General features: G+C 68.3%; 100 protein-coding genes, 1 tRNA gene and 2 pseudogenes. 51 read left to right on the forward strand and 52 right to left on the reverse strand.

Features of this window, described 5'->3' with window-relative positions; all coding sequences use genetic code 11:
• The 8 genes and pseudogenes from H149_RS23590 to H149_RS0106315 form a co-directional block, all read left to right on the forward strand.
• Nucleotides 1–714: pseudogene (locus H149_RS23590) on the forward strand (tetratricopeptide repeat protein); the annotation flags it as partial.
• Nucleotides 715–1,152: 438 nt separating this feature from the next.
• On the forward strand, nt 1,153–4,041 hold the full coding sequence (locus tag H149_RS0106290) for a TonB-dependent receptor (protein WP_020648893.1): 2,889 nt from the start codon (nt 1,153–1,155) through the stop codon (nt 4,039–4,041).
• Nucleotides 4,042–4,158: 117 nt separating this feature from the next.
• The gene (locus tag H149_RS0106295; protein ID WP_020648894.1) at nt 4,159–5,070 is read left to right on the forward strand and encodes an EamA family transporter; all 912 of its coding nucleotides are present in this window, start codon (nt 4,159–4,161) and stop codon (nt 5,068–5,070) included.
• A 42-nt stretch (nt 5,071–5,112) separates the two neighbouring features.
• Nucleotides 5,113–6,663, forward strand: coding sequence for a peptide ABC transporter substrate-binding protein (locus tag H149_RS0106300; RefSeq protein WP_020648895.1), 1,551 nt, complete (start codon nt 5,113–5,115; stop codon nt 6,661–6,663).
• Entirely contained in the window at nt 6,660–7,583 is a 924-nt protein-coding gene (locus H149_RS19995; protein WP_020648896.1) for an ABC transporter permease subunit, read from the forward strand. The genes H149_RS0106300 and H149_RS19995 overlap by 4 nt, the downstream gene beginning before the upstream one ends.
• Nucleotides 7,580–8,413 (forward strand): ABC transporter permease subunit, encoded by an 834-nt coding sequence (locus tag H149_RS20000; RefSeq protein ID WP_020648897.1) that lies wholly within the window; start codon nt 7,580–7,582, stop codon nt 8,411–8,413. Before H149_RS19995 ends, H149_RS20000 begins: the two co-directional genes overlap by 4 nt.
• Entirely contained in the window at nt 8,385–9,398 is a 1,014-nt protein-coding gene (locus H149_RS20005; RefSeq protein ID WP_020648898.1) for an ABC transporter ATP-binding protein, read from the forward strand. Before H149_RS20000 ends, H149_RS20005 begins: the two co-directional genes overlap by 29 nt.
• A gap of 142 nt (nt 9,399–9,540) precedes the next feature.
• Nucleotides 9,541–12,180 (forward strand): DUF1302 domain-containing protein, encoded by a 2,640-nt coding sequence (locus H149_RS0106315; RefSeq protein ID WP_169518319.1) that lies wholly within the window; start codon nt 9,541–9,543, stop codon nt 12,178–12,180.
• Between the two features lie 10 nt (nt 12,181–12,190).
• Here the strand turns inward: H149_RS0106315 and H149_RS0106320 are convergent, their stop codons facing one another.
• The 11 genes from H149_RS0106320 to H149_RS0106370 form a co-directional block, all read right to left on the reverse strand.
• Complete coding sequence (locus tag H149_RS0106320; RefSeq protein ID WP_020648900.1) at nt 12,191–12,595, reverse strand: tRNA-binding protein; 405 nt, start codon at nt 12,593–12,595, stop codon at nt 12,191–12,193.
• 60 nt (nt 12,596–12,655) lie between these two features.
• Nucleotides 12,656–13,726 (reverse strand): branched-chain-amino-acid transaminase, encoded by a 1,071-nt coding sequence (gene ilvE / locus H149_RS0106325; RefSeq protein ID WP_039748345.1) that lies wholly within the window; start codon nt 13,724–13,726, stop codon nt 12,656–12,658.
• Nucleotides 13,727–13,756: 30 nt separating this feature from the next.
• Nucleotides 13,757–15,433, reverse strand: coding sequence for a biosynthetic-type acetolactate synthase large subunit (ilvB, locus tag H149_RS0106330; protein WP_020648902.1), 1,677 nt, complete (start codon nt 15,431–15,433; stop codon nt 13,757–13,759).
• A 249-nt stretch (nt 15,434–15,682) separates the two neighbouring features.
• Nucleotides 15,683–16,072 carry a lactoylglutathione lyase gene (gloA, locus tag H149_RS0106335; protein ID WP_020648903.1) on the reverse strand — a complete coding sequence of 130 codons (390 nt, stop codon included), beginning with the start codon at nt 16,070–16,072 and terminating at the stop codon, nt 15,683–15,685.
• An 83-nt stretch (nt 16,073–16,155) separates the two neighbouring features.
• The gene (locus tag H149_RS0106340) at nt 16,156–16,938 is read right to left on the reverse strand and encodes a DUF2884 family protein (protein WP_020648904.1); all 783 of its coding nucleotides are present in this window, start codon (nt 16,936–16,938) and stop codon (nt 16,156–16,158) included.
• Nucleotides 16,939–17,091: 153 nt separating this feature from the next.
• Nucleotides 17,092–18,141 carry a saccharopine dehydrogenase family protein gene (locus tag H149_RS0106345; protein WP_020648905.1) on the reverse strand — a complete coding sequence of 350 codons (1,050 nt, stop codon included), beginning with the start codon at nt 18,139–18,141 and terminating at the stop codon, nt 17,092–17,094.
• A gap of 28 nt (nt 18,142–18,169) precedes the next feature.
• On the reverse strand, nt 18,170–18,931 hold the full coding sequence (locus H149_RS0106350) for an SDR family oxidoreductase (protein ID WP_020648906.1): 762 nt from the start codon (nt 18,929–18,931) through the stop codon (nt 18,170–18,172).
• A gap of 96 nt (nt 18,932–19,027) precedes the next feature.
• Nucleotides 19,028–19,717: a histidine phosphatase family protein gene (locus H149_RS0106355; protein ID WP_020648907.1), complete on the reverse strand. Its 690-nt coding sequence runs from the start codon at nt 19,715–19,717 to the stop codon at nt 19,028–19,030.
• A gap of 7 nt (nt 19,718–19,724) precedes the next feature.
• Nucleotides 19,725–20,807: a phosphotransferase family protein gene (locus H149_RS0106360; RefSeq protein ID WP_020648908.1), complete on the reverse strand. Its 1,083-nt coding sequence runs from the start codon at nt 20,805–20,807 to the stop codon at nt 19,725–19,727.
• A 119-nt stretch (nt 20,808–20,926) separates the two neighbouring features.
• A complete protein-coding gene (locus H149_RS0106365; RefSeq protein ID WP_020648909.1) occupies nt 20,927–21,760 on the reverse strand; it encodes an SDR family oxidoreductase in 834 nt (277 codons plus the stop codon).
• Nucleotides 21,757–23,007: an acyl-CoA dehydrogenase family protein gene (locus tag H149_RS0106370; protein ID WP_020648910.1), complete on the reverse strand. Its 1,251-nt coding sequence runs from the start codon at nt 23,005–23,007 to the stop codon at nt 21,757–21,759. Before H149_RS0106370 ends, H149_RS0106365 begins: the two co-directional genes overlap by 4 nt.
• A 106-nt stretch (nt 23,008–23,113) precedes the next feature.
• Between H149_RS0106370 and H149_RS0106375 the strand changes: the two genes are divergently transcribed.
• Entirely contained in the window at nt 23,114–24,025 is a 912-nt protein-coding gene (locus H149_RS0106375) for a LysR family transcriptional regulator (protein ID WP_020648911.1), read from the forward strand.
• An 18-nt stretch (nt 24,026–24,043) separates the two neighbouring features.
• Here H149_RS0106375 and H149_RS0106380 read toward each other — a convergent pair whose 3' ends face one another.
• A complete protein-coding gene (locus tag H149_RS0106380) occupies nt 24,044–24,928 on the reverse strand; it encodes a hypothetical protein (RefSeq protein ID WP_020648912.1) in 885 nt (294 codons plus the stop codon).
• A gap of 189 nt (nt 24,929–25,117) precedes the next feature.
• Here H149_RS0106380 and H149_RS0106385 point away from each other — a divergent pair, with 189 nt between their 5' ends.
• From H149_RS0106385 to H149_RS0106410, 6 genes are all read left to right on the forward strand, one after another.
• Complete coding sequence (locus H149_RS0106385; protein WP_020648913.1) at nt 25,118–25,831, forward strand: response regulator; 714 nt, start codon at nt 25,118–25,120, stop codon at nt 25,829–25,831.
• A complete protein-coding gene (locus tag H149_RS22050) occupies nt 25,828–27,096 on the forward strand; it encodes an ATP-binding protein (RefSeq protein WP_020648914.1) in 1,269 nt (422 codons plus the stop codon). The genes H149_RS0106385 and H149_RS22050 overlap by 4 nt, the downstream gene beginning before the upstream one ends.
• 131 nt (nt 27,097–27,227) lie before the next feature.
• Nucleotides 27,228–28,490 carry an NHL repeat-containing protein gene (locus H149_RS20015; RefSeq protein WP_154654669.1) on the forward strand — a complete coding sequence of 421 codons (1,263 nt, stop codon included), beginning with the start codon at nt 27,228–27,230 and terminating at the stop codon, nt 28,488–28,490.
• A 47-nt stretch (nt 28,491–28,537) separates the two neighbouring features.
• Entirely contained in the window at nt 28,538–29,824 is a 1,287-nt protein-coding gene (locus H149_RS0106400; protein ID WP_154654670.1) for a hypothetical protein, read from the forward strand.
• A 240-nt stretch (nt 29,825–30,064) separates the two neighbouring features.
• Nucleotides 30,065–30,277 carry a cold-shock protein gene (locus tag H149_RS0106405; RefSeq protein WP_020648917.1) on the forward strand — a complete coding sequence of 71 codons (213 nt, stop codon included), beginning with the start codon at nt 30,065–30,067 and terminating at the stop codon, nt 30,275–30,277.
• 183 nt (nt 30,278–30,460) lie between these two features.
• A complete protein-coding gene (locus H149_RS0106410; RefSeq protein WP_154654671.1) occupies nt 30,461–30,841 on the forward strand; it encodes a hypothetical protein in 381 nt (126 codons plus the stop codon).
• 44 nt (nt 30,842–30,885) lie between these two features.
• Here H149_RS0106410 and H149_RS0106415 read toward each other — a convergent pair whose 3' ends face one another.
• A complete protein-coding gene (locus H149_RS0106415; protein WP_020648919.1) occupies nt 30,886–31,365 on the reverse strand; it encodes an SET domain-containing protein in 480 nt (159 codons plus the stop codon).
• A gap of 324 nt (nt 31,366–31,689) precedes the next feature.
• Here H149_RS0106415 and H149_RS0106420 point away from each other — a divergent pair, with 324 nt between their 5' ends.
• A complete protein-coding gene (locus tag H149_RS0106420; protein ID WP_039748354.1) occupies nt 31,690–32,586 on the forward strand; it encodes an alpha/beta fold hydrolase in 897 nt (298 codons plus the stop codon).
• Between the two features lie 76 nt (nt 32,587–32,662).
• A complete protein-coding gene (locus H149_RS22055; protein WP_154654672.1) occupies nt 32,663–33,223 on the forward strand; it encodes a hypothetical protein in 561 nt (186 codons plus the stop codon).
• Between the two features lie 61 nt (nt 33,224–33,284).
• On the opposite strand, the gene H149_RS0106430 is transcribed toward H149_RS22055, so the two are convergent.
• From H149_RS0106430 to H149_RS22625, 4 genes are all read right to left on the reverse strand, one after another.
• Nucleotides 33,285–33,743, reverse strand: coding sequence for a flavodoxin family protein (locus H149_RS0106430; RefSeq protein WP_020648922.1), 459 nt, complete (start codon nt 33,741–33,743; stop codon nt 33,285–33,287).
• Nucleotides 33,744–33,817: 74 nt separating this feature from the next.
• Nucleotides 33,818–34,033 carry a ComEA family DNA-binding protein gene (locus H149_RS0106435; RefSeq protein ID WP_211213553.1) on the reverse strand — a complete coding sequence of 72 codons (216 nt, stop codon included), beginning with the start codon at nt 34,031–34,033 and terminating at the stop codon, nt 33,818–33,820.
• A gap of 155 nt (nt 34,034–34,188) precedes the next feature.
• Nucleotides 34,189–35,709, reverse strand: coding sequence for an O-antigen ligase family protein (locus H149_RS0106440; RefSeq protein ID WP_083930849.1), 1,521 nt, complete (start codon nt 35,707–35,709; stop codon nt 34,189–34,191).
• Nucleotides 35,710–35,723: 14 nt separating this feature from the next.
• Nucleotides 35,724–36,140, reverse strand: coding sequence for a pilin (locus H149_RS22625; protein WP_026352915.1), 417 nt, complete (start codon nt 36,138–36,140; stop codon nt 35,724–35,726).
• Between the two features lie 288 nt (nt 36,141–36,428).
• Between H149_RS22625 and mntA the strand changes: the two genes are divergently transcribed.
• The 4 genes from mntA to H149_RS0106465 all read left to right on the forward strand — a co-directional run bounded on the left by mntA (nt 36,429) and on the right by H149_RS0106465 (nt 40,568).
• Entirely contained in the window at nt 36,429–36,821 is a 393-nt protein-coding gene (mntA, locus tag H149_RS0106450; protein WP_026352916.1) for a type VII toxin-antitoxin system MntA family adenylyltransferase antitoxin, read from the forward strand.
• Nucleotides 36,809–37,234: a type VII toxin-antitoxin system HepT family RNase toxin gene (gene hepT / locus H149_RS0106455; protein ID WP_026352917.1), complete on the forward strand. Its 426-nt coding sequence runs from the start codon at nt 36,809–36,811 to the stop codon at nt 37,232–37,234. Before mntA ends, hepT begins: the two co-directional genes overlap by 13 nt.
• A 110-nt stretch (nt 37,235–37,344) precedes the next feature.
• On the forward strand, nt 37,345–40,017 hold the full coding sequence (gene leuS, locus H149_RS0106460) for a leucine--tRNA ligase (RefSeq protein WP_020648927.1): 2,673 nt from the start codon (nt 37,345–37,347) through the stop codon (nt 40,015–40,017).
• Complete coding sequence (locus tag H149_RS0106465; protein ID WP_020648928.1) at nt 40,014–40,568, forward strand: LPS-assembly lipoprotein LptE; 555 nt, start codon at nt 40,014–40,016, stop codon at nt 40,566–40,568. Before leuS ends, H149_RS0106465 begins: the two co-directional genes overlap by 4 nt.
• On the opposite strand, the gene H149_RS0106470 is transcribed toward H149_RS0106465, so the two are convergent.
• On the reverse strand, nt 40,507–41,721 hold the full coding sequence (locus H149_RS0106470) for a (Fe-S)-binding protein (protein ID WP_020648929.1): 1,215 nt from the start codon (nt 41,719–41,721) through the stop codon (nt 40,507–40,509). The genes H149_RS0106465 and H149_RS0106470 overlap by 62 nt on opposite strands.
• A gap of 133 nt (nt 41,722–41,854) precedes the next feature.
• Between H149_RS0106470 and H149_RS0106475 the strand changes: the two genes are divergently transcribed.
• The 3 genes from H149_RS0106475 to def are packed head-to-tail and all read left to right on the forward strand — an operon-like array spanning nt 41,855 to nt 43,381.
• Entirely contained in the window at nt 41,855–42,535 is a 681-nt protein-coding gene (locus H149_RS0106475) for a DUF481 domain-containing protein (protein WP_020648930.1), read from the forward strand.
• A gap of 4 nt (nt 42,536–42,539) precedes the next feature.
• The gene (locus H149_RS0106480; RefSeq protein WP_020648931.1) at nt 42,540–42,854 is read left to right on the forward strand and encodes a (2Fe-2S) ferredoxin domain-containing protein; all 315 of its coding nucleotides are present in this window, start codon (nt 42,540–42,542) and stop codon (nt 42,852–42,854) included.
• Nucleotides 42,851–43,381 carry a peptide deformylase gene (gene def / locus H149_RS0106485; protein WP_026352919.1) on the forward strand — a complete coding sequence of 177 codons (531 nt, stop codon included), beginning with the start codon at nt 42,851–42,853 and terminating at the stop codon, nt 43,379–43,381. The genes H149_RS0106480 and def overlap by 4 nt, the downstream gene beginning before the upstream one ends.
• 162 nt (nt 43,382–43,543) lie before the next feature.
• On the opposite strand, the gene mltF is transcribed toward def, so the two are convergent.
• On the reverse strand, nt 43,544–45,058 hold the full coding sequence (gene mltF, locus H149_RS0106490) for a membrane-bound lytic murein transglycosylase MltF (RefSeq protein ID WP_020648933.1): 1,515 nt from the start codon (nt 45,056–45,058) through the stop codon (nt 43,544–43,546).
• A 137-nt stretch (nt 45,059–45,195) separates the two neighbouring features.
• Between mltF and H149_RS0106495 the strand changes: the two genes are divergently transcribed.
• Nucleotides 45,196–45,285, forward strand: a tRNA-Ser gene (locus H149_RS0106495).
• A gap of 210 nt (nt 45,286–45,495) precedes the next feature.
• On the opposite strand, the gene H149_RS0106500 is transcribed toward H149_RS0106495, so the two are convergent.
• The 4 genes from H149_RS0106500 to H149_RS0106515 all read right to left on the reverse strand — a co-directional run bounded on the left by H149_RS0106500 (nt 45,496) and on the right by H149_RS0106515 (nt 51,450).
• The gene (locus tag H149_RS0106500; RefSeq protein ID WP_039748269.1) at nt 45,496–47,376 is read right to left on the reverse strand and encodes a 3'-5' exonuclease; all 1,881 of its coding nucleotides are present in this window, start codon (nt 47,374–47,376) and stop codon (nt 45,496–45,498) included.
• Between the two features lie 562 nt (nt 47,377–47,938).
• Nucleotides 47,939–49,183 carry a dihydrolipoamide acetyltransferase family protein gene (locus H149_RS0106505; RefSeq protein WP_020648935.1) on the reverse strand — a complete coding sequence of 415 codons (1,245 nt, stop codon included), beginning with the start codon at nt 49,181–49,183 and terminating at the stop codon, nt 47,939–47,941.
• Between the two features lie 3 nt (nt 49,184–49,186).
• Nucleotides 49,187–50,200, reverse strand: a complete 1,014-nt coding sequence (locus H149_RS0106510) for an alpha-ketoacid dehydrogenase subunit beta (RefSeq protein WP_020648936.1) — start codon at nt 50,198–50,200, stop codon at nt 49,187–49,189.
• Nucleotides 50,201–50,202: 2 nt separating this feature from the next.
• Nucleotides 50,203–51,450, reverse strand: a complete 1,248-nt coding sequence (locus tag H149_RS0106515; RefSeq protein ID WP_026352921.1) for a thiamine pyrophosphate-dependent enzyme — start codon at nt 51,448–51,450, stop codon at nt 50,203–50,205.
• A gap of 304 nt (nt 51,451–51,754) precedes the next feature.
• Between H149_RS0106515 and H149_RS0106520 the strand changes: the two genes are divergently transcribed.
• Entirely contained in the window at nt 51,755–52,228 is a 474-nt protein-coding gene (locus tag H149_RS0106520) for an Lrp/AsnC family transcriptional regulator (protein ID WP_020648938.1), read from the forward strand.
• Nucleotides 52,229–52,238: 10 nt separating this feature from the next.
• Here the strand turns inward: H149_RS0106520 and H149_RS0106525 are convergent, their stop codons facing one another.
• From H149_RS0106525 to H149_RS0106535, 3 genes are all read right to left on the reverse strand, one after another.
• Nucleotides 52,239–53,720: a flavin-containing monooxygenase gene (locus H149_RS0106525; RefSeq protein ID WP_020648939.1), complete on the reverse strand. Its 1,482-nt coding sequence runs from the start codon at nt 53,718–53,720 to the stop codon at nt 52,239–52,241.
• Between the two features lie 101 nt (nt 53,721–53,821).
• Nucleotides 53,822–54,583, reverse strand: coding sequence for an ABC transporter permease (locus H149_RS0106530; protein WP_020648940.1), 762 nt, complete (start codon nt 54,581–54,583; stop codon nt 53,822–53,824).
• Complete coding sequence (locus H149_RS0106535; RefSeq protein ID WP_020648941.1) at nt 54,580–55,506, reverse strand: ABC transporter ATP-binding protein; 927 nt, start codon at nt 55,504–55,506, stop codon at nt 54,580–54,582. Before H149_RS0106535 ends, H149_RS0106530 begins: the two co-directional genes overlap by 4 nt.
• 345 nt (nt 55,507–55,851) lie before the next feature.
• Between H149_RS0106535 and rnk the strand changes: the two genes are divergently transcribed.
• Complete coding sequence (gene rnk / locus H149_RS0106540) at nt 55,852–56,250, forward strand: nucleoside diphosphate kinase regulator (RefSeq protein WP_039748364.1); 399 nt, start codon at nt 55,852–55,854, stop codon at nt 56,248–56,250.
• A 22-nt stretch (nt 56,251–56,272) separates the two neighbouring features.
• Here rnk and H149_RS0106545 read toward each other — a convergent pair whose 3' ends face one another.
• From H149_RS0106545 to H149_RS0106565, 4 genes are all read right to left on the reverse strand, one after another.
• Entirely contained in the window at nt 56,273–57,748 is a 1,476-nt protein-coding gene (locus H149_RS0106545; protein ID WP_020648943.1) for an efflux transporter outer membrane subunit, read from the reverse strand.
• 14 nt (nt 57,749–57,762) lie between these two features.
• Entirely contained in the window at nt 57,763–60,933 is a 3,171-nt protein-coding gene (locus tag H149_RS0106550) for an efflux RND transporter permease subunit (protein ID WP_020648944.1), read from the reverse strand.
• A gap of 208 nt (nt 60,934–61,141) precedes the next feature.
• Nucleotides 61,142–64,273, reverse strand: coding sequence for an efflux RND transporter permease subunit (locus H149_RS0106560; RefSeq protein ID WP_020648946.1), 3,132 nt, complete (start codon nt 64,271–64,273; stop codon nt 61,142–61,144).
• 27 nt (nt 64,274–64,300) lie between these two features.
• Complete coding sequence (locus H149_RS0106565; RefSeq protein WP_020648947.1) at nt 64,301–65,662, reverse strand: MdtA/MuxA family multidrug efflux RND transporter periplasmic adaptor subunit; 1,362 nt, start codon at nt 65,660–65,662, stop codon at nt 64,301–64,303.
• Between the two features lie 189 nt (nt 65,663–65,851).
• Between H149_RS0106565 and H149_RS0106570 the strand changes: the two genes are divergently transcribed.
• The 4 genes and pseudogenes from H149_RS0106570 (at nt 65,852) to H149_RS23965 (ending at nt 67,460) form a co-directional block, all read left to right on the forward strand.
• Entirely contained in the window at nt 65,852–66,193 is a 342-nt protein-coding gene (locus H149_RS0106570; protein WP_020648948.1) for a DUF1820 family protein, read from the forward strand.
• A gap of 17 nt (nt 66,194–66,210) precedes the next feature.
• Nucleotides 66,211–66,486: an excalibur calcium-binding domain-containing protein gene (locus tag H149_RS22630; RefSeq protein WP_083930850.1), complete on the forward strand. Its 276-nt coding sequence runs from the start codon at nt 66,211–66,213 to the stop codon at nt 66,484–66,486.
• 202 nt (nt 66,487–66,688) lie between these two features.
• A pseudogene (locus tag H149_RS24330) lies at nt 66,689–66,916 on the forward strand (MBL fold metallo-hydrolase); the annotation flags it as partial.
• Nucleotide 66,917: 1 nt separating this feature from the next.
• On the forward strand, nt 66,918–67,460 hold the full coding sequence (locus H149_RS23965) for an MBL fold metallo-hydrolase (RefSeq protein ID WP_366507617.1): 543 nt from the start codon (nt 66,918–66,920) through the stop codon (nt 67,458–67,460).
• Between the two features lie 67 nt (nt 67,461–67,527).
• On the opposite strand, the gene gph is transcribed toward H149_RS23965, so the two are convergent.
• Nucleotides 67,528–68,244, reverse strand: coding sequence for a phosphoglycolate phosphatase (gph, locus tag H149_RS0106580; protein ID WP_020648950.1), 717 nt, complete (start codon nt 68,242–68,244; stop codon nt 67,528–67,530).
• Between the two features lie 42 nt (nt 68,245–68,286).
• Between gph and purL the strand changes: the two genes are divergently transcribed.
• Nucleotides 68,287–72,138: a phosphoribosylformylglycinamidine synthase gene (purL, locus tag H149_RS0106585; RefSeq protein WP_026352924.1), complete on the forward strand. Its 3,852-nt coding sequence runs from the start codon at nt 68,287–68,289 to the stop codon at nt 72,136–72,138.
• 49 nt (nt 72,139–72,187) lie between these two features.
• Here the strand turns inward: purL and H149_RS0106590 are convergent, their stop codons facing one another.
• The 5 genes from H149_RS0106590 to H149_RS0106610 form a co-directional block, all read right to left on the reverse strand.
• Nucleotides 72,188–73,015 (reverse strand): class I SAM-dependent methyltransferase, encoded by an 828-nt coding sequence (locus H149_RS0106590; protein WP_026352925.1) that lies wholly within the window; start codon nt 73,013–73,015, stop codon nt 72,188–72,190.
• Between the two features lie 290 nt (nt 73,016–73,305).
• Nucleotides 73,306–74,451, reverse strand: a complete 1,146-nt coding sequence (locus H149_RS0106595; RefSeq protein WP_020648953.1) for a CehA/McbA family metallohydrolase — start codon at nt 74,449–74,451, stop codon at nt 73,306–73,308.
• 140 nt (nt 74,452–74,591) lie between these two features.
• Nucleotides 74,592–75,149: a TetR/AcrR family transcriptional regulator gene (locus H149_RS0106600; protein ID WP_020648954.1), complete on the reverse strand. Its 558-nt coding sequence runs from the start codon at nt 75,147–75,149 to the stop codon at nt 74,592–74,594.
• Nucleotides 75,150–75,204: 55 nt separating this feature from the next.
• Nucleotides 75,205–76,362, reverse strand: coding sequence for a thiolase family protein (locus tag H149_RS0106605; RefSeq protein WP_020648955.1), 1,158 nt, complete (start codon nt 76,360–76,362; stop codon nt 75,205–75,207).
• A gap of 23 nt (nt 76,363–76,385) precedes the next feature.
• Entirely contained in the window at nt 76,386–77,942 is a 1,557-nt protein-coding gene (locus tag H149_RS0106610) for a DHA2 family efflux MFS transporter permease subunit (protein ID WP_020648956.1), read from the reverse strand.
• 93 nt (nt 77,943–78,035) lie between these two features.
• Here H149_RS0106610 and H149_RS20030 point away from each other — a divergent pair, with 93 nt between their 5' ends.
• Nucleotides 78,036–78,899 (forward strand): alpha/beta fold hydrolase, encoded by an 864-nt coding sequence (locus H149_RS20030; protein WP_020648957.1) that lies wholly within the window; start codon nt 78,036–78,038, stop codon nt 78,897–78,899.
• On the opposite strand, the gene H149_RS0106620 is transcribed toward H149_RS20030, so the two are convergent.
• The 7 genes from H149_RS0106620 to lipB all read right to left on the reverse strand — a co-directional run bounded on the left by H149_RS0106620 (nt 78,845) and on the right by lipB (nt 83,447).
• Nucleotides 78,845–79,564 (reverse strand): MlaA family lipoprotein, encoded by a 720-nt coding sequence (locus H149_RS0106620; RefSeq protein ID WP_026352928.1) that lies wholly within the window; start codon nt 79,562–79,564, stop codon nt 78,845–78,847. The two genes, H149_RS20030 and H149_RS0106620, sit on opposite strands and share 55 nt — an antisense overlap.
• 21 nt (nt 79,565–79,585) lie before the next feature.
• Nucleotides 79,586–79,846, reverse strand: a complete 261-nt coding sequence (locus H149_RS23595; protein WP_020648959.1) for an STAS domain-containing protein — start codon at nt 79,844–79,846, stop codon at nt 79,586–79,588.
• Nucleotides 79,843–80,523 carry an MlaC/ttg2D family ABC transporter substrate-binding protein gene (locus tag H149_RS0106630; RefSeq protein ID WP_020648960.1) on the reverse strand — a complete coding sequence of 227 codons (681 nt, stop codon included), beginning with the start codon at nt 80,521–80,523 and terminating at the stop codon, nt 79,843–79,845. Before H149_RS0106630 ends, H149_RS23595 begins: the two co-directional genes overlap by 4 nt.
• A complete protein-coding gene (mlaD, locus tag H149_RS0106635) occupies nt 80,523–81,071 on the reverse strand; it encodes an outer membrane lipid asymmetry maintenance protein MlaD (protein ID WP_039748274.1) in 549 nt (182 codons plus the stop codon). The genes H149_RS0106630 and mlaD overlap by 1 nt, the downstream gene beginning before the upstream one ends.
• A 23-nt stretch (nt 81,072–81,094) precedes the next feature.
• Nucleotides 81,095–81,865, reverse strand: a complete 771-nt coding sequence (gene mlaE, locus H149_RS0106640) for a lipid asymmetry maintenance ABC transporter permease subunit MlaE (RefSeq protein WP_020648962.1) — start codon at nt 81,863–81,865, stop codon at nt 81,095–81,097.
• Complete coding sequence (locus tag H149_RS0106645) at nt 81,862–82,692, reverse strand: ABC transporter ATP-binding protein (RefSeq protein ID WP_039748275.1); 831 nt, start codon at nt 82,690–82,692, stop codon at nt 81,862–81,864. Before H149_RS0106645 ends, mlaE begins: the two co-directional genes overlap by 4 nt.
• 92 nt (nt 82,693–82,784) lie before the next feature.
• Nucleotides 82,785–83,447 carry a lipoyl(octanoyl) transferase LipB gene (gene lipB / locus H149_RS0106650; protein ID WP_020648964.1) on the reverse strand — a complete coding sequence of 221 codons (663 nt, stop codon included), beginning with the start codon at nt 83,445–83,447 and terminating at the stop codon, nt 82,785–82,787.
• 141 nt (nt 83,448–83,588) lie between these two features.
• On the opposite strand from lipB, the gene H149_RS0106655 reads away from it, so the two are divergent.
• The 8 genes from H149_RS0106655 (at nt 83,589) to H149_RS0106690 (ending at nt 94,010) form a co-directional block, all read left to right on the forward strand.
• Nucleotides 83,589–84,167 (forward strand): RNA polymerase sigma factor, encoded by a 579-nt coding sequence (locus H149_RS0106655; protein WP_083930853.1) that lies wholly within the window; start codon nt 83,589–83,591, stop codon nt 84,165–84,167.
• Between the two features lie 108 nt (nt 84,168–84,275).
• Entirely contained in the window at nt 84,276–85,367 is a 1,092-nt protein-coding gene (locus H149_RS0106660) for a FecR family protein (RefSeq protein WP_020648966.1), read from the forward strand.
• Nucleotides 85,368–85,526: 159 nt separating this feature from the next.
• Entirely contained in the window at nt 85,527–85,742 is a 216-nt protein-coding gene (locus H149_RS0106665; RefSeq protein ID WP_020648967.1) for a hypothetical protein, read from the forward strand.
• 150 nt (nt 85,743–85,892) lie between these two features.
• Nucleotides 85,893–88,481, forward strand: coding sequence for a TonB-dependent receptor plug domain-containing protein (locus H149_RS0106670; RefSeq protein WP_211213556.1), 2,589 nt, complete (start codon nt 85,893–85,895; stop codon nt 88,479–88,481).
• Nucleotides 88,482–88,713: 232 nt separating this feature from the next.
• A complete protein-coding gene (locus H149_RS0106675) occupies nt 88,714–90,315 on the forward strand; it encodes a flavin monoamine oxidase family protein (protein WP_039748278.1) in 1,602 nt (533 codons plus the stop codon).
• 13 nt (nt 90,316–90,328) lie between these two features.
• Nucleotides 90,329–90,760, forward strand: a complete 432-nt coding sequence (locus H149_RS0106680) for a c-type cytochrome (protein WP_020648970.1) — start codon at nt 90,329–90,331, stop codon at nt 90,758–90,760.
• A gap of 2 nt (nt 90,761–90,762) precedes the next feature.
• A complete protein-coding gene (locus H149_RS0106685; RefSeq protein WP_436278843.1) occupies nt 90,763–91,263 on the forward strand; it encodes a RidA family protein in 501 nt (166 codons plus the stop codon).
• Between the two features lie 257 nt (nt 91,264–91,520).
• Nucleotides 91,521–94,010 carry a TonB-dependent receptor gene (locus tag H149_RS0106690; RefSeq protein ID WP_020648972.1) on the forward strand — a complete coding sequence of 830 codons (2,490 nt, stop codon included), beginning with the start codon at nt 91,521–91,523 and terminating at the stop codon, nt 94,008–94,010.
• 70 nt (nt 94,011–94,080) lie between these two features.
• Here the strand turns inward: H149_RS0106690 and H149_RS0106695 are convergent, their stop codons facing one another.
• The 8 genes from H149_RS0106695 to H149_RS0106730 all read right to left on the reverse strand — a co-directional run bounded on the left by H149_RS0106695 (nt 94,081) and on the right by H149_RS0106730 (nt 103,291).
• Entirely contained in the window at nt 94,081–95,223 is a 1,143-nt protein-coding gene (locus H149_RS0106695) for a D-alanyl-D-alanine carboxypeptidase family protein (protein ID WP_020648973.1), read from the reverse strand.
• A 95-nt stretch (nt 95,224–95,318) separates the two neighbouring features.
• The gene (locus H149_RS24190) at nt 95,319–96,275 is read right to left on the reverse strand and encodes a septal ring lytic transglycosylase RlpA family protein (RefSeq protein WP_020648974.1); all 957 of its coding nucleotides are present in this window, start codon (nt 96,273–96,275) and stop codon (nt 95,319–95,321) included.
• Nucleotides 96,272–97,291, reverse strand: a complete 1,020-nt coding sequence (gene mltB / locus H149_RS0106705; protein WP_020648975.1) for a lytic murein transglycosylase B — start codon at nt 97,289–97,291, stop codon at nt 96,272–96,274. The genes H149_RS24190 and mltB overlap by 4 nt, the downstream gene beginning before the upstream one ends.
• Nucleotides 97,291–98,409, reverse strand: coding sequence for a rod shape-determining protein RodA (gene rodA, locus H149_RS0106710; RefSeq protein WP_020648976.1), 1,119 nt, complete (start codon nt 98,407–98,409; stop codon nt 97,291–97,293). The genes mltB and rodA overlap by 1 nt, the downstream gene beginning before the upstream one ends.
• Nucleotides 98,410–98,429: 20 nt before the next feature.
• On the reverse strand, nt 98,430–100,493 hold the full coding sequence (mrdA, locus tag H149_RS0106715; RefSeq protein WP_020648977.1) for a penicillin-binding protein 2: 2,064 nt from the start codon (nt 100,491–100,493) through the stop codon (nt 98,430–98,432).
• Nucleotides 100,493–100,987 (reverse strand): rod shape-determining protein MreD, encoded by a 495-nt coding sequence (gene mreD / locus H149_RS0106720; protein ID WP_020648978.1) that lies wholly within the window; start codon nt 100,985–100,987, stop codon nt 100,493–100,495. The genes mrdA and mreD overlap by 1 nt, the downstream gene beginning before the upstream one ends.
• On the reverse strand, nt 100,984–102,132 hold the full coding sequence (gene mreC / locus H149_RS0106725; protein WP_020648979.1) for a rod shape-determining protein MreC: 1,149 nt from the start codon (nt 102,130–102,132) through the stop codon (nt 100,984–100,986). The genes mreD and mreC overlap by 4 nt, the downstream gene beginning before the upstream one ends.
• Nucleotides 102,133–102,253: 121 nt before the next feature.
• Nucleotides 102,254–103,291, reverse strand: a complete 1,038-nt coding sequence (locus tag H149_RS0106730) for a rod shape-determining protein (RefSeq protein WP_020648980.1) — start codon at nt 103,289–103,291, stop codon at nt 102,254–102,256.
• Nucleotides 103,292–103,521: 230 nt separating this feature from the next.
• On the opposite strand from H149_RS0106730, the gene gatC reads away from it, so the two are divergent.
• From gatC to hslO, 4 genes are all read left to right on the forward strand, one after another.
• Nucleotides 103,522–103,809 carry an Asp-tRNA(Asn)/Glu-tRNA(Gln) amidotransferase subunit GatC gene (gene gatC / locus H149_RS0106735; protein WP_020648981.1) on the forward strand — a complete coding sequence of 96 codons (288 nt, stop codon included), beginning with the start codon at nt 103,522–103,524 and terminating at the stop codon, nt 103,807–103,809.
• Between the two features lie 80 nt (nt 103,810–103,889).
• Complete coding sequence (gene gatA, locus H149_RS0106740; protein WP_026352936.1) at nt 103,890–105,347, forward strand: Asp-tRNA(Asn)/Glu-tRNA(Gln) amidotransferase subunit GatA; 1,458 nt, start codon at nt 103,890–103,892, stop codon at nt 105,345–105,347.
• Between the two features lie 12 nt (nt 105,348–105,359).
• Complete coding sequence (gene gatB / locus H149_RS0106745; RefSeq protein WP_020648983.1) at nt 105,360–106,835, forward strand: Asp-tRNA(Asn)/Glu-tRNA(Gln) amidotransferase subunit GatB; 1,476 nt, start codon at nt 105,360–105,362, stop codon at nt 106,833–106,835.
• 119 nt (nt 106,836–106,954) lie between these two features.
• The gene (gene hslO, locus H149_RS0106750; protein ID WP_020648984.1) at nt 106,955–107,851 is read left to right on the forward strand and encodes an Hsp33 family molecular chaperone HslO; all 897 of its coding nucleotides are present in this window, start codon (nt 106,955–106,957) and stop codon (nt 107,849–107,851) included.
• 51 nt (nt 107,852–107,902) lie between these two features.
• On the opposite strand, the gene H149_RS0106755 is transcribed toward hslO, so the two are convergent.
• Nucleotides 107,903–108,730, reverse strand: a complete 828-nt coding sequence (locus H149_RS0106755) for a hypothetical protein (protein WP_020648985.1) — start codon at nt 108,728–108,730, stop codon at nt 107,903–107,905.
• 226 nt (nt 108,731–108,956) lie between these two features.
• Between H149_RS0106755 and H149_RS20045 the strand changes: the two genes are divergently transcribed.
• The 6 genes from H149_RS20045 to purU all read left to right on the forward strand — a co-directional run bounded on the left by H149_RS20045 (nt 108,957) and on the right by purU (nt 114,474).
• Entirely contained in the window at nt 108,957–109,418 is a 462-nt protein-coding gene (locus H149_RS20045) for an SET domain-containing protein-lysine N-methyltransferase (RefSeq protein ID WP_039748286.1), read from the forward strand.
• Nucleotides 109,419–109,510: 92 nt separating this feature from the next.
• Entirely contained in the window at nt 109,511–110,308 is a 798-nt protein-coding gene (locus H149_RS0106765) for a DUF1295 domain-containing protein (protein ID WP_020648987.1), read from the forward strand.
• A 62-nt stretch (nt 110,309–110,370) separates the two neighbouring features.
• Nucleotides 110,371–111,372 carry an SAM-dependent methyltransferase gene (locus H149_RS0106770; RefSeq protein ID WP_083930873.1) on the forward strand — a complete coding sequence of 334 codons (1,002 nt, stop codon included), beginning with the start codon at nt 110,371–110,373 and terminating at the stop codon, nt 111,370–111,372.
• A complete protein-coding gene (locus H149_RS22060; protein ID WP_020648989.1) occupies nt 111,369–112,130 on the forward strand; it encodes a hypothetical protein in 762 nt (253 codons plus the stop codon). The genes H149_RS0106770 and H149_RS22060 overlap by 4 nt, the downstream gene beginning before the upstream one ends.
• Nucleotides 112,130–113,503, forward strand: a complete 1,374-nt coding sequence (locus H149_RS0106780) for a thioredoxin family protein (RefSeq protein WP_020648990.1) — start codon at nt 112,130–112,132, stop codon at nt 113,501–113,503. Before H149_RS22060 ends, H149_RS0106780 begins: the two co-directional genes overlap by 1 nt.
• Before the next feature lie 101 nt (nt 113,504–113,604).
• The gene (purU, locus tag H149_RS0106785) at nt 113,605–114,474 is read left to right on the forward strand and encodes a formyltetrahydrofolate deformylase (RefSeq protein ID WP_020648991.1); all 870 of its coding nucleotides are present in this window, start codon (nt 113,605–113,607) and stop codon (nt 114,472–114,474) included.
• The last annotated feature ends 66 nt before the right edge of the window (nt 114,475–114,540 follow it).

The following is a 114,540-nucleotide window of genomic DNA, read 5'->3' on the forward strand; positions in this document are numbered from 1 at the left end:
CAGCAGGAACTCGCCGCCGTGATCGCCCGGCGCGAACAGAGCGGGCAGAAGCCGGGCGAGATCCAGCTGCAGCTGCTCGCCTCCAGCGCCGCCAAGCAGAACGACATGGCGACCTACGGCGCGACGCTGGAAAAGCTCGTCGCGCTGTACCCGCAGCCGAAGTACTGGAGCGAACTGATCGCGCGCACCGCCAGCAAGCCCGGCTTCGCCGCGCGCCTGCGGCTCGACGTCTACCGCCTGAAGCTGGCGGCCGGCGTGCTCGACTCGGGCGACGAAGCGCTCGACGCCACGCAACTGGCGATCGACGCCGGCCTGCCGGCCGAAGCCGAACACTACCTGCAGCTGGCGCAGGCCAAGGGCGCCAGCGGCAGCGCCGCGCTCAAGGCCACGGTCGCCAAGAAGCTCGCCGAAGACAAGGCTTCCCTCGCCGAAGGCGAGAAAGCCGCCGCCCAACAGGCCAGCGGCGACGCGCTGGTCGCCACCGGCCTGAACTACATCGGCTACGGGCAGTACGACAAAGGCATCGCCCTGATCCAGCAGGGCATCGCCAAGGGCGGCCTGAAGAAGGCGGACGACGCCCGGCTGCACCTGGGCTACGCGCAGGTGCTGGCCGGCCAGAGCGCCGCGGCGCAGGCCACGCTCAAGAGCGTCGCCGGCAGCGACGGCAGCGCCGATCTCGCCCGGCTGTGGACGATGCTGAAGACGGCCCGCTGACGAAGGCCTGCGGAAAGGACCGCGACACCGGCCGGCACGTCCGGCCCTCTCGCCGCCAATGAGGCCGCCGCAAGGCGGCCTTTTTCATTTTGCCGGAGAGATTCCGGATTCCTCGCCGATCAGATCCGCGCGCAAGAAAGCCATCCATGAGCGTCGGCTGCTGGGCGCGCCGTTGGCGTGCGGTGAACGCGCCTGGGCGCAGACAACCAGAGCGATGCAGTTGCCGAGCCGCATCGGCAGCGGTGCGAACGACGCGTGAGGGGGTGCCGGGAAAAACACCCAATTGCGTCACACATTCTTGACGTGATTCAGGACCCGGGACTAGGCTGAAAACGTTGCTATCAGTGCTCGGTTTCGCAAGCACGGGTGATCTTGCGAAACATCAGATCGTCGAGCCAAGAACTTGTTGCTAACGCCATTCACTTGGGAGTGAATAGAATGAATAAGACGTCGACGCGAACGCGTTCGGAGCGGTTCTTCGCGCTGAGCGCCATCGCTGCCACCGTTGCGAGCAGCTTTTCGATGATCGCGCATGCGCAGAGCACGGCTACGCCTCCGCCGGCTCAGACGGATGAAATCGAGACCATCGTGGTCACCGGTTCGAACATCCGTCGTACCGACAAGGAAACCGCCTCGCCGGTCGAAGTCCTCTCGCGTGATGCGATCGAGGCAACCGGCAAGCAGAACATCGGCGAGATCCTGCAGACGCTGACCGCCAACAACCAGGGCTCGATTCCGGGCTCGTTCACGTCGGGCTTCGCCGGCGGTTCGGCGGCGGTCTCGCTGCGTGGCCTCGGCGTCAACTCGACGCTGGTTCTGATCGACGGTCGCCGCGTTGCTCCTTACGGCCTCGCTGACGACGGTCAGCGCAGCTTCGTCGACCTCAACACCATCCCGCTCGAAGCCGTCGAACGCGTCGAAGTGCTGAAGGACGGCGCTTCGGCCATTTACGGTTCGGACGCCATCGCCGGCGTCGTCAACATCATCCTGCGCAAGGATTACGAAGGCGCCTCGATCGGCGGCAATCTCGGCACGTCCTACAAGGACGACGGCGACGTCAAGCGTCTCTACGGCAGCTACGGCATTGGCAATGCGGCGACGGATGGCTACAACGCCTTCATCACCGCCGAGGCTTCGCGCCAGGACCGCATCGCGAACACGGATCGCGACGGCTATCTCGCGACGAACAATCTGCTCGACTACGGCTGGTACGACAATCGTCGTGGTGGTAGCCCTTACGGCTGGGCTGGCGCAACGGGTAGTCTTGTAAACCCGTACGGTGCCGCGCGGCTTGTCGGTGCAACGTCGACGCAGCGCCGCAACGTCACGGCGTGCCCGGAAACCAGTCCGGCTTCCGGCGACGGAGAAGGGTTGGAGCCCGTCTGTCTCTGGGATCCGATCGCCTATTCCAGCATTCAGCCGAAGGTCGATCGTGCCAATATCCTGAGCGGCGGCACGCTGCGTATCACGGACTCGATTCGTGCCACGGCTTCGCTCGGTTATTTCTACTCACAAACGGAAGGTATGACCACGCCTTCGAGCGTGACGCGCGGCGGCACGTACAACGCGAACTCGGGTTCGTACTTCAATCCGTCGGTGTCGATGCGTCTGCCGGCGGGCCATCCGGACAATCCGTTCGGCAACGAAGGGCCGGTACTGCTGAGCTATTCGACGAATGATTTCGGCGGTCGCCGCGAGGAAGTGACCAATGATGCCTATCGTGCCGTGCTCGGTCTTGACGGTGCGTTCTTCGACACCTCGTGGACGTGGAACACGGGCTTCACCTACAGCCGTGTCGAAACCAAGCGCGAGCTCAACGGCTATATCCTCGGCTCGGTGATGCAAGACGCGCTGAACCGTCCGCTGAATCCGTTCCGCATCAACAATCCGTCGCTGAACTCGCAATCGGACTACGACGCGATCTCGCCGACGCTGAACGTCACGGCAAAGAACACGCTGATGGCGTTCGACGGCAGCGTCAACGGCTCGCTGTTCTCGTTGCCGGGTGGCGACGTCATGATGGCAGTCGGCGGCGAATGGCGTAAGGAGAAGTACGACGCGCCGGCTGTCCCGGGTACCGAGACGGGTGACGTCAACGGACTCGGCTACTCGGCGTTTGCGGACGACCGCAAGATCTATGCCGCTTACACCGAAATCGTGGTCCCGGTCGTCAAGATGCTCGAGCTCGACGCGGCGGTCCGTTACGACCACTACGATGAGTACGGCAGCTCGACGAATCCGAAGTTCGGCTTCAAGTTCAAGCCGATCGATCAGGTCGCGCTGCGCGGTACATACGCGGAAGGCTTCCGCGCACCGGGCCCCGCTGAGGGTGGTGATGCAGCGACCTTTGGATACACCGGTATCGCGCTGATCACTGCCGGCAATCCGGATATCAAGCCGGAAACCTCGAAGAGCTATACGCTGGGTCTCGTCGTCGAGCCGATCAAGAACATGAGCGCCACGATCGACTACTACCTGATCAAGCGCGAGAATGAAATCGTCGGGGCTGACCAGGGGTCGGTGCAAGCAGGCGTTCCGCTGCAGGGCGAACCGGGTACCAGTGTGCCGGGTGCACTTCCCAATTCGCTCGTCGTTTACGGCCCCGAGGAATCTGCCGACCCGAACACTGGCCTCGCGAAAGTGACGGCTGTCTATGCGCCGTACATCAACGCCAACAAGACGAAGACTGACGGTCTGGAAGCCAATATCCAGCAGAGCCTGCGTCTGGCCGACATCGGCAAGATCAAGCTCAACGCCGGCTGGACGCATGTGTTCAACTTCGAGCGCGACTTTGGCGGCGGCGATGTGCGTGAGTATGCGGGCACGCACGGTCCGTACGCGCTGAGCTCGGCGAGCGGTACGCCGTCGGATCGGGGCACATTCTCGGTTTCGTTCGAGCGCGCCAACTGGACGGTTACGGCACAGGTAAACTACGTCAGCGGCATGGATCTGATCGATTTCAAGGGGCAGTCACTTAATCAGGAAACGGACGAAAACGGTAATCCGATTCCGGTTTGGTACAACGACTCGACGGGCAACGAGTATTCCCTGCCGAACGGTCCGTCGAAGTTGGCCTGCGATGCCTACACGCCCGACGGCAAGCAGTTCAGCGGTGACTGCCGTCTGCCTTCGTTTACGACCTGGGATCTGTTCGGCAAGATGGATGTGACCAACCACTGGACGATCACCGGCTCGATCCAGAACCTGTTCAACAAGGAAGCGCCGTTCGATCCGTACACCTACGGCGGCACGAACTACAACCCGGCCTTCCACCAGGCCGGTGCGGTCGGTCGCTTCTTCACGGCGGGTCTGAAGTACACGTTCTAAACCGCGGCACGCGGTTGACGTGAATGGCCTGGCCCCGAAAGGGGCCAGGCTTTTTTGTTGGATAATGTTTTCGGCCAGCGCCTTCGCCCCAAAGGATCGCGGTAAAACGCACAACGCATGAACGAACGAAAGACCGTCGCGACGTACGATGGACGCATTCTCCTGGCCTTCGCCATCGTCTACATCGTCTGGGGCTCGACCTATCTCGCGATCCGTGTCGGCGTGCATGAAGCGCCGCCGATCCTGTTCGCCGGCCTGCGCTTCCTGATCGCGGCGCCGCTGATGCTGGCGTACGCGGCCTGGAGCGGGATGCGCTGGCCGACCTCGCGGCGCGATTGGTGGGTGATCTCGGTGACGTCGCTGATGATGCTGGTCGGGGCGAACGGCATGGTCACCTGGGCCGAGCAGTGGGTGCAGTCGAATCAGGCGGCCTTGATCGTGGCGACCTCGGCGCTGTGGATGGCGGGCTTCGGCACGCTCGGCGCGAGCGGCGAGCCGCTCGGGCGTGCGACGCTGGCCGGACTGGTCGTCGGCTTTCTCGGTGTCGCGGTGCTGGTCGGTGACGGTTTGCGGCTCGAGGCGGCGCCGTGGCCGGCCTATCTGATGCTGATCCTGTCGCCAATCCTCTGGGCCGGCGGCTCGATCTTCGCGCGGCGTTATCCGCTCACTTGCGCGCCGCTGATGACGGCGGCGCTGCAGATCCTGATCGCCGGCGTGGTGCAGACCGGGCTTGGTCTCGCGCTCGGCGAGGCCGCAGCATGGCGTTGGACGCCGAACGTCATCGGCGCCGTGCTGTATCTCGCGGTGTTCGGCTCCTGTGTCGCGTTCGGCGCGTATTACTGGCTCGTGCATCAGGTGACGCCGGCGCAACTCGGCACCTACGCCTACGTGAATCCGGCGGTCGCGGTCGTGCTCGGCTGGCTGCTGCTCGGCGAACGGCTGAGCACGATGCAGCTCGGCGGCACGCTGATCATCCTGTTGTCGGTCGTCGCCGTGACGCTGGCGTCGCGGCGACCGCGCAAGGCCTGATCGATGCGGCGCCGCACGCCTCGGAGGCTCGCGGCTGCGCTGATGCTGGCCATGCTAGCCCTGCCGGTGCAGGCGGAGCAGGTGCTGCGCATCGGCAACGGTCCGGAACCGGAATCGCTGGACCCGCAGCGCATGTCCAGTGTCAGCGCGCTGAATATCGCGCGCGATCTGTATGAGGGTCTGACGCGCATCGGCCCGGATGGCCGGGCGCTGCCGGCGGCGGCGCAGGGCTGGCAAGTCGGTGACGGAGGGCGGCGCTACACCTTCCAGCTGCGCCCGGGCCTGCGCTGGTCGAACGGCGAGCCGCTGACGGCGGAGGACTTCGCCGCCGGCCTGCGCCGTCTGGTCGATCCGCGCACCGGCGCGCCGTTCGCGCAGCTGCTGTCGTGCATCGTCAACGCGCAGGCGATCAGCGAGGGCCGCGCGCGTCCCGAACAGCTCGCGGTCTGGGCGCTGGGGCCTTCGCAGGTGCAGATCCTGTTGCGCGCGCCGACGCCTTACCTGCCGAGCTTGCTCGCGCATCCGGCGAGCTTTCCCACCTACCGGCCGGCGCTCGCGCGCTATGGACGCGAGTTCGCGCGGCCGGGCCGGCTGGTCGGCAATGGCGCGTTCCGCCTCGATCAGTGGGTCGTGCAGGGGCAGATCGAGCTGGTCCGCAATCCGCACTACTGGGACGACGACCGCACCGCGCTCGATCGCATCCGTTATGTGCCGAGCGACGATGTCGCAGCCGAGCTCAAGCGCTATCGCGCCGGCGAGCTCGACGTGACCTCCGAGATTCCGCTCGTGCAGGCGCCGCAGCTGCGCGCGCGGCTCGGTGACGAGCTGCATGTCGCGACCTATCTCGGCAGCTATTTCTACGGCTTCAACATGGAGCGTGCGCCGCTGGCGGCGCAGCCCGGGCTGCGCCGCGCGCTGGCGATGGTCATCGACCGCGAATTGATCGTCGCCAAGGTCATGAATGGCTTGGCGCGGCCCGCCTATGGCTGGGTGCCGCCCGGCGTTTCGGGTTACGCGCCGCAGTCAGTCGACTGGGCAGCCTGGCCGATGGCGCGCCGCCTCGCGGAGGCGCGCCGCCTCTATGCCGCCGCCGGCTATACGCCGGCGCATCCGTTGCGTGTCGAGCTGCGCTACAACACGCACGATGATCACAAGCGCATCGCGACGGTCGTCGCCGCCATGTGGAAGCAGACGCTCGGTGTCGAAGCGACGCTGATCCACGAGGAGAACAAGGTCTTTCTCGCCAAGCGGCGCCTGCGGCGCGAAACGCAGATCTTCCGTGCCGCCTGGATCGGCGACTACGACGATACGAGCAGCTTCCTCGACGTGCTGGCGAGCGACAACGGCCGCAACGATACCGGCTGGCGCGATCCGCAGTACGACGCGCTGCTGGCGGCCGCGGCCACGGAGGCTGATCCGGCGCGGCGTGCCGGCCTGCTCGCCGAGGCCGAGCGCCGGGCGCTCGACGCACTGCCGGTGATCCCGATCTACTGGTACGTGTCCAAGCATCTGGTGAAGCCGTATGTGCGCGGCTGGCGCGATAATCTGCTCGACTACCACTACGGCAAGGACCTGAGCCTCGCGCCCGGATGATCGCGTTCGCGCTACGACGCCTGCTGTCGGCGGTGCCGACGCTTTTCGTGCTGGTCACGCTGGCGTTCTTCCTGATGCGCGCCGCACCGGGCGGTCCGTTCGACGGCGAGCGCACGCTGCCGCCGCAGATCGAGGCAGCGCTGGCCGCCGAATACCACCTCGACGAGTCGCTGTGGCGCCAGTATCTGCGCTATCTCGGCGGTCTGGCGCGCGGCGATCTCGGCCCTTCGTTCCAGTACGAAGGCTATCGCGTCGGCGAGCTGATCGCGGCCGCACTGCCGGTCTCGCTGAGCCTCGGCGCCGGCGCCCTGCTGCTCGCGCTCGCCCTCGGCGGCGCGATCGGCATCGTCTGCGCGCAACGGCCGGACGGCGCTGTCGATCGCGTGCTTGGTGCAGTCGTGCTGCTGGGCGTGTCGGTGCCGAACTATGTCGTCGCCCCGCTGCTGGTGCTGCTGTTCGCGATCGGGCTCGGCTGGCTGCCGGCCGGCGGCTGGCGGCCGGGCACGCTCGCCGACGCGCTGCTGCCGACGATCGCGCTGGCCTTGCCGCAGATCGCCTACGTGGCGCGCCTGCTGCGTGCCGGCCTGCTCGATGCGCTGGCCGCGCCGTACGTGCGCACCGCGCGCGCCAAGGGTCTGCCGGAACGCACGATCCTGTTCCGCCACGCGCTGCGTCCGGCGCTGCTGCCGGTGATCTCGCATCTCGGCCCGGCGGCGGCAGGCCTCATCACCGGCTCGGTCGTCGTCGAGCAGGTCTTCAACATCCCCGGCCTCGGACGCTACTTCGTGCAGGCGGCGCTCAACCGCGATTACACGCTCGTGCTCGGCGTGGTGCTGCTCTACGGCACGCTGATCGTGATGCTGAACTTCGTCGTCGATCTGCTCTACGGCGCGCTCGATCCGCGCCTGCGTCCGGCATGAACGGCGTGCGCATCCTGCTCGCGGATCGGCGGCTGCTCGCGGCGGTGCTGGCGCTGGCCGCGGTGCTGGCGCTGGTGCTGGTTGGCCCGTGGTTCAGTCCGTACGCCTGCGACGAGATCGACTTTGCCGGCGATTGGTCGGCGCCGCCGTCGGCCAGCGGCGCGCACTGGTTCGGCACCGACAGCCTCGGCCGCGACCTGTTTGTGCGCACGCTCTGCGGCGGACGGCTGTCGCTGCTCGTCGGTCTGGTCTCGACGCTGGTGTCGCTGGCGATCGGCGTCGCCTGGGGCGCGCTCGCCGGCTATCGCGGCGGCCGTCTCGACCAGACGATGATGCGCGCCGTCGATGTGCTCTACGCGCTGCCGTTCATGTTTTTCGTGATCGTGCTGATGGTGCTGTTCGGCCGCCATCTGCTGCTGATCTTCATCGCCATCGGCGCCGTCAACTGGCTCGACATGGCGCGCGTCGCGCGTGGCCAGACGCTGGCGCTGCGCCGGCGCGAGTTCGTCGCCGCGGCGCGGCTGTCGGGGCTCGATGACTTGCAGATCGTGCGCCGCCACATCGTGCCGAATCTTGCCGGCCTGGTCGTCATCTATGCGGCGCTGACGCTGCCGCAGGTGATCCTGATCGAATCGTTCCTGAGCTTCCTCGGGCTCGGCGTGCAGGAACCGGCGACCAGCTGGGGCGCGCTCGTCAACGACGGCGCGCGCGAGATGGAAAGCGCGCCGTGGTCGCTGCTGTTCCCGGCCGGGTTCCTGACGACGACCTTGCTGCTGCTCAACGTCATCGCCGAGCGCCTGCGTGCGGCGCTCGAGCGGCCCGGATGCTGAGGCGCTGACGATGCTCGAAGTGCGCGAACTGAGTGTCGCCGACCGGCACGGGGGCCCGATCGTCGAGGCGCTGTCGTTCTCGCTGCCGCCGGCCGGCAGCCTCGCGATCGTCGGTGAATCCGGCTCCGGCAAGACGCAGGCCGCGCTGTCGCTGCTCGGCTTGCAGGACCCGGCCCTGCGCGTCGGCGGCAGCGTGCGCTTCGACGGCGTCGAACTGCTCGGCGCGCCGGCCTCGCGCCTGCGCGCGCTGCGCGGCGCGCGCATCGGCTTCGTTTTCCAGGATCCTTCGACCAGCCTGAATCCGTACCTCAGCGTCGGTCTGCAGATCGCCGAAACGATCGAAGTGCATCGCGGCCTGACCCGCGAGGGAGCGCTTGCCGAAGCGCGACGCCTGCTCGAAGCCGTACGCATCGGCGATGCGGCGCGACGCCTCGCGCAATATCCGCACGAGCTGTCCGGCGGCATGCGCCAGCGCGTGATGATCGCGATCGCGCTGGCCGGCCGGCCGCAGCTGCTGATCGCCGACGAGCCGACCACGGCGCTCGATGTCACCGTGCAGCAGCAGCTGATCGGCTTGCTCGCCGAACTGCGCCGCACGTTCTCGCTGGCGCTGCTGCTGATCACGCACGATCTCGGTCTGGTCGCCGAGCTTTGCGAGCGCACCCTGGTGCTCTATGCCGGGCAGATGATGGAAGAGGGCCGGACCTCCGCCTTGCCGTCTGCGGCCACGCATCCGTATACGCGCGCCCTGCTGCGCGCGCGGCCGCATCTCGATGACGATCCGGACTCGCCGCTGCGCACGATTCCCGGCGCGTTGCCGGCACGCGGCGAGAGCCGGCGCAGCTGCGTGTTCGCGCCGCGCTGCGCGCACGCGCAGGCGCCGTGCCGGACCACGCCGCCGGCGCTGACGCCGGCACGCGATGGCCGCCGGCGCTGCCATCTCGGCATCGCGGAAATCGGCGTTTCCGAGGCGCGCGGTCAGTAATCCGGAAATCCCTTGCGCACGCAAGGTTTTCGCCGATAATCGCAGCAACGGCAGCCACTTCAAGCGGAACACCGCGCGGCGCCGAAACGGTCGACTCGAATCGACCGGCACTGCCCAAGTGCGAAAAATGGGGGGAGAAGCCATGCGACAGCGTTACGCGTTTGCGTCCGCGGTGATGGCCGCGGTCGTGGTGTTGCGGGCGGGCACGGCGGAGGCGATCAGCTTTAGCCTGCCCTGGGACGAGGCGACGCAGATCGAAGGCGTGCTGAACACGACGGTGACAGCCGGCGTGGCGGTGCGCATGCAGGAGCGCTCGGAGAAGCTGGTCGGCAAGGCCAACAACGATCCGGGCATCTGCGGCCGCATCGAGAGCAACGGCCAGCCGCGCATCCACTATCAGTCGTGCCAGGGATTGTTCCGGCAGCAGACTTTCCCGGCCGAGCGGCTGGTCGCGGCGCGCGGCCAGTACTCGATCAACTCCGACGACGGCAACCTCAACTACGATCGCTACGACGTCGTGCAGGCGCCGTTCAAGATCACCCAGGATCTGACCCTCACGCTCGGCGACTGGGGGCTGTTCGCGAAGGGACTGTACTTCTACGACGCAGTCAACAACGACTTTCGCGAGTACCATCCGAATCGCATCACGTCCGACAACTATCTGGATGTCGGCTTCGTCTCCAAGCCGGGCAGCGAACTGCTGCCGATTGCGCTGCCGCTGCCGGTCGCGACGCTGATCGTGCGCAACGATTCGCGGCCGTGTCCGGCGTATCGCAATCCGAGCGGCGGGCCCTGCGGCATCGTCTACGGCCCCGGCGGCGTCGTGCGCAACCAGCGCCGCGACGGCGAGACGCTGCGCCAGATCGGCAGTGATCTGCAGCTGCTCGACGCCTACGTCTACGGCAGCCTGCCGCTGCCGTTCGATCGGGAGCTGACCGTCAAGCTCGGCCGCCAGACGCTGAACTGGGGCGAGTCGACGCTGCTGGTGTTCGACTCGATCAATTCCATCAATCCGGTCAATACCAACAACTTCTTTCGCGTCGGCTATCAGGTCGAGGAAGTGTTCACGCCGGTCGGCATGCTGTTCGCGTCGCTGGAGCCGTTCGAAAACGCGACGCTCGAAGCCTTCTATCAGTACGAGTGGCAGCCGCTCGAGGCGCCGGCACCCGGATCGTACCTGTCGTTCCTCGACGTCGGCACCCGCAACGCGATCCGCAATGCCAGCGTCAGCTTCGGCGGCGCCGCCGAGGATCCGCAGGGCCTGGGCATGCTGCTCGACAATCCGCTGTCCGGCATCACCAATACCACGACGACGATCGAGCGGCTCAGCGACCGGCGGCCCGACAACGGTGGCCAGTACGGCATCGCGCTCAAGTACTTCGCCGAGTGGCTCGGCAGCGGCACCGAACTGGGCTTCTATTTCGAGAACTACCACGCGCGCAATCCGTACGTGAGCTTCTATGCCGTCGAGGAGTCGTGCTCCAAGCACACCACCAGCACGCTGGAATTTCTCGCCGCCTGTTCGAATGTGCCGCTGCTGCACGCGCTGCTCCGGCCGAACGATCCGGAAGGCGCGAGCAGCGACGCGGTCGGCTTCGACAGCGCCAAGCTGCAGGTCGAGTATCCGGAGAACATCAGGATGTTCGGCCTGTCGTTCAACACCACGCTCGGCGACTGGTCGCTGCAGGGCGAGCTCGCGTACCGGCCGGACGCGCCGATGCAGGTCGATCTGGAGGATCTGGCGTTCGCCGCGTTCGGCCCGACGCTGAGCAACTGCCATCTGCCGAACGCCGGCTGTGTCGGCACCGGCAACGGTCTCGGTCTGGTCACCGGCGCCCTGCCGCCGGCGCTGCAGCAGGCGGTTGGCGACCTCGTCAGCCTGCTCGGCCTCGACAGCATCGACGCGCTCGGCGGCATCGGCATCTACGAGGATCCCAGTGTGTGCTCGCTGGTCCTGAGCGCGGATACCTGCCTCTATCGCGGCAGCGATTTCGTGCGCGCCGACGGCCGCGCCGGCGGCTTCAACGACACCTACGATCTGCTCGTCGGCCACATGCCCGGTTCGGGGCGCGCGTTTCCGGCGTTCATCACGCCGTACCGCGGCACGACCGTCGGCACCAATCCGGGTTCGGACCCGGGCCGGCCGTACAAGCGCAGCAACCCGGGCTACATCCGCGGCTGGGAGAAGTTCGACACCTACGAATTCAATCTCGGCGGCACCTACGTGATGGGCGCGACCGACCGCTTCAACGTGTTCGGCGCCGATCAGGTCATCACGCTGCTCGAAGCCGGCGCGACCTGGGTGCCGGGCCTGCCGAGCCTCGATCGCCTGCAGCTCGAAGCGCCGGGCACGTACACGCATGCGAGCGCCGGCGCCGACGGCTCGGGCGCGGACGGCTCGCGCCAGGCCTGCTCGACGAACGTCGCCTGCAGCGTCGGTCCCGACGGCCTGCGCTTCAATCCGCACCAGCAGAATCGCCGCTACTTCCCGGACAAGCTGTCCTGGGGCTACGTGCTGATCTCGCAAATCAAGTACGAATCGGTGCTGCCGAACATCTCGCTGATGCCGATGATCGTCTGGAAGCACGACGTGCAGGGCACCGCGCCGGGCCTGGCCGCGAACTTCATCGAAGGCCGCAAGCAGGCCGACGTCAGCGTCGAGGCGCGCTACCAGGCGAGCCTGTCGCTGAATCTCGGCTACACCTGGTTCTTCGGTGGCGGCGAGGCCAATCTCTATCGCGACCGCGACGTCGCGCGCGTGTTCCTGAAATACCAGTTCTGAGGCAGCCGGCTCAGGCGATCGGTGCGCCGTCCGGCGGCGCGCCGTCGTCAGCGTCCGGGCTCAGCAGATGCACGCGCCCGTCCGGCGCCAGCGCGCCGAGCACGAGGAACTGGCTCTTGAAGCCGGCGATGCGCTTCTCGCCGAGGTTGATCGCGCCGACCACGCGGCGGCCGATCAGCTGTGCCGCCGGGTAGTGTGTCACCTGCGCGCTGGTCTCGAGCACACCGACCACCGGGCCGAAGTCGACGCGCAGCCGGTAGGCCGGCTTGCGCGCCTGCGGGAACGGCTCCGCCGCCAGCACCGTGCCGACGCGCAGATCGACGGCGAGGAAGCCGTCGACGCCGCAGACGTCCTTGCGCGGCAGCTTGTCCGGGGCGTACGGCAAGGCCGCACCGTCGATCACATGCTGGACCATCGTTGCAGAATCCTTAAGGGAAGCGTCACGCGCGCCGGCGGAAGCGCCGTGACGCGCGGCTTACGGGGTTTGCGGCGTCGGCACGGCGACGCGCCATTCGCGCAGCGCGTGCGTCGAGCCTTCCTGGACTTGCTTGAGCGCGTCGTAGACGCGCGCCGGCAGGCCGGTGTCGGTGAAGCGGATCGCACGCTCGCCGTCGCCGATCTCGCTGACCTTGACCAGGCGCGCCGCGGTGCCGACGCCGAACGCGGCGCCGAGCTGGCCGGCCATTTGCGCGGCGGCGAGTTCGTCGAGGCTGATTCTCTGTTCGGACACGCGCAGGCCTTCGGCGCGCAGTAGGCGCAGCACGCTGTCGCGCGTGATGCCGGCCAGAATGGTGCCGTCGAGCGGCGGCGTCAGCACTTCGTCGCCGATCTGCACGAAGACGTTCATCGTGCCGGCTTCGGCGAGTTCGCGTCGCGTGAGCGCGTCGAGCCAGATCACGTCGTCGTAGCCGTTCTCGCGGGCGCGCTGCAGGCCGGCGAGGCCGGCCGCGTAATTGCCGCCGGTCTTGGCCGCGCCGAGGCCGCCGGGCGCGGCGCGCGTCAGCTCGTGTTCGGCCCACAGGCGCAGGTGCTTCGGCGCCGGGTCGGCGCTCGGCGTGACGGCGACCGCGAGGCGGTGGCGCGTCGCCGGCCGGAAGCCCAGCGCTTCCTCTTCCGCATACAGCGTCGGGCGCAGGTACAGCGCGCCGCGGCCGTGCGGCGGCACGTAGCGGGCGTGCACCTGCACCGCGAGCTGGCACAGCGTCATGAACAGATCTTCCGGCGGTTCCGGCATCACCACGCGGCGCGCGCTCTGCTGCAGGCGGCGCGCATGGTCGCGCGGACGGAAGAGATGAATCTGGCCGCGCGGATCGCGATAGGCCTTGAGTCCCTCGAACACGGACAGGCCGTACTGCAGGCCGCCGCTGGCGACCGGCACCGGCAATGCGTTGCGCACGCTGACGGTCGGCGCGTGCCAGTGGCCGTCCTCGCCATGCTGCGCATGCACGAGATAGGGGCCGAGCACGCGGCCGAAGCCGAGTGCTTCCGGTTCCGGCCAGTCGGACGGCAGGGGTGCTTCGTAAAGCCCGGTCGGGGGCGTGTGCATCGTCATCACTCCATCGTTCATTGCAAAAGCTTAACCAAGCGCCTCGATGTTGGCGCTGCCCGGCGTCACCATCGGCAGCACCATTTCCTCGGCCGCGATCGGCGCGCGGATCAGCATCGGGCCCGGCTGCGCGAAGGCTTCGCGCAAGGCCTGTGCCGGATCGCGCACGAAGCCAAGATCCAGCGCCGGCACGCCGAAACCCTCGGCGATCGCGCAGCACGACGGCGGCTGCCGGTACAGCGAGCCGCTGTAGCGCGCGTCGTAGAACAGATTCTGCTGCTGGCGCACGAGGCCCAGCGCGCTGTTGTCCATCACCACGATCTTCACGTTGGCCTGAGTCTCGGCCAGCGTCGCCAGTTCCTGCACCGTCATCAGCAGCGAGCCGTCGCCGGAGAAACAGACCGCGCCGGCGCGCGGAAGTGCCAGCGCCGCGCCGATCGCCGATGGCAGGCCGAAACCCATCGTGCCGAGGCCGCCGGACGTCAGCCAGCGATCGCCGCGCGCGAACGGATAGGCTTGCGCGACCCACATCTGGTGCTGGCCGACGTCGGTGGTGATCGCCGTCGCCGGGTCGATCAGCGCCGCGATCGTGGCGATCAGTCCATACGGGCGGCGCGGATCGTCGCGCCCGGGCTGGGCCAGCGGGAACTCGCGGCGCAGCGTGCCGACGCGCGCCAGCCAGTCGGCGCGCAGCTGCGGGCGCGCAGCGTCGAGCAGCGCGCGCAGCGCGGCGCCGGCGTCGGCCTCGATCGCCAGTTCCGGGCGGCGCAGCTTGCCGAGTTCGCGGCGATCGGCGTCGATATGGATGACCTGCGCGTTCGGGGCGAAGCGGTCGAGGCGGCCGGTGGCGCGGTCATCGAAGCGCGCGCCGATCGCGATCAGCAGATCGCATTCGTCGAGCACGAGATTGGTGTAGCGCGCGCCGTGCATGCCGAGCATGCCGAGCGCCAGCGGATGGTCCGGCGGCAGCGTGCCGAGCGCCATCAGCGTGGTCGTCGTCGGCAGGCCGGCGCGTTCGGCGAAAGCCTGGGCGAGCCCCTGCGCGCGCGCCTGCGTGACGCCGCCGCCGAGGTAGAGGACGGGGCGCTGCGCGCGCTCGATCAGCCGCGCCGCCTGGGCGATCGCGGCGGCGTCCGGGGCCGGCGCGCGCTGCGGTGGCGCGGCGTCCGGAACGCGCTCGATGCGCAGGCGTTCGGTCTGCACGTCCTTGGGCACGTCGAGCAGCACCGGCCCGGGGCGGCCGCTCTCGGCGATGCGGAACGCTTCCGGCAGCAGGTCGAGCAGGTCTTCCGCCGAGCGCGCCTGGAACTGCGCCTTGGTGATCGATTCGACGATGTGGCCGGTGCGCACTTCCTGGAACGCGTCGGTGCCGATCAGCGCGCGCGGCACCTGGCCGGCGATGCAGACCAGCGGCACCGAGTCGGCCTTGGCGTCGGCGATCGCCGTCACCGTATTGGTCACGCCGGGACCGGAGGTCGCCAGGCAGACGCCGGCGCGGCCGGTGACGCGGGCGATGCCCTGGGCCATGAACGCGGCACCCTGTTCGTGGCGCGCGAGGATGTGCGTCAGTCGCGAATCGGCGAGCGCGCGGTACAGCGGCAGCAGCGCGCCGCCGGGAATGCCGGCGACGAGCGCCGCGCTCGGGCCGACCGCGTCGATGCGTCGCTCGAGGAAGCGGGTGATCAGTTCTGCGCCATTGATGTCCATAGTCGGTTCCGGCAAAGGTGGAACCCCTGGGGCGATGGACCGGCGGATGAGACCCTCAAAACAGAAAACCCCCGCCGGTCGCATGCGCCGGCGGGGGTTTTGTTTCGTGCAGCAGCCCCTACGGCGCGTCGTTAACGACGACCGCTACGAGTACGAGGGCAATCTGCTTGAACGGGTTCATTGATGTGCGTGAGCTTGAAGCGCGCGCAGTCTAGCCGCGTGCCTGAAGCTTGCGCAAGCGGCGGGCGTTCACGCCGTGCCTTTCTGGATGAACTCGATCTTGTAGCCGTCCGGATCCTCGACGAAGGCGATGACGGTCCTGCCGTGCTTCATCGGGCCGGCTTCGCGCGTGACCTTGCCGCCGCGCTGCCGGACCCGTTCGCAGGCCTGGGCGGCGTCGTCGACTTCGAGCGCGATGTGGCCGAAGGCGCTGCCGAGTTCGTAGCGATCGACGCCCCAGTTGTAGGTCAGCTCGATGACGGCGCCGTCGGCTTCGTCCTGGTAGCCGACGAAGGCGAGCGTGAACTTGCCGTCCGGGTAGTCGTCGCGGCGCAGCACCTTCATGCCGAGCACGTCGCGGTAGAACTGGATCGAGCGGTCGAGATCGCCGACCCGGAGCATGGTGTGAAGGATGCGCATGGCGGACTCCTGCGGAAAATGCGGCGGCGCGCAAGGTGCCAGCGCGCCGCCGCCGATGCAAGCCGGCCGCTGCCGCGCGGCGCTCAGAATGAGAACGCGAGACCGCGCCGCGCCGGCGGTTTGCGCGTCGATGCGCCCGGGCGGACGTCGATCGCGTCGATGCCGAGCGTGCGCTCCAGCGCGTCGAGCCGTGCGAACTGCGCGCACAGCGGGCGCGCCTTGGCTTCGAGCGCGTCGGCCTTCGGCTGGATGCGGCGCTCGACGATGCGCTCGGTGGCGTCGGCGCGCGCCTCGATCCGGCCCGGATTGACCAGCGCGGTGAACACCATCGCGGCGATGTTGCCCGTCATGTCGGCGGCGAGGTCTTCGGCCAGCGCATCGATCTCGGCGTCGAGGGCTTCGTCGTCGGCGTCGCCGCCGACACTGCCGCGCAGCAGCTCGCGGCCGTTGTAGCGCGCATGAATGTGTTCGCTGAGCGTGGTCATGCGCTTTTCGTACTGGCGCAGGTCGTGACGGTCGCCGCCGAGCGCGGCGAACGACACGGTCACCGCCTCCAGGCCCAGCATCGCGCCGTCGATGGCGATCTCGCTGACCGCCGGCACCACGCGCTGCAGGCCGCGACGATAGTCGTCGGCGGCGCGGTGCTGGGCGGCGTCGAGCGTCAGCTCGCGACCATCGCGGAAGAGGCGATCGCCTTCGAGGCGGTAGTGCGCGTCGTCGCCGCGCAGTTCGACGGCGTCGCCGTCGAGACGGATGTCGGCGCGCAGCTCGCAGCGGCAGCCGTCGTCGGCGGCCTGGGCGACGCCCGGCAGTGCGAGGCTGGCGACGAGCAGGGCGAGCGGAGCAAGGGCAAGCGGCTGAGACATGGTCGGAACTCCCGTTTTTGGCGTTTGTGCCGGGAGTGGAGCAAGCCCTTTGCCAGTTATTTACACTTTATTAATCAATATCTTGAAAAATTACTCGAAAAAGGATGTGGCGAATCTGGCGAATCCCATGCGCAAATCCGCCAGATCTTGGCGTCAGCGAATTCCCATCGGCCCCGACCCGGGCAGGCGCGAAACCAGATCGGCGCCGCACAGCTTCGACGGGGTGTAGGCGCCGCCGGCCGGGCGGTTCTGCGTGAGGAAATCGACCACCGCGAGCGCGCCGGTGATCGTCAGCGCATAGCCGTTGGCGACCTTGATGCGCGCCGTCCGCGTCTGGCCGGCGGCGTTGCGTGCCTCGCCCCAGACGTAGGTCGCCAGCGTTTCGCGCTGTTGCGCGTTCGGGCCTTTCACGGTCTTGCCGATGCGGTTTTTCAGGAAGCGCTGCACCGGCGGCAGGCCAAGGAACCAGCGGACGTAATTGGCGCGCCGGGCATTGGCGATCATCGCCGGCGAGCCCGGGATGAAGACTTCGATATTGGGGATGCCGGTGCTGAAATAGGCGGTGCAGACGTCGCCCCAGGGAATCGTCATCGCCAGCTTTTCGCCGTCGCCGAAGTCGATGCGGCGCACGTGATAGGCGAGCGGTACGGCGCGGATGATGCCGTTCTCGCGCACCTTGCCGCCCTGCGCGAGGCCTTCGACCGAGGTCTTGGCGGTGCCCGGCGAGAAGCCGGAGCGCGAGTCGAAGCCGAGCGCCAGATGCGTGGCGTCGGGCAGCGCGGCCTTGAGGGCGGCGGCGACGCAGTCGGTCGGGATCACGTCGAAGCCGACGCCGGGGCAGACCACGACGCCGGCGGCCGCGGCGCGTTCGTGCTGGCGATGCGCATGCTCGAACACGGAAATCTCGCCGGTAATGTCGAGATAGTGCGCCTTGGCCTGCAGGCAGGCTTCGAGCATCGGCGCGCTGGTCGCCGAGAACGGACCGGCGCAGTGCAACACCAGGCCGATGCCGTCGAGGCCGCGCGCCAGTGTGGCCGCGTCGTCGAGGCCGAACACGCGGTGTTCGAGCTGCAGTTCGGCGCCCAGCGCCGCGAGCTGGTCGGCGCGGCGGCCGGCCAGTACCGGCCGGATGCCGCGCTGCACCGCTTCGCGCGCGATCAGCTCGCCGGTGTAGCCGTTGGCCCCGTAGATCATCCATTTCATCGCACTGGCTCCTGACAGACGCGTGGGTTCAGCCCATCTTGGCGACGAGCGACAGCGGCAGATGCCGCATCGCGAAGCCTAACGGCATCCACGGCCAGCGTGGAACACAGGCGCTCTGCGGCTCCCGGTCGATGGCGTCGGCGAGCAGGCGGCAGCCGGTTTCGGTGTCGATCATGAACGGCGTCTTTTTCACCTTCTCGTTGATCTCCGAGCGGATGTAGCCCGGGTAGATCGTGCTGACCCGGATCGGCTTGCCGATCAGGTCGGCGCGAATGCCTTCGGCGAGCGCGGCGACGCCGGCCTTGGTCGCGGCATAGGTCGTCAGATTGCGCGGCATGCCGCGCATGGCGCTCATCGACGAGATCACGACCAGATGGCCGGCGTTCTGCGCGCGGAAGATCTCGAGCGCCGCCTCGCACTGCGCGAGTGCGGCGACGAAGTTGGTTTCGGCGGTCTTGCGGTTGGCGTGGAAGTACCCGGTGCCGAGCGGCTGACCCTTGCCGAGGCCGGCGTTGACGATGATGCGGTCGAGGCGGCCGAGTTCGTCGCGGAAGCTGCGGAACACTTCGAACACCTGGCCGTAGTCCAGCACGTCGAGCGCGCGCACGGCGATGCGCAGCTTCGGGTATTGCACCGCCAGTTCCGCCTTCAGCTCGTCGAGGCGCTCGGTGCGGCGCGCGCACAGCGCGAGATCGTGGCCGCGGGCCGCGAATTCGCGGGCCATGCCGCGGCCGAGGCCGGAGCTGGCGCCGGTGATGAGGATGGTCTGGCGCGTCGGGTGTCTGCTCATGGGGCGTTTCCGGAAGATCGTTGACGCGAGCCGCCGGCGACGGCGGCTGGAGTCAGCGGACGGTTGGGGCGGCTCGGATGGTGGTGTTGCGGCCGGCTAGCGATACGAAATCAGGCGGCTGTCGTGCTCGAAGTGGGCATGCTCGTTGAAGCTCGACAGGTACAGGCCGCGCTCGCTGTAGATCAGCTTGGTGACGGCGGCGTTGGCGAGCGTCCAGTTCAGCTGCGCGGCGTGCAGGTCGGTCAGCGCCAGCCGCTCGCGCACGACGGCCGTGATCGGCCCGCCCGAGGTGAAGACCAGCGCCGTCTTCGAGCGGCCCAGCGTTTCGCGCAGGCGCTGCACGCCGGCCTCGACGCGGCCGCAGAAGCCGCACCAGGTCTCCGCATAGTCGGCGTCGTGCTCGCCGGAAATCCAGCGCTTCATGCCCTCGGCGAAGATGTCCTGGAACGCGCGGCGCGGGTTCGGCGTCGCCGCCAGCTCGGCCATCATCAGGGCCTTGTCGCGAAAGCGCGGGCGGTAGGCCTCGATCATCATCTCGTGGTCGTACTCGTTCCACGCCGGATCTTCCTGCCACTGCGCCGTGCGCTGCATCGCCGTCAGGCAGCCCTGCGCGGTCTGGCGGTGACGGCGCAGCTCGCCGCAAACGACGAGGTCCGGCGTTACGCCGCGCGCCGCGAGCGCGCGGCCGAGCACGCCGGCCTGCTCGGAGCCTAGCGTCGAGAGCTGGTCGTAATCGCCGGCGCCGAACGAAGCCTGGCCGTGGCGGATGAGATAGATCGCACCCATGTGTGGCTCAGCGACGTGACTGGCGCATCAGCTTGCGGCTGCGCCAGATCAGATAGTTGGCGAGCAGCCAGAACTGCTTGAAGGCCGGGTTGCGCGTCTGCTGGTGGTGGTAGCGGTAGTAGATCTGCTGGATGATCACCGCCAGCCGGAACAGGCCGTAGACCTCGTAGAACGTCCAGTTCTGCGGCTTGAGGCCGGTTCTGGCGCAGTAGTAATCGACGATCTCGCGGCGCGTCATCATGCCCGGCAGGTGCGAGGGCTGGCGGCGCATGCTCTTGATGAAGCGGTCGTCGTCGGCCTGCGACCAGTACGCGAGCGTGGTGCCGAGCTCCATCAGCGGATCGCCCAGCGTCGCCATCTCCCAGTCGAGCACGCCGATCACGCGCGTCGGGTCGGCCGGATCGAAGACCAGATTGTCGAGACGCCAGTCGTTGTGGATCACACAGGTGGCGACGTCGTCCGGCGTGTTGGCTTTGAGCCAGCGCATCACGTCGGCGCCGCGCATCACGTTCCAGGTACGCGCCTTCTCCCAGCGGTCGCACCAGCCGTCGATCTGGCGCCGGCAGTAGCCGCTGCCCTTGCCGAGCTTGTCGAGGCCGGCGGCTTTCCAGTCGACGCGGTGCAGCTCGATGAGCTTGTCGAACACGTTCTCGCACAGGCGGCGCGTCTGCTCGGGCGTCAGCGTCACGCCCGGCGGCAGGTTCTTGCGCGGGATCATGCCGACGATGCGGTCCATCACGTAGAACTCGCAGCCGATCACCGTTTCGTCGCGGCACAGGCCGACCATGTTGGCGACCGCCGGATAGACGGGTTTGAGCGCCTTCTGCACCGCGTACTCGCGGTTCATGTCGTGCGCCGACTTGGCCTTGGTGCCCGACGGCGGACGGCGCAGGATCAGGTCGCGGTTCTCGTACTCGAGGCGGTAGGTCCAGTTCGACGCGCCGCCGGCGTATTGCGTGACCTTGGGTGTGCCGTGCAGCTCGATGCCCTGCGCCTGCAGCCAGGCAGTGACGGCGGCGGCGTCGAGTTCCTCGCCTTGGCGGACTTGGCCGCCGCGGTCGATGCGGGCGGATTCGGAAGCAGCAGTCATGGTCGGTCGATGAAAGCTTCGATCAAGGGGTTGACGGTATCCGGACATTCGCGCCCGGCCAAGGGGGCGCGCCGAACGCGGCCGGCATGCCCGGGCGCACGCCGGCCACGGGCGGCGTTTCAGGCCCCGGCGTCGCCACGCGCTGCGGCCTTGCCCATCATTTTCTTGGTCGCGCGCTGCATCAGGCCGGCGTAGACCGCGTACGGCAGCAGGCGCTTGAGCCGCCAGATGCGGGCCTCGCGCTTGTGCGTGAGGATGTGGAAATCGCCGCGCGCGACGCCGGCGTAGACGAGCTCGGCGATATCGTCGGCGCTGCGCCGCGCCTGCGTCACCAGCTTGCTCATCATGCGGTTCGAGTCGCCGTCGGCGGCACGCGCCGACTCGGCCAGGTTGGTGCGGAAGAACGCCGGGCAGACCACCGAAACCTGGATGCGATCGCGCGCGAGTTCGACTTTCAGCGTCTCCGACAGCGCGACGACCGCCGCCTTGGTGGCGTTGTACGCCGACATCAGCGGCGGATGGATCAGGCCGGCCATCGACGCAGTGTTGACGATATGGCCGCCGCCTTGTGCGGCCAGCAGCGGCGCGAAGACCTTGCAGCCGCGCACGACGCCGAGCAGGTTGATGTCGACGATCCACTGCCAGTCGGCGATCGGCAGCTCGCCGATCGCGCCGCTGGCAGCGACGCCGGCGTTGTTGAAGACCAGATCGACGCCGCCCCAGTGCTGCTGCAGCCACTGCGCGGCGGCGGCCAGGTCCGCTTCCTCGCGCACGTCGCAGCGCAGGTAGTGCGCGCGCCCGCCGCGTGCCTGCAGCGCCTGCACGGTTTCGGCGCCGCGGGCGTCGTTCAGGTCGGCGATGCAGACCGAGGCGCCGGCGCGCGCGTAGCGTTCGGCCAGCGCGCGGCCGAGCCCGGACGCGCCGCCGGTGATGAAGACGCGCGACGCGCTCATGCGCGGATGCCGCGCTCGGCCATCAGCTTGGTGTATTTGCCGAGTTCGACGCGGGCGATCATGCCGCGGTGCACGGCGTCCGGACCGTCGGCCAGGCGCATCACGCGGGCATTGGCGAACATCGCCGCGAGCGGGAAGTCGTTCGACAGGCCGGCGCCGCCGTGCATCTGGATCGCTTCGTCGACGACCTGCTGCAGGACGTTGGGCGCCACCACCTTGATCGCGGAAATCTCGGTCAGCGCGGCGAGCGCGCCGACCTTGTCGATCTTCCAGGCCGCGTACAGCGTCAGCAGGCGTGCCTGGTCGATCGCGATGCGCAGCTCGGCGATGCGCTCGCGATTGGCGCCGAGGTTGATGAGCGGCTTGCCGAAGGCGACGCGCGTCAGGCCGCGCTCGATCATCAGCTCCAGCGCGCGCTCGGCGGCGCCGATACAGCGCATGCAGTGGTGGATACGGCCCGGCCCGAGGCGGCCCTGCGCGATCTCGAAGCCCTTGCCGATGCCCTTGATGAGATTTTCCTTCGGCACGCGCACGTTCTCGAAGTGCACTTCGCCGTGGCCGTAGGGCTCATCGTACTCGCCGAACACGGTCAGCATGCGCTGGATCTTGACGCCGGGGGCGTCGAGCGGCACCAGCACCATGCTGTGCTGCTGGTGGCGGTTCGCCTTCGGATCGGACAGGCCCATGAAGATGGCGACCTTGCAGTCCGGATGACCGATGCCGGTCGACCACCACTTCTTGCCGTTGATGACGACTTCGTCGCCGTCGAGCACGGCGGTCGCTTGCATGTTGGTGGCGTCGCTCGACGCCACGTCCGGCTCGGTCATGCAGAACGCCGAGCGGATCTCGGCGGCCAGCAGCGGCTTCAGCCAGCGTTCCTTCTGCTCCGGGCTGCCGTACTTCCACAGCACTTCCATGTTGCCGGTGTCCGGCGCGTTGCAGTTGAACACCTCGGGCGCGATGAAGCTGCGGCCCATTTCCTCGGCCAGCGGCGCGTACTCGACGTGCGACAGGCCGGCGCCGAGTTCGGCGTCGGGCAGGAACAGGTTCCAGAGGCCGGCGGCGCGCGCCTGGGCCTTCAGCGCGGCGACCTGCGGCGACACCGTCCATTTCTGCCAGTCGCCGCTGCTGCGCGCGGTTTGCTGTTCGTGCAGCAGGGCCGTCTCGACGGGCGCGACCTGCTCGCGCATGAACTGGCGGACGCGTTCGATGAGGTCCTGTGCGCGGGGACTGTGCGCGAATTCCATGGCCGTTTCTCCTCCGGGAGATGGTTTGATGCGCACACCTTACGACGCGCCGGATCATTCGATCCACTAATATTCCTGAATCATTTTTCATTCATATGGCGAATGAATGAGCCGCATCGACCTCAACCTGTTCCGCGTTTTCGACGCCGTCTACCGGGCCGGCAGCCTGACGCAGGCGGCCGCGCAGCTGCATCTCACGCAGCCGGCGATCAGCAATGCGCTGGCGCGCCTGCGCGCGCAGTTCGGTGACCCGCTGTTCGTGCGCGACGGGCGCCGCATCGCGCCGACCCCGCGCGCCCGCGCGGTCGCGCCGGAGATCGCGGCGGCCCTGCAGCTGCTGCAGCAGACGCTGTCGGCGCCGCAGGCTTTCGAGGCGGCGTCGGCGTCGCGCCGCTTCGTGATCGGCATGCGCGATCTGCTCGAGTTCGCGCTGCTGCCGCGGCTGACGCAGGAACTGTTGCGCGACGCGCCGAAGCTGCAGTTGCAGAGTGCGCGCATCGAGCGGCGCAAGATCGAGCGCGAGCTCGCGGCCGGCGCACTGGATCTGTCGATCGACGTGCCGATGCCGGTCGGCGAGGGCATCGTCCAGGAGGCGCTGTTCGAGGAGCATCTGTGCGTGGCGATGCGGCGCGATCACCCGCTTGCGAAGCGTACGTTGGGCATCCGGCAGTGGCTCGGTGCGCGGCATGTGGTGGTGTCGTCGCGGCGCATCGGCCAGGTGCTGGAGGATGGCGTGCTGCAGCGCGAGGGTCTGCGCCGCGACATCGCGCTGCGCTGCCAGCATTACTACGCGGCCTGCCATGTCGTGGCCAGCAGCGATCTGCTGCTCGTCCTGCCGCGCTACTACGGCGAATGGTTCACGGCGCACCTGCCATTGAAGCTGGTGCCGCTGCCGCTGGCCATGCCGAGCCTGCAGGTCATGCTCTACTGGCCGCGCAACGCCGAGCACGACCCCGGCCATGCCTGGCTGCGCGAGCGCATTCGCGCGCTCACGGCCCGCGGGGCGCCGCGTCCCTGAGAGGGCGGTGCCGCGCGATCAGTCGAAGCTGATGGTGGTCGTGCTGCCGGCGGCGACCGTGGCGTTCACGGTGTCGAGAAAGCCGAGACTGTCGGAGGCGTTCGGGGCGTCGTTGGCCGCCTTGCAGGTCCACGCCACGGTGTAGCTGCCGGCCGGCAGATTGCGGATCTCGAACAGGTACTCGCTGTTCGAGGAATCGTAGTCGAGCGGCGACGAGGCGAGGGGCTGGTCGCTGTGCGCATTGCTGCCATCGTCGTAGTAGTCGGTGGGCGTGACGCCGGAGCCGCTGTAGACGTAGACGGCGACACCGCTGCCGGCCGAACTGCCGCAGCTGCCGCCGGTCACCGAGCTTTCGGGGATCGAGCCGCTGATCGTGCCGCCGTTGCCGCTCTTGACGGCGCGGATGACGGGCGTGAATTCATACCCGGTGCCGGCGCTGTTCTTCACCAGAGAGAACGGCAGTTCGAGCGTCGTGATGATCCGGGCCGAATCGCCGCTCGACGTGCCGCTGTCGGACAGCGACAGGCTGATGCTCGCGTAGCTGGCCTGGCTCGACAGCGAGATCGGCAGCTGCGCGCCGCTGCTCAGCTGGACGTACGCGTCGGTGGTGTCAAATACCGGCCGGATGCCGACGAAATCGCCCGACAGATTGTTTTCGTTGATCAGTTCGAGCTGGCCTTCGTAGCGGTCGTCGTCGTTGAAGCTTTCCGAACGGCTGTACGGCGTCACGTCGAACGGGTTGTCGATGCCGGTGCCGTATTCGTCGACGCTGCCGTCGTCGGATTCCAGGTCCACGTCGGTGATGTTGAGTACCACTTTGCTGACGCCGCTGGGCGCGGCGACGGCCAGGTCGACGCTGAGCTGGGATTCGCAGCCGGCGAGCAGGATGGTGCCGAGAAGCACGGAAACGGGCGGAAGCTGACGATGAGAGGGCATGGCGTGCGCGGCATGAAATCGATGACGACACGGTAGACGCTGCGCCCATATCCAGGGGTTTCGTCCGGCACTGGATTTGTTTCGAAGTGTATCGGCCTGGAACAGCCCGTGGCCGGCGCTGTCAGACTGCGAGGGAGCCTGCCGGAAGTTGCGCGCGTGAACAAAGCCAAAGTGTTGCTGGTCGACGACGACGTCCGTCTGCGCCAGATGATGGCGGAATACCTGCTCCGTCACGGTATCGAATCCGAGGGCGTCTCGACCGCCGCGGCTGCCGTGCGGGCGCTGGCGCGCACGCGTTTCGATCTGCTCGTGCTCGATCTGATGCTGCCGGACGACGACGGTATCGCGCTGTGCCGGCGGCTGCGCTCGGCCGCGACGCCGATTCCGATCATCATCCTGTCGGCCAAGGGCGACGATGTCGATCGCATCGTCGGTCTTGAGGTCGGCGCCGACGATTACCTGGCGAAGCCCTGCAACCTGCGCGAGCTGGTCGCGCGCATCTTCACGGTGCTGCGCCGCATCGGCCAGTCGCCACGCGCCGACGCCGTGTCCACGCCCAAGCAGGTCGGCATCGGTGAATTCGAGCTCGACTTGTGGTCGCGCGCGCTGACCCGACACGGCGACGCGGTGCACATCACCACGCGCGAGTACCAGCTGCTCGAGGCCCTGGTCCTGCACGCGCGCCGCGTGCTCAACCGCGACGAGCTGATGACCTTGACCAACGGACGCCCGAGCGATTCGCTGTCGCGCTCGATCGACATCCTGATCTCGCGTCTGCGTCAGGTGCTCGAACCGGATCCGTCGTCGCCGCGCTACATCCAGACGGTGTGGGGCCGTGGCTACATGTTCGTGCCCGACCAGCCGGCATGAGCCTGCGCTGGTGGCTGGGCCTGCTGGTGGCCGCGGCGGTGATCGCGGTGCCCACGATCAACGTGGTTCTGCTGCATTTCTTCCCGCCGCCGGTACCGGAGTTCCGGCTCGCGGATTGTCCGCCGGTGCTCGTCGAGTCCGGGCGTGCGTCGCCCTGGGCCTGCGCGCACGCCCGCGACGGCGGCCAAGGCGCGGCGGGGCCGGGCGCCGCGCCGGGCACGGCTGATACAGAAGCGGGGCCTCCGGCGCCGGACGAACGGCCGCCGCCGCGCTTCGCGGGCGAAGGCGGCGACCCTGCGCTGCGCATGCCGCCGCGGGAACCGCGCGCAAGCGTCGGTTTCGGTGCGCCGCTGGTGATGGCGACGCGCGACGGCTTCGGGCCGAGGGGCGGGGCGTTCGAAGCGGTCGGCCGGCATTTCCTGTGGATCAATCTGGTCAGCCTCGGCATCGTCGTGGTGCTGGCGATGCTGGCGTTCTCGCTGATTGTGCGCTGGCCGCTGCGCGGCCTGCTGCTGGCCATCGAGGACGTCGAGCACGGCGGCATCCCGGCGGCCGGCGGCATGATGGCCATGCCCCGCGAGCTGCGCCAGATCGGCACCGCGCTGCATCGCCTGGCTCGGCAGCTGCAAGGCGGCAACCAGGAGCGCGAAACCATGCTGGCCGGCATGTCGCACGATCTGCGCTCGCCGCTCGCCCGTATCCAGGCGGCGATCGAACTGCGCGCCCGTCCGGACGAGGACTGGACGCCGGTGCTGCGCGACGTCCACGAGATCGACCACATCATCGGCCAGTGCATCGACTACGTCCGCGACGGGCAGGACGAGCCGAGCGTGCCGCTGTCGCTCGATGAGCTGGTGCGTGCGGTGATCCGACCGGCATCCGATCAGGACGTCGAGCTAGCGCTGGCGGCGCCGGAACGGCTGCCGCTGCGCCGGCAGTCGATGATGCGGGCGGTACGGAACCTAATCGACAATGCGCGGGTCCATGGTTCCGCGCCGATCCGCGTCCGTACCTTCCGCGAGGGGGGGGATGCGGTTCTGAGCGTCGAGGACGAGGGGGCAGGCATCGATCCGCAGCAATGGGAGCGCCTGCTCAAGCCGTTCGCCCAAGGCGCCCGGGCCCGCAGTCCGGGTGGTGCCGGGCTGGGGTTGGCGATTGTCCAGCGGGTGGCCGCGCAGCATGGCGGCCGTCTGGTAATGCGGGTGGTGAGTCCGGGGACGCCGTTCGCGGTCCAGTTGCGTCTCCCGGCGGATTCGGTAGGGTAGTGCGCCTTTTTCTAGGGAGTCGGCGCTGGTGATACAGTCCGACACAAAGCCATTCACAACGCTGGGCGAGCGGCGCTCATGATATGTTAGCCGCCGTCCGCTCGGCCCCCAGTCTCTTTGCGAGGAGCATCATGCGTTTCAGTCGTGTCAGCCCGACGTTCCCGTCCGTCACCCGTAAGTCTTTGTCCAAGCCGGCCCTGCTCAAGCCGGCCCTCGCCGCGACGGTGGCCGTGCTGCTCGCCGCCTGCGGCGGCGGCGGCGGTGGCAACAAGAAGAATCTCGAGGAAGCCTATACCGTCGTCGGCCAGGCGGACTTCAAGACCGGCACCGCGGCCAGCCCGAGCGCCTCGACGCTGCGCAGCCCGCAGAGCAATGTCGCGACCAACGGCACCAAGTTTGCCGTCGCCGATACCTCGAACAACCGCATCCTGATCTGGAACTCGATTCCGTCGAGCAACGGCGCCGCGGCTTCGGTGGTGCTGGGACAGGCCGACTTCTCGACGCGCACGGCCGCGACCACGCAGGCCGGCCTGAACTCGCCGCTGTCGGTGTTCATCAGCAATGAGGACAAGCTCGTCGTCGCCGACCAGGGCAACCACCGCGTGCTGATCTGGAACACGATCCCGACCGCCAGCAATACGCCGGCGGATGTCGTCGTCGGTCAGGACAGCTTCACCGCCAAGCAGGTTGACCTCGATGGCGTTGACGGCAAGCCGTCGGCGCGCGGCCTGGACGGCCCGGTCGATGCGATCGTCACGACGGACGGCAAGCTGATCGTCGCCGACACCGGCAACAACCGCGTCCTGGTGTGGAATTCGATCCCGACCAGCAACGGTCAGGCCGCGAATATCGTGCTGGGTCAGGTCGACTTCACGTCGAATGACGACGACGACGAAGCCGACGCGATGTACGCCCCGCGCGGCCTGTGGAGCGACGGCGCCAAGCTGATGGTCGCCGACAGCGGCAACAACCGCATCCTCTACTGGCCGAACCTGCCGCAGACGAGCACGTCGAAAGCCAGCTATGTCGTCGGCCAGACCGACTTCTCGCGCAATACCGCGGGCACCTCGGCTTCGACGCTGCGCAATCCGGTCGCGGTGTCGTCGGACGGCGCCGGCTTCTACGTTGCCGACGCCGGCAACAACCGCGTGCTGCGTTTCGATTCACTGCCGACTTCGAACGGCATGAGCGCGGACTTCGTTTATGGCCAGGACAACGACAGCTTCGCGGCGTCGACGGCCAATGACGAGAACCAGGACGGTACGCGTGACGACGACCCGTCGGCCAAGACCCTGAGCGGTCCGACCGGCGCCTTCGTTTACGACAACAATCTGTACGTCACCGACAGCAGCAACAACCGCGTCCTGTTCTTCAACCCGTTTGCCACCCCATGATGGCAAGTCGTTTCAGCCGCGGCGCCTGTCTGGGCGCCGCGGTTTTTTTGCTGGCAGCTTGCAAGAACTCGAATCCGGTTGGTGAGGGTACGGGGCCGACGGCGCTCTGGATTCAGTCCGGCACGTCGACCTCCGGGGCCCAGATCATCGAGTGCGGCACCACGGCGCTGAGCGCGATCGCGCGCTTCGAGGGTGACCACGATTCGCAGTCGGACGTCAGCTCGCGCGTCGTCTGGACCAGCAGCAATCCGGGCGTGATCGACGTCAGCAACGGCGATCTCGAGACCTACCCCGGCTCGGGCTCGTACTTCTCGGCCGGTACGGTGGTGGCCCGCACCACGGGCGTCGCGACGATTCATGCGTCCTATGGCGACGGAGCATTGACGGCCAGCTTCGGTGTCGATGCCAAGCCGATCAGCGGCATGCGCATCTGGCCGGAGCTGACGCGCATGGCGCCGAACTCGCAGGCCAAGTTCTACCTCTACGTGCATCCCGAGAACGATGCGCTCGAGCAGGATCTGACGGGCAGCGCGGTCTGGTCGATTCCGAGTTCGTCGCCGGCGGCCTACATTGCCTCGGGCTCGACGGTGCAGGGCTCGACCAATCCGCTCGACACGCCGTTCACGCTCGAGGCGCGGCTGTATACCTGCGACCAGAAGATCACGCGCACGATCAGCCTCGGCAAGGTCAGCGGACTGAACCTGAGCTATGAGCAGCCCGCCGGCAACGCGGTGCCGATCGGCATCGACGACCGCGTGCGGGTCGACGCGGTTTTCGAAGACACCTCGGCGATTCCGCAGAATCTCTCGAGCCAGCTCGTCATCAAGAACGCCGACGGCTACGACCCGGATATCGCGTCGACTTCGACCACGACGTCCAATACGACCGTCACCTCGGGAACCACGGCGCAGCTGGGGGCCAACGACTACCTGCTGGTCGGCGGGCTGCAGGACAAGAAGCCGGTGAAGCTGCAGCTGACCTACGACAAGTCGGGTCTGAATCTGGTGGCGCTGACCCGCGAATACACATTCGCGAACATCGACGTGACCAGCCTGCGGGTCGATCCGGCGAGCGTCGATCTGACGTTCCCGGATCTCGGCCAGCTGTCGGCCTACGCGACCTTCGAGGATGGCATCGAGCGGCCGTTCACGCGCTTCGTGACTTGGAGTACCGAGAATTCCGACTTGCTGGCTTCGATCGGTGCCAGCGGGATCGACGGAGGGCTGCTGACCCCGCTGAATGTCGGTGGCGAGGCCAAGGTATTCGCCAATTACACGAGCGATGTGGTGGGCAAGCTTGAGGAGCGGGTGATCGTCAACGTGCATCACAACTGACGGAAATTCCGGCTCGCGCGGCAGCCTCCAGCAGTGCTAATTTCGCGGCAGGGCAGGGGGTTCCACTGCGTGGCGGGAACGGTGTACATTCCTACTCGCAGTTGCTTCAAGCAAAAGTAACAGCGCGGTACACGGGGTCGTGACGTTGGCAGTAAGGACCTCCGGCTACGTTTCTTGATCGCTTCTTGCACTGGAGTGGGTGTAAGCCCGTTTTTCAATTGACGTCAGAGGGAATGTTGCATGTCTAATGTCTCGACCGGCACCGTCAAATGGTTCAACGATGCCAAGGGTTTTGGTTTCATCACGCCGGAAGGCGGTGGTGAGGATCTCTTCGCACACTTCCGTGAGATCCAGGGCAGCGGCTTCAAGACCCTGAAGGAAGGCCAGAAGGTGCAGTACGAAGTGCGTCGCGGCCCGAAGGGCCTGCAGGCCGCGGCGATCCGCCCGCTCTGAGCGCGCTCACCTTCTCGGCAGTTTGCCGATCGAAACCGCGGTTTGCCCCGCGGTTTTTTTTCGCCTGCGCAATGGCCGCGCGCTTCTCGGGCGCTCGGTTTCCATATCGATGATCGTGGTCCGGATCGGAAGCAGGCGTGCTGCGATTGCGGGGGTGCGATGAGAGCAGCGAGCGCCGTTCGCGTGGCGGCATGGCTCGATCTGGCCGCCACCGCCCCGCTGGCGGTGCCGGGACTGGAAGCCTGGTGGTTGCGCTTGCTGTTGAGCGGCGGCGGCTGGTGGACGCTGCCGCCGTCGTGGTCCCTGTCGGCCTCGGGGCTCATGCTCGCGCAACTGTCCGGAGTGTTCGGCATCTGCTGGAACGGGGCTCGGGCCTGCTGGCCGGGCGATCGCCGACTGGTGACGATCGACGGGGTAGCGCGGATCGCGGTCGCCGGACTTCTGCTGCGTTTCCATGCGCTGGGCGGACCGCCCAGCCTGCTCGTCTTTGTCGTGACCGAACTGTGTGGCGCGGTCATCGCGGCATTGGCGGTGCTGCCGTTATCCCGACGAAACCTCACTTGAAGCCGTGTGCGATGCCGAGCGCGTCGGGATCGAGGCGGTTGCCTTCAGCTTGCGCGTTTGCGCTTCGGCCGCAGCATCGTGCCTGTGCAGCGCTTCTTGCCGCAGCGGCATGCCCAGATCTTGCGCAGGCGCGGCGTGTGCGGCTCATCGAGCGTGATGCCGTAGTCGTACGTCAGCTCTTCGCCGGCGCGGACCGGTTTGATGGTCTCGATGAAGATCCGGTCGTGCGCGCGCCGCCCCTTCGGGTCCTCGACGATCACGGCTTCGCAGTTCGGCTCGCAGCTGGTGTTGATCCAGCGCGCGATGTTGCCGCCGACGTTGGCATCGACTACGTACTCGTCGTTCAGCGTGAACAGAAAGGTGTGGCCGGAGTCGTAATCGCCGCCGTAGCAGTCGTCGACCTCCGAGTGACTGCGAAGCTGGCCGCGATAGCGGACCAGACGGGTGCCGGCGGGTAGGTCGCAGGCGGCGAAGACGCCGTTGCCGTGGATGGGAGAGCGACGAAGAACGAGCTTGCGGGACATGTGGGGCGGTGCATTTTCGGGGGCGCCATTCTCCCGCAAATTCCGTGCAGCGGTATCGCGGCTGGATGCCTGCCGCGGTACTGCTTGTCGAGCCGCGGGGCCTGTTGCGCGTGCGGCGGTGCGGACCGACCGCCGGCCGGGGCTCGAACACCACTGGGCCGAATGCATCCGGCGATTCGACTTGCCGTTCGCGGCAGACGTCGGGCGTTGTGCTCGCAGCCGGGATTGCGCGCTGGCCGGCCGGACATCGATGTCCAGTCTTCGGCGATGGCGGTGCGCGCGGCGGCTTCGTAAGCTCGGCAGCGACTTCAAAGGATGCGCGTCATGCCGCAGCTGAATGCCAATGGCCTGTCCCTGCACTACGAACTGTCGGGACCCGAGGACGGACCTGCAGCGCTGCTGATCATGGGCCTGGGCGGACAGTTGATTACCTGGCCCGAGCCGTTCTGTGCGGCGCTGGCCGCTGCGGGCTATCGGGTCATCCGCTTCGACAATCGTGATGCAGGCCTCTCGACGCGATTTACGTCGCTGGGCAAGCCGAACCTTCTGAAGGCCGGCATTGCCAGTACGTTGCGCTGGCCTCTGCGCGCGCCGTATTCACTCGACGACATGGCGGCCGACGCGCTGGCCTTGCTGGATGGGCTCGGCATCGCGTCGGCGCACGTCGTCGGCATTTCGATGGGCGGCATGATTGCGCAGCTGATGGCCTTGCGGCAGCGCGAGCGTGTGCGCAGCCTCAGCCTGCTGATGACGCATTCGGGCCATCCATGGCTGCCCGGGCCGCGCTGGCCGATTCGCTGGCGCATGGTGCGGCGCCCTGGTCTGCGCGAGCGCGAAGACATCATCCGCTACTCGATGCAGACCTTGCAGCTGATCGGCAGCCCCGCTTTCAGGCCCGATCCCGCGGCGCTTTACGCGCAGATCGCCCGCCAGTATGACCGCAGCTACCATCCCGCCGGCGTCGCGCGCCAGACCGCGGCGATTCTCGCGGCGCCGGATCGCAGCGCGGCGCTGCGCGCATTGCGAGTGCCAACGCTGATCCTGCATGGGCAGCAAGATCCGCTGATTCCGGTGGCGGCCGCGCACCAGCTTCTGCGTCTGATGCCGCAGGCGCGGCTCGAACTGTTCGAGGGCATGGGCCACGATCTGCCGGCGCCCTTGCTGGAGCCCTTGGCCGCCCACATCGTCGCGCACTGGGATTCGAGCGCGTCGGCGGGCTGACGCAAGCGGTTCAGCGGCGATCAAGCCGGTGGCGGCAAAGCTTCCGCGCCTTACTGGAATCAATGCGGGAGGATGCGTGAACACTGCCAAGCTTCGTAAAGCCGGGCTTCGTCTCGGCCTGATGGCGCTACTCGGGGCCCCGGTGCTGGCCCAGGCCTACGATTACAACTATCTCGAAGGCGGCTACCTCAATCGCGATCAGCCGGGTGACGACAGTGGCCTGCGCGTGCAGGGCAGCTTCGACATCGCCTCGCCGATCGCGGTCTTCGCCGAGTACGCCGATGTCGATCACTACGACCAGCTCAGCATCGGCGCGCTCTATCACACGCCGCTCGACCGCACGCTCGATCTCGTGCTGGGCGCATCCTTCGAAACCTACGATGACGGCCATGACGACGACAGCGGTTTCGGCCTGCGCGGCGGCTTGCGCTGGACGCTGCCGCAGACCCGGCTCGAGTTGAATCCCGAGCTGCGCTATGTCGACTACGGTCACGACGACGGCCTGTCGCTGCGGCTCGGCGCGCTGTATCCGCTGACGCCGGCGCTCGCGCTGCAGGGCGGCGTGCAGGCCGGCGACGACGATCGCTTCGACATCGGCGTGCGCTACAGCTTCGGACCGCAGCGTACCTATCGCTGACGCTGCAGGCCGCTTCGCTCACGGGCGAAGCGGCCGCGTTGGGCGCAGCGCGATCCGGCGTTCAGAAAATGCCGGCGGCCAAGCCGGCCGCTATGGCTTCGCCGAGTTCGCGGCATTGCGCGAGCGCTGCCTCGTCCGGCTCGCCGATGACGATCAGCGGCTCGGCGACCGCCTTCCAGCGATAGCCGGTGGCGATCCGTTCGACGGCGCGCACCGTGCCGCTGCCGTCGTTGCCGGCGCTGACGAACAGCGCGTAGGGAAGCCCGAGCGTGCGACCCTCGGCGGGATAGAAGGTCCGATCGAAGAAATCCTTCAGCAGGCCCGCCATGTAGCCGAGCTTCTCGGGCGTGCCCAGCAGCAGGCCGTCGGCCCACAGTAGGTCATCCACCGTCGCCTGCTCGGCGCGCAGGTGGCGCAGCTCGATCGCGGCTCCGGATTGCTTCGCGCCTGCCGCGACCGCCGCGCCGAGTCTGGCGGTGCGGCCGGATTCGCCGACATGGATCAGGAGCAGATGCTTCATGGCGCGATGGTGCCACGCGCCGTTCCAACAAAAAACGGGCGGAAGATCCGCCCGTTCTAGAAGAGTGTCATCGCCTATTTCGCCGCCTTCGCCCCGCCGCCGACCGTGATCTCGGATTCGAGCATCTTGTAGGTCTTGTCGCCGATGCCGTCGACCTTCTTCAGATCCTCCTTCGACTTGTACGGCCGGTGCTCGATGATCGCCTTGGCTTTCGCCGGGCCGATGCCGGGCAGCTTTTCGAGTTCCTTCTGGCTCGCAGTATTGATGTCGACGATTGCGAAGGCCGGCATGCTCACTGCCACGGCGATGCCCAATGCGAGTGCTCGGATGAATCTGTTCATCGCAAATCCCCCAACCAGCATGCACATGCATGCGCGGCCAATATTTTCTCTATCCGAATCGGGGGCAAGCGCGCTTTGCGAAGTCGATCACTGTCGCGGCAAGTTTATTGCGGCGGATTGAGACGCGGATCAATGTGTTCGCCCGGTGGGAACTCCGGGATCGATGCCTCGGAGGATGTCAGGCGACAGGTCTTCGAATAAGGAATCAGTCCCTGGGACCACAGGCGAGGGAATACGGTGCTGCCGCGAGGCAACTGGACCGAGTCGGGTTGAATGCAGGTTCTGCCAAGCGATATCGCCATTCCTGATGCGGCGAGACAGAACACGGCGAGCACGCTCCGGAGCAGGCGGGAACGCCCTTTCGTCAGCTCAACAGCATTTCTCCGGGAAGGTATAGAGATGCCGATGAGCAAGACGGCGATCAGCTGGCTGACGGGATCGTTGAAGACGTTGGCAACGAGGCCGTGTACGAGCGCGGCCGTTGCCCCCGCAAAGATGGCCGTATCGATCGCCGCGTCCCTCTTTTCGGTGGGCTGGCCGGCAGCATTTCGAAGCCTGATGCTTTGCGCTGTCGCCCAGAACCACCACGCGCCTAGCGCAAAAAGCATCATCGCCGCGGGGATTCCCCACTCCGCGGCAAACTGCAGTGCAAAGTCGTGGGTTCCTGCACCGAAGACCTTGGGATGGTGATCGACGGCCGAATATTGCATGGGGCCGATGCCGATCCAGGGTGAGGACTGGATGTCGGCCCATGCTGCTGCATTGAGCTGGGCGCGACCGTTCAGTGCAGTCATCGCCAGACGGCGCGAAGTCGCCAGGCCAGAACTCGTTTCCACGACGCGCCACAGCAGGAAACCGAGCATGCCCATCAACAACTGCCATCTGGCGTAAGAGCGGCCGGTCTGGCCTAGAAACAGGCATGCGAGCATCGCCATTCCGATTCCCACCACAGCGCCACGGCTACCCGTGCCGATGACTTGCGCGCTAATCGCGACTGCGGCGGCCGTGCAGCAGAAGCGGGTGATCGTTCGATGTCGGTCGAGCAGCAGGGGGACGCACCAGAGCAACGGCAAGGCCCAGGTGGCCGCTTTGGCGAAAAAGCGTGGCGTGGTGAACGGCAGCCATGCGGAGGCGAGCCCGCGTGCGTCGGATGTTGCAAATGCTGCAATAAAATCGATCAACAAACGGGTGCCGAGCACCAGCGCGCCGGCACTCGTGACCAATATGATCAGGGGGCGCAGGTTGTCGTGCGTGGCCGTCCATTCGCGTGCGGCCAATCCTGCGCACGCCAGGGCACTCATCAGCCCAAGTTCGACGAATCCGTATGTGGGGAACTCGGCGAAGCTGGCGGAAACCACTCCGATGGCCAGCAGCGCGAGAAAGGCAGTGCGCGCTCCGCGCGGCAGCGGCGCTCCCGATCTGGCGAAGAGCGGGAGCAGCAATGCGAACAGCGCGAACTGGACGATCCGGACTTCGTCGTAGCGTGTCTGCAGGAGCTCGACGGGTTCCCAGCCGGACATCGCCCACGCCGCGCCGGCTGCGAGCAAAAAAATAGTCAGGGTTTGCATTGCAGCAAAAAAAGAGCCGCTCCTTCGGAGCGGCTCTTTGCTGACAGCGGCCAGCATTTCCTGATTCAGGATCAGGTACCGCGGCAGTTGGCCGGGAGGTACTTGGCCTTAGTCATATCATCGGTGGAGCAGGCCCAAGTCACGCCGCTATCGGCGGTTGCCTGAGTCGGAGTCAGAATAACTTTTACACTTTTAACCGCAGCGGTGCCTGTAACAGTAATTTTACCAGCAGCCACAACGAGGGAGGCGATATTGCCAATGGCTTGGTCGGTGCAACCTGCCGCATTGGTATCGGCAGGGGCAGAACCGTTAGTGATGTAATATTCAGAAACTGAAGCTTTGCAAGCATCTGCTGCGGTAATTAATTCAGTAACCTTCGACCGGACAATGTAGTCCTGATACGCCGGGATGGCGATGGCGGCCAGGATGCCGATGATCGCGACGACGATCATCAGTTCGATCAGCGTAAAGCCCTGCTGCTTCTTCATGTGGATCTCCATAAGTGGTGGTTCAAACCCCGCTGGGACGGCCCCGCGTAGGAATCTTCGGGCAAGGGATATGCCAGGGTTCGTACATCAATAAAACCTACTACTTGCATGTTCGTGCCCGGAGCGGAGCTGACGTGACCGGTCGCTTTATGGTCGGTTTGTGACGTAGAACGTCACTTTTTGGCGGTCGGCAGGGCCGGGTGGCGTTGATCCGCCCGCGCCGGTTCTTCGCCAGCGAGCGGACTGCTTTAAGATCCCGACATGCGCCGGCATTCCCAGGCAGTCGAGATGTCCCCCGATACGCGGGCGGCGATCGTGGCTGTGCTTTCCCGGCAGCCCGACATTCGCTTCGCGATGCTGTTCGGTTCGGCCGCCGCCGGTCGCCTGCGCCCGGGCAGCGATGTCGATCTCGCGGTGCTGGCGGAGCGACGGCTGTCCGCTGCACGGAAAATGGCGATCATCGGCGACGTCGCGGAGGCGACGGGGCGTCCGGTCGATCTGATCGATCTGCAGGCGGCCGGTGAGCCGCTGCTGGGCCAGATACTCCGGCATGGCGTGCGCCTGCTCGGCGACGATGCCGATTACGCGGCCCTGCTGCGGCGGCACATGTTCGATTCGGAAGATTTCCTGCCGTATGTCGAGCGCATGCTGGCGGAAAGGCGGCGGGCGTGGATCGGTTGATTCTCGAACGCAAGCTCGACTCGCTGCGCCGTTGCCTGGGCCGAGTGCGCGACCGGTGCCCGGAGGACGTCGCGGCGCTGACGGCGGACGTCGACGCACAGGATGTGCTGGTGCTGAACTTGAGCCGGGCCGTACAGATCTGCGTGGACCTCGCCGCTCATCTGCTGTCGTCGCTGGACTTGCCGCCGCCGGATACGATGGGCCAGGCCTTCGAGCGCCTGCGGCAGGCCGGCCTGCTCGACGAGGATCTGGCGCTTCGGCTGCGCAAGGCCGTTGGTTTTCGCAATGTCGCGGTCCATGCCTACGACGCGATCGACTGGGCGATCGTGTTCAGCATCGCGACGCGGCATCTGGGTGACTTCGAGCGCTTCGCGCGGGTTGTCGTGACGTGCGCGCTGGATCGCGCGGACTGATTCGGCAGCTCGGCTTCCCGGTCTGGCGGCGGGGCACAGGGACCCGCGTAGGGCAGCGGCCGGCACGGCTGGTAAACTGCCGCCTCTTTCGATCCAGCCTTGCCGTTCCCATGTCCGAGCCGTACAGCCCTTCCTCCGTCGAGCAGGACGCCCAGGCGTTCTGGGCCGACCAGCGTTCCTTCGAAGTCCGGGAGGAGCCGGGGCGGGAGAAGTTCTACTGCCTGTCGATGTTCCCGTACCCCTCGGGCAAGCTGCACATGGGGCACGTGCGCAATTACACGATCGGCGACGTGATCTCGCGCTATCAGCGCATGCTCGGCAAGAACGTGCTGCAGCCGATCGGCTTCGATGCCTTCGGCCTGCCGGCCGAGAATGCGGCGATCGCCAACAACACGCAGCCGGCGAAGTGGACGTACGCGAACATGGATTACATGCGCGTCCAGCTCAAGCGCCTCGGCTTCGCCTACGACTGGTCGCGCGAGCTGGCGACCTGCCGGCCGGCGTACTACCGCTGGGAGCAGCTGCTGTTCACGCGGCTGATGAAGAAGGGTCTGGTCTACCGCAAGAACTCGATCGTCAACTGGGACCCGGTCGACCAGACGGTGCTGGCCAACGAGCAGGTCGTCGACGGCCGCGGCTGGCGTTCGGGCGCGCTGGTCGAGCGCAAGGAAATTCCGCAGTGGTTCCTGAAGATCACCGCGTACGCGCAGGAACTGCTCGACGATCTCGACCGCCTGCCGGGCTGGCCGGAAGCGGTCAAGACCATGCAGCGCAACTGGATCGGCCGCTCGGAAGGTCTGGAGCTGCAATTCCCGATCGAGAATGACGCGCCGCTGACGGTCTACACGACGCGTCCGGACACGCTGATGGGCGTGACCTACGTGGCGGTCGCGGCCGAGCATCCGCTGGCGCAGAGGGCCGCGGCCCGCAATCCCGAGCTGGCGGCGTTTCTCAAGGAGGCCGGCCGCAGCGGTGTCGCCGAAGCCGACATGGAGACGATGGAAAAGCGCGGCATGCCGCTGGGCATTGACGCCATCCATCCGATCACCGGCGAGAAGGTGCCGGTCTGGGCGGCGAACTTCGTGCTGATGGGCTACGGCACCGGCGCGGTGATGGCGGTGCCGGCGCACGACGAGCGCGATCACGAGTTCGCGACGAAGTACGGCCTGCCGATCAAGCAGGTCATCCGCAGCGCGCGCGAGGCCGAGCTGATGCGGCGGCTGGCGACGATCGGCGATCTGTCCGACGAGGACGATTCGGTCGAGCGGCCGGCCAACCAGCCCTTGATGAAGGAACTTGAAGCGATCCGCGCCGGCTGCATGACCGAGCACGGCGTGCTGATCCACTCCGGCGAGTACGACGGCCTCGATTTCCAGCAGGCTTTCGACGCCATCGCCGCGCGCTTCGAAGCGGCCGGCACCGGCCGCCGCCGCGTCAACTTCCGCCTGCGCGACTGGGGCGTCTCGCGCCAGCGCTACTGGGGCTGCCCGATCCCGGTCATCTACTGCGCGAAGTGCGACGCGGTGCCGGTGCCGGAAGACCAGCTGCCGGTGGTGTTGCCGGAGGACGTCGCCTTCACCGGCGTGCAGTCGCCGATCAAGGCCGATCCGGCCTGGCGCCAGTGCGTTTGCCCGCAGTGCGGCGGTCCGGCCGAGCGCGAGACCGATACCTTCGACACCTTCATGGAATCGAGCTGGTACTTCGCGCGCTACGCCTGCCCGGACAACGAAAGCGAAATGCTCGACGCGCGCGCCGACTACTGGCTGCCGGTCGATCAGTACATCGGCGGCATCGAGCACGCGATCCTGCATCTGCTGTACGCGCGCTTCTTCCACAAGCTGATGCGCGACGAGGGCCTGGTGTCGTCGTCGGAGCCGTTCACCAACCTGCTGACGCAGGGCATGGTGGTCAAGGAGACGTACTACCGCGAGGAGGCGTCCGGCAAGAAGCTGTGGATCAATCCGGCCGACGTCGAGCTCGAACTCGATGCCAAGGGCCAGCCGCTGGCCGCGAAGCTGAAGAGCGACGGCCTGCCGGTGACGATCGGCGGCGTCGAGAAGATGTCGAAGTCGAAGAACAACGGCGTCGATCCGCAGGCGCTGATCGATCAGTACGGCGCCGACACGGTGCGCCTGTTCGCGATGTTCGCGGCGCCGCCGGAGCAGTCGCTCGAATGGCGCGACGATGGCGTCGAAGGCGCGTCGCGCTTCCTCAAGCGCCTGTGGCGCGCGGTGCAGGCGCACGTCGAGGCCGGCGCGGCGCCGACGCTCGACAAGAACGCATTGAGCGACGCGCAGAAGGCGCTGCGCCGCAAGCTGCACGAGACGATCGCCAAGGTCGGCGACGACTACGGTCGCCGGCGCACGTTCAATACCGCGATCGCCGCGGTCATGGAGCTGATGAACGAGGCGACGCGCGTCGAGGACATGACGCCGCAGGGGCGCGCCCTGCAGCAGGAAATCTGGGAGGCGGTGACGCTGATGCTGCAGCCGGTCGTGCCGCATCTGGCGCACACGCTGTGGCAGGCGCTGCGGGGCACGGCGGACGTGCTCGCGCAGCCGTGGCCGGCCGTCGACGAATCGGCCCTGGTGCGCGACCAGATCGCGCTCGTCGTGCAGGTCAACGGCAAGCTGCGCGGCAACATCAGCGTGCCGGCCAATGCCGACAAGGATGCGATCATCGCCGCCGCGGTCACCGACGCCAACGTCGCCAAGTTCATCGCCGGCCAGCCGATCAAAAAGCAGATCGTCGTTCCGGGCAAGCTGGTCAACATCGTCGTATGAAGGCGCGCGCGCTCCTGCTGCTGTTGCCGCTGCTGCTGCTCGGCGGCTGCGGCTTCCATCTGGCCGGCGCGCGCCCGCTGCCGGCCGACCTGCAGAAGGTCTATGTCGACACGGTGACGCCTTACAAGGTGTCGGAGCCGCCGGTCGAGGCGCAGCTGCGCGCGATCCTGCAGCGCCGCGGCGCGGGTATCGCCAACACGCCGGGTGAGGACATCACCACGATCCGCCTGTCGAATCTCAAGGAAACCCGCGAGGTCCTGTCGATCGGCACCGACGGCAAGGCCATCGAGTTCCGCCTCGTGACGCGCGTGCACTACGAGGTGTTCCGCGGCACGACGACCCTGGTGACGCCGGGTGATCTGGTCACGACGCGCGACTACAGCTTCAATCCCGAGCAGGTGCTCGCCAAGGAGGCCGAGGAACAGCGCCTGCGCGAATTCATCCAGACGCAGCTCGCCGAGCTGCTGATGATGCGCATCGACGCCGCGCTCACCTATCGTTCGGCCACTGCCGGGCCAGCAGCGCCAGAGGGTGCAGAACCGGCACGTTGAGGCCGCGCCGGCGCAGGCCGGCGGCGAGATGCAGCGTGCAGCCGATGTTGCTGCTGACCAGATAGTCCGGCCGCAGCGCCACGAGTGCGTCGAGCTTGTGCTCGAGCAGACGGTCGGCCATCGCCGGTTCCGACAGGAAGTAAGTGCCGGCGGCGCCGCAGCAGTTGTGCTGCAGATCAAGCGGCTCGATCGTCGCGCCGGGGATTTTGCGCAGCAGCGCGGTGATGGCTTCACCCCCGCCGGTGACGTTGCGCTGCGTGCACGGCAAGTGCACGGCGATGCGCGCGTGCAGCGGCCGCAGCGGCACGGTCTCCGGCCACAGCTCCAGCAACAGGCGATGCGGGTCCTGCACGCGTTGCGCAAAGGCGGCACCCTCGGCGCTTGCGCCGGGCGCGCAGACGCGCTCGTACTCCTTCAGCGTCGCGCCGCAGCCGCTGGCGGCATAGACGATCGTCGCGTCGCCGCTGAACGCGGCGAGATTCCGCCGGCCGAATTCGCAGGCACGGTCCGCCTCGCCGGCGTGCTGATGCAGGGCCCCGCAGCAGGTTTGCGTGTCCGGCTCCTCGACGCGGACGCCGCAGCGTTCGAGCAGCGCGCGCAGGCACTGCAGCGTCTCCGCGTCGGCGATGTCGCCGACGCAGCCGCGGAACAGCTGCACGCTGCGTCCACTCGCGGGTAGCGCGAACGTGCCCGGTGCCGCGAGGCGCTGGGCGGACGGCACCAGCGACAGCCAGCGGCCGATGCGGGGCGCGCGCAGCAGGCCGAGCGCCGTCAGCAGAGACCGCAATCCGCTCGCCTGATAGGCGCGCAACAGCAGGCGCGCGAGGCGCCGACGCTGGCGCGAGACGAACCACGGCCCGAGCCAGCGCGTCAGCCGGCGGCTGCCATGCGCCTGCGCCTGCAGGGCGCGACCGGCATCGATCAGCTCGCCGTACGGGACCTTGGCCGGACAGACGCGCTCGCAGCTGCGACAGCCGAGGCAGCCATCGAGATGGGCTTCGAGCGCCGGCGTCCAGTTCACTAGACCGCTCGACAGCCCCTGCATCAGCGCGATGCGGCCGCGCGGCGAGTCGGCCTCGTTGCGCGTTTCCTGGTAGGTCGGGCAATGCGGCAGGCACAGACCGCACTTCACGCAGAGGTCGGCCTTTGCCATTGGAAACTGCTTCGCGGGTTGCGCTTCCGTCATCGTCGCCAATAATAGGTCCTTCTCCTTCTTCCCCCCAATCCGGAGTTGCACACAGATGCGCCATGCCCAAGGAGTTGTTCTCGTTGCCGCTCTCGGTCTGATGCCGGTGATTGCCCATGCCGAGCCGTGGTCGGGCGAGTTCGCGCTGGGTTATCTGGCGACGACGGGCAATTCCGATACGAGTTCGGTCAACGCCAGGGGCGCACTGGTCTACGCCGCCGAGCGCTGGAAGAACACGCTGACGGCATCGGCGATCAACACCTACGCCGACAGCGTGAGCTCGGCCGAGAACTACGCGGCGACCGAGCAGGCCGACTTCAACTTCACGCCGCGCGACTACGCGTTCGTCGCCATCGAATGGAACAAGGACCTGTTCGCCGCGATCCGCGAGCGCACCTCGGAAACCACCGGCTACGGCCGGCACGTGCTGGTCGGCCCGACGCATCTGCTCGATCTCGAACTCGGTGCCGGTGCGCGGCAGCTGCAGACCAACGACCACCCGCGCGAGCGCGAGAGCGACTTCATCGGCCGCGGCGCGCTGAAGTACCAGTGGAATCTTTCACCGACGGCGACGCTGCACCAGGCGCTGAAGATCGAGGCCGGCGAATCGAACACCTACACCGAATCGGTCACGCAGCTGAAGCTGTCGATCATCGGCAATCTGTTCGCGAACCTTTCGTATACGCTGAAGAACAACAGCAACACCGCGCCCGACACCGAACACACGGATACCGAGACCGCGGTGACGCTGAGCTACGAGTTCGGCAAGGCCAAGGGATAATGCCGTGAGCTATTACGAGCACCACGTCTTCTTCTGCTGCAACCGGCGACCGCCGGGCGAGCGCACCTGCTGCGCCGACAAGGGGGCCGACCGCGTGCGCGACTACGCCAAGCAGCGCGTCAAGGCGCTCGGGCTGGCCGGCCCCGGCAAGGTGCGCATCAACCAGTCCGGCTGCCTCGATCGCTGCGAGGAAGGCCCCTGCATCGTCATTTATCCGGAAGGCGTCTGGTACACCTACGTCGACGAGGAAGACGTCGACGAGATCATCGAGCGGCACCTGCAGCAGGGCCAGGTGGTCGAGCGGCTGCGGCTGAAATGATCCGCGACGTGCTGAGAATGGGCGATGCGCGGTTGCTGCGCGTCGCAGCGCCGGTCGAGACCTTCGGTACGCCGGAGCTGCAGGCGCTGGTCGGGGATATGTTCGACACCATGCGGCATCTGGACGGCGCGGGCCTCGCCGCGCCGCAGATCGGCGTTGACCTGCGCGTCGTCATCTTCGGTTTCGCGGCCAACGCGCGTTATCCGGATGCGCCGGCGGTGCCGGAAACCATCCTCATCAACCCCGTACTCGAGCCGCTGTCGGACGAGATGGAGGAGGGCTGGGAAGGCTGCCTGTCGGTGCCGGGCCTGCGCGGCGTCGTCGCCCGGCATCGTCGCCTGCGCTACCGCGGCTTCGATCTCGACGGCCGGCCGATCGAACGCATCGCCGAGGGCTTTCACGCGCGCGTCGTCCAGCACGAGTGCGATCATCTCGACGGGATCCTCTACCCGATGCGGATTCGCGATTTCAGCCGCTTCGGTTTCGCCGACGTGCTGTTCCCGGGACAGGCCCTCGCCGACGACTGAGCCCGCAATCGGGCGCTGCACCGGCACGGCGCCCGGACATTCCGCGCGATGCGGGCGCGCTGCATGCCGCCGTGCAAGAAGAACCCGACGCCGCGATATCGCGCTGATCCGCGGTGCCGATCACGAAGGCTTGGGCTCGCGCGTAAAGACCGAACGGCAGCGCTAGAGCACCGGCGAGTTGATGTTCAGCGGATTTTGCTGCTCGTCCTTCTGCTCGTCCTTCTTCTGTTCCTCGGCGGCTTCGAGCGGCGTCTGCGGTTCGGCGTTCTTGTCGCGCGTGATCCACACCAGCATGTCGTAGTACGAGCGGATATTGCCGACGTAGATCGCGGCTTGGTGGCCGCGCGCATACCCGTGCTTGGTCTGCGCATACCAGCGCGGCTGCGAAAGCAGCGGCAAGGCGTTGCGTACGTCGAGCCAGCGATTCGGATCGCCGCCGAGCTTCTTGGTGAGGAGGCGCGCATCGAACAGGTGGCCGACGCCCATGTTGTAGGCGGCCAGCGCCATCCAGGTCCGGTCCGGCTCGGGGATGTCGGTCGGCAACTGGTCGGCGATCTGTTTGAAGTAGCGCGCACCGCCGAAGATGCTTTGCGCCGGATCCTCGCGGTCGTCGAGCTTGAGGAAGTTCGCGGTATCGGTCGTCAGCTGCATGATGCCGCGCACGCCGGTCGGGCTGGTGGCGTCCGAATCCCAGTGCGATTCCTGGTAGCCGATCGCGGCGAGCAGGCGCCAGTCGAGATCGTTCTTCGTAGCGGCTGCCTGGAAAGCCTGCCGGTAGCGCGACAGGCGCGTGTCGACGTGCGTTGCCAGCGCCAGCGCACCTTGCGTATCGACCTGCTCGACGTGGCCGAAGTAACGATCCTTGACGCGCGCGAACTCCTTGGTGCCGAGCGCCTCGAAGAAGCGTTCGACTTCCTCGCTCAGGCTGGTATCACGGCCGGCGCGGAATGCCCAGGCGATGTCTTGCGCGTCGGCGACGGTGAAGGCGACGCGCAGGTTCGGGTAGTAGCGCTGGTTGATCGCCAGCAGGTCGGAGTTTGCGATCGTATAGTCCAGGCTGCCCTCGGCGACCTGGTAGAGCAGCTCTTCGGCGACGTCGTCCTCGGTTTCGTCCCATTGCAGCTTCGGGTAGCGCGCCTGCCGAAGCTCGCGCAGCGTCTCGATCGGTGCGCTGCCCTTGACCACGCGCAGCACGCCCTGCAGGTCGCCGAGATTCTTCGGGCGTGGCTGGCCGAGGCGGTAGACCAGCGTCGGCACGACCTTCAGCAGCGGGCGCGAGAAGCGCACGAGCTTGCGGCGGCTGTCGGTGATCGTGATGCTCGCCGCCGCCATCGGCACCGCGCCCTCGCGCACCAGTTCGACGGCGGCTGGCGGGTTCGGCGCGACGACCAGTTCCAGGCGCACGCCGAGCCGGTCGGCCAGCTGCTTCAGCAGGTCGTACTCGAAGCCGATCGGCTCGCCGCCCGGGCCGATGTAGTAGACGGTCGGGCTGTTGACGGTGGCGACGCGCAGCACGCCGAGGGTGCGGATCTCGTCGAGCGTCGAGCGCCGCGGCGAGCAGGTCCCGAGTACCGCCAGCAGCGCCAGCAGGACAGCGAGCAGCAGCCGCCGGCCCCAGCCGGCGGCGGGGGGCGGTTTTTCTTGTGCGGGGGTGGTAGGCGTCGCGCCCGGGTTCATTTACAATAGCGGTCTTGGCATGGCGGCCGATTAGACGTCACGCTAGCACAAACAGTTTCGCTCCCGCTCCGCAGCCGTTCTTGGATGCCTGCAGGCGAAACCCGTGCAGCGCGATCCGCCACATGCCAGTCGAGTTCGGAGAGGTGGCAGAGTGGTTGAATGTACCTGACTCGAAATCAGGCGTACGTGTAAGCGTACCGTGGGTTCGAATCCCACCCTCTCCGCCAACAAGTGTCCGCCAGGTGAAAATCTGGAGGACTTCGGCAAGAAAGCCCGCCCTGTGCGGGCTTTTTTTGTCGAAACGGCGTGAAGCGCCTTATTGATTTGAAAAATTGAATGCTTCTTTACCTTCGAATGGGTGGGGGTTAAGCGGGCTCCCTTATCAATTCTCAATTGAAGCGGCGAGGAAGCATCCGTTTTGAACTGATAGGCGTGGCTCAGTAGGCCATCGACAGCTGTACCGCCGTCACCGCAGACGCCACACGCCGGGTAAAACTCGATTCCTTGCTGCTGGTCATGATCAGGCGATCGGTGGCGCGCGTCATCGCGACGTAGAGGAGCCGCGCTTCCGCTTCCTCGGATTCGCGGGCGGCAGGCAGATGGCCGATGCCGGGGATCACGACGGTATGGAACTCGAGCCCCTTGCTGCTGTGCATGCTGACGAGCTTCACGGCGGGCTCGCCGCTGAAGAGCTCGCGCTTACTGGCCTGATCGTTCGCGAACCGATAATGGATGCCGCGCTGCCTGAGCGCCGCTTCGATGCCCGACACGTGGTGTTCGCGGCGATAGATGATCGCGATATCGGATAACGAGCGCCCCTGATTGCTGGCGTCCTGGACTCGCTCCGCAACGATCGTCGCCTCCGCCTGAGGCGTCGGTGCCTGGATCAGTTCCGGGACCGAACCCCGGCGCCCGGCACTCTCGGGCGCGAGCGTCGGCACGCCGTCTTCATCGTCCTGGTGCTCGCTCAGCAATTCACTGGCAAAGGCCCGGGCGACCGACAGCACCTCCAGCGTGTTGCGGTAGTTGATCTTGAGAATGGTGGTGCGGCCACGGGCCTGGATGCCGACGCTGGCGAAACTGAACTTGCGGCGCTCGGCCTTCTTGTAGATGGCCTGCGCGTCGTCATAGAGCACCAGCATCGAATTGCTGGTCGGATCGAGCATCTGCACGAGCAGCTTGAACCATTCGGGTTCGAAGTCGTGTCCTTCGTCGATCATGATCGCGCCATACTGGGCGCGCGGAATCTGGCCGCGATCCACCGCCCCAATCGTGCGCTCGACGAGTGCCTTCGAGTACGCATCGACGTCGCCGCTCCAGGCCGGCTTGTCGACATTGAAGGCGCCGAGCATTTCCTTGCACCAGTCATGGAAATGGCGAACGACGACCTGATCGATCACGTTGTGCTGCTCCATGGTCTGCCGCAGCCGGGCGCCGAGCGTGACGTTGAAGCAGAGGACGAGGATGGGTTTCGCCAGCTGGCGGGCCAGGTGCAGGCAGCGGTAACCCAGAATCATCGTCTTGCCCGAACCGGCGACCCCATGGATCACGCGATGGCCATCGCCCATCGAGCGGGCGAGCATCTCCTGATTCAGATCCATGACGCGGATCAGGTCCGGGATCTTCAGCGTGGTATCGGCGGCCGGCTTGTCGTCGAAGAGCCCGAACTGATTGGCCGCCGTGTTGACACGGATTTCCGGGAACAGATGCCAGCGGATTCGATCAAGCTGGGGCAGGGTGAGCTTGCAGGGAAAGACGTGGGCGAACATCTCCCACAGGCGGCGCTGGAAGTCGGCCGGATCTGCAGTCTCCAGCATTTCATCCTTGCACAGCACCCGGCTCGGCTCTAAGACCTGATCGAGTCCGGAGGCACGGAACTGGGCTCGCGTGATGTTCGTCAGGACCGTGCCCCATCCGTACGGCATGACCAGCTTGCCGGCATAGCGGTGGCCGGGCGGATTGCGCAGGGCGGGATCCCGCTCCAGGGTCACGGCCACTTCCAGTGCGTATACCCGAGCCTGCAGCTGCGGATTCTTCTCGGTGACGATGCCGCGGTCGGTATAGATCTGGAACGAGTGCCGGTCGGCCTTGTCCGGCACCATGGTTTCCAGCTTCCAGTCTTTGACCTCCAGGACCAGAAAGCCCCGCTGCGGGTGGACGACCACGAAATCGGGATGCAGCTGCTTGGGTCCGACGGCGACGTCGTACCAGCACAGGTAGTCGTCCTCGAGCTTCTGCTCGAGACGCTCTGAGAAGCGCTTCTCGCCATTCGTCATCCGCGGCAAGGACGAATAACGCGCCGGAACCAATGTGGCCATTTTTTATCCCCCAGGGGGAATAATCGCCGATCCTTTCGGTGCGTCCAACCCGATAGGCGAATGCCGCGACGGAGCTGCCGTCGGCTTTCCGCCGAATGCGGACCCTCTGCGTATCGATGAATCGGGCGTTCTTCATGCGCTTGCTCGCCAGCGGATCGGAATCCTGGACATCGGCTGGTCCGGAGGACGTCGGTGTCGGGCGTGTATCGAGCGCGCGGGTGCGCCACGTCGCTGCGCGGCTAACGCTGGCGGCGGGCGGGCACCCGCGCTTGCGGTAGCCCTGCTGTCCAGTCAGGGAGTCCCGCGATGAAGCAGCCCACTCCAGGCTCGATCGAGCGGCGTGGTGTCGCCCTGTGGCTCGCCGCCGGCCTCGCAGTCTGCACGGCCGGCGCACACTGGGAGGCCGCTCGTGTCCGTGGGCGATGACGCCAGACGCGCAGGTCCGGGGGCTCGCCGCGAATCTCTGGTTTGCGGAATGCAGCGCGCGCCGCCGGGGATCTCGGACGACGAACCGCCCGGGGCTGGCACCGCCACTACGGCAGCGCCATGGCTGTGCGCGGGACTAGTCGACGAACAGCGTCGCCGGGTGTTCGAGCCGCGACTTGATCGCCTGAATGAAGGCGGCGGCGTCCCAGCCGTCGACGATGCGGTGATCGAACGAGGACGACAGGTTCATCATCAGCCGCGGCACCACGGCGCCGTTGCGGATCATCGGTCGCTCGACCATCTTGTTGACGCCGACGATCGCGACTTCGGGCGCGTTGATGACCGGCGTCGAGACGATGCCGCCCATCGCGCCGAGGCTGGTGATCGTGATGGTCGAGCCGGACAGCTCCTCGCGCTTGGCCTTGCCGTCGCGTGCGGCGTCGGCGAGGCGGCGGATCTCGGCGGCGGCCTGCCAGAGATCCAGCGTCTCGGCATGGCGCACGACCGGCACGACCAGGCCGCCCGGCGTCTGCGTGGCGACGCCGACGTGCGAGGCGGTGTGGCGGTGCACGAGATTCTGCTCATCGTCGTAGGTAGCGTTGATCTGCGGGAACTCGCCGCGCACCTGGACCAGCGCGCGCATCAGGAACGGCAGCAGCGTCAGCTTGGCGCGCGTGGCGCCGTGGCGGCCATTGAGATGCTGGCGCAGGGCTTCGAGTTCGGTGACGTCGACTTCCTCGACGTAGGCGAAGTGCGGGATGCGCTGCTTGGCGCGCTGCATCGCCTCGGCGATCTTGCGGCGCAGGCCGATCACCTTGATCGTCTCGACCGTGTCGACCGGCGCGCCGCTGGCGCGCGCCGTGGCCGGCGCCGTCGCGCGGCCCGCATAGGCGGCGAGATCATCGTGCGTGATGCGGCCGCGCGGGCCGGAGCCCGGCACGCATTCGAGATCGATGCCGAGTTCGCGGCTGCGCTTGCGCACCGAGGGCGAGGTCTGCGGCTTGCCGCGCGTCGCGCTCAGCGTGGCGCCGGCGGCCAGCGTCGGGGCCGTGGGCGCGACGTTCGGGGCGGCGGCAGGCGCGGCAGGCGCCGTGGTGTCGCCGGCGTCGATCGCGGCTTCGTCGCCGGCCGCGGCGTCGGCCGCGGTTTCGAGCACCAGCAGCGGCGCGCCGACGGCGATCTTGTCGCCTTCGGCGCCGCAGCGTTCGATGACGATGCCGGCGACCGGCGACGGAATCTCGACCGCGGCCTTGTCGGTCAGCATGTCGACCAGTGGCTGGTCCTCGACGACGCGCTCGCCGACCTGTACGCGCCAGGTGGCGATTTCGGATTCGGCGATGCCTTCGCCGACGTCCGGCAGCTTGAATACGTAACGCGCCATGGCTCAGGCCTCCACGACGTTCTTCATGGCCTTGGCGACGCGCGCCGGGCCCGGGAAATAGGTCCACTCGAAGGCGTGCGGATACGGCGTGTCCCAGCCGGTGACGCGTTCGATCGGCGCTTCGAGGTGCCAGAAGCAGGCTTCCTGCACCTGCGCCATCAGTTCGGCGCCGAAGCCGCCGGTGCGCGAGGCTTCGTGCGCGATCACGCAGCGGCCGGTCTTCTGCACCGAGCGCGCGATGGTGTCGAGGTCGAGCGGCACCAGTGAGCGCAGGTCGATGACCTCGGCGTCGACGCCGGCTTCCTCGGCGGCGGCGAGGCAGACGTGCACCATCGTGCCGTAGGCGAGCACCGTCAGCTGCGCGCCGGGACGCACGACCGATGCCCGGCCGAGCTCGATGCGGTAATAGTCTTCCGGCACTTCGCCGGCCGGGTGCTTGGCCCACGGCGTCAGCGGCCGTTCGTGATGGCCGTCGAACGGGCCGTTGTAGATGCGCTTGGGCTCCAGGAAGATCACCGGATCATCGTCCTCGATCGCCGCGATCAGCAGGCCCTTGGCGTCGTACGGCGTCGACGGCATCACGGTCTTCAGGCCGCAGACGTGCGTGAAGATCGCCTCCGGCGACTGGCTGTGCGTCTGGCCGCCGAAGATGCCGCCGCCGCAGGGCGCGCGCACCGTCAGCGGCGCATGGAAGCCGCCGCCCGAGCGGTAGCGCAGGCGCGCCGCTTCCGACACCAGCTGGTCGAAGGCCGGATAGATGTAGTCGGCGAACTGGATCTCGATCACCGGCCGCAGGCCGTAGGCACCCATGCCGATCGCGGTGCCGACGATGCCGCCTTCGGCGATCGGCGTGTCGAACACGCGCGTCTTGCCGTACTTCTTCTGCAGGCCGGCGGTGCAGCGGAACACGCCGCCGAAGTAGCCGACGTCCTCGCCGAACACGACGATGTCCGGGTCGCGGCCCATGGTCACGTCGAGCGCCGAGTTGATCGCCTGGATCATGTTCATGCTGGCCATGCTCAGGCTCCCTTGAGTTCGGCGAGTTGCCGCTGCAGATGCGGAGGCATGTCCTTGAAGACGTCCTCGAACAGCGACTCGACGCCGGCCGGCGGCGTGCCCAGCGTGCCGAGCGCCTCGGCTTCGCGCAGCTGCGCCTTGACGTGGTCCTCGAGTTCGCGCGCCAGCGCTTCGTGCTGCGCTCCGCTCCAGGCGCCGAGCGCGATCAGATGCTGCTTGAGGCGTTCGACCGGATCGCCGAGTGGCCAGCGCGCAGCCTCGTCCTGCGGCCGGTAGGCGGACGGGTCGTCGCTGGTCGAGTGCGCCGCGGCGCGATAGGTGACGAGCTCGATCAGCGTCGGTCCGTAGTTGCGCCGCGCGCGTTCGGCGGCCCACTGCGTGACCGCGTAGACGGCGAGGAAGTCGTTGCCGTCGACGCGCAGGCCGGGAATGCCGTAGCCGATCGCGCGCGCCGCGAAAGTCGTGCGCTCGCCGCCGGCGAAGCCCTGGAACGAGGAGATCGCCCACTGGTTGTTGACGACGTTGAGCAGCACCGGCGCCTGGTAGACGGCCGCGAAAGTGAGGGCGTAGTGGACGTCACCCTCGGCAGTCGTGCCGTCGCCGACCCAGCTCGCGGCGATGCGCGTGTCGCCCTTGATCGCCGAAGCCATCGCCCAGCCGACCGCCTGCGGGAACTGCGTGCCGAGGTTGCCGGAGATCGAGAAGAAACTTTTTTCCGGCACCGAGTACATCACCGGCAGCTGGCGGCCTTTGAGGCGATCGCCGGGATTGCTGAAGATCTGGCACATCATGTCGACCAGCGGCCAGTCGCGGGCGATCAGCAGGCCTTGCTGGCGGTAGCTCGGGAACAGCATGTCGCCGTCGTCGAGCGCATAGGCCTGGGCGACGGCGACCGCTTCCTCGCCGGTCGACTTCATGTAGAAGCTGGTCTTGCCCTGGCGCTGCACGCGCAGCATGCGGTCGTCGAAGGCGCGCGTCAGCATCATGTGGCGCAGGCCGGCGCGCAGGCGCTCCGGCGTCAGTGTCGGCGCCCACGGCCCGACCGCGCGGTGCGCGTCGTCGAGCACGCGGATCAGGGCGTACGGGTACTCGCGCAGCGCCGGCTCGTCGGCGTCGATCGGCGGGCGCGCCAGCGCACCGGCCGGCGGCACGCGCATGGCGGAGAAATCGGGCACCTCGCCGGGCCGGGCCTTGGGTTCGGGGACGTGCAGGCGCAAGGCCGCGCCGGGTTCATGCGCAGAGGACGTCATGGGATTCAGCCTCGATGCGTGGTGCGTGCGCCGGCGGTCGTTGCCCCCGGTGCGTCGAGCATGGCACGCGCCCGTGCCATGCCGATGTCAGCGACCGACCTGCCGGGTCGTGCGGATGCGGCGCGTGTCCCGCCGCCGTCGTGAGTTCTCGCGTGCACTGCCGTGTCTCCTCGCGCAGGCCCGGCTTCTCGGTCCGGGCGATGCGGACAGAATAGAGCGGGGCGCGCGGGATGGGATTCCGGAAAAGTCCTCTGTGGCCAGCGAATAGGTTGTTTGTTCCGAAGTGCCGCTATAGATTGGAACGATGTCCCTGACGCTCGACCCCCTGGATTTGCGCATCGTCGACCTGTTGCAGCGCGACGCGACCCTGCCGATCGCCGACATCGCCGAGCGCGTCGCCTCGTCGAAGACCGTCGTCTGGCGCCGCATCCAGCGCCTCGTCGAGGCCGGCGCCATCCGCGAGCGCGTGGCGCTGCTCGATCACGAGAAGCTCGGCTTCGGCCTGCTGGTGTTCGCGCACATCAAGATGGCCCGTCACGGCCGCGACGCGCTGCCGAAATTCATCGACGCGGTGAAGCTGCTGCCGCAGGTGATCGAATGTCACACGCTGATGGGCGACGTCGATTTCCTGCTCAAGATCCTGGTCCGCGACATCCACGAGTACGAGCACTTCATCTGGCAGAAGCTTTCGCAGATCGACGGCGTGCAGGACATCAGCTCGTCGATCTCGATGAGCCAGCCGATCAACACCACGCGCCTGCCGCTGAAGGCGCGCTGACGGCGCGCGCTCAGGACGCGGCCGTCGCCGCAGCCGCAGGAGCGGAGAACTGCAGCACGCCGTCGTCAAGACGGCCGTGGCGCAGCGTCAGCACGTCGAGCGCGTAGTTCTGGTGCAGCTTCCACGGCGCGCGCGAGCCCTGCTTGGGGAAGCGTTCGATCGCGCGCTGCACGTAGCCGGACGAGAAGTCGATCAGCGGCTCCTCGGCGATCGACGGGTCGCGGCGCAGCGGCACGCACTGGCGGTAGCCGTGACGGTCCATGTGCTCGAGCAGGCGGCAGACGAACTCCGAGCTGAGGTCGCACTTGAGCGTCCACGAGGCGTTGGTGTAGCCGATCGCGAAGGCCAGGTTCGGCACGCCGCTGCACATCATGCCCTTGTAGCTCAGCGTCTTCGCGAAATCGACCGGCTGGCCGTCGACCGCGAAGGCGATGCCGCCGAGCACTTCGAGCTGCAGGCCGGTCGCCGTCACCACCACGTCGGCGTCGAGCTCGCGGCCGGAACGCAGGCGGATGCCGTGTTCGGTGAAGCGCTCGATGTGATCGGTGACGACCTCGGCGCGGCCGGCGCGGATCGCGGCGAACAGGTCGCCGTTCGGCACCAGGCACAGGCGCTGGTCCCAGGGCTTGTAGTGCGGATTGAAGTGCGTGTCGACGTCGTAGCCGGGGCCGAGCGCGCGCTGCACGCGGGCGCGCAGCAGCTTGCGCACCAAACCCGGCGCGCGCCGGCACAGCTGGAAGAAGGCCATGCCGAACAGCACGTTCTTCCAGCGCGTCAGCGCGTACGCCAGCCGCGCCGGCAGCAGCGTGCGCAGCGTGTTGGCGACCGCGTCCTGGTCCGGCAGCGACAGGATGTAGGTCGGCGAGCGCTGCAGCATCGTCACGTGCGCCGCGCGCTTGGCCATTTCCGGCACCAGCGTCACCGCGGTCGCGCCGCTGCCGATGACGACCACGCGCTTGCCGGCGTAGTCGACGTCCGGCGTCCACTGCTGCGGATGCACGAGGCGGCCGCGGAACTGCTCGACGCCGGCGAAGTCCGGCGTGTAGCCGGCGGCATAGCGGTAGTAGCCGCTGCACAGGTAGAGAAAGTTGCAGCGCAGCGTGCGGCGTTCGCGCTGCGGCCCGCATTCGACCTCGACCGTCCATTGCGACTCGGCACTCGACCACGCCGCGCCGACCACGCGATGCTGGTAGCGGATCTGGTGCTCGATGCCGTACTCGCGCGCGGTGTCGCGGATGTAGTCGAGGATGGCCGCGCCGTCGGCGATCGCCTTGGCCTGCCGCCACGGCCGGAACGAATAGCCGAGCGTGTACATGTCGGAATCCGAGCGCACGCCGGGATAGCGGAACAGATCCCAGGTGCCGCCGCTCGCCTCGCGCGCTTCGAGGATCGCGTAGCGCTTGTCCGGGCACTGCGCCTGCAGGTGGTAGGCGGCGCCGATGCCGGACAGGCCGGCGCCGACGATCAGCACGTCGAAAGATTCGGACTGCATGGCGCTCCTCTGGTTTTGTTCCGACACTGTAACCGCCGCGCCGGCATCGGCCATGGCCGGCGCGCGCGGCCGGCTGGCGCGGGGGTCGTGCGCCGCGCCGCTCAGTTGCGCAGCCGGTAGCCGGACTTGAAGATCCAGCGGATCAGCAGCAGGCAGGCGACGAGGAACACGCCGATCATCGCCGCGCTGACGCCGACGTGCACGTCGGAGACGCCGTAGAAGCTCCAGCGGAAGCCGCTGATCAGATAGACGACCGGGTTGACGAGGGCGATCTTCTGCCACAGCGGCGGCAGCATGTTGATCGAATAGAAGCTGCCGCCGAGGAAGGTCAACGGCGTGATCACCATCAGCGGCACGATCTGCAGCTTCTCGAAGCCGTCGGCCCAGACGCCGATGATGAAGCCAAACAGGCTGAAGGTGACCGCCGTCAGCGCCAGGAACGCGACCATCCAGAACGGATGCGCGATCTCGTAGGGCACGAACAGGCGCGCGGTGACCAGGATCAGCGCGCCGAGGATCATCGACTTGCTGGCGGCGGCGCCGACGTAGCCGACCAGCGCCTCGGCCCACGACACCGGCGCCGACAGCAGCTCGTAGATGGTGCCGGTGAACTTCGGCATGTAGATGCCGAACGAGGCGTTCGAGATGCTCTCCGACAGCAGCGACAGCATCACCAGGCCGGGGATGATGAAGGCGCCGTAGCTGATGCCGTCGATCGCGCCGATGCGCGAGCCGATCGCCGCGCCGAAGACGATGAAGTACAGCGAGGTCGACAGCACCGGCGAGGCCAGGCTCTGCATCAGCGTGCGGCCGAAGCGGGCCATCTCGAAGCGGTAGATCGCGCGGATCGCGTAGAAGTTCATGACTGTTCCCGGACCAGGCTGACGAAGATGTCCTCGAGCGAGCTTTCGCTCGACTGCAGGCTCTTGAAGTCGATGCCCTGCTCGTTGAGGCGACGCAGCAGCGCGCCGATGCCGGTCGCCTCGCTCTGCGCATCGAAGGTGTAGGTCAGCGCATTGCCGTCGGCCGACAGCTCCAGCGGCTCGCCGGCGAACGCGGCCGGGAGCTGCGCCAGCGGTGCCTGCAGGTGCAGCGTCAGCTGCTTCTTGCCGAGCTTGGCCATCAGCGCCGCCTTGTCCTCGACCAGCAGGATGCGGCCGCGGCTGATGACGCCGATGCGGTCGGCCATCTCCTCGGCTTCCTCGATGTAGTGCGTGGTCAGGATGATGGTCACGCCGCTGGCGCGCAGGCCGCGCACCATCTCCCACATGTCGCGGCGCAGTTCGACGTCGACGCCGGCGGTCGGCTCGTCGAGGAACAGGATTGTCGGTTCGTGCGACAGCGCTTTGGCGATCATCACGCGCCGCTTCATGCCGCCGGACAGCGTCATGATCTTGGCGTCCTTCTTGTCCCACAGCGAGAGCTGGCGCAGCAGCTTCTCGACGAACGCCGGGTCGCGTGGCTTGCCGAACAGACCGCGGCTGAAACTGACCGTCGCCCAGACCGTCTCGAAGGCGTCGGTCGACAGTTCCTGCGGCACCAGGCCGATCTTGGTGCGCGCCAGGCGGTAATCGCGGGCGATGTCGTGGCCGTCGGCATGAATGCTGCCGCCGCTGGGCCGCACGATGCCGCAGACCGCGCCGATCAGCGTGGTCTTGCCGGCGCCGTTCGGGCCGAGCAGCGCGAAAATCTCGCCGCGGCGGATCTCCAGGTCGATGTGCTTGAGCGCCTCGAAGCCGGAAGCGTAGGTCTTGGTCAGACCGCGGATGCTGATGATGGGGGTCACGCGTGCTCCTCGTCGCTGGCGTGCATCCTAATGCGAGTCGCGCCGCGATGGCATTGACAGCCTGCTGCCGTCTGCCGAAGATCGCGCCATGTTCCTCCTGACGACCTACTGCCGTTTGCAGTTGCACGCCGGAGCCGTCGTCGCAGGCGGCTGAGCCCCGGGCCGCGCCCTCCCGTTGTTCCGGCCCGGGGATCGCAACACCTTCCCCTGCCCAGTTCGACGGACGCGCCGCGCGTGTCCACGGAGGTTTTCCATGTTCCCGGTTCGGATTTCGCGCGCCGCACGGCGTGCGCGCGTTGTTCATTTCGTTTGCCTGCCGCGCGCGTCCTCCCCGGAGCGGTGCCGATGAGCCGCGCATTGCGGCCGGCGCCGCCCTTGCTGATCGAGCGCGGCCAGTACGAGCGCCTGCGCGCGGTCGCGCTGGCCGCGCTCGACGCGCTGCCGGAGCTGGCCGGCACGCTGCTCGACGAGATCGAGCGCGCGACGCTGGTCGGTGCCGATGCGCTGCCGGCCGACGTCGTCGCGCTCGGCCGCGCGGTTCGCTACCAGGACGAGGCCAGCGGCGCGATCCGCAGCGTGCGCGTGGTGCTGCCGCACGAGGCTGATCCGGCGACGCAGCGGATCTCGGTGCTGACCCCGGTCGGTGCCGCGCTGATCGGCCTGCGCGAGGCGCAGCGCATGCCGTGGACGCTGAACGGCGAGACGCGTGTGCTCAGCGTGCTGCGCGTCGGCGAGCTGTCCTGAAGCCTGCTGCCGTCCGCCACGCCTATTCGGCGTGCGCGGACCCTGTGTGCCAGCCGCCGCCGAGCGCCTGGATCAGCGCGACCGCGGTGGTCTGCCGGTCGAGCGCGGCCTGCACCAGCGCGCGCCGCGCGCTGGCCGCCGAAGCCTGCGCGACGACGACTTCGCTGAAGCTGATCTGGCCGGCGCGGTACTGGTTGAGGATCAGACGCTCGTTCTCGTCGGCGACCGCCGAGGCCTGTTCGCGCAGCGCGTGCTGGCGCTCCAGCACGCGGGCTGCGGACAGCTGGTCCTCGACGTCCTGGAACGCGGCGAGCGTGGTCTGCCGGTAGTCGGCGACGGCGGCGTCGTAGGCGGCGCGCGCCTGCGCGACCTGCGCCTTGCGCGCGCCGAAGTCGAGCAGGGTCTCGGTCGCCGAGGCGCCGAGCGACCAGATCAGCGAGGAGCTGTCGAACAGATCGCGCAGGTGCGAAGCGCTGCTGCGGTACGAGGCCGACAGCGGCAGGCTCGGGAACCAGGCCGCCTGCGCGATGCCGATGCTGGCGTTGGCGGCGGCGACGCTGCGCTCGGCGGCGGCGATGTCGGGCCGTCGCTGCAGCAGCTCGGACGGCAGCAGCAGCGGCACCTCGGGCACCACGCCGTTCCAGTCGGCCGGCGCCAGCGAGAAGTCGGCGGGCGACTTGCCGAGCAGCACGGCGATCGCGTGTTCGAGCGTCGCGCGCGTGCGCTGCACGCCTTCGAGATCGGCCTGCGCGCTGTAGAGCTGGCTTTGCGCGCTGAGCAGATCGGTGCGCGGCGCGACGCCGGCCTGGTAGCGGTTGCGGGCGATCGCCAGCGCGCGCGCGTAGCCGTCGACGGTGGCGCGCAGCAGCGCGAGTTCGGCGTCAGCCTCGCGCAGCGAGAGATAGTTGGTCACCAGCTCGCCCTGCGCGGAGAGCCGCGCCGCGGCGAGATCGGCGGCGCTCGCTTCGGCGTTGGCGGCGGCGTTCTCGACGCTGCGGCGGATGCGCCCCCAGACGTCCGGCTCCCAGCTCGCGCCGAGGCTGGCCTGATAGGTGTTGCGTACACCGCCGCCGCTCGACACGGTGCCGCCGGTGACGACGCCGCTCGACGATTTGTTGCCGGAGCGCGTGACGCTGGCGCTGAGATCGATAGTCGGGAACAGCGAGGCACGCTGTTCGGCGACCAGGGCGCGGGCCTGCGCGTAGCGGGCCTGCGCCGCGGCGATGGTCTGGTTGGAGATCTGCAGCTGCTGCACCAGCGCGTCGAGCTGCGCATCGCCGAACAGCTGCCACCAGGCGCCGCGCTCGATCGCGTCGTTCGGCTGCGCCGGTCGCCAGTCGGCACCGGACTCCTTGAAGCCGGTGGCTGCGCTCGCGACCTCCGGACGGCGGTAGTCGGGCCCGACCGCGCAGGCGGCCAGCAGGACGAGGCCGGCCAGCGTTGCGGCAAGCGCCGGGCGGGGCAGCGGGGAAGGGGTTCGGGCCGGCATGCGGATCATCTCGGGGTCACGGCTCAGGCGGTGGAGGCGGCGCGGCTCAGGCGGTGCTCGTCGGCACGGCGGCGGCGCAGCTTGTCGAGGTAGACGTAGACGACCGGCGTCGTCAGCAGCGTCAGCAGCTGGCTGGCGAGCAGGCCGCCGATGATGGCGACGCCGAGCGGCTGGCGCAGCTCGCTGCCCTCACCGAAGCCGATCGCCAGCGGCAGCGCGCCGAGCACGGCGGCCAGCGTCGTCATCAGGATCGGCCGGAAGCGCAGCAGGCAGGCCTCGCGCACCGCCTCGACCGCGGACAGGCCGCGCGCGCGCTCGGCGTCGAGCGCGAAGTCGATGATGAGGATCGCGTTCTTCTTGACGATGCCGATCAGCAGGAACACGCCGATCAGGGCGATCAGCGAGAACTCCATGCGGAACAGCAGCAGCGCCAGCACCGCGCCGACGCCGGCCGACGGCAGCGTCGTCAGCACCGTCACCGGATGCACGTAACTCTCGTACAGCACGCCGAGCACGAGATAGATGACGACGAGCGCCAGCGCGATCAGCAGGGGCTGCTGGCTCTGCGACTGCTGGTAGGCCGACGCCGTGCCGGCGAAGGCGCCGGCGATCGCGGTCGGCATGCCGATGTTGGCCTCGGCGCGCTTCACCGCGGCCTGCGCCTGCGACAGCGTCACGCCTTCGTCGAGATTGAACGAGAGCGTCGTCGCCAGCGCCGCGTCCTGGTGGTTGACCGAGGTCGGTGCCGCGCGCTCGCGGAAGCGGGCGATCGCCGCCAGCGGCACCATCGTGCTCGCCGCGGTGTTCAGCGCCGAGCCGGTCGACGGATCGCGCAGCGACGGGTTCGCCGATTCGCTGCTGGCGGTGTGCATGGCGTTGGCCGGCACGTGGACGTCCTTGAGCGCCTCCGGTCCCTGCGTGTAGTGCGGCGCGCTTTCGAGGATCACGCTGTACTGGTTCAGCTCCTCGTAGATCGTCGCCGCCGAGCGCTGGCCGAAGGCGTTGTACAGCGCGTTGTCGATGTCCCGGTTGCTGATGCCGAAACGCGCCGCCGCGTCGCGGTCGATGTCGACGTAGGCTTCGACGCCGTTGTCCTGCTGATCGGAGTTGACGTCGCTGATGCCCGGCTGGCGGGCGAGTTCCTCGGCGAGCTTGCCTGCCCACAGCTTGAGCTGGCCGGCATCCTCGGCTTTCAGGGTGTACTGGTAGCTGGCGTTCGCCGAGCGCGCGCCCATGCGCAGATCCTGCACCGGCATCAGGAAGGCGTTGACGCCGACCATCGACGACAGCGTCGGCCGCAGGCGCGCGATCACTTCCAGCGCGGTCGCCTTGCGCTGCGCCCTGGGCTTGAGCGTGACCATCAGAAAGCCGCTGCCGGCGCGCGTGCCGCCGGTGAAGCCGACGACGTTGAGCACGGCCGGGTCGGCGCGGATCGTGTCGACGATGGTCTGCAGCTTCTGCGACATCGTCTGGAACGAAATGCTCTGGTCGGCGCGCAGCATGCCCATGATGCGGCCGTTGTCCTGCTGCGGGAAAAAGCCCTTCGGCACGGCGACGAACAGGTAGACGTTCATGGCGACGACGATCAGCAGCACGACGATGACGAACGGCCGCGCGGCGAGCGCCCAGTCGAGCTGGCGCTCGTACAGGCGCAGCATCCAGCCGAAGCCGGATTCGGCCCAGCGCGCGAGTCGTCCCGGCGTCTGCCGCTCGGCGTGCGGTTTGAGCAGCCAGGCGCAGAGCATCGGCGTCGTCGTCAGCGAGATTACGAGCGAGATCAGCACGGCGACCGACAGCGTCACCGCGAACTCGCGGAACAGGCGCCCGGCCTGGCCGCCGAGGAACAGCAGCGGAATGAACACGGCGACCAGCGACAGGCTGATCGACAGTACCGTGAAGCCGACTTCGCGCGCGCCGCGCAGCGCCGCGTCGAAGCGCCGCATGCCGGCCTCGATGTGCCGGCTGGTGTTTTCGAGCACGACGATGGCGTCGTCGATGACGAAGCCGGTGGCGATCGTGATCGCCATCAGCGACAGATTGTTCAGCGAGAAGCCGAGCAGGTAGATGACGCCGAAGGTGCCGAGCAGCGACACGACCGTGGCGATCGCCGGGATCAGCGTGGCGCGCGCATTGCGCAGAAACAGCGAGACGACGAGCACCACCAGGGCGATCGACACCAGCAGCGTGATCTCGATCTCGTGCAGCGAGGCACGGATCGAGTTGGTGCTGTCCGAGGCGATCTGCAGGCGGATGTCGGTCGGCAGTTCGGCCTGCAGCACCGGCACCAGCGCGCGTACCGCGTCGACGGTCTGGATGACGTTGGAGCCGGGCTTCTTGCGCAGCAGGACGATGACCGCCGGCTTGCCGTTGAACAGGCCGAGCGTGCGCGCATCCTCGGGACCGTCGCTGATCGTGGCGACGTCGCCGAGGCGGACCGGCGCGTTGTTGCGCCAGGCGACGACCAGACGCCGGTACTCGTCAGTGTTGCGGCCGGCCAGGTCGGTGTAGATCTGGAAATGCCGCGCGTCGCCCTCGAGCGCGCCCTTCGGGCGGTTGGCGTTGGCGGCCTCGATCGCGGCGCGGATGTCTTCGAGACTGATGCCGTAGCGGTTGAGCTGCAGCGGCAGCACGTCGATGCGGATCGCCGGCAGCGAGCCGCCGCCGATCTCGACGTCGCCGACGCCGTCGACCTGCGCGAGCCGCTGCTGCACGAGATTCGATACCGCCTCGTAGATCTGCTGCGGCGTCTTCGAGTCGGACTGCAGCGCCAGCACCACCATCGGCGCGTCGGCCGGGTTGGCTTTGCGGTAGGTGGGATTTCGTTTCAGCGTCGCCGGCAGGTCGGCGCGCGAGGCGTTGATGGCCGCCTGCACTTCGCGCGCCGCCGAGTCGATGTCGCGGTCGAGCGCGAACTGCATGGTCACGCGCGTCGAGCCGGTCGAACTCTGCGAGGTCAGCTCGTTGACGCCGGCGATGATGCCGAGGCGCCGTTCGAGCGGCGTGGCGACGCTGGTCGCCATGGTCTCGGGACTGGCGCCGGGCAGGTTCGCGGTGACCGAGATCACCGGGAAGTCGACCTGCGGCAGCGGCGCCACCGGCAGCGCGAAGAAGCCGCCGACGCCGGCCAGGGCGATGCCGATCGTCAGCAGCGTCGTGCCGATCGGGCGGCGCACGAAGAGGGTCGAGAGGTTCATGGCGATGCGTCTGCGGCGACGAACCGTTCCCTCTCCCGCATGCGGGAGAGGGCAAGGGAGAGGGCCGCGGCCGCAGCCAGCGCAAGCTCGGCGCACTGCGCGCACTGCGCGCACGGCGTGCCCGCGCCCTCGCCCCAGCCCCTCTCCCGCCGGGCGGGAGAGGGGCTCGCCTCAGTGAGGGCGAGCGTCGGCAGTGGCGCGTACGGCTTCATGCGCCGCGCGGCTCCGCGTCGTCCCCGGGACCGGCGGCGGACGGCACATCGTTGGCGCGCGGCGGCACCGGCTGATCCTCGCGATGGCCGGCCAGCTTTTCGAACGCCAGATAGATCACCGGCGTCGTGAACAGCGTCAGCAGCTGGCTGACGATCAGGCCGCCGAAGATCGCCAGGCCCAGCGGCCGGCGCAGTTCGGCGCCGGCGCCGAAGCCGAGCATCAGCGGCACGGCGGCGAACAGCGCGGCCAGCGTCGTCATCAGGATCGGCCGGAAGCGCAGCAGCGCCGCCTGGCGGATCGCCGCGCGTGGCGCGAGGTTTTCGTGCCGCTGCGCCTCGATCGCGAAGTCGATCATCATGATCGCGTTCTTCTTGACGATGCCGATCAGCAGAATGATGCCGATGATGCCGATCACGCCGAGGTCGTGGCCGGCCAGCATCAGCGCCAGCAGCGCGCCGACGCCGGCCGACGGCAGCGTCGAGAGGATCGTCAGCGGATGCACGAAGCTCTCGTAGAGCACGCCGAGCACGATGTAGACGCAGACGATCGCGGCGACGATCAGCCACAGCGTGCTCGACAGCGAGGCTTCGTAGGCGCTGGCCGCGCCGAGGAAGTTCAGCGTGACGCTGCTCGGCAGGCCGATCTGCTGCGCGGCGTCGCGGATCGCCGCGACGGCGTGGCCCAGCGACACGCCGTCGGCGGTATCGAAGCCGATCGTCGCCGCCGGATACTGGGCGACGTGCGTGACCTGCAGCGGCGCTGCCTGCTCGCGGATCGTGGCGATCGCCGCCAGCGGCGTCGCGCCGCCGGTGCCCTGCAGGTGCAGCAGGCCGAGGTTGTCCGGCTTCGTCAGCAGGCCGGGTTTGCCTTCGAGGATGACGCGATACTGGTTGGTCTCGGTGAAGATCGTCGAGACGATGCGCTGGCCGAACGCGCTGTACAGCGCGTCGTTGAGTGTCGAGGCGGTGATCGACAGGCGCGCGGCGCTGTCGCGGTCGAGCTTGACGAACGCGGCGCGGCCCTCGGCGCCGGCTTCGGTGGTGGCGTTGCGGACCGCGTCGAGCTGCTGCATCGCCGCCGTCAGCTGCTGCGCCCACTCGGCGACTTTCTGCGTGTCCGAGCCTTCGAGCGACAGCCGGTACTGCGTCGGCCCGGTTTCGGCGTCGATCGTCAGGTCCTGGGTCGGCTGCAGCCAGATTTGCACGCCCGGCACCGTTTCGACGCGTTCGCGCAGACGCTGCATGATCTCGGCCTGCGAGCCGCTGCGGTCGTCGCGCAGATTGATCAGCATGCGGCCGCTGTGCAGCATCGTGTTGTTGGCCGCGTCGACGCCGATGAACGAGCTGAGGTTGTCGACCGCCGGGTCGGCGAGGATGGCGTGCGCCGCCTGCTGCTGCAGCTCGGCCATGCGCGCGTACGACACCGCATCGTCCATCGCCGTGCGTGCCTGCAGCTGGCCGGTGTCCTGCGTCGGGAACAGGCCCTTGGGGATGAACATGTAGAGCAGGACGGTCAGCACGAAGGTCGCCAGCGCGACCCACAGCGTCGCCGGCTGACGGTCGAGCACATAGAGCAGGCCGCGGTCGTAGTGTGCGACCACGCGGTCGAAGAAGGCCTGCACCTTGCGGCCGAGCGCGTTGTCGCCGGTGTCGTGGCGCAGCCAGCGCGCCGACAGCATCGGCACCAGCGTCAGCGACACCACCGCCGAGATCAGGATGGTGATCGCCAGCGTCACCGCGAACTCGCGGAACAGACGGCCGATGACGTCGCCCATGAACAGCAGCGGAATCAGCACGGCGACCAGCGAGACGGTCAGCGAGATGATCGTGAAGCCGATCTGGCGGGCGCCCTTGAGCGCCGCCTGCAGCGGCTTCTCGCCCTTCTCGATGTAGCGCGAGATGTTCTCGATGGTGACGATGGCGTCGTCGACGACGAAGCCGGTGGCGATCGTCAGCGCCATCAGCGACAGGTTGTTGAGGCTGTAGCCGAGCAGGTACATCAGGCCGCAGGCGCCGATCAGCGAGATCGGCACGGCGAGGCTGGCGATGACAGTCGCCTGCACGCTGTGCAGGAAGAAGAAGATCACCAGCACGACCATGACGACGGCGAGGATCAGCTCGATCTGCACGTGCTCGACCGAGGCGCGGATGCCGGTCGTGCGGTCGGCGAGCACGCGCACCTCGACCGCGGCCGGCAGCGAGCTCTCCAGTTCCGGCAGGCGCGCCTTGATCGCGTCGACGGTCTTGATGACGTTGGCGCCGGGCTGACGCTGCACGTTGAGGATGATCGCCGGCCGGTCGTCGGCCCAGGCGCCGAGGCGCGTGTTCTCGGCGCTGGCGACGATGGTCGCCACGTCCGCCAGCCGCACCGGCGCGCCGTTGGCGTAGGTGACGATCAGGTTTTCGTAGTCGGCGACGGTGGTCAGCTGGTCGTTGGCATTGATCGAGTACGAGCGGCTCGGCCCGTCGAAGCTGCCCTTGGCGGCGTTGGCGTTGGCGTTGCTGATCGCCGTGCGGATCGTCGCCAGGCCGATGCCATACGAGGCCAGCAGCTGGGTGTCGGCCTGGATGCGCATCGCCGGACGCTGGCCGCCGCTCAGCGTCACCAGGCCGACGCCGTCGACCTGGCTGATCTTCAGCGCCAGCCGCGTGTCGACCAGGTTCTGCACCTCGGTCAGCGGCAGGCTGTCCGAGGTGATCGCCAGCGTCAGCACCGGCGCGTCGGCCGGGTTGACCTTGGCGTAGACCGGCGGCGCCGGCAGGTCCGACGGCAGCAGCGAGCTGGCCGCGTTCATCGCCGCCTGCACTTCCTGCTCGGCGATGTCGAGCGCGATGCCGAGCGTGAACTGCAGCGTGATGACCGAGGCGCCGGCCGAACTGACCGAGCTCATGCGCTGCAGCCCGGACATCTGGCCGAGCTGGCGCTCCAGCGGCGCCGTGATGGTCTGGCTCATGACCTCGGGGCTGGCGCCGGGGTAGAGCGTCTGCACCTGGATCGTCGGGTAGTCGACCTGCGGCAGCGCCGACAGCGGCAGGAAGCGCAGGCCGAGCAGGCCGCCGAGCACGATCGCCGCCATCAGCAGCGTGGTCGCGACCGGCCGTTCGATAAAGGGACGCGAGGGATTCATCGCCGTTCCGTCGGAGGCGGGGCGCGCTTACTGGCCGCCCGGCGGCGGACCGCCCGGACCGCCGGGGCCACGCGGCGCGCCTGGTCCTCCCGGGCCACCGGGACCGCCGCCCGGGCCGCCTTCCGGCCGGCGACGCTGCTTGCGCCGTTCGGGGTTGGCGGCGGCGTCGGCCTTGCGCGCGGCGTCGGTCGCCTTCGCCGCTTCGCCCGGCAGCTGCACGGTGGCGCCGTCCTTGAGGCGGTCGGCGCCCTCGGTGACGACGGTCTCGCCGAGCTTCAGGCCCTCGCTGATCTGCACCTTGCCGGCGGCCTGCGCGCCGCGCTTGACGCTGCGCACGCTGACCGTATGGTCGTCGTTGAGCACGTAGACGAAATCGCCACTGGCGCCGTTGCGGACCGCCGACAGCGGCACCGCGACGACCTGCGGCAGGGTGTAGAGCTGCAGGCGCAGGTTGACGAACTGATTCGGGAACAGCGCGCTGTCGGCGTTATCGAAACGTGCCTTGCCGCCGACCGTGCCGGTGCTCGTGTCGACCTGGTTGTCGAGCGTCGTGAACGTGCCGCTGGCGAGTTCGGTGGTGCGCGTGCGGTCGAGCGCGACCGCCGGCAGCGCGCCTTCGGCGGCGTGGCGCAGGATCTCGCCGACGCTGTCCTGCGGCACGGCGAACTTCACGTCGATCGGCGCGACCTGCGTGATGACGGCGATGCCGTTGGCGTCGCCGGCGGCGATGTAGTTGCCGGCGTCGACGACGCGCAGACCGACGCGACCCGAGACCGGCGCGGTGACGCGGCTGTACTCGACGTCGAGCTTGGCGCTGGCGACGGCGGCGCGGTCCGCGGCGACCGTGCCTTCGAGCTGGTGGACGGTCGCCGCCTGCGTGTCGACGTCCTGCTGGGCGATCGAGTCCTGGCCCTGCAGCGTGCGGTAGCGCTCCAGCTGCAGCCGGGCGTTCTCGAGCTGCGCCTGGTCGCGCTGCAGGTTGCCCTGCGCCTGCAGCAGGGCGTTCTCGAACGGACGCGGGTCGATCTGCGCGAGCAGCTCGCCCTTCCTGACCAGCTGGCCTTCGCGGAACGCGATCGAGGTGATCACGCCGGAGACCTGCGGCCGCACGGTCACCGTCGCCAGCGGCGTGACGGTGCCGAGCGCCTCGATCGTCACCGGAATATCGAGCGCCTCGGCCTTGGCGATGCCGACCGAACTGGCCATGCCGCCGCGCATGCCCATGCCCATGCCGAAGCCGGAGGTCTGGCTGTTGCGCTGGAGCAGGTACCAGGCGAGGGCGCCGATCGCGACCAGCACCAGCAGGACGATGCCGGCGCCGATCCATTTGCTGCGGGTGCTGACGCGACGCGGCGCGGACGCCTGCGGACGGGGAGGCTGGGTTTCCATCGAGGTCCTTGCTGGCCGGAGAACGGCATGCGAACAGCCGCGATGATAGCCAAGGCCATTGGCGAATCCGCCGACTTTTACCTTCCGATACAAAAATGCGGCGGGGCGTGACGCGGGCGGCGATGCGCGCCTGACTTAAAATGGGCGGACCGGCGCCCGCTCGGGCGCGATCGAACAGCAAACAGGGCCATGGCCGGCAAGCAGCGTCTCTACCGCATCAGTTTCATGAACCAGGGGCAGAAGTACGAGCTCTACGCCCGCGAGGTCAGCCACAGCGGCGGCATGCTCGGCTTCATCGAGGTCGGCAAGCTCGTCTTCGGCGAGAAAAGCACGGTGCTGGTCGACACCAGCGAGGAACGCCTCAAGCAGGAGTTCGCCGGCGTCGAGCGCTTCTACGTGCCGGTGCACGCCGTGGTGCGCATCGACGAGGTCAGCAAGGCCGGCCCGGTGCGCATCACCGAGGGCGGCGAGTCCGGTTCCAAGGTCACGCCGCTGCCGTTCTATACCTTCGGCGGCGACGGCAGGAAATAGACGAATGGGGGCGTGCCATGCGATCTCTTCTGGTTCTGGCGGCGATTGCCGCGATGGCTTGGTATGGCTACCAGCATCATGTTGCCCCGCGCGCGGAGGAATCCGGCGAAGCGTGGGATGAGCCAGCAGTGCAGCACGTCAGCGCGGCTGTGAAATACAGCTGCGACGGGCGGACCTACTGCTCGCAGATGCATTCCTGTGAGGAGGCCACCTTCTTCCTGCGTAACTGTCCGGAAACGAAGATGGATGGCAACAACGACGGCGTCCCCTGCGAACGCCAATGGTGTCGATGACCCGCTTCGTGATGCCCGGGCCGGGCGGGCTTACATGGACCGCCCTGAATGGCAGTCCGTGCCGCGCGGCGGCCGGTCCGGGAGCGTCTGCGCCGGCGAGGCGCGAGGCGATGTTGCTCCGAGCGGGGCAGACGCCGGCCCGGGGGCTGGTCGGGCGGTGCATCCGCGCGGCTGACGGCGACCGCGCATGATCCGATTCGCCATGCTCGGCTCCGGCTCGAAGGGCAACGCCACGCTGATCGAGCACGCCGGCACGCGCGTGCTGGTCGATTGCGGATTCAACCTGAAGGAAAGCGAGGCGCGGCTGCTGCGCCTGGGCGTCGAGCCGGGCTCGCTGGCGGCCATCCTCGTCACGCACGAGCACGGCGATCATCTCGCCGGCGTCGGCCGGCGTCGGCCGGCTCGCCCGCCGCCATCGCGTGCCGGTCTACATGACCTACGGCACGCACCGCGTCTGGCAGGACCCGGAAGTGCCGGCGCTGGTGCGCTTCTCGCCGCACCAGCAGTTCACGATCGGCAGTCTGGCGATCGCGCCGTACCCGGTGCCGCACGATGCCGAGGAGCCCTGCCAGTACGTGATCGCCGCCGGTGAAGGCGCGGCGCGCCGGCGCATCGGCATCCTCTCCGACGCCGGCCACATCTCGCCGCACATGCGTGCGGTGCTCGCCGGCTGCGACGCGCTGATGCTGGAATGCAACCACGATCCGGAGCTGCTGCGCGTCGGCCCGTATCCGCCGAGCCTCAAGCTGCGCGTCGGCGGCGAGCGCGGCCACCTGTCGAACGTGCAGGCGGCGGCGCTGCTTGCCGGCTATGAAGTCGCGCGCCTGCAGCATCTGGTGCTGACGCACCTGTCGGAGACCAACAACCGCCCGCAGCTGGCGCTCGACGCGGTGCGCGCGGCAATCGGCGGCGAGCACGCCGGTCTGCGCTGCGCGCACCAGGAGCAGGGACTGGACTGGGCCGAGCTGGCCTGAATCCGCCCATGACGCGCGCCCGATCGCGCCGCGTCGTCGGGCGGCGCGCCGGCGGCGCCTTGGTGCGCTAGGCCGGGCTCAGGCCCAGCGCCGCCGGCAGGTCGGCGAAGCGCGGCAGACGCCGCGGCGGTGGCTGCAGCGCCGCCAGGCCGTCCGCGCCGTAGCCGTAGTCGACGCCGATGAAGCCGGTGCCGGCGGCGCGCGCGGCATCGGCGTCGTGCCGGCCGTCGCCGACCATGACGGCATCGGCCGTGGCGACGCCGAGGCGGTCGAGCGCGACTTTCAGCGGCATCGGGTCCGGCTTGCGGCGCGGCGTCGAGTCGCCGCCGATGACGGCCGCGAAGTAGCGGCGCAGCCCCAGGGCGTCGAGCACGGCCAGGCTCGCCGCTTCCGGCTTGTTGGTGCAGACCGCCATCGGCAGGCCCGCGGCGTGCAGCGCGGCGAGGGTCCCGGCGACGCCCGGGTAGGGCCGCGTCTGCACGACCGGATGGGCGAGGTAGTCGGCCATGAACACGGCGACGGCGGCATCGAGCGTGGCCTCGCCGGGGTCAGCGCCGACCGCCGCGAGGCCGCGTTCGAGCAGCTTGCGCACGCCGTCGCCGACCATCGTCCGGACCTGCGCGACGGCCAGCGGCGGCAGGCCGCGTCCGGCGAGCAGGCGATTCAGGCAGGCATGCAGATCGCCGACGCTGTCGACCAGCGTGCCGTCGAGATCGAACAGCAGCGCGCGCGGCGGGGCGCCGGGCCAGTGGGTTTCCCCGGTCGGAGCACGGTCCTCAAACATGCGAAAATAATAGTCCCTCCGACGTCCCGTCCCGCAATGTCCCTGACGATCCTTCCCGGTGCCGAATCGCTGTCGGCGTTCCGTGCCGAGCGCCTGCTCGCCAAGCTGCGCGTCCACGCGCCCGGCCTGCACACGCTGCGCAGTCGCGACTTCTATCTGGTCGATGCGGTCGACACCGCCGAGGCGGACCTGCGCCGCCTGCTCGGCCCGGGCCCGGCCGGCTTCGAGGCCGCCGACCTGGTGCTGTTCGTGGTGCCGCGGCTCGGCACGCTGTCGCCGTGGTCGAGCAAGGCCACCGACATCGCCCGCGTCTGCGGGCTCGCCGGCGTGCGCCGCATCGAGCTGGGCCGCGCCTATTTCCTCGGCGGTGCGACGGCGCTGCCGGCCGCGGCGCTCGACGCGCTGCACGATCCGATGACGGAGTCGGTGCTCGTCGACGAGGCTGGCCTGCATCATGTCTTCGACGGCCAGCCGCGCCGCGGCCTGCGCACGGTCGACGTCCTCGCCGGCGGCCGCGCGGCGCTGGTCGCCGCCAATCGCGACTGGGGTCTGGCGCTGTCCGACGAGGAGATCGACTACCTCGTCGCCTACTGCCGCGAGGCCGGCCGCAATCCGACCGACGCCGAGCTGATGATGTTCGCGCAGGTCAACAGCGAGCACTGCCGGCACAAGATCTTCAACGCCGAGTTCACCGTCGACGGTCAGACGCAGCCGCACTCGCTGTTCCAGATGATCAAGATGACCTACGCCGCGGCGCCCGAGGGCGTGCTGTCGGCGTACAAGGACAATGCCTCGGTCATCGAAGGCCACACGGCGATGCGCTGGTTCGCCGAGTCCGACCACGTGTACCGCGCGCACGACGAGCCGGTGCACATCCTGATGAAGGTGGAGACGCACAACCACCCGACCGGCATCTCGCCGCATCCGGGCGCCGCAACCGGCGCCGGCGGCGAGATCCGCGACGAGGCCGCGACCGGTCTCGGCGGCAAGCCGAAGGCCGGCCTCGCCGGTTTCTCGGTCGCCAATCTGCGCATTCCGGATTTCGTGCAGCCCTGGGAAGCGGCGCTTTCCACGCCGCCGCGCATGGCGAGCGCGCTGCAGATCATGCTCGACGGCCCGATCGGCGCCGCCGCCTACAACAACGAGTTCGGCCGTCCGAATCTCAACGGCTATTTCCGCACGTACGAAGCGCTGACGCCGGACAGCCGCAATCGCGGCTATCACAAGCCGATCATGATCGCCGGCGGCTACGGCAACATCCGCGCCGAGCACGTGCAGAAGCGCGAGGTCATCGAGGGCGCCAGACTGATCGTGCTCGGCGGCCCGGCGATGCTGATCGGTCTGGGCGGCGGCGCCGCCTCGTCGATGGCGACGGGCGCATCAAGCGCCGAACTCGACTTCGCGTCGGTGCAGCGCGCCAACCCGGAACTCGAACGCCGCTGCCAGGAAGTCGTCGACGCCTGCTGGGCGCTCGGCGAGGACAATCCGATCCTGTCGATCCACGACGTCGGCGCCGGCGGCATCAGCAACGCGCTGCCGGAACTCGTGCACGCCGACGATCGCGGCGGCCGCTTCCAGCTGCGCGACGTGCAGAGCGCCGACCCGGCGCTGTCGCCGATGGAAATCTGGTGCAACGAATCGCAGGAGCGCTACGTCATCGCCATCCGTGCCGAGGACGTCGCCCGCTTCGGCGCGATCTGCGCGCGCGAGCGCGCGCCGTACGCCGTCGTCGGCACCGCGACCGCCGAGCAGCAGCTCGTTGTCGAGGACGCGCTGCTCGGTGATTCGGCCGTCGACATGCCGATGCCGGTGCTGCTCGGCAAGGCGCCGCGCATGAAGCGCACGAGCCAGCGCGCGAAGACCACGTTCCCGGCGCTGGCGACCCTCAAGATCGATCTCGCCGAAGCTGCGCAGCGCGTGCTGCAGCTGCCGGCGGTCGCCAGCAAGTCGTTCCTGATCACGATCGGCGACCGTACCGTCGGCGGTCTGATCGTGCGTGACCAGATGGTCGGCCCGTGGCAGGTGCCGGTCGCCGACTGCGCCGTCACCGCGACCGGTTTCGAGTCGATCACCGGCGAAGCGATGGCGATGGGTGAGCGCACGCCGCTCGCGCTGCTCGACGCGCCGGCCTCGGGCCGCATGGCGGTCGCCGAGGCGGTGCTCAACATTGCCGCCGCGCGCATCGGCAAGCTGTCGGACATCCGCCTGTCGGCGAACTGGATGGCCGCCTGCGGCCAGCACGACGAGGACGCGCGCCTGTTCGATACGGTGAAGGCGGTCGGCGCCGAGCTGTGTCCGGCGCTCGGCATCGCGATTCCGGTCGGCAAGGATTCGCTGTCGATGAAGTCCGTCTGGCAGAACGATGAGGGAGAAGCGCAGACGCAGACCGCGCCGCTGTCGCTGATCGTCTCGGCGTTCGCGCCGGTGGTCGACGTGCGCGCCTCGCTGACGCCGCAGCTGCGCACCGATACCGGCGACACGCGCCTCGTGCTCGTCGATCTCGGCGCCGGCAAGAACCGTCTCGGCGGCTCGGCGCTGGCGCAGGTCTACAACGCCGTCGGCGACGTCGCGCCGGATCTCGACGACGCGCAGCGCCTGCGCGCCGCGTTCGAACAGATCCAGCAGCTCAACGCCGACGGCAAGCTGCTCGCCTACCACGATCGCAGCGACGGCGGCCTGCTGGCGACGCTCGCCGAGATGGCCTTCGCCGGCCACTGCGGCCTCGAGGTCGCGCTCGATCAGCTCGGCGACGATGCCGTCGCGGCGCTGTTCAACGAGGAACTCGGCTTCGTCGTGCAGGTGCGTCAGACCGATGTGGTGTCGGTCATCGCCGCGCTGAACGATGCCGGCCTTGCCGCGATCGACATCGGCACGGTGACGAACAGCGATCGCATCGCGTTCACGCAGGCCAACAAGGTCGTGCTCGAATCGACGCGCACCGACTGGCATCGCCTGTGGGCCGAGACCAGCCATCGCATGGCGGCGCTGCGCGACAATCCGGACTGCGCGAAGGAGGAATTCGCCGCGCTCGCCGACGCCGCCGATCCGGGCCTGCACGTGGCGCTGACGTTCGCGCCGGAGATGGCGGCGCCGCATCTCGCGCGCCGCCCGAAGGTCGCGATCATCCGCGAGCAGGGCGTCAACGGCCAGTACGAGATGGCGTACGCCTTCCATGCCGCCGGCTTCGAGGCCGTCGACGTGCACATGAGCGATGTGCTCGAAGGCCGCGTGAAACTGGCCGACTTCGCCGGCCTCGCCGCCTGCGGCGGTTTCAGCTATGGCGACGTGCTCGGCGCCGGTCAGGGCTGGGCCAAGACCATCCTCTTCAACGAGCGTGGCCGCAAGGAGTTCGCCGACTTCCTCGCGCATCCCGAACGCTTCGCGCTCGGCGTCTGCAACGGCTGCCAGATGTTCGCGGCGCTGAAGGACATCGTGCCCGGTGCCGCGCACTGGCCGGCGTTCCGCCGCAACCGCAGCGAGCAGTTCGAGGCGCGCTGGGCGCAGGTCGAGCTGCTCGATTCGAAGTCGATCTTCTTCACGGGCATGGCCGGCTCGAAGCTGCCGATCGCCGTCGCCCACGGCGAAGGCCGCGCCGAGTTCGCCGGCGCCGGTGATCTCGGCGCGCTGCAGTCCGCCGGCCAGGCGGCGATGCGCTACGTGACGACGCGCGGCGCAATCGCGACGACGTATCCGGCGAATCCGAACGGCTCGCCGGAAGGTCTCGCCTCGGTCTGCAACGCCGACGGCCGCGTGACGATCCTGATGCCGCACCCGGAGCGCACCATCGCCGGCACGACCGGTTCGTGGTGGCCGCAGGACTACGCGGCGAGCGGCGGCAGCGGCAAGACGCCGTGGTTCCAGATGTTCGTCAACGCGCGCAAGTTCTCGCAGTGAAGCCTCTCGCGTGATGCGAAAAGCCCGCCGCGATGGCGGGCTTTTTCGTTCAGGCGTGCGCGCCCGGCTTCTCGACGCTGATGACGTGCGCCTGGATCCTGCCGTCGACCGGCCCGTCGCCGAAGCGTCGCGCGATGGCCTGCGCGGCGGCCGCGGTGGCTTCGTCCAGCGACGGCGTCGCACGCGCCTCGATCTCGCCGCGCAGCGGCGTGCCCTGGCAGAAGGCGAAGGCCGGCACCCGCGGGCTCGCGGCGCGGGCGAGGGCCGTGATCGTTTCGATGGCGATCGGTTCGCGCCAGCCGCCGGCGCGGAGATCGCGCTCGATCGCCGCGCGGTCGTGGTAACCGTGCGGCGTGCGCGCCAGGAAGTGCGGCGGATCATCGGGAAACACCGCCGCGAGCGCCCGGGTGACGAGATCGGTGAATTCGTTGTCCTCGATGCGATCCCAGACGTTGAACAGCAGCAGGCCGCCGGGGGCGAGCACGCGCCGGAATTCGGCGTAGGCCTTCGGCTTGTCCGGGAAGAACATCGCGCCGAACTGGCAGACCAGCGCGTCGAAGCTGGCGTCGGCGAACGGCAGCGCCTGGGCATCGGCCTGCTGCCACTCGACCGGGCGCGACGTGCCGAGTGCGATCGCCTGATCGAGCATCGCCTGATTGAGATCGGTGGCGACGATCGCGCTGCCTTCGTCGAGTACCGCGGCCAGCGCCCGCGTCACGACGCCGGTGCCGGCGGCGACTTCGAGCACGCGCGCCGGGCGCCGCGCGGCGAGCCGGCGCGCGAGGTCGGCCGCGTAAGGCGCGAAGATCAGCGGCACCAGATGCGTCTCGTACAGCTGCGGTATGGCGCCGGCGAAAACCTTGTCCTGGGATGACATGTGGCCCCCGTTCGCGTGGACGGCGAGCGCAGCATGCGCCGGCGTCACGCGCCAGACAATGCGGGCGGCGGCCACCCGTGTGCCGCCGGCGCCAGGGTTCGTGAAAGGCGATCGGCGCGGCGCCGCCGCGTCCGAGCGGATCACGGAGCCGCCGCAGCCCCGTCGGTGGCAGGCGGCGGGAGAGGGTGCTGCGTGGCGCTGGCTGCGGGCAGCGGCGTGCCGGCGAGCCCGTGTCGGGATGCTGCCCAGCGCAACGGCAGGCCGCGCTTGCGTGCCTGCGACACGTCCGCTCAGTCGTAGTTGAAGTAGAGCGGGTTGGTCAGCGCGATGATGTTGCCGTAGAAGCCGAGCACGGCGCCGGCGGCCGGGGCCTCCGGCGTCGTGCCGCGGACTTCGACGCGGTAGTAGCTGCGTGCAGCGGCGGCGGGCGTGTCCTGGAAGTCGAGGTGATCCTCGCCGACGACGGTCTTCTGCAGGAAGACCTCGCCGTTGCGGATCACGGTGATCGCGTAAGCCGCGAGCGGCCGCGCGCCGTCGATCGTGACGCGAAAGTCGACCGGCTGGCCGCTCGCCCTCGCGCCGTCGCCCATCAGCGTTTCGTAGCCGCCGTCGCGATCGGTGTCGGCGGCGAGCACGACACGTTCGGCGGTCGGCGCGTAGCTGATGCTGCTGTTGCCGGCCTTGAGCGCGGCGAGCACGGCGCCGGCCTTCGGCGCGCTGGCGTAGACCCAGGTCGTCGGATTGCCGACGTTGAAGACCAGCGCTTCGTAGGTGTGCTGGTGGTGGCAGTCGCTGCCGCCGCGCGCGGCGAGGCGCCGGCCGCTGTTGAGCATGCTGTCCCACAGCGCGACGGCGTCGTCGTTGTTGGTCGGGAAGCGGTACATCGCGTTCCAGATCTCGACGCTGTCGATGGCCATGTCGAAACCGAATTCCCACGGATCGCCGTTCAGCGGGTGGTTGACCGACAGATGCAGACCCTGCGCGTGCGCGGCGTCGGCGATCGCCTGGCCGGCCGCGTCGTCGCTGCGATCGCGCAGCGCATACATCGGCAGGTCGTCGAACGGCTGCGTGCCGAGGAGGTTGGCGTGGCCGCGCGCGGTCGTGTACTCGACGCCGTACAGCATCACCATCGTGTCGCTGCGATAAGCCGGATCGTCCCAGGTCGTGATGTGGCCGTCGACGTGGTTGTCGTGATCGGTGATGACGAAAAAGCCCATGCCTCTGGACTCCGCTTCCGGGATCAGTTCGGCGATCGGGTTGTCGGCGGCGTCGCTGCTGTGGTCGGAGTGCAGATGCAGATCGCCCGACAGCCAGGTGCCGGCGCGCAGATCGCTGACGCCGCCGGCGCTGTTGCCGGACGAACTGCTGCTGCACGCGCCGAGCAGGCCGAGCGCCGCTCCGGCCGCGGCGACGGCGGCGAGATTGCCGAGCTTCATTTCTTCTCCCCCCGAGAAAATCTGTGCAGCCTAGGGGGACGATATGACGCCGACGCGAAGCGCGCTGTCGTAAATCCGGCCCATGCGGTCCCGGCGCGCCCGGCGTGCGGCGGGCCTGGCGCCGCCACCGGGGGCAGCGCTCAGGCCTGCCGGGCGGCCGCCAGGATCTCGTCGGACAGCGCGCTGGTCCGCACCGCGCGTGCCATCAGCATCGCGCCGACCATGGTGGCGACCGTGCGGATCGCGTCGGCGCGCCGGTCCTCGTCGGGTGCGTCCGAGACGCTGGCGGCGAGTTCGATCAGTGCCTCGATCTGGGCCTCGAAGCTGCGTCGCGTCCTGGCGCCCTGGCGGGCGACGTCGGCGCCGAGCGCGGCGATCGAGCAGCCGCGATCGATGCGCTCGCGGTGCTGCGGGCTGAGGTACTGGCCGATGAAGGCCTCGCGGCGCTGGCCGGGCTCGGCCTGCTCGATGGCCTTGCGCAGCGAGGCCTGGGTCTGTGTCGAGGCGGCGGCAATCGCCTCGGCGAACAGCGCGTCCTTCGACTCGAAGTGCGCGTAGAAGCCGCCGTGCGTCAGCCCGGCGCGCTTCATCAGATCGGCGACGCCGATGCCGTCGAGACCGTGCGCGCGGAACGCGGCGGCGGCGGTCTCGACGATGCGGCGGCGGGTTTCTTCCTTCTGGGTGGCCGAGTAGCGCATGGCGCCTCTCCGATGCAGGTTTTCAGGATGACGGTTGTCATCATATCGCCTGCGTTCAGACGGCTTCGAGGAGGGTCGCGACGCCCTGGCCGCCGCCGACGCACTGCGTGGCCAGCGCATAGCGCTTGCCCTCGCGCTTCAGCAGCTGCGCGGCCTTGCCGGTGATGCGCGCGCCGGTTGCGCCGAGCGGATGGCCGATGGCGATCGCGCCGCCGTCGAGATTGACCTTGTCCTGCGCGATGCCGAGCTCGCGCAGCGAGGCGATCGCCTGGCTGGCGAAGGCTTCGTTGATCTCGACCAGATCGAGGTCGTTGGCGGTGAGGCCGGCGCGTTCGAGCGCCTTGCGCGTCGCCGGCACCGGCCCCATGCCCATGATCTCCGGCGCCAGGCCGGCAACCGCGACCGCGCGGATGCGCGCGAGCATGTCGAGGCCGTGCCGGCGCGCGTAGGCTTGCGAGCAGACCAGCACCGCAGCGGCGCCGTCGGTCAGCGGCGACGAGCTGGCGGCGGTGACCGTGCCATCGGCGCGGAACGCCGGCTTGAGCGCGGCCAGGCCTTCGGCCGTCGACTGCGGACGCAGGCAGCCGTCCTCGACGACGCTGCCGGCGGCGGTCGGCACCGGCACGATCTCCGCGGCGAGGCGCCCGTCGCCGCGCGCGGCGGCGGCCTTCTGCTGCGAGCGCAGCGCGAACGCGTCCTGCTCGGCGCGCGAGATGCCGTAGCGCGCGGCGACGTTCTCGGCAGTCTCGCCCATCGCGATGTAGGCCTCGAGATCGATCTCGCAGGACGGCGCGCCGGCGCGGCGGAAGCGCGGATTCGGTGCCGGCGTGAAGCCGCCCATCGGCACGCGCGTCATCGATTCGACGCCGGCGCAGATGAAGACCTCGCCGGCGCCGAGGGCGATCTGGCCGGCCGCATAGTGGATTGCCGTCATCGACGAGCCGCAGAAGCGGTTGACGGTGGCGCCGCCGGTTGCGAGCGGCAGGCCGGCGAGCAGGCCGACGATGCGGCCGAGGTTGGCGCCCTGCTCGCCTTCCGGATAGGCACAGCCGACGATCAGGTCCTCGATGTGGCGCGGGTCGACTCCGCTGCGCTCGACGAGCGCGCGCACGGCGAGCGCGGCGAGATCGTCCGGGCGCACGTCGATCAGCGCGCCCTTGCGCGCGAAGTGAAACGGGGTTCGGGCATAGCCGGCAATGACGGCGTCGTTCATGGTGAGGCTCCGTGGTGAGGGATTCAGTGCGCCGCGCTCGCCGCGGCGCCGGCCGCCGGCATGCGGCGGCTCAGCGGAATGACGATGAGCGCGGCGAGGAACAGCGCGGCAAACAGCAGGGCGCAGTCGGCGTAGGCCATCGTCAGCGCCTCGCGATGGACCGTGCGCGCGAGCAGCGCCATCGCCGCCTGCTGCTGCGTGGCGGCGTCGGCGATCACGCCGCCGGTCGCCACCTGGGTCTGCGCGAACCATTCGTCGAGGCGCGCGGCACGCAGCGAATCGCCGAGCCGCGAGAAGTGCAGCGAGTAGCGATGGTCGACGATGGTATTGGTCGCGGCGATGCCGATCGCGCCGCCGAGGTTGCGCATCAGGTTCGACAGGCCGCTCGCCGCCTTGAGGCGCGCCGCTGGCATGTCGGCGAGCGCCATGTTGGTGGCCGGCACGATGCAGAACATGGTCGCGAAGCCGCGCATCGCCTGCGCCAGCAGCAGCTCGTGTCCGCCCCAGGCCGAGGACAGGCGGCTCAGCTGCCAGAACGACAGGCCGAACAGCGTGAAACCGAACACGATCATGTGGCGCGGGTCGACGCGCCGCGACAACGCGGCGGCGAGCGGCGTGGCGAAGATCTGCGCGACGCCGGTGACGAACACGGCCTGGCCGATGTCGAGGCTACGGTACTCCTGGATGCGCGCGAGGTACTGCGGAATCAGGTAGATCGCCGAGAACATGCCGATGCCGAGCACGAACTGGAACAGGCAGCCCATCGCGAAGCGGGTGTCGCCGAAGATGCGCAGGTCGATGACGGCGCGCGGCTGCGTGAAGCTGCGCCAGAAGAAGGTGACGGCGCCGAGCGCGCAGACGACGGCGACCGCGCGCACCGTGCCGTCGTCGAGCCAGTCCCAGCGCGGACCTTCCTCGAGTACGTACTGCAGGCCGCCGAGGAACACCGCCATGCCGGCCAGGCCGATCGCGTCGAAGCCGCGCAGCACCTCGGGATGCGGCTCGTCGATGCGGCACAGCACCGGCACCAGCGCGCAGATCAGCAGGCCTGGCGCAACGTTGATGAAGAACAGCCAGCGCCAGCTCAGCACGTCGGTGATCCAGCCGCCGAAGGTCGGGCCGAGAATCGGTGCGACGGTGCCGGTCAGGCCGAGGATCGCCGGAATCAGGGCCTGCTGCCGGCCGGTGAAGATCGTGAAGCCGGTCGCGAACACCGTCGGGATCATGGCGCCGCCGACGAAGCCCTGCAGCGCGCGGAAGACGATCGCCGACTCGATGTTCCAGGCGAAGCCGCAGGCGACGCTGGCGAGCGTGAACGCCGCGGCCGAGGCGGTGAACAGCCAGCGCGTCGAGAACGCCTGCGCCAGAAAGCCGGACAGCGGAATCATGATGATCTCGGCGATCAGGTACGAGGTCTGCAGCCACGAGCTCTGATCTGCGCCGGCGGCGAGACCGGAGGTGATCTCGGGCAGCGAGGCGGAGACGACCTGCACGTCGAGCAGCGACATGAACATGCCGAGCGCCATGGTCGCGAACAGCGCCATCTTCGCCCCGTCGCTCATCGCGGCGGCGCTGCTCATGGACGATGCGGCAGGTGCGGGCACGGCCGTCTCCTTGTGATGCAATGACGACCATCATATGATGGTCGTCATTCAAAAAGCGAGGAGCGGACCATGGACTCTTCCGGAACGGCGGCCATCCGGCCGGCGCAGCTGGCGCTGCACATGCTCACGCCGCGTGCGGTCGCACGCCGCGGCGGGCTCTGGATCGAAGGGGCGGAGCGGCTCTGGTTCACGCTCGACGGCGAGCGCGTGGCGCTGCTGCGCGTGCGCGGCCGGCATCCGCCGGTGCTGCTCGTGCACGGCTGGGAGGGGGCGTCGGCCGACTTCGTGGACGTGCTGCCGGCGCTGCTCGCGACCGGACATGGCGCGCTGCTGCTCGATCTGCCGGCGCACGGCCAGTCCGGCGGCCGCACCATGACGCTGCCGGCGGCGGCGCGCGCGGTGTTCGAATGCGGGCGCCGCTACGGACCGCTGCATGCGGCGGTGGCGCACTCGCTCGGCGCGGCGGCGCTCGGCGAGGCGATGCGGGCCGGGCTCGGCGTCGGGCGCGCCGTGATGCTGGCGCCGCCGAGGCGCTATCTCGATGGCGTCGATGCGGCGGTGCGCGCCTGCGGCTACGACGCGCAGGCGCGCGGCGAATTGCTGGCGGCCTTACACCGGCATGGGGTCGACGCCGCGGCGCTGGATCTGCGCAGCGCCGTGGCCGCGCTGGAAGTGCCGGGGCTGATCGTGCACGGCGAGGAGGACGGCGTGCTGCCGCTGGCCGCCGGCCGCAGCGTCGCCGCGGCCTGGCCGGGGTGCCGCTTCGTGGCGATGCCGGGACTCGGCCACCGCCACATCCTGCGCGACGCGCGCGTCGTCGATGAGATCGTCCGCTTCGTCACGGCGCCCGGCCCCGACGCCGCGGCGCCGGCGCCGCTTCACTCGTCCGGCAGATCGGGCTCGACGTACTTCGCCGGCGGGTTGCCGTCGTAGACGAGGTTCAGCCGCCGTTGCAGATAGGCGGTGCGCAGGAAGACGTAGGGGTCGAGCTGCTGGTCGAGCACGCTGTCGAGATCGAGCAGCTGCGCGCGCGTGTCGATGGCCTGCGCACCGGCCACGGCGACGCGTTCGCCGAACGTGAAGTCGCTGTACTGCAGCGGCGAGCTCCAGTTGTCGCCGACGCGGCCGACCAGGTCGCGGTTGGTCGACGGGCCCAGCAGCGGAATCATCAGATACCAGCCTTCGCCGACGCCCCAGCGGCCGAAGGTCTGACCGAGGTCCTCGTCGTTCTTGGCAAGGCCGACCATGGTCGCCGGGTCGAGCAGACCGGCGAGGCCGAAGGTCGAGTTCATCAGGAACCGCGTCAGATCGAGGCCGGACTGCTTGAACTTGGCCTGCAGCGCATCGTTGACGATGACCGTCGGATAGAACAGGTTGTCGAAGAAGTTGCTGACGCCGATGCGGATCGGCGAGGGCACGTAGTCGACATAGGTCTTGGCGACCGGGCGCAGCACGTACTTGTCCGCCGTCTGGTTGAAGGCGTAGATCGGACGGTTCACCGCTTCGAGCGGATCGGCTGGCTCGTACGGCGAATGGTGGGCGCAGCCGGCGAGCATCGTGGCGACGATGACAGGCGCGAGGCGCATTCCCTTGTGCATGACTTGCTCCCGATGAGCCGGCTACGCGGCCAGCTCGACCACGTTCTGCAGGCCGAAGAACGTGATGAGGCCGCGCAACTGCGGCGTCGCGTTGATGAACGCCAGCGTCTGGCCCTTGCTGAGGGCGCGACGCCGCAATTCAAGCAGCAGCGCGGCGCCGGCGCTATCGCAGTGCGTCACACTGGCCAGATCGATCGTGCCGGCGCCGGCGAGTTCGTCGGCGCGCGCGAACCAGCCTTCGGCGGTCGAGAAGCTCAGCGCGCCGCTGAGCGCCGCGCTCACGGGGTCTTGCCCTGCGGCTTGCCGGCGTCGTCCTTGTCGGCGTCGGCGCTGACTTCGAGCTGACCGTTGTTGAGCCGCTGGATGACCGAGGCCACGTTGCTCTTCTTGATCTCGGCGTCGATCTGCGTGCGGAAGTTCAGCACCAGCGAGATGTTCTCGGCCTTGATGTCCCAGACCTTCCACTCGCCGTTGTTGTCGCGCAGCGAGAACGTCACCGGAATCGGCGGCTTGCCGTCCTTGCGCACGATCGTGGTGTCGACGCTGGCGCGCTTGCCTTCGCCTTCGATGCGGCCCGGCTTCACCTGGATCTCGACGCTGTCGTAGTACTCGAGCAGCTTGTCGGCGTAGCTGTGCACCAGCATGTCCTTGAACGCCTTCTCGAACTGCCCGATCTGCTCGGGCGTCGCTTCCTTCAGGTGCGCGCCGAGGATGACCTTGGCGATGTACGGCGTGTCGAAGTGCGGCACGATCTGGCGATCGACCATCGCGTAGAACGCGCTCTTGTCGGCCTGGTACTTCTGCACGTTGGCCGAGATGTCGGCGCGGATCGTGTCGGTCGTGGTCTTGACGACCTGCTCCGGCGGCGTCGCCGGTGCGGCGACGGCGGCCGTGGCCAGGCCGAACGCGGCGCACGCACCGAGCAGCGCGTGGCGGAGGATGCGGGGGGCGGTGGACATCATGGATGGACTCCTGGGGTCACACTGTTGTTCTTGTTCTGCAGCGAATCGGCGAGCTTGCCGATCGCATCGGCGAGCTTGTCGTCCTTCGACTCGCCCTGCGAGGCGAGGAACTGGCCGATCAGGTTCTCGATGACCAGCGCGCTCTGCGTCAGCGTCAGCTCGCTGCCGTCCTTCAGGTACTCGTCCATGCCGCCGGCCTCGAGGCCGATGTACTGGTCGCCGAGCAGGCCGGAGGTGAGGATCTTGGCGCTGGAGTCCTCGGGAATCTTGTCGTACTGCTGGGCGATGTCGAGCGAGACCTTGGCCTGGAAGGTCTGCGGATCGATGTCGATCGCGCGCACCCGGCCGACCTTGACGCCGGCGATCGTCACCGCCGAGCCGACCTTGAGGCCGCCGATGTTCTGGAACATGCCGCTGACGCGATAGGTCTGGCCGCTGCCGCCGATGTTCTCGAGGCTGGCGACACGGAAGGTCAGCACGAAGACGGCCGCCACGCCGAGGCACACGAACAGTCCGACGAGGATTTCCAAGGCTCTGGATTGCATGATCGATCTCTAGCCCGAAGCAATTAACGGAACATGAATGCGGTGAGGACGAAATCCATCGCCAGCACCGAAAGGGAGGACACGACGACGGTCGAGGTGGTGGCGCGCGACACGCCTTCCGAGGTCGGCGGCGAGTGATAGCCCTGGTAGACCGCGATCCAGCTGACGACGGCGCCGAACACCGTGGCCTTGATGAAGCACTGGTTGAGGTCGTGGATATCGGTATTGGCGCGGATCTGCGACCAGTAGCTGCCGGCGTCGACGCCGAGCAGGTCGACGGTGATCAGATGGCCGCCGACCACGCCGATCGCCATCACCGAGAAGATCGCGGTCAGGATCGGCATCGCCAGCAGGCCGGCGATGAAGCGCGGCGCGATGACGTGGCGCATCGGATCGACCGCCATCATTTCCATCGCCGACAGCTGGTCGGTGGCGCGCATCAGGCCGATCTCGGCGGCCAGCGCCGAGCCGGCGCGGCCGGCGAACAGCAGCGCGGTCACGACCGGGCCGAGCTCGCGGATGATCGACAGCGCCACCAGCACGCCGACCGAGTCGGCGGCGCCGAAGCGGACCAGCGCGTGATGCGCCTGCAGCGACAGCACCATGCCGATGAACATGCCGCTGATGACGATGATGATCAGCGACAGCACGCCGGACATGTAAAGCTGGCGCACGATCAGGCCCGGCCGCAGCAGCGCCGCCGGAACGGCGCGCAGGATGGCGAGGAGGAAGAACTGCGCGCGGCCGAGGCCGGCGAGGAAGTTGCCGAGCACGGCACCGAGATTGGCGATCATGCGCTGCCCAGTAGGTCGTCGCGGAGCGACCTGGCTTTGTAGTGGAAGGCGACCGGGCCGTCGGGTCGCCCCTGCAGGAACTGCTGCACGTACTCCAGCGGCGAGGCGCGGATTTCGTCCGGCGTGCCACGCGCCAGCACCTGGCCGTTGGCGATCACGTAGGCCTGATCGGCGATCGACAGGACCTCGTCGACGTCGTGCGAGACGATCACGCTGGTGATGCCGAGCGACTGGTTCAGCGAGCGGATCAGGCGCATCAGCACGCCCATGCTGATCGGATCCTGGCCGGTGAACGGCTCGTCGTACATGACCATTTCCGGATCGAGGGCGATGGCGCGGGCCAGCGCGACGCGGCGGCTCATGCCGCCGGACAGCTCTTCCGGGTACAGGTCGCGCGCGCCGCGCAGGCCGACCGCTTCCAGCTTCATCAGCACGATGTCGCGGATCGCGCTTTCCGGCAGACGCGTGTGCTCGCGCAGCGGGAAGGCGATGTTATCGTGGACGGACAGGTCGGTCAGCAGTGCGCCATTCTGGAACAGCATGCCCATGCGCTTGCGCAGTGCGTACAGCTCGCTGCGGCCAAGGCGGTGCACGTTGATGCCGTCGAACTCGACGGCGCCGGCTTCCGGCCGCCACTGGCCGCCGATGATGCGCAGCAGCGTGGTCTTGCCGGTGCCGGACGGGCCGAGGATGGCCGTCACCTTGCCGCGCGCGATGTCGACGTCGACGCCGTCGTAGATCTTGCGCGTGCCGCGGCTGAAATGCAGGCCGCGCACGCGCACCAAGGTGGCGCTGTCGGCGGCGGAGGGCTGCGGAATGGGTGGCATCGGGTTCGGTCGGAAGGCTGGTGTGAGGAGCAGCGTAGACCCTGCAACGGCCGGCTATTGTAACTGACCGTTAACGTCTGTCCGGCGGATCGTTAGTCGTGCGTGTGAACGGCGTCGTAGCCCAGATGCACCAGCAAGTGGCGCAACAGCGCCTCGCCGGCCGCCTCGACGCTGGCCGGGCCGCCCAGATCGGCCAGCTGCGTCATGCGCAGACCCTGGTAGCCGCAGGGATTGATGCGCGAGAACGGCTCCAGATCCATCGCCACGTTCAGCGACAGGCCGTGGTAAGTGCGGGCATGGCGGACGCGCAGGCCCAGCGAACCGATCTTCATGCGCCGGCCGCCGGCATCGTCGACGTAGACACCCGGCGCCTCCGGATCGGCGTAGGCGCGGATGCCGTAGTCGGCGAGCAGCGCGACCATGCTCTGCTCGATATGCGTCACCAGCGAGCGGATGCCGTAGCCGCGCCGCTTGAGGTCGATCAGGAAGTAGACGACCAGCTGGCCGGGGCCGTGGTAGGTGACCTGGCCGCCACGGTCGGACTGCACGACCGGGATGTCGCCCGGCATCAGCAGATGCTCCGGCTTGCCGGCCTGGCCCTGCGTGAACACCGGCGGATGCTCGAGCAGCCAGATCTCGTCCGGCGTGTCGTCGTCGCGGGCATCGGTGAACGCGCGCATGCGCTCGAACGTGGTCGTGTAGTCGATCCGGCCGAGGCGGCGGATCAGCGGCGGCACCGCGTTTTCGGGCGTCATCGGGCGGCTTCCACGCGATGCGCGCAGGAGCGCTTACGAGCAGGAACGTTCGAACGGTTCATTTCGGAAATCGGTCATGGATCGGCCCGCTTTTTGCGTTTCGGCGAGACGACGACAACGTAGTCGTGTGAGGACGCAGCCATGCAGGCAGTTGCGAATGCGGTGGTGAACGATGGGCAGCGTGAAATCGCTGATTCCACGCCGCTCGATGCGAAGGCAAGATCGGAAATGGTGCGCCGGCTGTTTCAGGAACACAACCGAGCGCTGATCGGTTTTCTCATCGCCCGCCTGCAGTCCGAAGCCGAGGCCCATGACGTCGCCCAGGAGGCCTATGTGCGGCTGCTCCAGCTCGAGCAGGCCTCCGCCGTCAGCTTCCTGCGCGCGCATCTGTTCACGATCGCCGGCAACCTGGCGATCGACCGCCTGCGCCAGCGCCGGGTGCGCGAGCGCAACTCGCCGCAGGACTTCTTCGAGGACCTGCTGACCCGGCCCGGGCCGGATCGCACCGCGATCGCCCAGCAAGAGATGGGGATCATCAAGCAGGCGCTGCGCGAACTTCCGGAAAAGTGCCGCCGCGCGTTCATGCTGCATGTCTTCGCGGGCCACAGCGTGCAGGAGATCGCGGCACAGATGAACCTGACCGACCGCATGATCCGTCACTATGTCGCGCGCGCCATGGCCACGTGCCGGCAGCGCCTGGATGAAGCCGAAAAAGGATAAAGACGGACGGTCGGCGGCCCGCGCCGTGACGTGCCTGGCCATGGCACGGCCCGGCGGGATCGTGTGGGCCCCGATAATCTGGAACAATGGCCGTCGGAGGAGCGGCTGATGAATTCCAAGAAAGCGACGACGGCGCGTCTCGAACAGGCGGCCCTGTGGTGGCAGCGCCTGCGCGAGGAGAGCGTGCGTCCGGAGGAAATCAGCGAGTGGCTCGACTGGTGCCAGCGCGATCCGGACAATCTGCAGGCTTTCGAGAAGATCGAGGGGCTCGGCGCGCGGTTCGACGCGCTCGACGCCGAGACGCGCGCCGCACTGCTGCGTGAAATGCTCGACGAGCCGGCCGCCGAAGCGTCCGAAGCGGCCGAAGCGGCCGCGGCGGCCGTGCCGGCGGCGCCCGTGCGGCGCCGCCACGCCGTGCGCGCGCTGGCGGCCGGCGTCGCCGCACTGGCGATCGTCGTCGGTGCGTCCTCTTACCTGGGGCGCGGCGGTGAGGCGACGCAGACCGCCTCCTACGTGACCGCCAAGGCGCAGCGCCAGGATCTGCTGCTCGCCGATGGCTCGCAGGTGTCGCTCGGCGCGGCGACGCGGCTCGACGTCGACTACACGGCGGGCGTGCGCGGCCTGCAGCTCGGCGACGGCGAGGCTTACTTCGAGGTCGCGCACAATCCGCAGCGGCCGTTCGTCGTGCGCGTCGGCCGTCTGAAGGTCATCGCCGTCGGCACCGCGTTCAATATCCGCAAGACCGGCGCGCGCGTCGAAGTGGTCGTCACCCAGGGCGCGATCGACGTCGAGGACGCGGCGCGCGACGCCGCGCTGGCCAGCCAGCAGGCGCGCCTGCCGAACGACGGCGCGATTCGCGTCGCCGCCGGCCAGCTCGTCGTCACCGAACGCGAAGGGCTGACCGTGCGGCCGGCGGACCGCGAGGCGGCGATCGCCTGGCAGCGCGGCAGCCTGCAGTTCGTCGACGAAGACCTGTCCGTCGTCGTCGCCAACCTGAACCGCTACAGCCGGCAGGAAGTCGTCATCGCCGACCGTTCGCTCGACGGTCTGCGCTACACCGGCACCGTCATGCAGGGCCGCGAGGCCGAGTGGCTGGCGGCGATCGGGCAGGTCTTCCCGATCAGCGTGCAGCGCGACGCGCAGGGCCGCATCAACCTGCAGCGCCGCGAGCTGTCGAGCACGACGCGCAACGCCGGCTGACGCGTCGGCGCGGCGCTGCGCCGCGCGTGGGTTCCCCTTGTTGCCTCAGCGCCCGCGACGGCTCGCGTCGCGGCGTGCCGTGCCGTTCCTTTTCCGTTTCGCGCGTCGTAGCCGTTCCTGAGGCAGGCGGATCGTCCGCCACCGCATTGGAGCCGCACGATGAGCCGCATCCGGCAACGCCTCAAGAAGTACGTCCTCAACGACACGCGTCCGCAGCGCTGCGCCGCCGCGTTGGTCCGCAACAGCGCCCCGCGCTGGCCGCAGCCCGGCCTGCCACGCCCGCAGGCCGCGCAGAAGAAGAGGCCCGACCCTGCGCCGACAGCGTGCATCGATGCACCGAAGCACGGCGCGCGGGCACCGCGCGCGGGCGCCTGAGCGCTGCACTGCCGCCATCTGTCACCAGCATGTCGATTTCATTTCCGTTTTCTGCGCGCCGTCCGTTTTTGATCTCAGGGATGGGTCTGCAAGGCGGGCCCTGGTAACTGAAGCGTCAGAACGTTCGAACGGGAGTCAGGCGTGAGTAAAGTGAATCAGATCGGAATGGCGATGGAAGCGATGCGGCTGCGTGTGCCGATGCGCAGCTGGGCTTGCGCGCCGCTGGTGTTGTGCGCGGCGCTGACGGCACAGGCTGCCCACGCAGCCGAAGCCGTGCAGGGCAGCGAAGTGGCGATGGCCGACGCGGCCGCCGAACCCGATGCCAGGATCGAGGAAGTCATCGTCACCGGCACGCGCCGCACCGGCATGCAGGTGTCGGACAGCCCGGCGCCGGTGCAGGTGCTGAGCGCGGAGACGCTGAAGTCGGCCGGCTCGGCGGATCTCATCGGCTCGCTGGCGGCGACCGTGCCGTCGTTCACCGCGCAGGCCTTCGGCGGCGACATGGCGAACCAGACGCTGTCGGCGAAGCTGCGCGGCCTTTCGCCGAACCATGCGCTGGTGCTGGTGAACGGCAAGCGTCGCCACACCACGGCGAACTTCGCGGTGCTGTCCGGCCCGTATCAGGGTGCCTCATCCGCCGATCTCAATTTCATTCCGGCTTCGGCGATCGACCACATCGAAGTGCTGACGGACGGCGCTGCCGCACAGTACGGTACCGACGCGATCGCCGGCGTCGTCAACATCATCCTGAAGAAGGACTACGAAGGCGGATCGGTCGACGGCAGCTACGGCGGCTACAAGGACGGCGGCGGCGAAACGCCGGACCTGTCCGGCAATATCGGCTTCGGCTCCGATGGTCGCAACTTCATCAATCTGACCGCGGAGATCCGCAATCACGCGAGCAGCGATCGCGGCGACGTCGATCCGCGGGCGGCTTTCGGCATCCACGATCCGGACAGCTCGCTCTCGACGTATCCGAACACGAACATGGCGCTCGCGCACGGCTATCCGTATCTGAATCACATCATCGGTGATCCGGAGTACCACGCGCAGCTCGCGATGTTCAATGGCGGCTTCGCGATCGGCGCCGTGGACGCGTACGCGTTCGGCAGCTACGGCAAGAAGAAGGCGGAGTCGTTCGAAAACTATCGCAACCCGTCGCGTGCCAGCTACACCGACGGCGGCGGCGTGACGCATTACTACTATCCGTTCGGCTTCAACCCGAAGGAAGCGACCGACGAGGAAGATCTTTCGTTCACGGCGGGCCTGAAGGGCGAGCTGTTCGATTCGTGGATCTGGGACCTGGCCAGCACCTACGGCAAGGACCGCGTCAAGATCTACACGATCGACTCGCTGAACACCGATCTGTACGCGGAGACCGGCGCGTCGCCGACCGACTTCTACGACGGTGCCTACGTGGCGACGCAGTGGACCAACACGCTGGATGTCGGACGCGACTTCGAAGTCGGTCTCGCCGGTCCGCTGAACGTGGCGCTCGGCCTCGAACAGCGCTCGGATTCGTACGAGCTCCAGGCCGGCGAGCCGGCGTCCCGCTACGGCTCCGGCGCTTCGTCGTTCCCGGGCATTCAGCCGGGCGATGCCGGCAGGCATACCCGCGACAACTTTGCCGGTTATGCCGACTTCGCGGTTTCGCCGATCGCGGACCTGCAGCTCGACGCGGCGGTCCGCTACGAGCACTTCACCGACTTCGGCAGCACCACGGTCGGCAAGCTGACCGGCCGCTACGACTTCTCGCCGGCGGTCGCGCTGCGCGGCACGGTCAGCACCGGCTTTCGCGCGCCGACGCTGGCCGAGGAGTACTACTCGGCGACCAACGTCGGACCGACCTCGGCCTTCGTGCAGATGGCGCCGAACGCACCGGCGGCCGCGCTGCTGGGCCTCGGCAGCGGCCTCAAGCCGGAGAAATCGACGAACTTCAGCTTCGGCGTCGTGCTGCATCCGATCGACAAGATGACGGCCACGATCGATGCCTACCAGATCGAGGTGCGTGACCGCATCGTTGGTTCGGGCGCCCTGTACAGCGTCTTCCAGGGCCAGGATGTGCCGGGGGCCGGCGCGATCTCGGATGCGATCATCGCCAACGGCAATACGCTCGATCCGACCATCAAGACCAGCGGCGGTGACATCGGCATCAATATCTTCGCCAACGGTCTGACGACTCGTACCCGCGGCGTCGATGTGGTGGTCGCGTATCCGACTTCGTTCGACTGGGGCAACCTCGACTGGACGCTGAGCGGCAACTACAACAAGACCGAAGTCACCAATATCAAGGCGAGCCCGTCGGAGCTCGGCGGCCAGTCGCTGTACGACCGGACGGCAATCTCCGATCTCGAAACGGCGTCGCCGAAATATCGCGTGAATCTGTCGGCGGTGTGGACCTACGGCAAGTTCTCGATCCGTGCCCAGGAAACGCTGTACGGGCAGGCGTCGGAACAGGTCATGGGTGACGATGGCAACTACTACGAGAACAAGATCGGCGCGACGCCGATCACCGATCTCGAGCTCGCCTTCAAGCCGGTCAAGTCGGTGAAGTTCAGCATTGGCGCCAACAATCTGTTCAACACCTATCCCGACAAGGTCAATCCCGCGCTGAAGAGCACGTACGTCAGTGCCGCCGACAATCGCTACGACACGGCCTACGTGACGAAGTACCCGACGTTCTCGCCGTTCGGCTTCAACGGCGCGTACTACTACGGCAAGCTGTCGTACTCGTTCTGAGCGTCTGGCGATGTGAGGAAGCGGCGACCTGCGGGTCGCCGTTTCCGTTTCCGCGGGGCGAAATGGTTGATTTCCTGTCTTGCGGCGGGTCGGCGGCGTCCTTAGCGTGCGCAGCGGGGCCTCGTCCGGCGGCAGGCGGATTTCCAACTATCCGGGTTCAAACGTTCAGTTTGGTGCAGCCGCAGCGATGCTCGCGGTTGCCCATCCGTAGTCTTCAGAAGGGGAGCGATCGATGAGTTCTGGAAGTGCGCCGAGGGCCATCAGCCGGCGCGAGTTGCTGACGCTGATCGGCAGTGTCGCGGGCAGCGCCGTGTCGTATCAGGCGATGGCCGGCATGGGCCTGGTGTCCGAGTCGAATTACAAGGGGCCGATCAAGCTCGAAGGCAATCCGAAGGGCGCTTCGGTCCTGATCCTCGGCGCCGGGCTTGCCGGCATGGTCGCGGCGATGGAACTGCGCAATGCCGGCTACAAGGTGCAGGTGCTGGAGTACAACAACCGCGCCGGCGGCCGCAACTGGTCGCTGCGCGGCGGTGATACGTACACGGAGCTCGGCGGCTTCACGCAGAAGTGCGAGTTCGATCCGGGCCTGTATCTGAACCCGGGTCCGTGGCGCATCCCGTATCACCATCACGGCGTGCTCGACTACTGCCGCCGGCTCGGCGTCGCGCTCGAACCCTTCGTGCAGGTCAACTACAACGCGATGGTGCATTCGACGCAGGCCTTCGGCGGCAAGCCGCAGCGCTATCGCGAGATCCAGGCCGACTACCACGGCCAGATCGCCGAACTGCTGGCCAAGGTCACGCAGCAGAAGAAGCTCGACGAGCTGGTCAGCGCCGAGGATCAGGAGATCCTGATGGCCTCGCTCAGACAGTGGGGCGCGCTCGACAAGCACTACCGCTACGTGCCGGGCCGCGATTCGAGCGAGCGCCGCGGCTACGAGAAGCCGCCGGCGGGCGGCCTGTCCGGCAAGCCGGTCTACTCGAAGGACATCACCGGCCTCTCCGAGCTGCTGAAGTCGGAGCTCTGGGGTTCGATCGGCGCCGGTCACGGCTACGAGTTCCAGACCACGCTGTTCCAGCCGGTCGGCGGCATGGGCCGCATCGGCGATGCGTTCAAGCGCGAGGTCGGTGATCTGATCCGCTACAACGCCAAGGTCATCAAGATCCACCAGGACCGCAAGAAGGTCACGGTCACTTACGTCGATCCGAAGAGCGGCGGCGCGCCGCAGACGGCGACCGCCGACTACTGCCTGTGCACGATCCCGCTGTCGGTGCTGAGCCAGATCGAGCTCAACGTCAATCCGAAGATGCAGGCGGCGATCAATGCCGTGCCGTACGAGGCATCGGTGAAGGTTGGCCTGCAGTTCAAGCGCCGCTTCTGGGAGCAGGACGAGCACATCTACGGCGGCATCAGCTACACCAATCTGCCGATCCGCCTGATCGGCTATCCGAACACCGATTACCACAGCGCCGGCAAGGGCGTGCTGCTCGGCGCCTACGTGTTCGGGCCGAACGCCTACGAGTTCACCGCACTGCCGCCGGCGGAGCGCGTGAGGAAGGCCTACGAGTACGGGGCGATGATCCATCCGCAGTACCAGCAGGAGTTCGAGACCGGCATCGCCGTCGGCTGGCACCGCGTGCCGTGGACGCTCGGCTGCGCCGGCGCCTGGACCGAGGCGAGTCGTGCGCAGCACTACGACAATCTCTGCCAGCTCGACAACCGTTTCCTCGTCGCCGGCGAGCACGCGTCGTACATCCCGGCCTGGCAGGAGGGCGCGATCCTGTCGTCGCTCGACGCGATCCAGCGTCTGCACCAGCACGTCGTCAACCGCTAAGGAGCCGGGCCAGATGAGCATTCACGCAAAAGCGCTGTTCGCGCTCGTGTTCGCGGCCGTCGCCGGCGGCGCGCACGCGCAGGCCGACCTGACGTCGTCGACCATTTTCAGCAGCGGCTACTCGTTCGAGGAGCAGGACGGCGAGTCGCTGTACAAGGGCATCTGCCAGGGCTGCCACATGCCGGACGCCCAGGGTGCGACCGGTGCCGGCACTTATCCGGCGCTCGCCGCCAATCCGCGTCTGGCGGCCAGGCAGTATCCGATGGTGCTGGTCGTCAACGGTTCGCGCGCGATGCCCGGCTTCGGCCGCGCCCTCAGCGACGAGCAGGTGGCCGCCGTCGTCAATTACGTGCGCACGCATTTCGGCAACAACTACCCGGATAGCGTGGCGCCTGCCGAAGTGCAGGCGCTGCGTCCCAAGACCGCTTCAACAGGAGAGGAATGATGATCAAGAAACTGCTGACCACCGCCGCCCTCGGCGCCACGCTGCTGACCGCCGTGCCGGCTCTCGCCGGCGACAAGGGCGTGGTCATCTACAACCCGAAGAAGGCGCCGATCGCCTCGGCGGTCGAGGTGCCGGCCGGCAAGACCCTGGTGTTCCTGTCCGGCAAGCTGTCGCAGGACATTGTCGACCCGAAGGCGCCGAAGGATTCGCCGGCGTCGCTCGGCAACACCGAGATGCAGACGCTCGGCACGCTCAAGGTCATCGAGGCCGAGCTGAAGTCGATGGGTCTCGGCATGAAGGACGTCGTCAAGATGACGGTGTTCCTCGCCGGCGATCCGGCGATGGGCGGCAAGCTCGACTTCGGCGGCATGATGAAGTCGTACACGAAGTTCTTCGGCACGCCGGAACAGCCGAACGTGCCGGCGCGCTCGACGGTGCAGGTCGCGGCGCTCGCCGGTCCGCAGTTCCTGGTCGAAATCGAAGTCATGGCCGTGCGCCCGTAAGCGCTCGCCAGCGGGCACCAGGACGCGCGGCCGCACGGCCGCGCGTTTTTTTTTGCGTCCGCCGACGCCTCGTCGTGGCCTGCGATTTGCATCTGAGGTAGGCGATGACCCGCCGCGGGCGGGCGATGCAGCCGATCGGTGCGCCCGCCGCAGGCTGCCGTAGGTGCATGCACGTGACCGGTGCGAGCGTGGGCGGCACAGCGAGAGCAGTGACCATCGGAACGGACGGCGAGCGGCAGGCGCGGCGGCGGGCCAGGATGTCCTGGGCCGGTCTGCTGCTGCTCGCGCTGGGCAGCCCGCTCGCGCACGCTGATCTCGCCAGCGAAAGCGATTTCCGCATCGCGCCGCAGTCGCTGGCGACGGCGCTGACCGCGTTCTCCGAGCTGACCCACATCCAGATCGTCACCGCGGCCGCCGACCTGCGCAGCCTGCGCTCGCCGGGCGTCATGCAGCGCGTGACGGCGGCGGCGGCGCTGCAGGCGCTGCTGCGCGGCACCTCGCTGCATTTCCAGGTGGTCGGCGCCGATACCGTGGTGATCGTCGCCGACGCCAGCGAGCCCGCGCCGCCGCCGCCGCCATCCCCCGATGCGTCCGAGCTGATCGACGACCTGCTGGTGATCGGGCACGGCTACACGCGCGCCTCGAACACGCTGGCGCCGCGTGATGCGCCGGCGCGCCTGGGCGGGGCTCCGGCGCAGGCGTTTCTGGCCGAGCTGCCGGGTGTCAGCGTGCAGAACAGCGATCCGTTCGGACTCTACGAATTCGGCAATTCGCTGCGCATCCGCGGCTTCTCGAGCGAGCAGGTCGGGACTTCGCTCGACGGCGTGCCGCTGGAGACCTACGACGTGCGCGACGGCAGTCCGCCGGAGCGCTTCGTCGACAGCGAGGAGCTGTCGACGGTGACCGTCGCGCAGGGTTCCGGCGACGTGATGATGCCCTCGTATCACGCGCTCGGCGGCTCGGTGCGCTATTTCACCGCCGAGCCCGGCGGTGACTGGCACGCGGCGCTGTCCTCGGTGATCGGCAGCAACGACCTGACGCGGCTCTACGCGCGGCTCGACACGCCGCCGTGGTGGGCCGGCGGTCCGATCGCCTACGCGAGCGCCTCGCGCACGCGCGCCGTGCAGTTCGACAATTCGCGCGCGGAAATGGCGGTCGACCACGCCACGTTCAAGCTGCGCCAGGATTTCGCGCTCGGCAGCGCGCTGCTCAGCTACCGCTACGGCCAGCGCGACGATCACGACATGCAGGACTACGACGCGCGCGGCCGCGTCGCGACGAGCTTCGACCTGCTCGAGCGGCCGACCGGCGATGCCGAGCGCGATGCGCTGTACTACGGCTACTGGACCAACGGCCGCACCGACCACCTGCTGAGCCTGCGCTGGGAATCCGAACTGGCCGCCGGCTGGAAGCTGGATGCGCTGCCGTACTTCGAGCACAAGCGCGGCTACGGCTATGCCGGCGTCGCGCCGTCGGCCGCGATCTCGCAATACGACGAGGCGACGTCCGCCGACACCGGCGTGCCCGGACGCACCGACATCGTGCCGTACGACGGCAGCGGCATCACCCAGCGCCTGGAATCGCTCAAAGGCGACCGTCGCGGCCTGACGCTGGGCCTGCGCTACGAGGCCTGGCGCCATACGGTGCAGGCCGGCGGCTGGATCGAGCGCTACCGCTTCGCGCAGGACCGGCCGCTGTACAACGTTGACGACGACGGCCACATCGAGGACGGCGCCGCGCCGATCGTCGTCTATTACGATCGCCACTACGACACGCGGGTCGCGCAGTACTACCTCAAGGACAGCAGCCGCTGGTTCGACGCCCGGCTGCAGCTCGACGTCGGCTTCAAGGGCCTGTACGTCGACCGCGAATTCCACGGCATTCCGAACCGCGATGCGTTCAACCTGCAGCAGCTGGCGCGTATCGCGCGCGTCGACCGCGACGCGTTCCAGCCGCAGCTCGGCCTCACCTATCGGCTCGACGAGGTGTTCGAACTGTTCGGCAATTACGCCGAGAACTTCAGCACCGCGCCGCGCAACGCGATCGGCTCGGTCACCTACGATCCGCGGCTGCGGCCGGAGACCTCGCACAATATCGACCTCGGCCTGCGCGGCCACGGCGAGCGCTTCAGCGCCGCGCTGTCGATGTATTACATCGACTACGCGCATCGCATCCTGACGCTGACCGTCACCAACCCGTACCGGATCAGCGAGGAGGTTTATCGCAACGTCGGCTCGATCCGCACCTGCGGCGTCGAGGCGGCATCGTTCTGGAAGCCGGCGCGCGGCTGGCGCCTCGGCTCGACGCTGTCGCTGAACCGCTCGCGCTTCCAGAGCGACTACGAGCGCTACGACGCGGCGCTGCAGGAAACGATGACGGTGTCGGTGGCCGGCAAGGCGCTGCCGGACACCCCGGACCTGATGGCGAGCCTCGGCGTGCAGTATCGCCGCGGCGGCCTGTCGGCGAGCGCCGAGGCCAAGTACACCGGCCGCCGCTACTCGACCGCGACCAACGACGAGCACGTGCCCGGCAATACCGTGGTCAATGCCGCGCTTGGCTACGAATTCGCGGCGGCGCGCGCGCAGGGGGCCGGCCTGCAGCTGCAGCTCACCGTCCACAATCTCTTCGACGAGCACTACATCGGCTACATCTCGCCGTCCGAGTTCGTCGACAACGACAACCACGGCAGCTTCCGGCTCGGCGCGCCGCGCAGCGTGTACCTGAGCCTGGCGATGGACTGGCGCTGAACGAGCGTGCGCGGCTCGCGCCAACGAAAACGGCGGCCACCAGGGCCGCCGTCGGGTGCCGCGAACGCGCCTACCAGCCGAACCAGAGGCGGATCGTGTCGATCAGGCGGTGGAAGAAGCCGCCCTGCTCGACGTCGGCGAGCGCGACCAGCGGCACGCTCTTCAGCGTCTTGCCGTCGAGCGTGATCGTCGCCGTGCCGAGCGTCTGGCCCTTGGCCAGCGGCGCGACGATTGGGGCGTTGACGGTGGCGGCGATCTGCACGCGCTCGGCGTTGCCGCGCGGCAGCGCGAGCGCCACCGGTTCCAGCGTGCCGATCGCGATGCTGTCGGTCGCGCCCTTGTAGACGCGCGCCGTCTGCGCCGGCTTGTCCGGGCCGAACAGGCTGGTGGTGTCGAAGAAGCGGAAGCCGTAGTTCAGCAGTTCGAGGCTGGCCTGTTCGCGGTAGGCCCAGCTCTTGGTGCCCATCACGGCGGCGATCAGGCGGCGGCCGTCGCGCTGCGCCGAGGTCAGCAGGCAGTAGCCGGCCTCGGAGGTGTGGCCGGTCTTGATGCCGTCGATCGAAGGGTCGCGGCCGAGCAGCAGATTGCGGTTCGGCTGCTTGATCTTGTTGTAGACGAACTCGCGCTCCGAGAACAGCTTGTACCAGTCCGGGAAGTCGTGGATCAGCGCGCGCGCCAGGATCGTCAGATCGCGGGCCGTGGTGTAGTGGTTCGGGTCCGGCAGGCCGGAGGCGTCGGCGAAGTGCGAGTTCTTCATGCCGAGCTTTTGCGCGTACTGGTTCATCAGATCGGCGAACACCGGCTCGCTGCCGGCGACGTGCTCGGCGACCGCGAGCGTCGCGTCGTTGCCCGACTGGATGATGATGCCGCGCATCAGGTCGATCAGCTTCACGCGCGAGCCGACCTGGATGAACATGCGCGACTCGCTGGAGTCGATGCCCTGGCGCCAGGCTTTCTCGCTGATCAGCACCTCGTCGTCCGGCGACAGGCGCTTCTGGGCGATCTCGTCGAACACGATGTAGCTGGTCAGCACCTTGGTGATGCTGGCCGGGGCGACGCGCTGGTCCGGATTGGACGCCGCGAGCAGCTCGCCGCTGGCGTAGTCCATCAGCGCGTAGGCGGTGGCGTCGATGGCCGGCGGATCGGGGATCGCGGCGGCGTGCGCCAGCGGTGCGGCGAAAGCGAGAACGGTGGCGAGTAGCAGCTTTTTCATTGTCGGTACGTCGAAACCTTGTGCGGCGGTACGGGGAACTGCGGGGCCTGCAGTTTACGGCAGCGCACCGCCCCTGTCGGCGGCGCGTGGCGATCTCATTCCTTCAGCCAGAACGCGGCGTAGCCGGCGCCGTGCAGCCAGTCGCGCACGTCCTGGGCGTCGGCCTCGGAGGCGTAGGGACCGATGACGACGCGATGCAGCTTGCCGCCCTGGCCGTCGCGCACGGCGACGCCGGACAGGCCGCGCGCCGCCAGCTCGTCGCGCATCGCCACGGCGTTGATCGGATCGACGTAGGCGGCGACCTGCAGCCAGCGGCCGCCCGGGCTGGAGTCGCCGCGCACGACCTTGGTCGGCGGCGGCCGCGACGGCGCGGCCGCGACCGGATCGGGCAGCGGTTCGGCCGACGCGATGGCGCGGCTGTCGTCGCCCGGCTGCAGCGCCGCGATCTGCACCTCGGCGTGACCGTCGCCGATGATGCCGAGGCGCGCGGCGGCGGCGTACGACAGATCGATGATGCGTTCCGAGTGGAACGGACCGCGATCGTTGATGCGGACCACGGCGCTGCGGCCGTTGTCGAGATTGGTGACGCGCACGTAGCTCGGGATCGGCAGCGTCTTGTGCGCGGCGGTCATCGCGAACATGTCGTAGGGCTCGCCGCTGGCCGTCTTGCGGCCGTGGAATTTCTTGCCGTACCAGGAGGCGCGGCCGCGCTGCGTGAAGCCCTCGGTGTCGTCGAGCACGCGGTAGATCTCGCCGAAGGCTTCGTACTCGGTCGGGTTGCCGGAGCGGCTGCGCGGCTCCCATTTCGGCACCGCGTCCGGCGTGTTGGCGACGTCGGCGGGAATTTCGCCGCGCGTCGGCGCGCTGTCCTTGACGTCCGGTTCGGCGATGACGACGCGCGGCCGCGTGTGGCCGTGCGCGCGGCCGGCCGTGCCGCCGCTGCCGCCGCCGCCGCTCGTCGGCCGGCCGGGCTCCGGTTGCGGCGCCGGGCCGACGCAGGCGGCCAGCGGCAGCAGCGCGAGCGCCGCGGCGAGCGCGCGCCAGCGCCTCATGGCGCGGTCGCGCCGGCGGCGGCCTCGACGCGCTGCGCCAGCTGGGCGACGGCCATCGCGTAGAAGATGCGGGGGTTGTACGTCATGATCGAATAGAAGTTCGGGAAGGCGAGCCAGTACTCGCGGCCGCCGTCGTCGAGCGGCAGCTCGACGATTCCGACCAGCGTGTCGGCCGGCAGTTCCATCGCCGGCGCCAGCCCGGCCCGGACCAGGTCGCCGACCCGGTAGAAGTTGTCGCGCGAATTCGCCACCGCGCCCTTGGGCAGCGCGTCGCCCTTGAGCGTCGCCGGCACTGCCACCGGCTCGCCGCGGCGCCAGCGCCAGTCCGGCTGGTAGTGCGTGAAGTAATTGGCGATCGAGCCGATCGCGTCCGGCAGCGACCACAGGTCGCGCTGGCCGTCGCCGTCATAGTCGAGCGCCAGCCGGCGGTAGTTGCTCGGCATGAACTGCGCGTCGCCCATTGCCCCGGCGTAGGAGCCCTTCGGCTGCAGCGGGTCGAAGCCGGCGTCGCGGCACAGCACGAAGAACTCGGTCAGCTCGCTGAAGAAGAACTTGCTGCGCGTCGGATGATCGAAGCCCTGCGTGGCCAGCGCGTCGAGCACGCGCACGCCGCCGGTGATGCGTCCGTAGCGGGTTTCGATGCCGAGGATGCCGGCGATCACCGCCGGCGGCACCCCGTACTCGAACTCGGCGCGCGACAGTTCCTCGCGGTGCTCGCGCAGCAGCGCCGCGCCGGCACGGATGCGCGCCTCGTCGATGCGGCGCGAGTACTGGGTCCAGGTCTCGGTGCGCTCCGGCGCCTTCTGCTCCTGCGAGATCAGCTGCGGCAGCTGCCTGGCCGCAGCCAGCGCGGCGCTGACCTGCTGCAGTTCCGGTTCGGAAAAGCCGTGGCGCTGGCGCAGCGTGTCGAGCAGCTCCGGCGTGCGCGGGTGGGCGCTGTAGTCGACGCCGTCGGCGGCAGCCGGCAGTGGCGACAGCAGACAGCAGAGCAGGGCGGCGCGGGCGATCGGCCTCATCAGTTGGCGAGCAGCTTGCGGTGGGTATGGATGGACATCAGGATACCGAAGCTCGCGAGCAGGGAAACCGCCGAGGTGCCGCCGTAGCTCACCAGCGGCAGCGGCACGCCCACCACCGGCAGCAGGCCGATGACCATGCCGATGTTGATGAACACGTAGATGAAGAAGGTCATGCCGAGGCTGCCGGCGAGCAGGCGCTGGAAGGTGTCCTGGGCGCGCGCGGCGATCCACAGGCAGCGGCCGACGATCGCCAGATACAGCACCAGCAGCAGCATGACGCCGATGAAGCCCAGCTCCTCGGAGTACACCGCGAAGATGAAGTCGGTGTGCGCTTCCGGCAGGAAGTCGAGCTTGGCCTGCGTGCCGTTGAGCCAGCCCTTGCCGAAGGCGCCGCCGGAGCCGATCGCGATCATCGACTGGGTGATGTGGTAGCCGGCGCCGAGCGGGTCGGACTCCGGATCGAGCAGGGTCAGGATGCGCTGCCGCTGGTAGTCCTGGAGCTGTTCCCAGAGGATCGGCGCGGCGGCGCCGATCGCCAGCAGCGCGCCGATGATCCAGCGCCACTGCAGGCCGCCGAGGAACAGCGCGAAGCCGCCGGCGGCGACGATCAGCAGCGCGGTGCCGAGGTCCGGCTGCTTGGCGATCAGCGCCGAGGGCAAGCCGATCAGCGCCAGCGTGACGAGGATCGTCAGCAGCGTTGGCGGCAGGCGCCGCGTGTGCAGGAAGGCGGCGATCGTGGTCGGCATCGCCAGCTTCATGAACTCGGAGGGCTGGAAGCGGATGATGCCGAGATCGAGCCAGCGCTGCGCGCCCTTGGCGTGGTCGCCGAGCAGTTCGACGAGCACCAGCAGCACGATCGTGCCGAGGTAGGCCCAGGGCACCACGGTCCGATACAGGTCCGGCGGCGCCTGCGCGATCACCGCCATCACGATGAGGCCCAGGCCGACGCGCTGCGCCTGGCTGATGACGCCGTCGATCGAATGCCCGGACGCCGAGTACTGGATGAAGATGCCGATGCCGGCGACTGCCAGCAGCAGCAGCAGCAGCCAGATGTCGATGTGCCAGCTCTCGAGCCAGTCGGCGAGGCCGGGCTCCGGCTTGTCCGGACGCTTGCGCATCGGGTGCAGGACGTCAGCGATCAACGGTCTTCCTCCTCCGGCGGGGCCGCGTCCGGCGTCTCCGGCGCCGCTGGCGCGGCGGCGGCCGGTGCGGCGGACGGCACCGGCTTCTGCAGCATCTGCTGCAGCTCCGGCGGTACCGGCAGGCCCGGCACGATCGACGGGGTCACGCGGCTCGAGGCCTCGGTCGCGTTCTCGTTGCCGTACAGCACGTAGCCGAGCAGATACTGGTCCATGACCTGCCGCGCGATCGGCGCGGCGATCGAGGCGCCGTGGCCGCCGTGCTCGGCCATCACCGCGACGGCGATGCGCGGCGCCTCGGCCGGCGCGAAGGCGATGAACAGCGCGTGGTCGCGCAGGCGCAGCGGCATGTCTTCCTGCTTCGGCGCGCGCACCTCGTCCTGGCGCAGGCCGGCGACCTGCGCCGAGCCGGTCTTGGCGGCGATGCGGTACGGCGCGCTGCGGCCGATCGCGTAGGCAGTGCCGCCGGGTTCCTGGGTGACCGCTTCCATCGCCGCGATCACCGTGTCCCAGTTGGCGTTGTCCTTGAGGTCGATCTTCGGCAGCGGCTCCGGCTGGATCTCGGACAGCTTGCGCGTGATCGGATCCTCGATCGCGTGCAGCACGTGCGGTTTGTAGCCGTCGCCGCGCATGGCGATGCGCGCCGTCATCTGCGCGAGCTGCAGCGGCGTGACCAGCACGTAGCCCTGGCCGATGCCGGTGTTGAGTGTCTCGCCCGGATACCAGTTCTCGCGGCGCGCCTTGCGCTTCCATTCGCGCGACGGGTACAGGCCACCCTTCTCGAGCGGCAGGTCGACGCCGGTCACGTGGCCAAGCCCGAAGCCGGTCATCGCCTCGTGCATGCGGTCGATGCCGAGCATCGTCGCCAGGTTGTAGAAGTAGATGTCGCAGGAGCGCTTGACGCCTTCGAGCATGTCGACCGTGCCGTGGCCGGAGCGTCGCCAGCAGCGGTACTTGCGCGACGAGCCGGGCAGCGTCATCTCGCCGCGGCAGTACTCGGTGTGCTCCGGCGTGACGACGCCGTACTCGAGACCGGCCAGCGCCATCGCCGGCTTGACCGTCGAGCCGGGCGGATAGAGGCCCTGCAGCGAGCGGTTGAACAGCGGCCGCTGCGGATCGTTCAGCAGCGTCTGGTAGGTGCTGTTGTCGATGCCGCCGACGAACAGCTGCGGGTCGAAGCCGGGCTTGCTGACCAGGGCGATGACCTCGCCGTTGCGCGGATCGAGCGCGACGACCGAGCCGAGGAAATTGCCCATCGCCTGTTCGGCGACGGTCTGCACCTTGGTGTCGATCGACAGATACAGATTGCGGCCCGGATAGCCGCGCCGGTAGTCGAGCTCGCGCAGCGGCCGGCCGTAGGCATTGGCCTCGATGATCTTGGCGCCCGGTTCGCCGCGCAGCAGATCTTCCTGGCTCTTCTCGACGCCGTTCTTGCCGATCTGGGTGAGGCCGAGGAACTGGCTTTCGTTGGCGGCGCGCAGCTCCTCCTCGCTGATGCCGCCGACGTAGCCGACCAGATGCGCGGCCGAAGCGCCGAACGGGTAGTTGCGCGTCAGGCCGGCGTTGATCTCGACGCCCGGAAACTGGTAGCGGTCGATTTCGTAGCGCGCGACCTCTTCCATCGTCAGGTTCGAGCGCAGCGGCACGCCGCGGTAGCGCGGCGACTTGCGCACGCGATCCTTGAAGCGGGTGATGTCGGCGTCGGTCAGGGCGACGACGCGCTGCAGCCGCGCCAGCAGCGCGTCCATCGCCTCGCGATTGCCGACCTGCTCCGGCGTCACTTCGAGCACGAAGGCCGGCTGGTTCTGCGCCAGCAGCGAGCCGTTGCGGTCGTAGATCAGGCCGCGCACCGGCGCGACCGGCGTGACGCGCATGCGGTTCTCGTCGGCGCGCGTCTGGTAGTGCTCGTGCTCGACAATCTGCAGGTCGACCAGGCGCACGACCAGCACCACCACGCCGACCAGGCAGAACAGCACGGCGACCCCGGCGCGGCGCAGGAAGGCGTCGCGCTCGGCGTGGACGTTCTTCAGCGCGTCACGACGCCGCTTGCCGAACAGGGTCATCAGTCATCGTCTCCGCCGGGCTGGCGGATCAGTTCCATCACGCTCCACAGCAGCGGCCAGAACAGCGTCGTCGAGATCGCCGGCAGCCAGCGCAGCCAGATTTCCGGGCGATGGTTGGTGGCGCCGTCGATCCAGAACATCAGGAAGCAATACAGCACCCAGGCCGGGATCAGCGCGAGCGTCGCCTGCCAGAGCGGGAACATGATGAAGAAGCTGCGCAGGCGCACGACCAGATACACGACCACCACCAGGCCCAGCGCGTGCTGGCCGAACGGTGCGGCGTACAGCACGTCGAGCATCAGGCCGATCAGAAAGGCCGGGATCAGCGACGGCAGCTGCGGCTCGCGCAGCGCCCAGTAGGACAGCATCAGCGGCATCCACAAGGGACGCGCCGCCGACAGCGAATCGGGCAGCTCGACCAGCTGCAGCAGCAGGCCGACGATCAGGCTCAGCAGGAAGGCGGCCCAGACGGCCTGCGGACTCGGACGGCTCATGGCTTCCTGGCCGGGGGATCCGGCTTGCGGGTCGGGGCCGGGGCCGCTTTCGGGGCCGCCGGCTTCGGCGCCTCGGCCTGCGCCGTGCCGGCGGCCGCGCCGCCATTCGGCGTGGCGGCCTTCGGGGCGGCCGGCGTGGCGGTCGGCGGGGTGGTCGCGGCACCGGTCGGGCCCGGTGAGGTGGTCGCGGCGGGCGGCGTCGCGGCGGCGGGCGCGTCGGCGCCGGCGGCACGCACGGCGGCGTCCGGATCTTCCTGCACGGCCGCGCGCTCGGCGGCCGCGGCGGCTTCCGCCTCGGCCTGCGCGCCGCGGTTCCAGACCAGCAGCGCCTGGCGGCCCTGGTTCAGCTTGGCAGCCGGATAGGCGTAGGCCTCCATGAAATGCTCGCCGGCGACCGGCTTGACGTCGTAGACGATGCCGACTGGATAGCCGGCCGGAAAGCGGCCGCCGAGCGAGGACGAGACCAGCAGGTCGCCGTTCTTGATGTCGGCGTTCGACGGCAGGAACGGCAGGCGCAGGCCGCGCTCGTCGCCGAGGCCGACGGCGATGGTCTGCAGGCCGGTGCGATTGATCTCGACCGGCATGCCGTGATCGGGATCGGTGACCAGCAGCGCCTTGCAGCTGTTCGGCGCGACGTCGACGACCTGGCCCATGACGCCGTGCGCGTCGACCAGCGCCTGGCCGATGTAGATGCCGTCGCGCGAGCCGCGGTTCAGCGTGATCTGGTGGCGGTACGGGTCCTGGTTGACGGCGACGATCTCGGCGACCAGGACCTGGTCCGGCAGCTGTGCCGACGAGGCCAGCAGCTCGCGCAGGCGCCGGTTCTCGGCTTCCAGCGCCTCCATCTTCGACAGCTGCGCCGAAAGCACGAATTGCTGCGCCTTGAGCGTCTCGTTCTCCTGCTCGAGGCTGTTGCGCGTGTCGATGCCGCGCGCGAGGTTGACCAGGCGCGCCGGCACCGCGGCCAGCCAGATCACCGGCGTCAGCGCATAGGCCGTCCACGCACGCGCCGGCTTGAGCGTGTCGCCGCGCATGTCGTAGAAAATCAGGGTCAGCGAAAGGCCGATGAGGAACAGCGTCCGCAGGCCGAAACCGGGGCCGCGCGGGAACAGCGGTCGGTGGTAGGAGTCGTGCAGCGAGTTCAAGGGCGCGCCGTCAGGCTTGCGAGATGGTTAAAAACTGGCCGCAGCATAGAGGCGCGGGGGACCTCCGGCAACGCCGGACGCCGGTGCCCGCCGGCCATGCGGGCACCGGCCCTGGGGCGTCTTAGTCCAGGCTGTAGAAATCCGACTGGCGGTCGAGCATGTCGAGCACCATGCCGCCGCCGCGCGCGACGCAGGTCAGCGGGTCGTCGGCGATGATCACCGGCAGGCCGGTTTCCTCGGAGATCAGCTTGTCGAGATCGCGCAGCAGGGCGCCGCCGCCGGTCAGCACGATGCCGCGCTCGGCGACGTCGGAGCCCAGTTCCGGCGGGGTGCGCTCGAGAGCCTGCTTGACGGCCTTGACGATGCCGGACAGCGGCTCCTGCAGGGCGTCGAGGATCTCGTTCGAGTTCATCGTGAAGTTGCGCGGCACGCCGGCGGCCAGATGGCGGCCGACGACGTCGATTTCCTGCACCTCGTGGCCCGGAAACGCCGTGCCGATCTGGATCTTGATGCGCTCGGCGGTCGCTTCGCCGATCAGCATGTTGTACTGGCGGCGCACGTAGCTGACGATCGCCTCGTCGAACTTGTCGCCGCCGATGCGCACCGACTCGGCGTAGACGATGCCGTTGAGCGAAATGACGGCGACTTCCGAGGTGCCGCCGCCGATGTCGACGACCATCGAGCCGCGCGCCTCGCCGATCGGGATGCCGGCGCCGAGCGCGGCGGCGATCGGTTCCTCGATGACCCAGACCTTGCGCGCGCCGGCGTTCTCGACCGACTCGCGGATGGCGCGGCGCTCGACCTGCGTCGAGCCGTACGGCACGCAGACCACGACGCGCGTCATCGGCCGCGTCATGCGGCCCTTCTGCACCTTGCGGATGAAGTTCTGCAGCATCTTCTCCGTGACGGTGTAGTCGGCGATCACGCCGTCGCGCAGCGGGCGCACGGTGGTGATATTGGTCGGGGTGCGGCCGAGCATCTGCTTGGCCTCGATGCCGACCGCCTGGACCTTCTTGGCGCCACGCGCGTCGACGCTGATCGCGACCACGGACGGTTCGTTGAGGACGATGCCCTCGTCGCGGACGTAGACGAGGGTATTGGCCGTGCCCAGGTCGATGGACAGGTCGTTGACAAACAAGCGGCGTACGGCGTCAAACATCTCGGGAGGCCTGATGGGATACGGTTTCAGTTTTTAGTCCCGGCAGCCTGGCGCCGCCGGAAACGCTGTGTCGCCGCATCGGGGCGGCGATGCACCTTCTCACATTCCAGTAGAATTGTGCATTCGCACATCATAAACCATTTCCCGGGCCCGTCAGGCCCCCGGAACGGCGTCAAATCCGGCCGGTCGCAACAGCCCGAAAACCCCGTCAGACAAAGCCCGCCACCGCGATGAGTCTCTCTCCCGAAAACGTCAAGCAGGTCGCCCATCTGGCGCGCCTCGAACTGCCGGCCGAGAAGATCGGCCCCTACGCTCAGCAGCTGTCGAACATCCTCGATCTGGTCGGCCAGCTGTCGGGCGCCGACACCGCCGGCGTCGAGCCGATGGCGCACCCGCTGGACATGCACCAGCGTCTGCGCGCCGACGCCGTGACCGAGCCGGATCGCCGCGAGGCCTTCCAGGCGATCGCGCCGGAGGTCGACAACGGCCTGTATCTGGTGCCCAAGGTCATCGAGTGAATTCGCGTGCCGCCCGCCGATGCGGGCGGCCCGGCGCCGGCCCTTGAGGGCAGCGCCGCCAACCGATCCGGAATCGAAGCATGCACACGCTTTCCATCAAAGAAATGTCCGAGGGGCTGCGCGCGAAGAAGTTCTCGTCGCGCGAGCTGACCGCCCATTACCTCGCGCGCATCGAGCGGCACGACGGCGCGCTCAACAGCTACATCACTGTCACCGCCGAGCGCGCGCTGAAGCACGCCGAGGCCGCCGACGCGCGGCTGGAGCGCGGCGATGCCCACACGCTGACCGGCATCCCGCTGGCGCAGAAGGACATCTTCTGCACGCTCGGCGTCAAGACCAGCTGCGCGTCGAAGATGCTCGACAGCTTCATCGCGCCGTACGACGCCACCATCGTGCAGAAGCTGCACCATGACGCCGGCATGGTGATGCTCGGCAAGTGCAACATGGACGAGTTCGCGATGGGCTCGTCGAACGAGACCAGCTTCTACGGTCCGGTGAAGAATCCCTGGGACACGACGCGCGTGCCTGGCGGCTCCTCGGGCGGCTCGGTCGCCGCCGTCGCCGCCGGTCTGGCGCCGGCCGCGACCGCCAGCGATACCGGCGGCTCGATCCGTCAGCCGGCCGCGCTGTGCGGCCTGACCGGCATCAAGCCGACCTACGGCCGCGTCTCGCGCTACGGCATGATCGCCTTCGCCTCCAGCCTCGACCAGGCCGGCGTCGTCGCCCGCTCGGCCGAGGACGCCGCCCATGTGCTGCAGGCGATGTCGGGCTTCGATCCGCTCGACTCGACCAGCATCGAGCGGCCGGTCGACGATCTGGTCGCCGGCCTCGGCGCGTCGATCAAGGGCCTGAAGATCGGCCTGCCGAAGGAATACTTCGCGGAAGGCCTCGCCGCCAGCTCGCGCGAGAAGATCGACGCGGCGATCAAGACGCTGCAGTCGCTCGGCGCCGAGATCGTCGAGATCTCGCTGCCGAACTCGCCGCTGTCGGTGCCGACCTATTACGTCGTCGCGCCGGCCGAGGCCAGCTCCAATCTGGCGCGCTTCGACGGCGTGCGCTACGGCCATCGCGCCGAGGGCGTGAAGACGCTGGAAGAGCTGTACAAGCGCTCGCGCGGCGAGGGCTTCGGCGCCGAGGTGCAGCGCCGCATCATGGTCGGCACCTACGTGCTCAGCCACGGCTACTACGACGCCTACTACCTGCAGGCGCAGAAGGTCCGCAAGCTGATCTACGAGGACTTCAAGCGCGCGTTCGAGCGCGTCGACCTGGTGCTCGGGCCGACCGCGACCGACGTCGCCTTCGGCCTCGGCAGCAAGACCGACGATCCGGTCGCGATGTACCTCAACGACATCTACACGATCGCCGCCAACCTCGCCGGCATTCCGGCGATGTCGCTGAACTGCGGCTTCGTTGAAGGTCTGCCGGTCGGCCTGCAGCTGATGGGCAACTACTTCAGCGAGGCCAGGCTGCTGAACGTCGCGCACCAGTTCCAGCAGGCAACCGATTTCCACAAGCAGATGCCCAAGGCATACGTTTAAGGGCGCACCGACATGGCATACGACAGCTCTACCTGGGAAGTGGTGATCGGACTCGAAGTCCACTGCCAGCTCCTGACGCAGTCCAAGATCTTTTCCGGCGCGGCGACCGCCTACGGCGCGGCGCCGAACACGCAGGCCGATCCGGTCACGCTGGGTCTGCCCGGCGTGCTGCCGGTACTGAACCGGAAAGTGCTCGAATACGCGGTGAAGTTCGGTCTGGCGGTCGACGCCAAGATCGCGCCGCGCTGCGTGTTCGCGCGCAAGCACTACTTCTATCCGGACCTGCCGAAGGGCTACCAGATCTCGCAGTACGAGCTGCCGATCGTGTTCGACGGCCATCTCGACATCGAGGTCGACGGACCCGATGGCAGCAAGACCGTCAAGCGCATCGGCATCACCCGCGCGCACATGGAGGAAGACGCCGGCAAGTCGCTGCACGAAGGCTACGTCGGTCAGTCGGGCATCGACCTCAACCGCGCCGGCACGCCGCTGATCGAGATCGTCTCCGAGCCGGATATCCGCTCGGCGGCCGAGGCAGTGGCCTATCTCAAGAAGCTGCACCAGCTGGTCGTCTACCTCGGCGTCTGCGACGGCAACATGCAGGAAGGCTCGTTCCGCTGCGACGCCAACGTTTCCGTGCGCCGCCGCGGCGAAACCAAGTTCGGCACGCGCACCGAGACCAAGAACGTCAACTCGTTCCGCTACGTCGAGAAGGCGATCGAATATGAAATCGAGCGCCAGATCGACGTCATCGAGTCGGGCGGCAAGATCGTCCAGGAAACGCGCCTGTTCAATCCGGACACCGGCGAGACGCGTTCGATGCGCTCGAAGGAAGACGCCAACGACTACCGCTACTTCCCCGATCCGGACCTGCTGCCGGTGGTGGTGACGAGCGAGGACATCGAGCGCATCCGTGCGACGATGCCCGAGCTGCCGGAAGCCAAGCGCGCGCGCTTCGTCGAGCAGTACAAGCTGCCCGCCTACGATGCCGGCGTGCTGACCGGCGAGCAGGCGCTCGCCGATTACTACGAGGCCGTGATCGCGACCTCGAAGGCCGATGCCAAGACCTGCGCGAACTGGGTCATCACCGATCTGCTCGGCGCCCTCAACAAGCTCGGCAAGGGCATCGAGGATTCGCCGGTGACGGCGCCGATGCTGTCCGGTCTGGTCGTGCGCATCGCCGACAAGACCATCTCCGGCAAGATCGCCAAGGACGTGTTCGAGGCGATGCTGGCCGGCGAGGCGACGGGTGACGACGCCGCCGACCAGATCATCAAGGCCAAGGGCCTGGTGCAGATCACCGACGAGTCGGCGATCGTGGCGGCGATCGACGACATCATGGCGAAGAACCCGCAGCAGGTCACCGACTACCGCGCCGGCAAGGACAAGCTGTTCGGCTTCTTCGTCGGCCAGGCGATGAAGGCGACGCAGGGCAAGGCCAATCCGGAGGCGCTGAACCGGCTGCTGAAGGAAAAGCTGGCGGGCTGAGACGGCAGAAGCCGGAGTCACGGATTGCACAGATGGTGCGGACTGGAAGCGACGCTGGTCTCTTGCCTGTCTGTGGAATCCGTGGTTGATAAGCCCCTGGTCCGCCCCATATAGCGCCGATGAACAACCGACTCACCGAATTCCTGTTGCCGGAACTGGGCGTGCGTGGCGCCGTCGTCGAGTACGAGGCTGGCGTCGATACGATGCTGGGCTCTCGGCCCTACGCGGCGGACGTGCGCCGGCTGCTCGCCCAGGCGATCGCGGCGATGCCGCTGCTCGCCGCCCACACCAAGCTCGAAGGCCGCATCAGCCTGCAGTTCCAGCACACCGAGGGGCCGGTGCAGATGCTCGTCACCCAGGTCGAGCACGGTCGTGACGGCGATCCGGAACGGGGCCTGCGCGTGCGCGGCATGGCCAAGGCCAGGGCCGACGCCAGCGGCGATTTCACTGCGCTGCTGCATGGCGGCCGCCTCGGCCTGCTGATCGAGCCGGAGAACGGTGGGCAGGACTACCAGGCGATCGTCGGCATCGAAGGCGAGCGCCTCGCCGACGCCCTCGAGCACTACTTCGCGCAGTCCGAGCAGCTGCCGTCGCTGCTGCGCCTGGCCTACGACGGCACGCACGTCCGCGGCCTGATGCTGCAGCGCCTGCCGCTCGGCGAGATGAACAGCAGCGAGCTGCACTGGGAACACGTGCAGGTGCTGTTCGACACGCTCGGCGAGGATGAGCTGGCCAGGACCCCCGGCCTGACGATCCTGCGCCGCCTGTTCAACGAGGACACGGTGCGGGTGTTCGATCCGCAGCCGGTGCGGCTTGCCTGCCGCTGTTCGCGCGAGGGCATCGGCGCGATGCTGCTGTCGCTCGGCGCCGAAGAGATCGCCGATCATCTGAAGACGCACGGCCGTTTCGACGTGACCTGCGAATTCTGCGGTCGCGAGTATCGTTTCGACGAGGCGGACGTGCAGCAGCTGTTCCTCAGCGCCCACATGCAGCCCTCGAACGAGACGCGACACTGAGGCACGCGCACAAAAAAGGCCGCCCGCGGGCGGCCTTTTTTGCGGTGCCGATCAGAACCGGTAATGCAGGCCGAGCGTCAGCACGGGCCAGAAGCGGAAGTCCTTCGCATCATCCTCGAGCTTGGCGATCTCGGCGTCCTTGTCGGCCTGGAATTGCTGGGCCAGCGCCGTGGTGCCGTTGACGTCGAAGCCTTCCGGACCGTTCGGATCGCAGACGCCACCGCTGGCATCGCAGGCCCGGCCGCTGGCGTCGAGCCGCACGTTCGGCGACTTGCCGAACATCACGCCCAGATCGAAGCTGGCGCCGAAGCCGCTGCCATTGGTCGTGCCGCCCCAGCCGATGCCGGCGTATGGGGTGACCTTGCCGAGATCGACGCGGCCATTGAGCTTCAGATCGCCGCGATAGATGGTGTCATTGATCTCGTAGTCGTCGAGACCGGCGGCCTTCAAGGTCGCCTCCGGCATGCGGCTCAGCACGCCGAGGCTGAGGCGGAAGCCGCCGCCGAACGGCTTGATGTCGACCATCGCTTCGGCCGCGCTGATCTTCAGCTTGGCGCGGTAGTCGATGCCTTCTTCCTCGGCGTTGAACGAGTAGCTGCCGAACTGGTAGCCGGCGCGCAGATCGACGTAGCGGCTCAGGCCATAGGTGTAGTCGACGCCGAATCCGCCAGTGCCGAAGCGCAGGCCAAGCCCGTGATGCGAGCGGCTTGCCGCGGCCGCCGGTGCGGTATCGGCCGCTGCTGCGGCCGTCGCGGCGCCGTCGGCGGCAGGGGCCTCGACGGTCGCCGGCGTCGCGGCGGGCGGCGTGTCGGTATTTTCGGCCGCGGCGGCACTGCCCAGCCATGCGCCCATGGCCAGTACGATCAACTGCTTCTGCATGAATCTCCCTTTGTGTTTGCTGCGCGCGACGTGGCTCTGTCGCGCCCCGGCACATTATCGACGGACGCGGGCCGACGAGCGAGCGGCGCGTATTGTCAAGTGGCTGACGGGATTCTGACGAAGTGCCATCGTGCCGGTGCCCGCCCGCATCGCCGATTCGTGCTGACGGAGCAGCGGCGAGGCACTAAGCTGCGAGGCTCCGCCACCGGTTTGGCTTTTCGTCGCCGTGATCGTCCCTCGCTATCGAGTCGCCCCATCGCTCATTCCCCAGGCCGGCAAGGGCCTTTATCTCGACGAGGCGGTGTCGCGTGGCGCCGTGATCGTGGCGCCGGACAACATCCACACCGTGTGGCCCGAGGCCAAGCTGCGCGCCTGCGCGGCCGATTCGATCGAGGTCGAGTCCAGCGTGCGCTGGTTCGAGAACTGGTTTTCGTTGACGCCGGAGTGGAGCGACGAGTGCTACGTCAACCACAGCTTCGCGCCGACCGCGCTCTGGCACCTCGGCTTCATCTTCGCGCTCGACGATCTGCCGGCCGGCACTGAAGTGACGATGGACTACCGCTACGTCATCGGCGACGGCGAGCGCATGCCGTTCGCCGACAGCGTGACCGGCCGCGAGATCGTCGGCCTGCCGTGGCGGCAGGTCCTGGCCGACGGCGCCCGCCGGCTGCTCGATCTGTCGGCTTAGGCGGCGCCGGCCGGCGCCGCGCTCGCCGCCGCGCCTGCCGCGGCATCCATTGCCGCGGTTCGCGCGTAAAGGGGAATCGAAGGAGATTCCCGATGCCGCCGCTGCCTGCTTTCCTGCTGACCGTGCTGATCGCCGCCGCCGCCAAGAGCGCGGCCTGGCTGCTGCAGCGCCGTACCGGCAACGCCGGCACGGTCGATGCGATCTGGGCATGGACGCTCGGCGGCCTCGCCGTCGTCTATGCACTGGCCGGCAGCGCGCCGCCGGGCCTGCGCGTGCTGCTGGCGGCGATGGGCGGTCTCTGGGGGCTGCGTCTGGGCGTCTATCTGTGGCGCCGCAACCACGCCCAGCCCGAGGACTGGCGCTACGCGCAGCTGCGCGCCGCGTGGGGCCCGCAGGCGCAATTCCGGCTGTTCTGGTTCTTCCAGTTCCAGAATCTGTTCACGCTGCTGCTCGCGGCCTCGGCGTTCCTGCCGGTGGCCTATCGCGCCTCGACGCCGTCGGCCGCGGCGCTCGTGCTGGCGATCCTGATCTGGACCGTCGCGGTCGCCGGCGAGGCGCTCGCGGACCGCCAGCTGCGCGCGTTCCGTGCGCAGCCGGCACATCGCGGCAGGGTCTGTCGCCGCGGTCTGTGGCGCTATTCGCGCCATCCGAACTACTTCTTCGAATGCCTGCATTGGCTGGCCTACGTGCCGCTGGCGCTCGGCGCGCCGTGGGGCTGGGTCAGCCTGGCGGCGCCGGTGGTGATGGCCTTGCTGCTGACCCGCCTGTCCGGCCTGCCGCTGCTCGAACGCGAGCTGGTGCGCCGCAAGCCGGGCTACGCCGAGTACATGCGCACCACGAACGCGCTGCTGCCCTGGTTTCCCAAACGCCGAGAGGACGATGCCCCGTGACCCTGAATGCGATCGACTGCTGTGAGCGAGGCTGGATTCCCGATCCGCTGGCACGCGCCGGCATGCGCCGCCTGATCGGACAGCGGCTCGTCGACGAGGGCAGCCGCGATGGCGAGCGCCGCGCCGCGCGCTTCTCCCGTCTGCTCGACGAACTGCGTGCCAGCCCGATCGCGATCGAGACCGGCGCCGCCAACGAGCAGCATTACGAGCTGCCGGCGGCGTTCTTCCACGGCCATCTCGGCCCGCGGCTCAAGTACTCGTGCTGCCTGTATCCGCGCGGCGACGAGACGCTGGCCGAGGCCGAGGAGCGGATGCTGGCGCTCTACGCCGAGCGTGCCGGCCTCGCCGACGGCCAGTCGATGCTCGATCTCGGTTGCGGCTGGGGCTCGCTGTCGCTGTGGCTGGCCGAGCGCTACCCGCACGCGCGCATCGTCGGCCTGTCGAACTCGCACGGGCAGCGCGAGTTCATCGAGGCGCGCGCCCGTGCGCGCGGCTTGCGCAATCTGCGCATCGTCACCGGCAACATCGTCGACTTCGAGATGCCGGCCGAGCTGCTGCAGCACGGCTTCGACCGGGTGCTGTCGATCGAGATGCTCGAGCACATGAAGAACTACGGCCTGCTGTTCGCCAAGCTGGCGCGCTGGCTCGCGCCGGACGGGCGCCTGTTCGTGCACGTGTTCGCGCACAAGCTGCTGGCGTATCACTTCCAGGACGAGGGCCACAGCGACTGGATGAGCCGCCATTTCTTCACCGGCGGCACCATGCCGAGCGCGGCGCTGTTCGCGCATTTCCAGGACGATCTGAAGCCGGTCGGGCAGTGGTGGGTCAACGGCCGGCACTACGAGAAGACCTCGAATCACTGGCTCGGGCGGCTCGACGCGCAGCGCGAGATCCTCCTGCCGATGCTGCACGAGGCCTACGGCGATCAGGCCGAGCGGTGGCTGCAGCGCTGGCGCATGTTCTACATGGCGGTCGCCGAGCTGTTCGGCTACGACGACGGCGAGGAGTGGGGCGTCGCCCATTATCTGTTCGCGCGCCGCGGCGCGCCGGGTGCTGCGCCGTGACGCCGCGCCGCGCGGCCCTGATCGGCGCGATGATGGGCGCGATCGGGACGCTGACGGCGGCGGCCGGGCCTCAGCCGCTCAAATTCTATGGATATGCCTACGACCTTGGCTCGAACCGCTATCTCTACACCGAGGTGCACGACCAGCGCGTCGATGGCGAGCGCTGGCTCGGCGGCACGATCGCCTACTACGCGGCCGACGGCACGCGGCTCGGCCGCAAGACGCTCGATTTCTCGCAGGATCCCTATGTGCCCGTGTATCGGTTCGAAATGGACGCCAGCGGCTATCTGGAGGCGATCTTCCGTGTCGATGAGCGCGTGTACATGCGCCGGCGTCTGCGCCGTGGCGAGGAACTGAAGGAAACCGCGGTTCCCCGTCTGGCCTCGATGTGCGCCGACTCCGGTTTTCACGCGCTGATACGGGCCCGCTTCGACGAGCTGATGTCCGGACGGGCGCTGCATCTTCAGCTTGCTGCCGCCGGCAGCCTCGATTCGTACAAATTCGTCGTGCGGCGCGTCGACGACGGGCTGTTCGAGGGGCGCGCGGCCGTGCGCCTGCGTGTCGAACCGGATTCGGTCCTGCGCTGGTTCGTCGCTCCGCTGGAACTTCGTTACGCGCCCGCGCAGCGCCGCCTGCTCGAGTACCGCGGGCTGTCCAACATCCCCGATCCGGCGAGCGGGCGCCGCCGCGACGTGCGCATCGCTTACTATGCCAAGCCCCCGAACGATGTGCCGGTCCTGCCGGCATTGGAGCCGTGATGTCCAACCGCCCGCTGCTGTCGCTCGTCTCCGTCGCCCTGCTGCTCGCCGCCTGCGGCGAGCGCCAGTCCGCCCAGGCTCCGGCGCCGGCCCCGGTTGCCGACGCTGCGCCGGCCGCGACGCGGGCCTCGCTGTCGTTCGACGAAGGTCTGGCCCAGGCGCGTGCGCGGCAGGCACCGCTGGTCGTCGATTTCCATGCGCCGTGGTGCTACTCCTGCTACTTCATGGCGACCAACGTGCTGACCGGCGCCGACTGGGACGCGGTCGAGAAGAAGGCCGTGGTCGTCGAGGTCGACGCCGACTCGCCGGACGGCGCGGCGCTCAAGGACCGCTACGGCATCAAGGCCCTGCCGAGCTACCTCGTGCTCGACGGCGAGGGCCGCGAGCTGGGACGCATCCTCGGCGAGCAGACGCGCGCCGAGTTTTATCCGCAGATCAACCGGCTGGTCGACGGCGGGCAGCCGCTGACGGCCGTCGCCGAGCAGGTTAAAGACGGCTCGGCGGCATCGGTCGAGGCCGGCCGCGCCGTGCTCAAGTCCTACCAGGCGCGCTACGACGCCGACGGCGGCCTGCGCTGGTTCTCGGCGCTGCCGGCACCGGCGCGCGAGGCGCTGCGCCGGGATGCCGCCGCGCAGCTGCTCGTCGCGCGCCTGCAGTTCCTGCAGGCGGTACAGCAGAACGATGCGAAGGCCGCGCTGGCGGTCGGCGCACAGGTGCTCGCCGGCGAGCTCGGCTGCGAGCGCCCGTACGAACTCGACCGCTATCTCGCGTTCGCGACGCAGCAGGCCGACGCCAAGGCGCTGGTCGCCGCGCAGCGTCCGGCGATGGAGAAGCTGGTCGCCGACGGCGTGTTCGGGCCGGCGCCGTGCGCGGACAAGCGGTCCGCCGTGCTCGCGCTCGCCGATGTCGACGCCGTGCTCGGCGACCAGGCGGCGCGCCGGACCTTGCTCGAGAAGGCGATCACCGACGTCGAGCGGCAGATCGGCGGCGATCTGAAGAAGGACCGCAATCTCGACGACAACCTGCGCATCTACCGCGATCAGCTCGCCGAGCTCAGCGGCGACTACGCGGCTTACGACGCGCTGATGCCGAAGCTCATCGCCGCCTGGCCGGACGATTACGTCTACGCGGCGCGCTGGGGCAAGAGCCTGCTGGCGCGCGGCCAGGCCGAGCAGGCGCTCGTGCAGCTCGATGCCGCCGCTGCCAGAGCCTATGGCGTCAATCGGCTCAAGGTTGCGCAGGATCGCGTCAAGGCCCTGCAGGCGCTGCATCGCGACGCCGACGCCCGGCGCGTCGTCGCCGAGACGCTGAAGGCCAACGGCCCGTGGTTCCCGGACGAGGCTGCCAAGCTCAAGGATCTGGTCAAGACCTGAGCCGCGGACGCGCATCGCGCGGCGGCTGAGGAGTTCCCCGGTGGCGCCGCTTCCGGTATAAACGCGCCTCCCGCACGTGCCGCGGGGCCTCGCTGCGCGCCATGACGACCGAATCCGACACCACCGCCCGCCTGCTGATCACCTGTCCGGACCAGCCGGGCATCGTCGCCGCGGTCACGACGTTCCTGTATCACCACGGCGTCAACATCACCGAGCTCGATCAGCACTCGACCGATCCGGAAGGCGGGCGCTTCTTCCTGCGCCTCGAATTCCAGACGCCGCATCTGGACGTCTCGCGCACCGCGCTCGAGCGCACGTTCCGCGATGCCGTCGCCAGCCGCTTCACGATGGACTGGCGCATCAGCTACGCGGCCGACAAGCCGCGCATGGCGATCCTCGTCTCCAAGCACGATCACGCGCTGATGGAGCTGCTGTGGCGCTGGCAGCGCGGCGAACTGCGCGTCGATATCCCGGTCGTGATTTCCAACCACGACGATCTGCGCGCCGAGGTCGAGCGCTTCGGCGTGCGCTTCGAGCACGTGCCGATCGACGCGGCGACGCACGTCGCAGCCGAGGCGAAGATGCTGGCGCTGCTCGACGGCCAGACCGACTTCATCGTTCTGGCGCGCTACATGCGCATCCTGTCGGCCGATTTCGTCGCGCGCTATCCGCATCGCATCATCAACATCCACCACAGCTTCCTGCCAGCGTTCGTCGGTGCCGATCCCTATCAGCAGGCGTACACGCGCGGCGTGAAGCTGATCGGCGCCACCGCGCACTATGTGACCTCCGACCTCGACCAGGGGCCGATCATCGACCAGGACACCGGCCGCGTCTCGCACCGCCACGAAGTGCCCGACCTGCGCCGCCTCGGCCGTGATCTCGAACGCCAGGTGCTCGCCCGTGCCGTGCGCTGGCACGTCGAGGGCCGCGTCATCGTCGACGGCAACAAGACGATCGTTTTCGCCTGATGCCGGACCGCGCACGGCGGCCGCCGTGCGCAGGCGCCGTCAGGACGCGGGCTTGCGTCGCGCATA

The sequence above is a fragment of the Solimonas variicoloris DSM 15731 genome (assembly GCF_000382285.1).
Taxonomy (GTDB): domain Bacteria; phylum Pseudomonadota; class Gammaproteobacteria; order Nevskiales; family Nevskiaceae; genus Solimonas; species Solimonas variicoloris.

Bases quoted from the DNA above. Each gene is read 5' to 3' on its own strand.
- H149_RS0106290 (WP_020648893.1), top strand. From the start codon at position 1,153: ATGAATAAGACGTCGACGCGAACGCGTTCGGAGCGGTTCTTCGCGCTG.
- H149_RS0106295 (WP_020648894.1), top strand. From the start codon at position 4,159: ATGAACGAACGAAAGACCGTCGCGACGTACGATGGACGCATTCTCCTG.
- H149_RS0106300 (WP_020648895.1), top strand. From the start codon at position 5,113: ATGCTGGCCATGCTAGCCCTGCCGGTGCAGGCGGAGCAGGTGCTGCGC.
- H149_RS19995 (WP_020648896.1), top strand. From the start codon at position 6,660: ATGATCGCGTTCGCGCTACGACGCCTGCTGTCGGCGGTGCCGACGCTT.
- H149_RS20000 (WP_020648897.1), top strand. From the start codon at position 7,580: ATGAACGGCGTGCGCATCCTGCTCGCGGATCGGCGGCTGCTCGCGGCG.
- H149_RS0106315 (WP_169518319.1), top strand. From the start codon at position 9,541: ATGCGACAGCGTTACGCGTTTGCGTCCGCGGTGATGGCCGCGGTCGTG.
- H149_RS0106320 (WP_020648900.1), bottom strand. From the start codon at position 12,595: ATGGTCCAGCATGTGATCGACGGTGCGGCCTTGCCGTACGCCCCGGAC.
- ilvE (WP_039748345.1), bottom strand. From the start codon at position 13,726: ATGCACACGCCCCCGACCGGGCTTTACGAAGCACCCCTGCCGTCCGAC.
- ilvB (WP_020648902.1), bottom strand. From the start codon at position 15,433: ATGGACATCAATGGCGCAGAACTGATCACCCGCTTCCTCGAGCGACGC.
- gloA (WP_020648903.1), bottom strand. From the start codon at position 16,072: ATGCGCATCCTTCACACCATGCTCCGGGTCGGCGATCTCGACCGCTCG.
- H149_RS0106340 (WP_020648904.1), bottom strand. From the start codon at position 16,938: ATGTCTCAGCCGCTTGCCCTTGCTCCGCTCGCCCTGCTCGTCGCCAGC.
- H149_RS0106345 (WP_020648905.1), bottom strand. From the start codon at position 18,141: ATGAAATGGATGATCTACGGGGCCAACGGCTACACCGGCGAGCTGATC.
- H149_RS0106350 (WP_020648906.1), bottom strand. From the start codon at position 18,931: ATGAGCAGACACCCGACGCGCCAGACCATCCTCATCACCGGCGCCAGC.
- H149_RS0106355 (WP_020648907.1), bottom strand. From the start codon at position 19,717: ATGGGTGCGATCTATCTCATCCGCCACGGCCAGGCTTCGTTCGGCGCC.
- H149_RS0106360 (WP_020648908.1), bottom strand. From the start codon at position 20,807: ATGACTGCTGCTTCCGAATCCGCCCGCATCGACCGCGGCGGCCAAGTC.
- H149_RS0106365 (WP_020648909.1), bottom strand. From the start codon at position 21,760: ATGAGCGCGTCGCGCGTCTTCATCACCGGCGGCGCGTCCGGGCTCGGC.
- H149_RS0106370 (WP_020648910.1), bottom strand. From the start codon at position 23,007: ATGGAATTCGCGCACAGTCCCCGCGCACAGGACCTCATCGAACGCGTC.
- H149_RS0106375 (WP_020648911.1), top strand. From the start codon at position 23,114: ATGAGCCGCATCGACCTCAACCTGTTCCGCGTTTTCGACGCCGTCTAC.
- H149_RS22050 (WP_020648914.1), top strand. From the start codon at position 25,828: ATGAGCCTGCGCTGGTGGCTGGGCCTGCTGGTGGCCGCGGCGGTGATC.
- H149_RS20015 (WP_154654669.1), top strand. From the start codon at position 27,228: ATGCGTTTCAGTCGTGTCAGCCCGACGTTCCCGTCCGTCACCCGTAAG.
- H149_RS0106405 (WP_020648917.1), top strand. From the start codon at position 30,065: ATGTCTAATGTCTCGACCGGCACCGTCAAATGGTTCAACGATGCCAAG.
- H149_RS0106415 (WP_020648919.1), bottom strand. From the start codon at position 31,365: ATGTCCCGCAAGCTCGTTCTTCGTCGCTCTCCCATCCACGGCAACGGC.
- H149_RS0106420 (WP_039748354.1), top strand. From the start codon at position 31,690: ATGCCGCAGCTGAATGCCAATGGCCTGTCCCTGCACTACGAACTGTCG.
- H149_RS0106430 (WP_020648922.1), bottom strand. From the start codon at position 33,743: ATGAAGCATCTGCTCCTGATCCATGTCGGCGAATCCGGCCGCACCGCC.
- H149_RS0106435 (WP_211213553.1), bottom strand. From the start codon at position 34,033: ATGCCGGCCTTCGCAATCGTCGACATCAATACTGCGAGCCAGAAGGAA.
- H149_RS0106440 (WP_083930849.1), bottom strand. From the start codon at position 35,709: ATGCTGGCCGCTGTCAGCAAAGAGCCGCTCCGAAGGAGCGGCTCTTTT.
- H149_RS22625 (WP_026352915.1), bottom strand. From the start codon at position 36,140: ATGAAGAAGCAGCAGGGCTTTACGCTGATCGAACTGATGATCGTCGTC.
- mntA (WP_026352916.1), top strand. From the start codon at position 36,429: ATGTCCCCCGATACGCGGGCGGCGATCGTGGCTGTGCTTTCCCGGCAG.
- leuS (WP_020648927.1), top strand. From the start codon at position 37,345: ATGTCCGAGCCGTACAGCCCTTCCTCCGTCGAGCAGGACGCCCAGGCG.
- H149_RS0106465 (WP_020648928.1), top strand. From the start codon at position 40,014: ATGAAGGCGCGCGCGCTCCTGCTGCTGTTGCCGCTGCTGCTGCTCGGC.
- H149_RS0106470 (WP_020648929.1), bottom strand. From the start codon at position 41,721: ATGGCAAAGGCCGACCTCTGCGTGAAGTGCGGTCTGTGCCTGCCGCAT.
- H149_RS0106475 (WP_020648930.1), top strand. From the start codon at position 41,855: ATGCCGGTGATTGCCCATGCCGAGCCGTGGTCGGGCGAGTTCGCGCTG.
- def (WP_026352919.1), top strand. From the start codon at position 42,851: ATGATCCGCGACGTGCTGAGAATGGGCGATGCGCGGTTGCTGCGCGTC.
- mltF (WP_020648933.1), bottom strand. From the start codon at position 45,058: ATGAACCCGGGCGCGACGCCTACCACCCCCGCACAAGAAAAACCGCCC.
- H149_RS0106500 (WP_039748269.1), bottom strand. From the start codon at position 47,376: ATGGCCACATTGGTTCCGGCGCGTTATTCGTCCTTGCCGCGGATGACG.
- H149_RS0106505 (WP_020648935.1), bottom strand. From the start codon at position 49,183: ATGGCGCGTTACGTATTCAAGCTGCCGGACGTCGGCGAAGGCATCGCC.
- H149_RS0106510 (WP_020648936.1), bottom strand. From the start codon at position 50,200: ATGGCCAGCATGAACATGATCCAGGCGATCAACTCGGCGCTCGACGTG.
- H149_RS0106515 (WP_026352921.1), bottom strand. From the start codon at position 51,450: ATGACGTCCTCTGCGCATGAACCCGGCGCGGCCTTGCGCCTGCACGTC.
- H149_RS0106520 (WP_020648938.1), top strand. From the start codon at position 51,755: ATGTCCCTGACGCTCGACCCCCTGGATTTGCGCATCGTCGACCTGTTG.
- H149_RS0106525 (WP_020648939.1), bottom strand. From the start codon at position 53,720: ATGCAGTCCGAATCTTTCGACGTGCTGATCGTCGGCGCCGGCCTGTCC.
- H149_RS0106530 (WP_020648940.1), bottom strand. From the start codon at position 54,583: ATGAACTTCTACGCGATCCGCGCGATCTACCGCTTCGAGATGGCCCGC.
- rnk (WP_039748364.1), top strand. From the start codon at position 55,852: ATGAGCCGCGCATTGCGGCCGGCGCCGCCCTTGCTGATCGAGCGCGGC.
- H149_RS0106545 (WP_020648943.1), bottom strand. From the start codon at position 57,748: ATGATCCGCATGCCGGCCCGAACCCCTTCCCCGCTGCCCCGCCCGGCG.
- H149_RS0106550 (WP_020648944.1), bottom strand. From the start codon at position 60,933: ATGAACCTCTCGACCCTCTTCGTGCGCCGCCCGATCGGCACGACGCTG.
- H149_RS0106560 (WP_020648946.1), bottom strand. From the start codon at position 64,273: ATGAATCCCTCGCGTCCCTTTATCGAACGGCCGGTCGCGACCACGCTG.
- H149_RS0106565 (WP_020648947.1), bottom strand. From the start codon at position 65,662: ATGGAAACCCAGCCTCCCCGTCCGCAGGCGTCCGCGCCGCGTCGCGTC.
- H149_RS0106570 (WP_020648948.1), top strand. From the start codon at position 65,852: ATGGCCGGCAAGCAGCGTCTCTACCGCATCAGTTTCATGAACCAGGGG.
- H149_RS22630 (WP_083930850.1), top strand. From the start codon at position 66,211: ATGCGATCTCTTCTGGTTCTGGCGGCGATTGCCGCGATGGCTTGGTAT.
- H149_RS23965 (WP_366507617.1), top strand. From the start codon at position 66,918: ATGACCTACGGCACGCACCGCGTCTGGCAGGACCCGGAAGTGCCGGCG.
- gph (WP_020648950.1), bottom strand. From the start codon at position 68,244: ATGTTTGAGGACCGTGCTCCGACCGGGGAAACCCACTGGCCCGGCGCC.
- H149_RS0106590 (WP_026352925.1), bottom strand. From the start codon at position 73,015: ATGTCATCCCAGGACAAGGTTTTCGCCGGCGCCATACCGCAGCTGTAC.
- H149_RS0106595 (WP_020648953.1), bottom strand. From the start codon at position 74,451: ATGAAGCTCGGCAATCTCGCCGCCGTCGCCGCGGCCGGAGCGGCGCTC.
- H149_RS0106600 (WP_020648954.1), bottom strand. From the start codon at position 75,149: ATGCGCTACTCGGCCACCCAGAAGGAAGAAACCCGCCGCCGCATCGTC.
- H149_RS0106605 (WP_020648955.1), bottom strand. From the start codon at position 76,362: ATGAACGACGCCGTCATTGCCGGCTATGCCCGAACCCCGTTTCACTTC.
- H149_RS0106610 (WP_020648956.1), bottom strand. From the start codon at position 77,942: ATGAGCAGCGCCGCCGCGATGAGCGACGGGGCGAAGATGGCGCTGTTC.
- H149_RS20030 (WP_020648957.1), top strand. From the start codon at position 78,036: ATGGACTCTTCCGGAACGGCGGCCATCCGGCCGGCGCAGCTGGCGCTG.
- H149_RS0106620 (WP_026352928.1), bottom strand. From the start codon at position 79,564: ATGCACAAGGGAATGCGCCTCGCGCCTGTCATCGTCGCCACGATGCTC.
- H149_RS0106630 (WP_020648960.1), bottom strand. From the start codon at position 80,523: ATGTCCACCGCCCCCCGCATCCTCCGCCACGCGCTGCTCGGTGCGTGC.
- mlaD (WP_039748274.1), bottom strand. From the start codon at position 81,071: ATGCAATCCAGAGCCTTGGAAATCCTCGTCGGACTGTTCGTGTGCCTC.
- mlaE (WP_020648962.1), bottom strand. From the start codon at position 81,865: ATGATCGCCAATCTCGGTGCCGTGCTCGGCAACTTCCTCGCCGGCCTC.
- H149_RS0106645 (WP_039748275.1), bottom strand. From the start codon at position 82,692: ATGCCACCCATTCCGCAGCCCTCCGCCGCCGACAGCGCCACCTTGGTG.
- lipB (WP_020648964.1), bottom strand. From the start codon at position 83,447: ATGACGCCCGAAAACGCGGTGCCGCCGCTGATCCGCCGCCTCGGCCGG.
- H149_RS0106655 (WP_083930853.1), top strand. From the start codon at position 83,589: ATGCAGGCAGTTGCGAATGCGGTGGTGAACGATGGGCAGCGTGAAATC.
- H149_RS0106660 (WP_020648966.1), top strand. From the start codon at position 84,276: ATGAATTCCAAGAAAGCGACGACGGCGCGTCTCGAACAGGCGGCCCTG.
- H149_RS0106665 (WP_020648967.1), top strand. From the start codon at position 85,527: ATGAGCCGCATCCGGCAACGCCTCAAGAAGTACGTCCTCAACGACACG.
- H149_RS0106675 (WP_039748278.1), top strand. From the start codon at position 88,714: ATGAGTTCTGGAAGTGCGCCGAGGGCCATCAGCCGGCGCGAGTTGCTG.
- H149_RS0106680 (WP_020648970.1), top strand. From the start codon at position 90,329: ATGAGCATTCACGCAAAAGCGCTGTTCGCGCTCGTGTTCGCGGCCGTC.
- H149_RS0106690 (WP_020648972.1), top strand. From the start codon at position 91,521: ATGTCCTGGGCCGGTCTGCTGCTGCTCGCGCTGGGCAGCCCGCTCGCG.
- H149_RS0106695 (WP_020648973.1), bottom strand. From the start codon at position 95,223: ATGAAAAAGCTGCTACTCGCCACCGTTCTCGCTTTCGCCGCACCGCTG.
- H149_RS24190 (WP_020648974.1), bottom strand. From the start codon at position 96,275: ATGAGGCGCTGGCGCGCGCTCGCCGCGGCGCTCGCGCTGCTGCCGCTG.
- mltB (WP_020648975.1), bottom strand. From the start codon at position 97,291: ATGAGGCCGATCGCCCGCGCCGCCCTGCTCTGCTGTCTGCTGTCGCCA.
- rodA (WP_020648976.1), bottom strand. From the start codon at position 98,409: ATGCGCAAGCGTCCGGACAAGCCGGAGCCCGGCCTCGCCGACTGGCTC.
- mrdA (WP_020648977.1), bottom strand. From the start codon at position 100,493: ATGACCCTGTTCGGCAAGCGGCGTCGTGACGCGCTGAAGAACGTCCAC.
- mreD (WP_020648978.1), bottom strand. From the start codon at position 100,987: ATGAGCCGTCCGAGTCCGCAGGCCGTCTGGGCCGCCTTCCTGCTGAGC.
- H149_RS0106730 (WP_020648980.1), bottom strand. From the start codon at position 103,291: ATGTTTGACGCCGTACGCCGCTTGTTTGTCAACGACCTGTCCATCGAC.
- gatC (WP_020648981.1), top strand. From the start codon at position 103,522: ATGAGTCTCTCTCCCGAAAACGTCAAGCAGGTCGCCCATCTGGCGCGC.
- gatA (WP_026352936.1), top strand. From the start codon at position 103,890: ATGCACACGCTTTCCATCAAAGAAATGTCCGAGGGGCTGCGCGCGAAG.
- gatB (WP_020648983.1), top strand. From the start codon at position 105,360: ATGGCATACGACAGCTCTACCTGGGAAGTGGTGATCGGACTCGAAGTC.
- hslO (WP_020648984.1), top strand. From the start codon at position 106,955: ATGAACAACCGACTCACCGAATTCCTGTTGCCGGAACTGGGCGTGCGT.
- H149_RS0106755 (WP_020648985.1), bottom strand. From the start codon at position 108,730: ATGCAGAAGCAGTTGATCGTACTGGCCATGGGCGCATGGCTGGGCAGT.
- H149_RS0106765 (WP_020648987.1), top strand. From the start codon at position 109,511: ATGCCGCCGCTGCCTGCTTTCCTGCTGACCGTGCTGATCGCCGCCGCC.
- H149_RS0106770 (WP_083930873.1), top strand. From the start codon at position 110,371: ATGCGCCGCCTGATCGGACAGCGGCTCGTCGACGAGGGCAGCCGCGAT.
- H149_RS0106780 (WP_020648990.1), top strand. From the start codon at position 112,130: ATGTCCAACCGCCCGCTGCTGTCGCTCGTCTCCGTCGCCCTGCTGCTC.
- purU (WP_020648991.1), top strand. From the start codon at position 113,605: ATGACGACCGAATCCGACACCACCGCCCGCCTGCTGATCACCTGTCCG.